We start from the raw sequence: 82,173 nt of genomic DNA on the forward strand, positions 1-82,173 counted from the left end.
ATGCTGTATGGTGGGTCGTGTAGGATTCGAACCTACGACCAATTGGTTAAAAGCCAACTGCTCTACCGACTGAGCTAACGACCCATTCTTAACAAAGAATCTTTTAAAGAACGCAATGCTTAGACTATCTCTGACCCTTATTGATCAGGATAAAAAAACCGCCGATTTACAGGGCGGTTTATGCTTCAGCATAAAATAAAATGGTGGGTCGTGTAGGATTCGAACCTACGACCAATTGGTTAAAAGCCAACTGCTCTACCGACTGAGCTAACGACCCGCTCTTATGCCAGCCACAGACTAACATAAAGAATAAGTGGCTCCCCGAGCTGGACTCGAACCAGCGACCCAATGATTAACAGTCATTTGCTCTACCAACTGAGCTATCAGGGAACTATGCCTGGCAGCGACATCTCGTCACCAACCAACGGCAGCGAATGATAAGGTTATTTTGCCGTGAGTCAAGTATTCCACTGCAAAAAACTTTTTAAAAAGGCTGTATATATGGCATTTATCAACCTAGAGACCATCTGCACTCTCGGACAGGTATTGGGCCACACCGTCTGGAGAGGCTGTCATGCCCTTGTCGCCCTTGTTCCAGCCAGCCGGGCAAACTTCACCGTGCTGTTCGTGGAACTGCAAGGCATCAACCAGACGAATCAGTTCATCCATATTACGGCCCAGCGGCAGGTCATTGACGATCTGGGAGCGAACCAGACCTTCCTTGTCGATCAGGAAAGCACCACGGAATGCCACACCACCTTCTGATTCAACGTCATAAGACTTACAGATGTCGTGTGTCATATCAGCAGCCAGAGTATATTTCACCTGACCGATACCACCCTGGTCCACAGGCGTATTACGCCACGCATTGTGCGTAAAGTGAGAGTCAATAGAAACGCCGATCACTTCAACACCTCGCTCCTGGAAAGCACTCATACGGTGATCCAGGGCAATCAGCTCAGAAGGGCATACGAAAGTGAAGTCCAGAGGGTAGAAAAACAGCAGACCGTACTTGCCACGAATGGCTTCGGACAGGGTAAAAGCATCAACAATAGAGCCGTCACCCAGTACAGCAGGGACTGTGAAGTCAGGAGCCTTTTTGCCTACTAAAACGCCCATAAGAATTTCTCCTACGCTTTATGAAACTGTCATTTAAAGAATTTAAAGAATTTAAAGAGCTATCATTTACAAAGCCGTGCGTGTTAAGTACGAAAGTACAAATATTATGTAACCCCACATTCAATCACGCACCACAAAAGTTGCGCATACAATGATACACATGACCACGGTTTTCGCCTACCGCAGTAGAAACAAATGACTACTTTTTTATCACAAGCCACATATTGATAAAGGAGCAAGAAGAAAAATACAACCCGGAGCCTGTTGACGCGCCCCACCTTTACTAAAGACTGGTTCACCCGAAACCCACTCTGTTCCTTCCCAACACTCCCAAAGCTCAGTTTATTGAGGTAGCTAACCCCGAACGAAGACAGGGATCTGACAGCTTTCATTTTTTCGCATAAAGAAAATGAACTAATTGGGAATTAAAATATCAAAGTATGTTTAGAAATAACTTCTTCTGGCGTGTGTCTATGCAAAATAATGGCGTGCCTCTTGGAAAGACGTTGCTTTTCTGGAGTGAAGCACCCGATAATGGTGTCAAAAAACCAAATCCCACAAGAAAACCAGATATCGGACATACCAGCGGAGGGCTGAAGGTTACCCCACATCCGCCATCAAACTACGTCCTGTTTGGAGAAGACTCTGCATTTTCTCCCCTTGCCAGGAAATCTGAACAGACAACAAAAACGCCGCAAAATGAATCAGAAAGCGATTCAGAGTGTGATCAGGAAATACTCGAAGCATTTGCTGGCATATCAATCCCAGATCACACTAATATCGATAAACATCAACGCCCCGGGCACAAACCTGAACATTTTAATGAAAGGGCCATGTTAAAAGCCAAAACAAAGCTATCGTACAAGAAAAAAAATGGCCCTCCAAAACCGGTAAGGCTCCACTCTTATCCCGGCACTTCAGGGCAGCAGGTAATATCCGCAGCAACTTTACCCATAGCCTTTGTAACAACAGATGCAACAATGTTCAGCCCGGGCAATACCAATACTGAGCCTTCGCCCAAAAAGCTGTGCAATTCAGCACCTCCGGTAAATGCTGCCATAAACTGGCTAGAGCCTCAGGATACTCTGATGGCTGAACAGTCAGACTTATTTGGTTTTCACTCCTTACCTTATGACTTTGCCCCGGGAAAGGAGCCTTTGGAGTAATTACAGCAGAAAGGAGATACTGACAGGGACTCAATGAGTCAGGTACTAGGAGGCTGACCGAGAATAGACTGCCCTACTGCGGTAGCAGCAAATTGGTCTAAAAAGTCGGAAATTTTTAGCAAATAGAACCACTATTCACTAAAAATTTCCGACTTTTTATCCTCAATTTTCTGCCATCCTCGCTACGGGCGCTATTCTCGGTCAGCCTCCTAGGAGAAAGATAACCTTCCGGTTTTATCACACCGGAAGGGAAGGATGAAAACGATTGCAAAATCAGTCTTCTGCACCTTCAGCAGAACCAGCCGCTTCAGCAATCAACTGCTGCAGTTCACCGCTGTTAAACATATCAATAATAATGTCACTGCCACCAATCAGCTCACCCTTAATCCACAGTTGTGGGAAGGTCGGCCAGTTAGCATACTTGGGAAGATTGGCACGAATCTCCGGGTTAGCCAGAACATCCACAAAAGCGAACTGTTCGCCACAGGCCATCAACGCCTGAACCGCCTTGGCAGAGAAACCACACTGGGGCAACTTGGGAGAGCCCTTCATGTACAGCAGAATAGTATGGGATTCAACCTGTTCTTTTATTTGCTCCATTACGTCCATGAGACGACCTCTTCTTCATTGGAATCATAAAGCAGGATATTTTAAAGAAAATACCTGACTGTCACCATATGTTATTACATATAGTCGAATAGAAAAAACCAACAACAGGATTGTAGACATCCAACTTTCCTGCCACCATCGGCTGACCTACTATGGAACTGCAAGTTAGGAATCAGCCATGTATGTACCGGATAAACCCCTTCGCTCTTATCCCTGGTGGCTAATGCCTTTTTTCTGGAGCCAGAAGCGTCGCTATGGAAAAGTCCTTAAGCCGGGCTTGTTATGGGCAAGAGTTCCCCGGTTATTTGCCGCTGTAGCCACGCTCTACGGCGTGCTGGATCGAAAAAAGTCACCCCTGTCACCGGAGCTGCGCTCGCTGGTTACCGTCAGAGTATCCCAGGTTAACTGGTGCGCCTTCTGTGTTGACATCAATGCCATGACCCTGGCAAAACGTGCAGGCAGCATGGATAAAGTAGAAGCATTGGATAACTGGCAAGACTCTGATCTTTTCAATGCTCAGGAGCGTATTGCCCTGGAATATACCGAAGCGATTACCTATAGCGACCAACAGGTAACCCCTGAACTGATGAAGCAGCTAAAAGAGCATTTCAATAATGACGCTGTTATTGAACTGACTGGCCTGATCGCTTTTCAGAACATGTCCAGCAAATTCAACGCTGCCCTGGATGTACCAGCAGAAGGTTTCTGCAAAATTCCGAAGAAATAAACATTTCCTGCAAGTGCTGGCACCAATAAACCCGACAGGATCATCAATCCCTGGTGAGGCTTCTTGGCACCACGGGTGATTTGGCCAACTTCTTTCTGCGTTTGGGCATTTCACCGTGACTACGGATGGTACTCAACTCTGCGCTGGTGCCTGGTCTCGATGCCATGCTTTCGGCGTTGTCAGTGCTTTCCAGAAGTCCAAAATATCCCGGCTCGCTGATATCCGGTACGACTTTGTTCGTCAGGAAGTCCTCAAATGTTTTATTTGATGACGACGCCTGATGGTCCAGGCAGAAATTGAAATAGGCCGATAGAGTCGCACCTGTCACCTCAAGAGCGGGTGTGGTTGTCAGGTCAGGGGCAAGGATTGGTGACATTAATTGCAGGGTGACAGGATCAAAGTATTTCGCGTTATGTATTTGGCTGCTGTCGCTGCAGTTAGGGTGCCTGTCCCTGTATTGCATCAGATAACCGTGTATGTCGTTAAGGTAATGCATGGCGGAAGCTGTGTCAGGGATGATCTCTGTTTCTACTGTTTTAGCGATTTGTTCGTGGCTCTTTGCATCCTCCCGCCACTGGGCACAGAGTGGAGACAGTTGCTGGTCCCGGCCTTTGAACGCCCTGCAGATCATCAGTTGCAGAACATCACTTTGATGATTGCGCCAGATGTGGGGCTTGGTTACCAGCATAAATGCAAACGCGTCAATATCATCAATGCAGTGAATACCTTGTTGCAGCATTTGCTGAACCACTTGCTCAAATCGCTCGTGACGGTCGTGCGTGGGAGAGCTACCGCGCAAATAATAGAGATTGGAAGACATTTCCCAGGCAAACGTAACCAGCAGGTGACTGACTCTGTCGATGGCACAGATATTTCCACAACTCAGGGCATCAAACCAGATATCCTTGACAAGTCGTAAAAATGACAGGCAATCCAGTGGCGCTAACTGAAAGTTAAGTTCATTGGAACAGATACTTATGCTGGAGCTGAAATCCACTTGTACAGCATTGTCAACAAGCAGCTCTGGCCAGCTTTTGCAAATAACAGCGCCCTGTCGTTGCAATGTGCTGGGCCATTTATTGACCATAGTTACGATGCTCTGGCGATCTGGCCAGAAGGAAGAGTATTGACGATTGAGATTCTCAGCGGCGGTTTTTACACATGATTTGGTGTAGCTTTGCAGTTCGATCAACAATCGCAGTTTGCCCTGAACCCCTGCTGTTGAACTCAACCCGTTTTCAATACACTGTTTAATGGTGCCCAGTGTATCACCGTTGTCTGACTGAAGATGACCAATGATCTCACTGTTGCTTGGGGTAATATTGCGCTGGACCAGGGCTTTTTCCGACCTGGCGATTTCCTCGGTGGAATAGCCATGAATCTTCAGGTGCTGCTCTTCATGAGAAGCCAACGTCGTATTTCGCCGACAAAACGCCGTAGCTTTATGGGTATCCGGCAAGTGGGTGGCGGCGGAACTTGCCGACTGATCATCAGGGGGAGGGAAATTCCAGCCAGAGTGCACTGCACCAGAGATTGCCGGTTGCGAAGATGGGTTTGACATACCTTTCCTCTTATCTTCACAGAACGAGTGAAAGTTGGGCAAAATCCTGAATATGACCGACATTCTGACAACCGCTGAAGAATAAAGTTCACCGCCGATCTCTCGAACGGCCCCGGTTTGACACAGGGCTCATGCACGAGTACCCTCCCTCGCGCTTTGAGGACCGATTAACTCCTTGGAATCAATGTTTGAAGTAAACGTCGGAGTTTAAATATAAAAACCGAATAGTTTATCTTCAAACGGTAAAAAAACCACAGCTGCTGATTTCACAGTGGCCAACGACCCAATTTCAACGTTCACATCTTTTGGCAGTTGGGAAACTTCAACCAGGCATGGAAGGGTTCCTTAAAGAACTGCGTTTACACCTGATTAATGACTATTCAATCTATTACCAAACCACTGATCGTTCTGCTGACAGCTGCCGCTATTCTGGCTACCCCGCCAGCCCGTGAGTGGCTATTTGAGATGATCCGGATTCTTTCATCGCTGGATATCGACAAGGTACGCACCTACATTCTCAGTTTCGGACTGTGGGCCCCTCTGGTGTCAGGACTGCTGATGGTGATCCAGGCAGTAGCAGCGCCGCTGCCTGCTTTTATTCTTACCTTTGCCAACGCCGCCATTTTTGGCTGGTGGCAGGGGGCACTGCTATCCTGGAGCAGCGCCATGGTCGCGGCTACACTCTGTTTCTTTATCTCCCGCTGGTTTGGCCGGGAGGGAGTGGCCAGGCTGACCAGTCACTTTGCCCTTGATCAGGTCGATGACTTTTTCCTGAAGTCTGTCTATTTCCGTGAATCGAGGCCTGTTGGCAATGAATAAGAAACCAGTATTATCCCAATACCTCAAAAGATGTATTTTCTTCTTCCTGTTACTGATTCTGCCCTTCAGATTCGCCTGTGCAGTACCAGAGGATTATTTTATCAGTGCAGAAACGGTTGCCAGCAATCCCGACCATTACCTGCTGATCGATGCCCGGGCATACTCTGAGTATCTCAAGGGACATATCCCGGGAGCCCGCTCAGTTCAGTGGCAATCACTTTCTGATATGAATGGGGCGGCCGGTAGCGAGAACTGGGCAACAGTTCTTGACAATAAGGAGCTGGAATACCAGATACAGAAGCTGGGCCTGAGCCCAACAGACAATATTGTCGTTTATGCCGATGCTCAACGGGGGTGGGGTGAAGATGGCCGAATTGCCTGGAGTTTGCACGTGGCAGGGTTAAAGAATGTCCGCATTCTTAATGGCGGGTACTCTCACTGGAAAGAAAAAGGGCTGAAAACCACCATCATCCCAACCTTCTTCAATACCAAAAGTGATTACACGATAACCCAACGGGATTCTTCAGCCACCATTCATACCAAAGCCCTTTACCGGGACTACTCACAGTTTCGCGTGATCGACTCGCGATCACCGGAAGAGTTCCACGGCAAAATGGACTTGGGTGAACAGCGCAAAGGGCATCTTCCCGGGGCCGTGAGCTTACCATTTCAGCAGATGTTCACGGCCAATGGCACCTTGAAGTCATTTGACGACATTAGCCGAATGTTATCGGATAAGGATATTCAAAAAAATAGCCCGATTGTCGTCTACTGTACTGCCGGTATCCGGTCCGCACACATGGTGATGGTGCTGAAGGCGGCTGGCTACACCAACGTCAAAAATTATACGCCCTCATTTTACCATTGGGCTGCGTTATCCTACACCCCGATTGAATGACAACATTGAAGGTCCTCAGATAGGTACCGAAGGTACGGAGGTTAGTGATGACTGAGCCTTCAGAAGGCTGATGATGTCTGAGTAGGATTTAACTTTTGCTTCTGCGACGGTCAAGCCTGATCCCTGCTGCCTCACAAGGAATGAGGTGAGGCCTAACACTTTTATCTTTTTAGCTTTCATCAGCTCAGATTCTGCAAGTTTCAGTGGTGTCATTCCGTTCTGGGCTCTTTCGTTGATGGAAGCTCCTCTGACAAGCAGGTGCTGAACTGCTTTTACATGACCTCCCTGGGCTGCATAATGGAGGGGGGTCATCATGCCGATGTTATCTATCTTAACCATCGCATCCGGTATGACCGGTTGGCCATTTAATAGCAAGCCTCTCAGGCAAAACTCCTGTTTGAAACGCTCCAATGCCAGTGCTGCCATGGCTGACTGATAACCCTCAACCTCCGTCCACCTTGTAACATCGACCCTTCTGTCGGTGGTAGCATTGACAGAAGCACCACGGTCAATCAGTTGAACAATAACGTCTGACTTACCTGATTTAGCCGCAAGATGCAGAGGTGTTTGTCCCTCGTTGTTTCTGCCATTGACGTCAGAACCAACCAGTACCTCAATGGCGTCTTGCGGATGGCGGCTGTAGACTGCACAGTGCAGGGGCGTCCATCCCCGGTAGTCACGGGCATTCACATCGGCACGCCGGGTTATCATGGCCTGGATTTTGTCTTTTTGCCCCTCTTTAACCACCTCGTGAAAGGCTGATTGACCGGAACCTGGATAATGAAGTTTATTAATGTCCGCATTCGGGGTATTGGCGAACAATTGGTCGAATAAGTTCCAGTCATTGATTTCAATCAATGCGCCGAGTAATCCTGCACGCATATCGTCACAGGGTGCCTCAGTGTTACTTATAGCAAGGGTTAACGACCTGATTATCGGTACCGTCAGTTTGTTTTCGTTGTTTATCCAGCTCCATAGCGTCTCACCACTGTCAATAAGTACATCAGTGGCTGCACCAGCGGTCAGCAGGAGATCAACGATCTCGGCCTGGCCGGTGTCAATAGCGATGTGAAGCGGTGTTTTTCCGTACAGTTTCTGGCTGGCTTCCCTTTCACCGTTATTGACCGTCGAATTGTCGGTTCCCTCCCTCATTTCCACATTCATAAAAAGGTGCCTTAACATTTCAAGCCCAAGCTGTTCTGGCAACCGTGAGGATTGGGCATTGATATTGGCACCCCTGCCAAGCAGCAGCCGGATGGCATCCTCTTTCCCGTGTTCCACCGCAAAATGGAGGGCGGTCCTGCTACCGATGTTGATATCAGCACCTTTGTTAAGCAGAACATCAATGATATTGAGGAAACCATTTGCAGCTGCAAAGTGAAGTGGGCGTCTTATATCCGGGGCGTGGCCATTAATGTCGGCACCATAGTCAATAAGAGCTGTTATGGCCGCTTCATGACCATTAAATACCGCAAGCTGAAGCGGAGTCTCAGGGTAATCCGCTGTTGTGAGCGCATTGACGTCGGCACCCTGTTTGACAAGATGCCTGATAGTCGCCTCATCACCTTTGCCAGCGGCGCAGTGGAGGGCAGTTATCCCGTCCTTGGTGCTGGCATTGGCATTGGCACCGTGTTCAAGCAAGCCATTGACAATATCAGAGCGACCTCCGGCAGCTGCCACGTGGAGTGGCGTATCCTCAGGGTACAAACAATGAGTAATTTTACGTTTACACATTGGGCAACCAATATCGGCATGACCTGGACCACTTAGCCACTTATCAATGCACGACTTGTGATGGATATGGGTGCAGGGAAACATTGCTGCAATGGGACTTTTATCCAGACCATCAAGGCAGATAACGCATTTTTCAGTTTCTTTACCCTCTCGTTCAGAGACTAACGGGGCTGCTGGTGGTATCCGATTACAATCGTTGAATGAGAAGGTATTCACACTTAAATATCCCCGTTCTAACTTATAATTTGAACTGTCTGATTAATGGGTCTGACTGACCCATCGGCTATTAGTTCAGTTCCTCATGCAGAAAAAGCCGGGCCCCTTACTTCTCAGAAGCATCGATCGAAAAATACGCGAAAATGGTTGGAAAGAAATCAGTGTCTTTGACGAAGAATGGATTGGCCGGGGCTCATAACAGTGTTGAGTAATCTATGATTACCACAGGTTTTTAGTAGCGGTATGGATCCGGCCAATCCCGTAGAACTTATGGATTAATTGCTTTTGCTAATCGCCTGCCTGTAAAGATGATCCACTTTCCTGATATTGGCATTCAGCCCGTTTATACGGGTATCGTGGGAAGGGTGTGTGCTCATAAATTCCGGCACACTGCCACCACTTTGCGCTGACATCTTTTTCCACAGGCTGACAGAAGCCTCCGGGTTATATCCAGCCCTGGCCATCAGCTCTAAACCGATAAGGTCAGCCTCGGCCTCATTGGTACGACTATTAGGCAAGGTAAGCGCATAATTTACCACGGTACTGCCAACACTCATTAACTCAGGACTGACCCCCAGCAGAATCCCCAGGGTATCCTGCCCCAACTGCACTGCATAGGCCTGAGACATAGACTCCCGCCCATGTTCCCTGAGTGCATGAGCCATTTCGTGTCCCATAATGGCGGCAATTTCATCATCCGTCAGCTTCAGAGTGTCAATAATGCCGGTGTAAAACATAATCTTGCCCCCGGGCATGCAGTAGGCATTCAGCTGTTTATCCGTCATCAGATTAACTTCCCACTGCCAGCTTCGGGCATCCTGCCTGAACACACCAACATGGGACACCAGCCGGTCAGCAATCCTGCGCAGACGTTTCACATCTGCTGACTTGCGGTTCAGCACTTCTTTTTCCCGAGCTTGATTCAGAGCTTCCTGATAAGCCCTGGCAGACATGGCATTCACCTGGCTTTCAGAGAGCAAAGAGAACATTTTCTGCTCACGCTGAACACCAATAGTCCCTGAGTTGGTTGTTGATACCGTCTGACACCCTGCCAGAAAAATACTCAGGCTCACGACCAGAACTTTTAACCATTTCATCCCCAATACCTGTTTCTTCACAACGTTATGACTGCCATTAAACCAAAATCACTACCGGTAAGCACGGCTATCTCGGTATTTAATAGCAAGTTATTGCACAATTCACCCGAGGTATTGATAGCGGACATAATAAAAATAATTAAGAATTACACTTATATACAATTCCAGACTACTTTTATTCCTGATTGTTTCAAAGACACATGACTAACCATTTACAGGTAAAGAGATCATCAAGACACACATACTAAATACTGGCTGATTCGCCACCTGATATTCCTATTTCATCAGGCAATTAAAAACCATTAAGGGTAGTTAAATGGACGGCATTCACTCTAAAACCTATCAACAGACATCTCCCTTGGTTAAACTGTTAACACAACCCCTTCAGGAAGCAGGACCATCAAAGCCTTCTGTCATTAGTATTGCCCCAACCAGATATTTACCGGGCGCACAGGGTGAAATCCCATTTTTCAGGTCATTCACTCATCAATCTGTTGGTATGCCACATCAGGAAATCTCATACTCAACAACTCACAATGATAGCGCAGTTGACTCTCCAATACTGGCATCTATTAAAGCTTCAGATAATGCAGCCAGCATAAATCGTAAAAGAACAAACCCTGATTATTCAGCAAATAAAAAAAATGAACAATGCAACAAGGAACCATTAAATACTTCAAACGAAACCTCAGTCAAAAGATTGAGACCACATGAACAAAAAATAGCAAAGCCGGACAATAAATATTCATCGTTTAAATACCATAACAGAGACAAAAAGGATAAGGAGTGCATCTCAATTGATCAAATGAATAATAAATCTGGAAGAATAGCCAGCGCCATCGCTGAATGCAGAAGAAGAAAAAAACTGACTAAGCTATATTCTGACATCAATCATGCACTTAAAGATATAACAACTATAAGCATCAAACCAACAAAAAGAAATTTACTATTAACCTGCATCGGGATTGTAAAAAAGAAAAGTGCCCCCAATCATACCTGTCCTAATCGTAAAAACAGGAAAACATTATCCTACTCAGCCAACACTAACCCAAAAACAAAGAAATTTATAAAAAATCTCAATGAAGCCAATCGCCGAAAAGAAATTCGTGAGCTAATTAATGAACTTTACCAATCCATTCCGGGAACACACCGCAAAAAAAATAGCGAACATATCACGCTCAAGAAATTTCTGTCATTTATTACCAAGAACCCAGAATTAAAAACATCACAAACCCAAGCAAATCAAAACTTATCTTCAGTGATAAATAAGGAATTAAGTCCAAGATTAAAACCGAGACCAAAACCAAGATTAAGACCAGAATTAAGATCAAAACCAGAATCTAGCTTAAGATCAGAAGAAAATATAGATGAAATAATATATTTTAATACAAAAATAGAAAAAACTGCCAAAACAGACACAAATAGAAAAAAAGGTGACAACACACAAAAAGACACAAACGAAGAAACAACCACAAGAAAAGACAAAATCACAGAGCCAGAAATGGTTTCAGAAACAGAAACTGATTCAGAAATAGAAATTAATTCAGAAAAAGAAACTGATTCAGAAACTGATTCAGATACAGATACAAAAGCAAGCATGACAACCAGTAAAAAAACAAACTTAGATAAAAAAACAGATAAAGCAATAAATCTTAAAATAGCAGAAGTTTCAGCAACAGCTCCCTTAGAAGAACCCGATGGTATAATAGAACCTGATTCACCTTATATAAAAACAGCTACTTTTGACTCATTACATGCCATTAAAGAGCCTGCAAACAGTAATAGCCAAGTTAACTCCATGATACAGAAAACGTTGCAAAAACCAGGGGAAACAGGAAAAACACTCGAGTATTCTGAGCAACCCTGGATTTCAGCCCCTGATTTTCAGTTTCTTGAGCAGGAGTTAGTATGCTATGAAAAAGAGCCGTGCAAAACCGTTGATGAATGTTCATGGAACAGTCCGAAGGAGACTAAAGATACCCATTCTCTTGTTACCCCATCCCACTCCGCTATTCCAAGTCCACAGGAGCAAAACGAACAGGTGCAACCCCATACCTGGATTCCATCCCCCCCATCTCATCCTGATATCAGCATATACAAACCACAAACTGGCACCAATGAAGAACTGTATCCAACAGGTGACTTATCTATAATGAAGGCCGTTGCTCCACAGGAAATTTTCCCATGGCCACCTTGTCAACAGATGCACGATGACCACTCTTCTTCAGGATCATCCTGCACTTTGCAACCACAAACCGGGGAAGCACCGTCTTCAGAAGATGAGGCTATCCCCTTTGTCTTCCAGCAATACAGCCCCGGAGGGAGAGGGGCTGTACCGGATGAGATATGGGGTTATCCAGCTTCAGGACATGAGACAACACCCTATGGCTTTCAACAACACAACCCTGAAGAAAGAGGGGCTGCTCCAATTGAGGCCCTGGGTGTTCCAGCTTCAGGACATGAGACAACACCCTCTGGCTTTCAACAACATACCCCTGAAGGGAGAGAGCCTGCACTATACGATATGACAGAAACTTTACCATTAGCATCAACACCAGAGCTATTTCAGGTAGCTCCCCAAGATACCCCACTGATAACATATTTAAAAAATCAGATTGTCAAACTGAAGACGAGGCAGGCAGACCTGGAGTATAAAGACAGGAAAACTAAAAATTTCTTAAATGGAGTCATAAACGAAAACCTGCAATTATCAAGAAAATCATTAACTCTTGAACAGGATCTGGAAATGCTTAAAAAAGAATTTGCACTACTCCAGAAAAAAGATCAACTATCAGAGAGCCTGGTAAAATTTGCTTTTCATGATGAACAAAAAAAGGTGGCTGACCTTGAACAAAAACTCAACGCTTTACAGGCCGAACGGCAGCTGATGATTGATAAAATAGAAAAATCAGATAGAGAAAAATCCCAGTTAAAAGAAGCCCTGAAAAATAATCAAACCAGAACAAAAAAGACAGAGCAAAAAATTTATAAAAGCCTGAGATTATAAAATAAAAAATACGGTACTTTTCCTATATTATTTAAGCAAGTGTAAAAAGCTGGGCTCTTTTTCAGATTTACTACTCATGACCCAGCTTTTTTTCTTCAGCCAGCTTTTTTTTTCAGGTAGTGGTAACCTCACTTAACCGGATCTTAATATTTTCGCAGCTGCAACCATATTTCTTAAAGCGTCTTCTACCTCCTGCCAGTCTCTGGTCTTTAAGCCACAGTCCGGATTTACCCATAAACGCTGTTTGGGTATTTTTTGTGCCGCTTTAGTCATCAGCTGTTGAATCCACTGAATACTGGGCACATTTGGCGAATGAATATCATAAACTCCGGGTCCAATCTCATTCGGGTATTCAAACGCTTCAAAAGCATCCAGCAGTTCCATATCTGAGCGGGAAGTTTCTATGGTGATGACATCCGCATCCATGGCGGCAATATATTCAATAATGTCATTAAACTCGCTGTAACACATATGGGTATGGATTTGGGTTTCATCTTTGACGCCACTGGCAGCAATGCGAAAGCTCTTCACCGCCCACTCCAGGTAAGCAGGCCAGTCTGCTTTTCTCAAAGGCAAGCCTTCCCGAATGGCTGGCTCATCAATCTGAATAATGCCAATACCCGCATTCTCCAGATCAACAACTTCATCTCTTAAGGCCAACGCTAACTGGAGACAGGACGTTTCCCTGCTCACATCATCTCTTGGAAATGACCAGCAAAGAATGGTAACCGGCCCGGTTAACATGCCTTTAACCGGCTGGCTGGTCTGCTCCTGGGCATAGCGGCTCCATGCAATGGTCATCGGCTCAGGGCGGCTGATGTCACCAATAATAATGGGGGGTTTTACACAGCGACTGCCATAGCTCTGTACCCAGCCATTGGCTGTGAAGGCAAACCCTTCCAGCTGCTGGCCAAAGTACTCAACCATATCATTACGTTCTGCTTCGCCATGGACAAGAACATCCAAACCAAGCGACTCTTGCCTTTTAATGGTCTTGCGTATTTCCGCTTGCATCGCTTCGATATAAGACTGCTCATCCAGCTCCCCTTTGCGAAACTGTAAGCGCTTCTGTCGTATCTCCCGTGTCTGGGGAAAAGAGCCAATGGTGGTTGTAGGAAATTCAGGCTGATTCAGTTTTTCATGCTGTAGCCTTGCCCTTACCGCATAAGGTGAGCGACGATGATCAATATCCCTGTCATCATTTAATGACGTCAACCGTTGTTCTACCGCTGTATTATGAACCCGCTGAGAGTGTTGCCTGGCAGATACCGCTTTTTCGGCCTCGGAAATCAATGTCAACACCACCGGGTCCTGTGCCTGATGCCCTCCGGATAAAACCCGACCAATCACGGAGACCTCTTCACACTTCTGCCTGGCGAAGGCAAACCAGGATTTCAGCTCGTCATCAAGCTCGGTTTCCTGCTCCAGATCAACCGGAACATGCAGTAATGAGCAGCTAGGCGCTACCCACAGCCGATCACCCAGCCGCTCCTCTGCCTCCTTCAATTGCCGCACTATCTGCTGCAGGTCGGAGCGCCATATATTCCGACCATTAACAACACCCGCTGATAAAACCTTGTAGGCAGGCAGGCGATCAAGCAGTGCCGGTAACTGATCCGGATCCCGGACCAGATCAATATGCAGACCATCCACCGGCAGATTAACGACCGTGGTCGTAGTACCATTGAGACCACCAAAGTAGCTGGCCAACAGAATTTTTACATGGCAACTCTGCAACCGGTTATATACCGATTCAAACGCCTGATGCCATTCCAGTGGAAGATCCAGAGCCAGAATGGGCTCATCAACCTGTACCCACTCCACATTCATTTCAGCCAGTCTGGCCAGAACTTTGCCATACACCTCGACAACACTGTCAAGCAACTCCAATCGGTCAAAAGACTCGCCCTTGACTTTACCAAGCCACAGCCAGGACAGCGGGCCAATCAGTACCGGTTTTGCCCTGAGGCCCTGTTCAATAGCCTCAGCGGTTTCATCCAGAATAGCGGTGTTAGACAATTGGAACTTCTGGCCTTTGTGCAACTCCGGCACTATGTAATGGTAGTTAGTATCAAACCATTTAGTCATTTCACAGGCTGCTGCTGGTTCTCCGGTAGGTGCTCGACCTCGGGCCATACGAAAAAGGGTATCAATATCACCAGGGTCCGCTTCCGAAAATCGCTCCGGCACCGCACCCAGCATCAAAGAGTGGCTCAGCACCTGGTCATACCAGGCAAAATCACCCGTCGGAATCAGATGAATACCTGATTCTTTCTGCAACTGCCAGTGTCGTTTACGCAGGCGACGGCCTTCTTCCAAAAGCTCTGCCCTGGACAGGTCACCGCGCCAGTAACTTTCCTGAGCCTTCTTCAGCTCACGGTTAGCACCTATTCGGGGAAATCCAAGGTTATGGGTAGTGATCATGAAATAACTCCGGGCTGATCGTCAGACTTATTGTTTTCAGGATGGATCAAAGAGTAGTCACGATTCTGTTGGAGAGTTAGAATTGAATCAAACTCATTTTTCTAATAATAAAAATGAAAAAAACTAATAATGATGCTCTTGTGAACTGACGATAGAAGAAAGGCAAACAATGACAATGCAAAACCTGGGTCTTGAGTTACGTTACCTTAAAACACTGAAAGCCATTCACCAAAGCGGCAGCCTGGTAGAAGCCGCCAGCCGTTTACATCTCACCCAATCCGCTTTGTCCCATCAGTTGAAAGAGCTGGAGCATCGTATTGGGATGGAAGTGTTTATCCGTAAATCCCGGCCACCCCGGTTTACCACTGCCGGGTTAAATATTCTGGAGCTGGCTGAAGAAGTGCTGCCAAGATTCAAGGCTACAGAACAACGCCTGATGAGATTGGCGGGCGGCAAAGCCGGACGGTTGCATATTGCCATTGAGTGTCACAGTTGTTACCAGTGGCTAATGCCAACCATCACAGAGTACCGGCAACACTGGGCAGAAGTAGAAATGGATTTCTCCACTGCCTTTAATTTTGCCCCCTTACCGGCTCTTTCCCGGGGTGAACTTGATCTTGTGGTCACGTCTGACCCAGTGCCCATTGATGGCATCGAGTACATCCCCCTTTTTCGTTATGAGATGCTGCTGGCCATTGCCAGGACACACCCATTAAAAGAACGAGAGTTTGTCACACCTCTTGACCTGCAACAGGAAGTACTGATCACCTACCCTGTTGAACAAGGTCGTTTGGCGGTCTTCTACGATTTTCTTGACCCGGCAGATATTGAGCCTGCTGATATCCGTACAGCAGAGTTAACATTGATGATGCTGCAGCTGGTTGCCAGCCAGAGAGGTGTTTCTGCACTGCCATGCTGGGCACTGGCGGAATATCTTGATAAAGGGCACGTTGCGGCAGTTCGACTTGGTAAAGAGGGGTTGTGGTCAACACTGTATGCAGCGATTAGAGCAGAACAAAAGGAGCAACCCTATATTGCCAGCTTTATTACCTCAGCCAGAGAAACCTGTTTTGCAACCCTGAATGCTATAAAGCCAGCATAATCAGGTAATACCAATTCCGCCTTCTAAATATGATATCGAGCAAGTCATTTTGGACAGCTGGGCAAGGCGGAATGACGAGTAATAGCAGGGCTATTGCGAGGAATTCCAACGAAGATCCAGCGGTTCAAAATGGCTGCGCAGTTCATATTTAGAAGGTGGAATTGGTATAAACACAGGGATCATAAGTTTTAACCAGATGATCGGTCACTTTCGGCAACGGCAACTGAGTTGCTCCCGGGAGACTGACCAAACAGCCATTAAAGTTCATATTCGAGCCCCAGCCCAAGCACTTCTGGCGTGTTCAAATAATAGGCCTGTAAAACATCGCCATGGTGTTTCAGGGCATTCATGCGGGTCTTGCTGGTCGGGTGTGCTGAAAGGAATATATTGACCACTTCTCGCAGACTTCCACTATAAGCGATAGCCCTGCCCCAGACTCTGGAGCATTCTGAAGGGTCATATCCAGCCAAGGCTGTCAGGTAGATGCCTATTTCGTCAGCCTGAGTTTCACGATTCTGCAAAATTGAGTTGGCAAACGGAATACTGGCCAGGGCCAGCTGATTCAGAAAAAGGACATCACTTAAACCCTGCCCCATGTGCCTTGCCAATATATGACCCATTTCATGTCCCAGAAAACAGGCCATGCCAGCCTGATTTTTCGCCAGGGGAAAAGACGAATGATAAATCGCAATATTATAGCCACTGGTTGCAAAGGCATTGGGAACACCACTATTCATGGTTGAGATTGTCCAGTAATCGGCAGGGATATCAAAAACCTGCTCAGCAACGGCCGTTAAACGTTTGGCTACCGGGTCGAGAAATTCGGAGTATTTCTGTTCAAGCTCGCGGGATGTCTCCTCACGCAGGACCCAGTCCTGCAATTGTGCTAATTTGTAAAACCCCCAGCCAAGTGGCAGGTGAAGGTAATCGAAAGGGGTCTTTAAATACGTTCGGGATACCACGGAAAGAGTCCCAAGCGCAGCCCCGGTCAGGAATGCCCTGACCGTAAAATCAATAAAAAACGGGTTGGCACTGTTTTTTGTGATTGCCGATGCAAGGCCAGTCCAACTGACGCCGATCATTGTACCAACAGTGCCACTGGCAACCGATGCAAGGCCATTGTTTTCAAACTCTTCCAGCAGGCTTCTATCAACAACTCGATGGAGATTATTGATAACATCGTTTCTATTTAATGTATGAACCTCTTGATTCCCATGAGCGCTGGAAACGCAGGAAAGCAAGTAAATACATACAGTTAATGAGGTTATGGATAAACACTTGACTCTGGAAAACACCTTCAATCCTCTAAAATGATTCGACCCGCTATAGAGTTCAGACAAGAAAAATATAGTTTGGTTCCATCATTCTATTCAATCAGGGTTCGCCATTACCAATATCTGTATGGAGCAGTTGCCGAGAGTGACCGCCCATTTAGTCAGAAACATATGATTCCTTTTGGCCAACTACCTACACCATCTTGTTCTAAAAAACTCTCTTGAATATATTCAAATAAAATTAAATTTCACCAGTTATGGAACTTTTCATCAAAAAAAATAACTAATTTATATCATTATTAAAATAAACTTCGCTAAAGGAAGTCATTATGGATATTTCCACCACACCAATTACCCCCGATGCCAACATCCAACGACCTCTTGCAAAAAAGTTCCACGGACAAGTTGCAAAAAAGCTCCACGGACAAACCATGACAAATGGCCGGATAAAACCAGCAAAATCCTGTACATTCATGCTTAAAGAAGGTTCAGAGCCACAACAAGATGTAGAGCAGTCAAAGCCCAGACATATATCACCGCAAGAGAGAACCGTAATTGAGTTTTCAAGATTTTGTTCAAGCACTTTTCATTCAAACGCCGACAGTAGAAGCAGCAAATTTCTGGAAAAACAATACTCCGAGGATGCTGAAACTGTAGTAACAAGCTTTTGCATTATGATGCGATTGTTCAGCCATACCCACGAAAGCCTTTTTCGTGATATTACCGATACGATTGGAGTCACCTATGATAGTAAAAAAAATTCCTTGCAAACTCTGAAAGGATTAATTCATTTAAAAAAATACGATAATATCCCTGGCATTAAAGCAGCACGAAATGCTATCCCCGGTAAAGTAAAAGCAGCTCCCCATGCAGCAAACTCTGAAACAGGCCTCCTGAAATGCCAAAGTTCAGTTCAAACAGTAACTCGCAGATTCCGGAAACATCCCTTAGCGGAAACAACATCTACAGTCAGAAACCAGGGTAAATCACACTCAGAAGGAGAAGCGAACTCCCGGCCAATTAAGAAAAGAAAGGTAACTTGCCAAAACAAATCTTCTAAAAATCACCCTAAAAGAACTAAAGCAAGATTAGATGCGGTTAAAGACACTATTAATGCCTGCCTGCAAGAGCCAACCTCAAAAAAAGATATTGAAATTACCATCAATCGTATATTTCGTCGAGGCAAACACTGGAAGAATCTGACATCTCTGAGAACCAGCCTGAGACGCTGGTTTTACGATCTTAATCCCTCTATGACCCAGGGATTTAAAAAAGAAGAAATTAAAAAGGCAGAAGAGGTTTTTGCAAGGCTTATGGGGGTCTATCCATCATCAGGAACAAAAACAAAAACCTAGGTCATCGTTAACCTTCGTTATTTGTCAAAGTTGATGGCAAGTCGCTATTCCCTGGCTGCTGCGCTACTTCCATCTGCTGTTTGAACTGGTCAAGCCGTTAAGCGACAGAGAATACATACTTCCTGCAGGCAGCCAGTAACGCTATGAAATTAAACAGTAATCAGAATTTTCATTATTTTCATTATGCCTGTTTCGTAATCGATAAGCTTCATTTTCGGCCTGCCGGTATTGTTGCCGATAAGGCTCATTTCCAGCCTGCCTGTTTTGCTGTCGATAAGGTGCATTTCCAGCCTGCCAGTTTTGCTGTCGATAAGGTGCATTTCCAGCCTGCCGGTTTTGCTGTCGATAAGGCTCATTTCCAGCCTGCCGGTTTTGCTGTCGATAAGGCTCATTTTGCAGTCTATAAGCTTCATTTCGATATAAGTCATACTCCGCTGGCGATACGCTATAGCCACAGATTTCCTGATAATCCGCATGATCAAAGATGTGATTTTCATCCGCTTTATCAAACAGCGGGTCAATGGGACCAAGCAAAGTGGACATAAGGTAGAAGCCTTCTGTAAAGGGAAAAGCTGCGCCCTGGTGCCCCTTCACTTCTCTCATTTCTGATTGGAAATCGTCAACAACATGAACGTTTGGCTGCTCATCTGCCTCGTTCATCCACTCGACTGATGACTCTAGATCAGTACAGGCAACCAGGCACACCGGACTCCTCTCAGCCTTTCGGTGTTTCAGTAATTCAAAAATATGCTCTTTAGAGCCTCCGTTATTGGGCTCACCATCATTAAATACATAGATAATACGGGGGGGAGATTTCGGAGAACGTTCAGACTCTTCTATGCTTTTTAACATAGCAGGATAGAGCGGGGTTGAAGGGAGTCTCTTAGCCCTGAAAATACTGTCCAGACACCTCTTCATCTGCATCGCAACCTCGGCTGGCGTGCCACCGGTATCAATTGGTGGGAATTCCTGAGTGAAACTTTGAATTTTTATTCCCATCACCGGAATATGGGCTAATAAATCGGCAACATGACTCAACCGATAGACCGCCTCTTCAAACCTGGACATTCTTACTCCGACCTCAGGATGTACCATGCCATCCTGGGTATCCATTGACATGCTGTTATCAATAATAAAATGCAGTTCATAATTTTTCAGGGCGGCCAGTCGATAGGCCAGCCAGGTTGATCCGTTGATTGAACCACCCAGCACCTGCTGGATCGCATATTGCTGCTCAGGTGTAAATGCTCGTTGAAACTTTTCTATGGGCGAGGGAAACGAGGTGGTTATTGATGGTTGAGAGCCAACCCCGGACTGTTGGTCATCGGTTCCCGGGTATGGAGGCGGAGGATCCGAGTATGGAGGAAGATCCGGGTATGGAGGAAGATCCGGGTATAGTTGCGGGCGAACAGTGGCTGTTGATACAACACCTTGCGCCAGATAATCAACGTTTCTCACCTGCCCCGAATTGGTATTGGGACGGTCACTGGGAGCATGTGCCAAATGTTGTCTATTGGGATCTTGTGAATTTAAGGAGTATCCAAAGTAATTCACTGATTCTCGATGGCCAGAACCAGCGGGTAATCGACATGCGTCGGATGAGGAAAGAGGCGCTTGTGATTGTGGATAGGTTACCTGCTGGTTATTAACAGGATTTGCTTGATGACCTTTCGTGTCCATAGCTAAAACCTCTGTATATTATTTTTTCTTTAGGCCATCAAAAATAGACAAAAAAATAAGAGAATAAAATTTCTGTTAAAAAAAATAAAAAATTTACAATTAACTTGAAATCAGACAAAACCCAATGCCTCCCTCTGATTGCTAAACCAGAGAGAAGCAGCGCTTTTTTATGACTATAATGATACCGTCTCTTATCAAGGCATAGCAGCAGGGAAGTCCAGGCCGGTCATTTCATCCAGTCCAAACATTATGTTCATATTCTGAACGGCCTGGCCTGCTGCCCCTTTGACCAGGTTATCAATAACAGACAATATCACCACCGTATCCCCGCCCTGTGGACGATGGATGGCTATACGACACTGGTTACATCCGCGAACCGACCGGGTTTCCGGGTGGCTGCCCACAGGCATAACATCAACAAAGGGCTCATCGGCAAAGGTACTCTCATACAACCCTTGAAGGTCAATACTATGATCTTTGACGGTGCAATACAGCGTGGAGTGGATACCGCGGATCATTGGGGTCAAATGGGGAACAAATACCAGGTCGCCGGTAAATGGCGATACCCCCGTTTCTGGCATGCGCTCAATACCCTGGCGAATTTCCGGCAAATGACGATGACCGGCAACACCATAGGCCTTGAAAGACTCGGAGGCTTCGCAGAGCAGCGTGCCCACATTGGCACCACGGCCAGCGCCGCTGACTCCCGATTTGGCATCGACAATGATATTGCCACTCACCAGCCCTGCCCTCAACAGGGGTAATAAACCCAGCTGCGTTGCCGTTGGGTAGCAGCCGGGGTTGGCCACCAGCCGGGCGCTGGCAATATCGGCACGGTTCATTTCTGGCAGGCCATAGACCGCTTCTGCCAATACCTCCGGGCAGACATGCTCAAGACCATACCACTGCTGCCACAGCGCTGTATCGCGCAAACGAAAGTCAGCCGCCAGATCAATCACCCGAACACCGGCAGACAGTAATTCCGGCACAGACTCCATGGCAATACCATTGGGTGTGGCAAAAAACACCAGGTCACATGAGGTCAGCTGTTGGTTATCCGGAAGCGAAAAGTTCAGATCAAGCTTTCCCCGTAACCCGGAAAAAAGTTCACTGACCGGCTTTCCCGCTTCAGAACGGGAGGTGATCATACGCAACTCAACATTTGGATGAACCGATAGCAACCGCAACAGCTCCGCTCCGGTATAGCCCGTTCCACCGACAATCCCCACTTTAATCATCTGCTGCTTCCGTTACGTCTGGATTATTGTTTGAACCGGCGATCTTACCAGAACTCTCCGGGATATCGTCGCTCCAATGAAGGAGACTACTGAGTGATTTTTAATGGCGTAATCAGGTCATTCAACCCATTGACCTGAATCTCCAGAGTCAATGCCAGCAGCTTACCCAGCTCACCCTCCGGAAACCCTTTGCCAGCAAACCAGAGAAGATAGGGCTCTGGCAGGTCGATCAGTCTTCTGCCCTGATACTTCCCGAAAGGCATGGTCTGGTTGGCGATTTTGAGCAGGTCTTCTTTATCGAACATCGGGTTTTCTCAGGCTAATTACAATAATAGGCGGATCAGCCATGGCACAAGCAGCGGCATGTAGACAGCACACAGGCACATTCCCAGGCTGGAATAGACTCCCATGGTCAGATCCAGCTCAAAAGCCCGGGCCGTGCCGCCTGCATGAGCGTTTACGCCCATGGCAAAGCCAATGGCCCTTGGATCAGTCACGCCAAACTTGCGACACAGTGCTGGCCCCACCAGCGATCCATAAACGCCGGAAATAATGACTACCGCCGCTACCAGGGAAATAATAGCGCCATACTGTTCGCCCATCACCAGGGCAACCGCTGTGGTTACGGCTTTGGTAGAAATGGATAACACCACGTCTCTTGAGCCGCCGGTTGCCAGAGCCATCCCCATACCCATAAACGCCGCCAGCAATCCACCGATCAGTAATGTACACAGAAGAGGTCCCGCTAACTGACGAAGAGTGTGCAGCTGTCGTGACAGAGGAACCGCCAGTGCTACCGTAAATGGTGCCAGCAACATCTTCAGCAACTCGCTGTGCCTGGTATACACATCGGGCTCAAGTGGAGAACAGTGAATCACCAGAAAAACCAGCAGACTGGTGGTAAACAGCGGGTGAAACCACCCTTTGCGCCCCATACGATTAAACAACTTTTCCGCCAGCAGGTAAGCGCCCAGATTGATCAACAAAATGGCAACCGGGTTGTTCATTTGCCGCTGTAATAGTCCGTAAGAGAAACTGATCACCTCATCCATGATGATTCTCTCCGCAGGTGCTGGCAAAGCGTTTCAGCAGCCATTGCAGAAGAACAGCCGTTAACACCAGAGAAACAGGAGTCGCCACCAACATGGCCAGAGCGATAGGCAGCCATTGCTGCAAGAGCAGGTCACTCAGGAAGAAAATACCAACACAGCCCGGGATAAACAGCACGGCCAGGTAACGGATACAGAACTGGCTCACCGTATCCAGCGACTCACTGACACCGCCAGACAACTGAAGATAAATAACCAGAAGTATCAACCCCATCACAGAGCCCGGAACTGCAAGACTGAATGCGTCACTTAATACATCACCCAGCACGGTAAAAAACAGCAAAATGACAATGCCTGACAGCGTTCCTGATGACATCGTTCGATCTCTCCTGAAGCAGCTATATGCTGCGCACTAGTACATGGTTTCAATGTAATTGATGGGTTCCTTCTATCAATGACTTCCAGGCTCCGTTCGTCCTGAGCGCCCTTCGGCTCGGCTCAGGGTGCACGAAAGAAGGGTGTAAACACCATACCCTGAATAAAGACTGTGCCAATCACCCTTCGACTCCGCTCAGGGTGAACGGAGATTGTACACATCAAATCATCGAAATAATGTGCAAAAATCGTTCAATCATACCTGAAAAGTAAAACACTGTTTTAACAGGTAGAGAGACGCAATGACAATCCGGTAAACTGCAAACTACATACGTCAACCGACGTTATTTAATTCCGGCATAAGCGATTACTGAAGCCCATAACCCTGAAAAAGTCATATTTTCACCCCATGCCAGGAAACAAAATCATCTGATAACCGCTCAGCAACGGAACAACTTTACCCAGGCGGCGTCTATGTTTAACAACCCCTCGATACAGAATTTAAGGCTGCGTCTGGCGCAATCAGAAGCGCTGCCACAACTGACCCTGATGGCACTGATGACCGGGCTGCTGGCCGGAGGCTTTCTTATCGCCTTTGAGGATTTGCTGTTTTACTTTGGCGTTGTTTCTCAGCGTGCCCTGATATCTGAACAGGTATTTGCAACACTCGCATCGGTGGAAAGTGGTTATGAAGCTCTCCCTCCCCTGGTTCGCTTCCTGTCACCTATCGGGGGAGCCATTGCCCTGATCCTGTTAATCAAGCGCTGCCCCCCCGGGCAAAGAAGCTTTGGCATTGCCCATGTGATCGAGCGCTTGACCCTGAACAGGGGCTGGTTACCCATTACCGGCACCATCACCCAGTTTTTGACGGCACTGATCGCGCTGGTCAGTGGCTTCTCGGTGGGGCGTGAAGGGCCTGCGGTACATATGGGCGCAGGGGCAGGCAGCTTTCTGGGCCAGATGCTGAAACTGCCAGCCAACACTCTGGGAGTACTGGCGGGTTGTGGTACTGCCGCAGCCATTGCCGCACTTTTCAATACGCCCATGGCCGGGGTGATCTTTGCCATGGAGGTAGTTATGAAAGAGTATTCACTGGAAAGCTTTATTCCGGTCATGGTATCCGCTGTGGTGGCTTCCGTTCTGACCCAAACGGTTTACGGCCCTAACCCGGCTTTTCAGATCCCGATCATTCCTTCTGCCGTACCCGAAGACCTGATGCTGACGGCGATCACTGCGGTCATTATTGGCCTTCTTGCCGCAGCGTTTATTCAAATTAATATCTTTGCCATGCAAAAGCGCCAGAATAAGGTCGTATTGCCACTGTTAATCGCAGGGCTTCTAATGGGCATAGTCGCCGTTCTGGTCCCTGCAACCATGGGCATTGGCTATGACACCATTGAAGCCCTGCTGAACGGCGACGAGGTAAAGCTGCAGTTTCTCTTTATCCTGCTGGCGGCCAAGCTGGTGATTACACCACTGGTCATCGGTCTGGGCGTTCCCGGCGGAATGATCGGACCATCGTTGATGATCGGAGCCGCAGTCGGTGCCTGCTGTGCTATACTGGCTGACCAGTTACCGGGGGTTTCTACCAATATCACCTTTCATGTCATCACCGGGATGATCGCCATGATGGCGGCGATCTTTCAGGCTCCGTTGACGGCCCTGATTACCGTGCTGGAGCTGACTCACAGTTCCCAGATTATTCTGCCAGCCATGTTGGCTATCGTGATCGCCTGTCTGACCTCCAGCCAGATCTGTGGCCAACAGAGTATTTTTGCCATGCAGTTCCTGGCACGTGGACAGAGTATTCAGCTTTCCCCAATGGCTCAGTTGTTGAATCGAACAGGGGTTGCGGGTTTGATGGATAGACAGCTGGTGACATTATCGTCAGAGTCTGTACCAAATGAACTCAGGAGGATAAACAGCACAAACAGTCATTGGGTCGTCCTGGGCGATCGACAACCCGGGCAAATTATCAGAACTAAAGACTTGCTTGAATGTCAAAAGCAAGGGGAGGATGTAACCAGTCAGATAAGAGACAACGTTGTTATACAGACACTGCCCATTGATATGCAGTCTACCTTATATGAAGCTCGTAAAATCATGCTTGATAAAGGTCTCGATGTATTGCTGGTCATGGAAAAGAACGGGCGGAAAAAAGTAGAAATATACAACGCTGTTGGTGTTATTACTCTGCAATCAATTGAGCGTTTTCTCAGTAACGCACAGTAGTTGTACATTAATGACGAATAATGATGCTTGAGACATTCAGCCAGCAAGAATATTTGATAGATTCACGTCTATCGGGGGCAAATGGGTCCCTGTAGCCACTTTATAAACGATTAGAAAGCGAGAAGATCAATAAAAGGGTGTAACCGATGGAAGTCAACCAGTTGGGAGCAACCTCAAACGTTGGCGCTCTGCCAGAAACGCCAAGTCAAGATGACAATACCACTGAGCCTTCTGCCAGACCCGGCTTCATGGGGCGTGCAGTCAAGGGCATCCGCCACTCTTTCAGGCGAACCGGGAAAACGCTCGATATTTCAGCAGGGACATCAATGCTTGTCTCAGCCAGAAAAAAAAATCGAACCAACCTTTATTCAGCACTCTCTATTGATGTCCAGGGCATTTCGGCTGAAGCACTGATCAGGGCTAAAGTTAAAGCGTTAGCTACTGGCCAGATAACCGTTACTGATTTCATGTCATGGTATGAGCCTGAGCAAAGAGCCGCCGTTTCCCCAGCAGCTCTTTACACTAATTTCGACAAAATAAAAAAACAGCTGGCGAAATTAATGCAGTTACCTGAAGCAACCAGCCTCTCACAAGACAAGCTTGTGCTTTTAAACGGACAAGCAGAAGAAAAAAATGCTCAAGATTTTGAAGAACTGCTCAACATACCTAAGAAAATGCCAGACATCGACGAAAAACAAAAGGTCATTTTAGAAACAATCCATCAAATCTTTCATGAAATAAAAACCATCCATGACTGTTTACCAGAAGAAGAAGATTCGCCAATTCAACTTAATTCAGGCTGGTGGCCATCATTTGATGAGCAATGTGAAGAAGACAGCCCGGAAGTACCCAATTCCCCATGCTTTAGACTGTTGAGCAGCCCAGAGCTTACTCTTCAGTTACATGAGCATCCAAATACCTATAAAACAATCACCTCCGAATTGACACAGTTAATGAAAGAGTGCGAAACCAGAATTTTAACGGGGGGCAGAGTTCGCCCAAAAGGGTTTTCCAGGGAAGAGTGCAGACGCTTTTTTTTCGCCTGTTGCGTCTGGGAATCTGACGACATTCAATTGATCAACCCGTTACAAAAAGTTAAACCTCAGAAACAGGCGATAACACAGCTGGCAACGCTGATATGCGACCACTTTATGGAAGAAAGCCTGAACAACAGGACTTCTCACTCCTGGCTTACCACCCGTCAAGATAAATACAGAGAAGAAGCCAAACTGGCCAGAGGCCGCTGTGTCCTGGAAGAACAAAAAACCGAACGCGCATTACTGCAAAACATCATCGGCAGACCTCAGGGGCTCCGGGAAGATCTCAGGCTTCTCTGCGACAAAATCTCCGAGTTGATGATCAGCAGACCAGCGTTAATGAGCAGCAGGAAAGATATCAGAAAAAAACTGGTCAAACTCAAAACAGAATCAGAAATATTCCTGGCCGATAGAATTCGGAATAAAGACTTACTGGCAACAAATGACTTCGTCATCTCATGTTATCACGGTTTACGGGCAGCTCTCCGAGATATCCCAAACCCTCCATGGTGGTCGAAAAACTGGCCATACCTGTACGCTGATTATATGAAAGCAAGCAGTGAGGAAAAAACAGTAACGGCTATAGATCCACAGCCCCCAAAGCGTTGAATCAAGAAATTTAAAGCATGCAACTTGATTTACTTTTCTAACCTGTAAGAATGCTTACAAATTCAATAACAATCGGGTTTAACCATGCTTTGGGTAACAGCTTTCCACATTATCGCCATGACCTGCTGGTTTGCAGCTCTCTTTTACCTGCCGAGGCTGTTTGTCTATCACACCATGAGTGAAGACCAGATCAGCAGAGATCGCTTTGTCATCATGGAAAGAAAGCTGATGCGCGGCATCGCCACCCCCTCCATGATTGCCACCCTGACGCTTGGCCTGTGGCTGTTACACTATATCCCCAGCTACATCAGTGCCCCCTGGATGCATGCAAAACTGACCCTGGTAGTTCTGACCGTGGGCTATCACCATATGTGCGCCCGCTATATGAAGCAACTGGCCAACGGCACCAGTACCCACAGCCACACATTTTTCAGAGTTTTCAATGAAATTCCTGTGGTCTTCCTTGTGGGTATTGTCATTCTGGTGGTTGTTAAGCCCTTTTAGAAGGCTGACCATCTGGAGCATAAAATCCAAGGGAACCCACTGCTCCTTTACGATATTTATACTCCCTGGGGTTAACCACAAAAAAGCCTCAGTCTCCACCATGCCCGCCGATAACCTGTCTCAGGACATATTTCAGGACAGGTCGCCATGGATGACTCATTCTATAAACTGGTTTTCGAAGGAGAAATACTGCCGGGTTTTAAGGAAAGAAAGGTGCGAAAAAACCTGAAAGAGCTCCTGAATGTCGACAAGGCAGAACTGAAGCATCTTTTCTCAGGAAAGCCGGTTATTATTCGAAAAAATCTGACCGCCAGTGAAATCCGTCCTTATGAAAGAGCCATGATCAAGGCTGGAGCCCATTGCCGGATTCTCTCTATGACCAGTAATGAAGAACTCCCCCAAACGCCACCAGAAACCATCCCGGAGCAGGAGCAGAAACAACCGGCCGAATCATCCGGGCAGTTTCAACTGCTCCCCAGAATGGGAAGAGTACGATTTATCGCCTCCCTCTGGGTAATTGCGCTGCTGGTCGTCTGCGCCTGCTGGGTTCCGGGGCTTTTAACCCCTCACCTGACACCTTTCTACCCACCTCTGGAGTCACTGCACCTGACACTGGGCCTGATGACTATTGCCTGCCTCCTTATGCTGACCATGGCTGCCAGAAGGCTTCATGATTTTGACCGCAGTGGCTGGAAGAGCCTGCTGCTAGTGATCCCGGGCATCAACCTTCTGTTTCTGTTATGGCTGACCTTTTCCTCAGGTACTGCCAGTACCAACCGGTTTGGGCCAACTCCCTATTCCGCCGGGAGAATTGCCCAGGTTTTTGGCCTGTGGATTCCATTACTGGCCCTGATTGCCGCAGGATCCTATGGCTGGCTTTACCAGAATGAGCTGCTGCAGCTGGCTGCCAATGTTCCGGAAATGATTGATCAGCTGGTTCTTCCGGCACTGGAACAAAACCTCTGATATGCTCTGACACATTGGAGAACAATTAACCACAGCCTTGTTACGATATACGCATCAATACGCAGTCCACCGACACAGGTCAATGGTTATAATATTTTCATACCGCTTTTCTACTTTATACAAGTCATGATCATCCGGGAGGTTGCCTTGGAATAGACCGTCCTGCTGCTGTGACAGCACATGGGTTCAGACATTCGTTTTTCCGGTAAATAGCACCACTATTCACCGCACAAAAACGATGTTTCCTCCACAATGTTCTGCCATCTCCGTTACGGACATTATTTCCAGACAGTCTCCTTGTGATTGGTTCCGGCCGCGGCGTTTGACGATATTCGTGACAATTCGCTTACATTAAAAGCATTAAACGGGCATTTTCGAAAACTGTGCGGTCATTTTCACTGGTAATAGATTCTATGAGCAAAGACAGCGTTCTGGTTATCAACTGTGGCAGTTCTTCCCTGAAGTTTGCAGTCATCAACCCGAAAACCAAAGAGGAAAGCATCAGTGGCATTGCTGAATGCCTCGTGGGCAACGAAGCCTCCATCACCTGGAAACTGAACGGTGAGAAGCAAACCCTGAATCTTGGCGCTGCTGGCCACGAAGGTGCTATCGAAGCACTGGTGGGCATTCTCCGTGAGAACAACCTGATGGAACACATCGAAGCCATCGGTCACCGCATTGTTCACGGTGGTGAGAAGTTCACCCAATCCACCCTGATCACTGATGAAGTAATCCAGGGCATCGAAGACTGCAGCCACCTGGCACCTCTGCACAACTCTGCTCACCTGCTGGGTATCCGTGCCTGCATAAAATACTTCCCGGAGCTGCCACAGTCCGTGGTATTTGACACAGCATTCCACCAGACCATGCCGGCAGAAAGCTACCTGTACGCGGTTCCTTACAACCTGTACGAAGAGCACGGCCTGCGTCGTTATGGCATGCACGGCACCAGCTACCGTTATGTCAGCAAAACCGCTGCCGACATGCTGGGTCTTGACCTGGACAACAGTGCTATCCTGGTTGCGCACCTGGGTAACGGTGCCAGTGCCTGTGCGATCAAAAACGGCGAATCCGTTGATACCACCATGGGCCTGACGCCGCTGGAAGGGCTGGTAATGGGTACTCGTTCCGGTGATATTGACCCGAACGTCTTCAGCTTCCTGAACAAGCAATGCGGCTACTCCCTGGACGAGATCATCGACCTCCTGAACAAAAAATCCGGCATGCTCGGTCTGTCTGGATTGGACAACGATTGCCGTGTTCTTGAAAATGCCGCAGCAGAAGGTCATGAGCGTGCCCAGCTCACCCTGGACATCTTTTGCCACGTTCTGGCCAAAAAACTCGCTGGTTTTGCCGCTGAACTGGGCCGCATTGATGCACTGGTCTTCACCGGCGGTATCGGTGAGAACTCCAGCACGATCCGTAAGAATGTCATGGAGCGTCTGTCCATCTTCGGCTTTGACGTTGATGAACAAGCCAACGAAGAGACCTTCCGTGGCAAGAGCGGTGTTATCACCAAGCCCGGCTCAACCGTAGCCATGGTTGTCGCGACCAACGAAGAACTGATGATTGCCCGTGATACCGAAGCGCTGATTGCTGGCTAAACTGGTTATCTAAATGATGTAAGCAACAGGAGGTTTCACCTCCTGTTTTTATATCAGTATTTCATGAGAAGGATTCGTCCGGATATGCGTACATTTTTCCTGGCACCAACACGTTATGGTGTTGGCCTGACCTCCGTTACCCTGGGCCTGGTTCGAGCACTCGATAATCTCGGTCTCAGGGTCAAGTTCTTCAAGCCCATTGCCCAGTTGCATGTAGGCGACACTGGACCAGAGCGTTCCACCAAACTGGTCCAGCGTATCATGGACCATGAGCCGCCTACCCCCATTACCTCCCACCGTGCTGAAGACCTGCTGGGTGATAACAAGGGCGATGTCCTGATGGAAGAGATCGTAGCCCTGTTTGAACAGGCTTCTCAGGACTGTGACGTGATGGTGGTAGAAGGTCTGGTTCCGACCCGGGAAATGCCCTACGCCAATCGCCTGAACAGCAGCATTGCCAAAACCATTAATGCCGACATCATCCTGGTGTCTGAGCCCGGTAATGATTCTCTGGCAGACCTGGCCGACAAACTGGAAATCGCTGCCGACAGCTTTGGTGGCATCAAGAACCCGAATGTCGTCGGCTATGCCCTGAATAAACTGACGCCGGACGTGGTTGCCAGCCTGAATAAAGACGGCCATTTCCAGAGCCTGCCAGAATTTGCCCGCAAGCCATTCCAGCCGCTGGGCTATATTCCGTTTGACAATAACCTGGCCTCCCCAAGAACCATGGATATTGCCGAGCACCTGAAAGCAGACATCATCAATGCCGGTGAGATGGATACCCGTCGGGTGACTTCTTACACCCTGAGCGCCAGAACGCCCACCAATATGATTCATCACCTGAAGCCAGGTAATCTGGTGATTACTCCGGGCGACCGTGATGACATCATTCTGGCCACCTGCATGGCGGCCCTGAACGGTGTTCCCCTGGCGGGTCTTCTGCTGACCAGCGGTATCACTCCCTCCAAACCCGTGATGGAACTGTGCAGCAAGGCCATCGGTACAGGTCTTCCTGTCATGCTCACCGGGGAAGACTCTTACACCACGGCAACCCTGTTGGATCGTCGCCATAACGAATTGCCGGTTGACGACGCTGCTCGTGTTGAACTGGTTATGGATACCATCGCTGCCAACCTGAACACCGAGTGGCTGAAGCAACAATGCTCTGCCCTGGCAGAGCGCAGACTCTCCCCCCCGGCCTTCCGTTACCAACTGGTTCAGAGAGCCCTGGGTGCCAATAAGCGTATTGTTCTGCCAGAAGGCGATGAGCCACGCACCATTCAGGCTGCCGTTATCTGTCAGGAGCGTGGTATCGCCCAGTGTATCCTTCTCGGGCAGCGCAGCGTTATTGAACAGGTCGCTAAAGACAACGGCATCACACTGCCGGATGGCCTGATCATCATGGAACCTGAGAGCATCCGCACCCGTTATGTTGACCCGATGGTTGAGCTGCGCAAGAACAAAGGCCTTACCGCCCCGATGGCGGAAGCTCAGCTGGAAGATACTGTAGTACTCGGCACCATGATGCTGGCTCTGAACGAGGTAGATGGTCTGGTTTCTGGTGCAGTACACACCACCGCCAACACCATCCGTCCGGCGTTCCAGCTGGTCAAGACGAAAAAAGATGCTGGCGGACTGGTTTCCTCCGTCTTCTTCATGCTACTGCCTGACCAGGTTCTGGTATACGGCGACTGTGCCGTTAATCCAAACCCGGATGCAGAACAGCTGGCCAATATCGCCATTCAGAGCGCTGACTCCGCCACGGCGTTCGGTATTGAGCCACGTATTGCGATGATCAGTTACAGCACCGGAACCTCTGGTATCGGTGCTGATGTAGAGAAAGTGCGCGAGGCCACTGAAATCGTTAAAGCCAAACGTCCGGACCTGATTATCGATGGCCCTCTGCAGTACGATGCTGCCTCCGTTGAGTCGGTAGCCCAGAGCAAGGCTCCCGGCAGTAACGTCGCGGGTCGTGCGACCGTGTTTATCTTCCCGGATCTCAACACAGGTAACACTACCTACAAAGCGGTACAACGCAGTGCAGACGTTATCAGTGTCGGTCCAATGCTTCAGGGTCTTAACAAGCCAGTTAATGACCTTTCCCGTGGTGCCTTGGTTGACGATATCGTTTACACCATTGCCCTGACTGCGATTCAGGCTGAAAACGACTAAGTTCGTTTAATTCTTCCCATACAAAGCCGGACAGAAATGTCCGTTTTTTTTTATGGCTGTCAGTAAACGGTCATATTCCCCTTTTATGCTTACATCATAACTGGCCTGATTCATGCCGCTCTTTTTATAAAAAGTCAGATAGGGTAGTTTGAAAAGAGGTGCTTTTGTTACGTGTTTGTTCGTCAAAAAACGACAGTGCACCTTGTTTTACGTATTCATTGTCAATAAACCAACACGGAGGCCGATAACTCTATCCTATGCCCAAAGAGAAAAATGCAACGAACGGCACAAGAAGTGCCAGGAGAAAGAGTATGTCCAGTAAAAACTATACCTTAAGCGCAAAAACTCTTGTATCTACGTCCATCATCACCTGCCCGGACTGTCTGCACCATGCGGTTGAAACCATGCCTCAGGATGCCTGTGTTTACCTTTACGAATGCAGAAATTGCCAGAAACTGATTACCCCACAGGAAGGCGATTGCTGTGTTTTCTGTTCACACGGAAATCAACCCTGCCCTACATCACAACGGGATAGAAAAGCCTACGCTGAAATGACACCCCTCAGTGAAGAAGTGGCTGAAAGCGTCTCTGCCTCTGGTTTATGACCCCAATAGCCCGTACTATACCCAATTGACGATCCTGTCTTTTACCAGCCCGAGGTTTTGGAGTGTCTGCTTACTGTACGGGCAGCACCTCTTTACTTCCGGGAGCCTTAGGAGCCTGTACATTGCCAAAGGCGAGAGGGTAAAAAAACCGTAATCTGTCATCAATCAAAACGCCGTGCTGCCGCTATTAACAGAAGTAATTCTGAAAAAGTACCCGGTAGCAATGAAAGTCAGAAAAACCCTGATTTTTCCCCTTGAACATCAACACTCTGACAATTTAACCAGACACTCGCTGCTCTATCGTGCAGCCAACTGGCTGGAAACCACTATGCGGGCTTTACAAGAACAGCGTGAAGAGAAGCAACTTACTGAGCAGCCTGAGCAACAGAAACCGGCTTTCCCACCCTCAAGGCAGTACCCGTTCCGGCGCTGCCTGATAAGAACCCGGTTTTTTATGCCCACAAGAGGACGACTGCCAGTATGCACCCACCTGCCGCGCTCCGGACCTCACCATTGGTAACCAATCCCCATTTTGATTCGGCTGTCGACATTTCTGGTCTTATCCACCGGGTCACTGTCGTAATCAACAATATGCGTCAGATTCCAGGTAATGCGATCGGTCAGTCCAATGTTTAACCCCTGATTGACATTAACCAGTGTCGTAGACTGTTTTAGCCGGAAGAACGTTCGGCTGTTGGCAAAATATTCCCAGTTATTCATGAGTCGTGTTCGGTAGTTAAAGATCCAGGTCAGGGCATAATCCCGCTGCGATTCATTGGTAATATAGTCTTCCCAGAGCTGACTGATACCCCCACTGGTTTTCAACGCCCTTTCAGCGGTTTCCCAAAAACGATAGCCCAAGGCACCACCCACTGATGTACGGGTTCTCAGATCGTCTTCCGAATCATATTCCTGTTCTGCGGCTCCCTGCACAAACCAGTGCTCATCCAGGTAACGGCTGTATGAATAGCCAACCTGCCACTCAGAGCTTTTAATACCGTCATCATCTTCCACTTCAATATCCCAGTAAAAAGCATTTTTATTCCACTGATCATCAATATTGAGCTTGCCTTCAACACCAACCAACAACTCATCATCGTTGCCGGATTTGCTGTCCAGCGTGGCCACCAGCTTACCTCCCAGCGCCCAGGTATCGGCAATCACCGGCTTTTCAATATGGATAGCGGCAACCGGCCATACTGCTGAGAAAGAGCGCTTTCGACCACTCTCATCAATAACCGTAACGCCTGTCTGCTGGCCTTCAAACCGCCGCAATCTGGCCTTCTCTTCACCAATCAGGCTGACCCAGAATGTTTTATCCGAGTCCAGGGCCGTGACATAGCGCCAATCCAGTTCAATAGTACCTGCATACTTTGTTTGTAAACTCAGCTTGCCAGAATCCAGCTTGACAATGTCGCCAGACAACACATCGCCATTGTTCATCCAGACGGTATCAGCCCATGTCATACTGATAGAAAACAGACAGAATATTCCCAGCAGCCTTGATAAACAGCGAAGGCTCCTTTGGAGCAACATAAAAGGAATTCTCCTGAACAGGTTATCCACCTGTAAAACTCATAAATACGACAGGCTCCACAATTTCCTTTCCCATTCCAAACTTTTCAAATATCCTGACATCTATTATTTGTGGTCGAACTTATGATGAAGAGTATCATGGCGATCATCATAGAAAGTATCGTGGAGAACCAACATTGACCGCCCCCTTTACCCCTTCGGAAATATGGTATCTGATCAGCAGGATTCCGAAAGGCTGTGTGGTAACCTATGGCCAACTGGCAGATATGGCAGGAGCCCCCGGTTATGCGCGCGTTGTGGGCAATATCCTGAAACAGCTGCCCGCCGGGACCGACCTTCCCTGGCACCGGGTTATTAACGGCAAAGGTCAGATTTCATTCCCTGATGGGTCGAGTCGATACAGCCTGCAAAAACAACGTTTGGAGCAGGAGGGAGTGACAATTTCATCCGGAAAAATCAACCTGAAAGCGCATCAATGGCATGGAGAGTAAATACATGGATGGAGCGTCGGAAGATATTGCCCTGGCCGTCGAAATTATTCGCCAGCTGGAAAACCTGAATTATCCGGAAGAAAATATTCTCAAGGCGATGGTTCACATCTGTCAGGATACACTGAACAAACTACCCAACGACGGAACCCGGGAATTTTGGCGGCAGAGACTGATTGCCGAACTCCTGGACTCATCAAACGACACACCGGCTGAAACCCATTAACAGGATGTTGCAAAAGGCTGAATAGCCTTTTGCAACACACTCTCTGTCTCAGGAACAGCTACCCTCTTCAGAATACGTTTTAGTTACCGCCTCATGACGTTCCAGCAATCGCCCTACATACGACACTAACCATAAAACCGGCAGCCCCAGCAGCGCTGAGCCAATAAAGAAGACCGGATAATCCAGGGAATCCACAAAGGTGCCTGAATAACCGGCCAACAGCTTGGGCAGCAACGTCATCAGCGAACTGAAAATAGCGTACTGCATGGCCGTAAAGGCCCGGTTGGTCAGGCTGGATAAAAAGGCAATAAACGCGGCGGACGACATGCCACCACTGAGATTATCTGCCGCAATCACCAGGCTTAAATAGAGGCTGGATGGATCAAGATTGGCCAGAAACGCAAACAGCACATTCGACAATGCCGCCAGCAATGCACCTACCCAGAGAATTCGCAACACACCGAAGCGAATGGCTAACACTCCGCCCAAAAAGCCACCGGCAATGGTCATGACCAAGCCAAAGGTTTTGGTAATGGTAGCGATTTGCTCTTTGGTGTAGCCCATATCGTTGTAGAACACATTAGATATGGTACCCATAACAATATCAGCAATACGGTAGGTACCTACCAATAGCAATATATAGATAGCTACTTTGCCATAACGCTCAAAGAAGTCAGCAAAAGGTGCGATGTAAGTTTCCTTTACCATTGCTCTGGGTGCCAGATGAACTTTCACCAGCAACCAGGCTGTAACCCCAGCAGCTGCCACACTGCCTGCAAATCGACCGGCACCGGCCAGAAATCCGGCGATGGGCGTAGACAGCCCGGTCTCCACCAAAAAGGTTTTCAGAGCACCAAAGGCATCAGCCAGCGGAGTAAAAGAGATAACAAATACGGTCGCCGCCAGGGCAAAGAGCAACAGAAAGCGAAGATAATCAACAGTGCTGTGTACCGACTCGGAAGTACGATCAACATCCGGCTCAGCAACCATCAGAGTGGTAACCACCCCAATCAGCATAAACACGGCCATACAGCGATAGGCCCAGGCCCAGGCCAGATAGTCGTAATTGCCTTCGTCCGTCATGGTAAACCAGCTGGCCAGTGCCAGGGTGCCAGCACCGGCCACCAGCATACCCACTCGATACCCGGCAATGTAAGCAGAGGACATCATGGCCTGCAGGTCATCATCCGCCGCTTCTATTCGATAGGCATCAATAACGATATCCTGTGTGGCCGAGGAAAAGCCAAGCATTACCGCACCACAGGCTATCCAGAACAGACCTTCAGCAGGGTTATGGGCCGCCATAAACAACAGCGCGGCAATAACCGAGGCCTGGGATAACAATAACCATGACCGACGACGCCCAAGCAAATCATGCAGAACCGGCAGTGGAATGCGGTCAACCAGCGGTGCCCAGACAAACTTGAAGGAATAACCTAACGCTGCCCAGCTGAAAAAAGTGACAGCACTGCGTTCTACCCCAGCCTCACGAAGCCAGAGGGAAAGGCTACTGAAAATCAACAGAATGGGCAGGCCTGCTGAAAAACCAAGAAAAAGAAGTGCAATCACCCGACGATTAAAAAAGCTTTTCCAAGCGTCACCCCAATTCTTCGAAGAATCTGCTGCCAGCCCCATGCAATATGCTCCATCGCAAATATGAAATTCTACAGCGCCATGCTTCTTGTAATAGACGTTCTATTTTAAAAAAGAAGATATCAGCTTAGCCGAGAAATAAAAAACCGTTTCCATCATCCAATGAAAACGGTTTTCTGTGTCACAAACAGTCAATCAATCTCTGAAATTATTGTACTGCAACGGCATGTCCAGATCGGCTTCCCGCAAAAAGGCAATCACAGTCTGCAAATCGTCCCTTTTCTTGCCGGTCACCCGAACCTGATCGCCCTGGATGGCGGCCTGAACCTTCAGCTTGGCATCCTTGATCATTTTCACGATCTTTTTGGCAATATCCTTTTCCAGCCCCTGCCGAACCACCACTTCCTGCTTGACCTGTTTGCCAGAACCGTAGTGGTCTTTTACTTCAAGGCATTTAACATCAATACCCCGTTTGACCATCTTGGTTTTCAACATTTCTACCATTTGAACCAGCTGAAAGTCGGCATCGGTGGTCATAACGATCTGTTTTTCGCCACTTTTCTCAAAGCTGGCAGCAACGCCCCGAAAGTCAAAGCGGGTAGTCAGTTCACGGTTTGCCTGGTCAACAGCGTTGGCCAGCTCATGCATATCCACTTCAGAGACAATGTCAAATGAAGGCATAGCGAATGATCTCCTTGAGAAATCGAAAGAAACAATTAACAACTATTGTATCCATGATTGTATTGGAAAGACCATGGAGAAAATCAATACACCAGTGACAAGGTTCAGGTGAATATGCAGGATCAGATCCTTTTGACGGAAACTACTGATCTTTGCCCTTAAGCCTGAAGCCAATTTTTACCGTCACCTGCCAATGGGCAATTTTGCCATCCTCGATATGGCCTCGTTGCTCCACCACTTCAAACCAGCCCATATGCTCCAGGGTCATGCCAGCGGCGGCGATGGCATTTTGAATAGCATCATCACTACTGACCGTTGAGCTGCCTACCAGTTCAGTCATTTTATAGGTATGACTCATTGTCTATCTCCCACTCTTGTTTAGAAAAGCTGTAAAACACCAGCTGTTTGAGTATAGGCAGCAAATGGTAGACTCGGCGTATCTTCATTCGCTGATGGACTTTAGAGATTAATGGACAATGATCCCTGGTATATTCTGGGCGCAGGTAGCATCGGTTGCCTTTGGGCTGCCAGCCTTTTCCATAAGGGGGAAAGCCCCCGACTGATCCTGAGAGAAAGCAGTTATCAGCAATTTAACAAGAAACGCATTTCACTTAAGTTATCAACGCCAGACCAGACCTCTCGATTTGCTGTCGATATCGTCTCGCCAGAAACCATCGACAGCACCATCAACCGTCTGATTGTCTGCACCAAGGCGCAGGACTCACTGTCTGCACTGAACAGCGTAAAGCCACATCTGGCGGATAACTGCCAAATACTGTTGCTGCAAAATGGCATGGGGAGCCAGCAGACCATCAGGGACGCTTTACCAACACAATCGATTTGGGCAGGCTCCAGTACCGATGGAGCTTATCTGTCAGCCCCTTTTGAGGTACATCACGCTGGCCAGGGTCAGACCTGGATTGGCCTTCTCCGCAATCAGCAACGATCCGAACAGGGCTTTCATGAGCTTTGCGACAATTTCAGATTAAAGGTCAACCACTGCGATTTCATTGAGCAGAAGTTATGGGAAAAGCTGGCCATTAACAGTTGTATCAACGGCCTCACGGCATTGTTCGACTGCCGTAATGGCGAGCTGCTGGATAATGGTGAAAAGCAGGTCTGGCTGGACCAATTAATTACCGAGACCAGTGCCGTTCTGGCTGCGCTGGGGATCCCAGCCACCGCACTCAAAGACAGCGTGTACGGTGTCTGCCAGATCACTGCCAGCAATCTATCATCAACCTGCCAGGACGCACGTAAGGGAAGAGCCACGGAACTGGCCTATATCAACGGTTTTCTGATCCAACAGGCCAACTCCCTGGGAGTCACCGTCAACAGCCATCACCAACTGATGGACCAGTTAAATGCTACAGGCGTCAAAACAGACCAGCCTGCAACGGCTTCTCCTTTGTGTATATAATCCTCGCCAAAGAACACCAGTAACCTCCGGAATGACCATGAAAGTATCCTATACACTGCCTGAAAACCTGAGCCCGGTTGTGCGAGACCAGCTTCACGGTGCCGTAGAAACCAATGTTCGCCAGGCATTAGCTGAAGATATAGGTTCCGGAGACATTACCGCTGCCCTGATTCCAAAAACCCAACAATCTGTCGCCAGAATTATCTGTCGAGACCCTGCCATCATCTGTGGACGCCCCTGGTTTGACGAGGTCTTCCGTCAGATTGATTCCAATGTCCAGCTGGAATGGCATATTGAAGAAGGTGAACGGGTTGAGCCGAACCAGGTGCTGGTAGTTCTGAAAGGTCCTGCCCAAAGCCTTCTGACTGGCGAAAGGGCCGCGATGAATTTTCTGCAGACCCTCTCCGGCACCGCAACCCGCTGCCAGCGCTATGCTAGTCTGGTCAGTAGTACCAGCGTCAAATTGCTGGATACCCGCAAGACCCTGCCGGGCCTGCGGATTGCCCAGAAATACGCCGTCGCTGCCGGAGGCTGCCACAACCACCGAATCGGACTCTTTGATGCCTTTTTAATTAAGGAAAATCATATTGCCCCCTGTGGCGGCATTGCTCAGGCGGTCGGCAAAGCTCACGAAATAGCCCCCGGCAAACCGGTAGAGATCGAAGTGGAAAGCATGGAAGAATTCAATATTGCCCGAGAGGCTGGAGCCGATATCATCATGCTCGATAACTTCCCGTTGGCCCTGTTAGCCGAAACCGTCCGGTTGAACCGGGAACTCCCCGGAAAAGCCCCAAAACTGGAAGCATCCGGTGGTATTAATGATCAGACGCTGTTGCCCATTGCCGAAACCGGAGTCGACTTTATCTCTATTGGCACACTAACCAAAGACTGCCAGTCTGTGGATCTGTCCATGCGGATCGTCGAGCAGCTTTAAAACACACGGAGGCAGCCTTGAGCAACAACACTATGAACAAAAAAATTCTGGTAACCGGGGGCGCTGGCTATATTGGCAGCCACACTTGCGTCGAACTCCTCAACGATGGTTATGACATCATTGTGCTGGATAACCTCAGTAACAGCAGTGAGGAATCTCTGAAGCGGGTTCAGGAGATCACTGGTAAGACACTGAAGTTTGTCAAAGGGGATATTCGCGACCATGAGCTGTTGCACTCACTGTTCAGCAACCATGAGATATCCTCTGTTATTCATTTTGCCGGTCTGAAAGCCGTTGGCGAATCCGTCTCCATGCCCCTGGCTTACTACGATAACAATGTGCATGGAACACTGGTGTTGCTGGAAGCCATGAAACAGGCCAAGGTCAAAACCCTGGTGTTCAGCTCTTCTGCCACGGTATATGGCGACCCTGCCAGCCTCCCCATCAGCGAGGACTTCCCGACCTCGGCCACCAACCCTTATGGTCGTTCGAAGTTGATGATAGAAGAAATCCTTCAGGACCTTCAGGTGTCGGACAATAGCTGGCGAATTGCCTTGCTGCGCTACTTTAACCCGGTTGGTGCTCACCCTTCCGGTAGAATCGGTGAAGACCCGAATGATATTCCCAACAACCTGATGCCTTATATCTCTCAGGTTGCCATTGGCAAGCTGGACAAGCTCAGTGTCTTCGGTAACGACTACCCAACCCACGACGGAACCGGAGTCAGGGACTATATCCATGTGGTTGACCTCGCTATTGGCCACGTGCGTGCTATCGAAAAGCTGCAGAAAACTGAGGGAATCCATGCCTGGAACCTGGGGGTTGGTAAAGGCTACAGCGTGCTGGAAATGGTCACCGCTTTTGAACAGGCATCACGACAGCCAGTCCCTTACCAGATCGCCCCGAGACGCTCCGGTGATATTGCCGCCTGTTATGCCAATCCGGACAAAGCCTTGAGTGAACTGGGCTGGAAAGCGGAAAAAGGGTTGGAAGATATGGTGTCTGATAGCTGGCGCTGGCAGTCGGCGAATCCAAACGGTTATCACAGTTAACCAGCTTTGGGGCTGCTGAAAAGCTAAAAGAAGGGGTACCACTCGCCTTTTCATGCTTTAATCGAAGCATGAAAAAAACAATATCGCTCCTGTGGATAATCTTTCTTCTACCAGCGTGGGCAGATGACTGCCCACAGTGGGATCAGGGAGAAGCCACTGAGCAGATCAGCAGTCTATCGGATGAAGTGGCTTACCATGATGAACTGTACTTCAACCAGAACGCCCCGATTATCAGCGATGGTGAATACGACGACTTGCTTGCCAGGCTGAAATACTGGCAAGCGTGCTTCCCTTCCATTGCAACAGAGAAATCCCTTAACCAAACTCCTCACAATAAATACACAATTCACCATCAGGCTCCAATGGGCAGCTTGAAGAAAGCGCAGTCTGCAGAAGAAGTAAAACGCTTTTTACAGCGAATAGCTGACAGTGGTGTTTTGGTACAGCCGAAGATTGATGGCGTTGCGGTGGAGCTGGTGTATAAAAACGGGCTGTTAATTCAAGCTTCCACCCGGGGAAATGGCGAAGCTGGAGTCGATATCCTCAATCATATCCGGCAGATGCCACTGATCCCAAAAACACTGGTTAATGATGAAATAAACCAACTCATTCTTCATGGAGAGCTATTCGCACGGCTTGATATTATTTCTCCATTAATTCTTAAGCCGTATGCCAGTGCCCGACACCTGGTTGCCGGTCAGCTCAATCGGTCTGATCCAGACACAGAAGCCGTAAAAGCCTTTGATTTTTTCCCATGGCAGTGGGTAAACAGCCCGTTTAATAGCGGTTTACAGTCAATAACCGCTTTAGCGGGCATGGGCTTTCCTCTGGCCCTGGAGCATACCCACAAAACAACATCCTACCCTGAAATCAAACAGCGCCTTGAGCATTACGCAACCATCAAAAAACCCGTATTTTTAATGGATGGAATTGTGATTAAGGCCGACAGCAAAACTTTCAAAAAGCAGCTGGGCTGGACAGGTGATACACCAGCCTGGGCCATGGCATGGAAGTTTCCACCAGCAACCACCACATCAAAAGTGGAGGCGATTGAATTTACCATTGGGCGAACCGGCAATATCACACCCGTGGTTCATATTAAGCCCGTACTGTTCAAAAACAGAACCCTCTCAACCCTTTCACTGGGCACTGTTCAGAATCTGGAAAAGAAAGCGATTGCCGTGGGGGATCAAATCAGTATCAAGCTCAAAGGGAGTGCCATAACGGTCTTTGGTAAGGTGTTGTTTCGTCCGGCAAACAGGGTAAGCCCGAAACTCCCGGATACAAGCCGCTATACGCCTTTTACCTGCCTCTCTATGACACCGGGTTGTGAACAACAGTTTGTCGCTCGCCTGATATGGCTAACCGGTAAGCAGGGGCTTGATATTGCAGCTATCAGCAAGCCAGCTATTCATCAATGGGTTCAAACGGGAACAATCCAGACAATGGTGGACATTCTGCAGCTGACACCCCATTCACTGCAATCGGCAGGGGTGCATCCGCAGGATATCCAGCAATATTTCGAATCCATTCGACGGCCGAAAAGCCTGGAGCAACAGATCCGTGCGCTGAGTATTCCAGGCATCGGGAAAAGCAATGCCCGCGAGTTGGCTGGGTGTATAACGGATTTACGAGGATTGTTATCCCGGCAGATTTCAGATAAGTGCCCAACGATTGGCAGTAAACGGATGGAAGATTTACAGGACTATGTGAACAGGAAGCAAGTTAGAGAGTTGATTGAGTTTCTGGATAAGCTTGGTAGTCGGGAAACCGGGTAAAAGCACAGTATCCCCCCAAGAGTCTCATTACTATGCTCTGCGTGGGAATGCATACCAATGCTGGCCGAATGTTCAGCCGTTGTTTTTATAGAGTTTGTGTTGAATTGCTTTCAAGCCTTGGGGCTTGTTTGAGAGCGGGAGCTACCGGTGTTTGCGGTTGGCATTCCCACGCAGAGCGTGGGAACGAAGCAACGAGGCAAGCGTTATTCTCCAAAAGTACCGTCAGATTTACCGCTCCATTGCTTGGACTTCGCAACGGCATCCGTAGCACAAAGATTATTTGCCGTTGTATCTCCACCATTTTGGCAAGACATCTTCCAGTTACCACCGGTAGCATCCGACTGGAAAATCAGAGTTTGTTCATCAAATGAACTCCCTGGCGTCACTATCAGCTCTGCATAAGTATTGTTTATATATTTACCAGTGGACACTCTGGTGCCATCCACCGAGGGTACACCGCTACCAGCAGCTCCAGGTTGACAGGATTGAATGGTAGCTGTCTGTGCGCAAATCGCTACAGCTGTCTGAAATGCTTTCACTTCGCTCAGTGCTGCCTGAGCCGTTGAGTTCCTGGTATACGCTTGATACTGTGGAATCGCTACCGATGCCAAAATACCAATGATCGCCACAACGATCATCAATTCAATCAGGGTAAAACCCGACATCTTACGGATTTCCGACATCCTTGTTTTCATAATTTTTTCCTCGACCAATGAGTTTTTTGACAGCGCGCTGAAGTCCATTGCTCAATCTGTCGGCACCGTCCTGCAGCCCTTTAAACAGGATAGTTAAGTGCAGTAATGGTGCAGGGCTACCTACTCACAAACCCGGTGGCAGCAAAACCCTGCAGGTCGTTTTGCCGACAGGGCAAATTCACCATAAACACGACATATCCCGTTGATTAGAATAATAAAACCACTAAACACGGCTTTTTATAGAGTGAAACCATCCATACCGCTTATCGTGCAGTAATCCCAGCCATGCTTCTTTTGACAGATCAGCTACTTTTTTTTGCCATTCGTCCGATAGCCAAAGTAATGACGCTATTTATTCAAGAACGGTTCAAAAAGGCATGGCTATGCAAAATAAAACCCTGGTAAATAACCAATTAGGCTCATGGCTGGCACGGATTGGTATTGCATTCATCATTGCTCTGTCAGCCTTTATCACTGGCTTTATCAGTCTGCAGTTCTTTTATCAGCAGAAAGTTGACAGCTATTTCTCAAACTTGGATATCAACAGTCTCTCAACCGATAAGTCTGCACTGATTATCCGAACCAAAGATCACTGGATTACCACCACCGGCCAGCACCGGGAAACCTACAGGCCGCTATTAGCGAAAGAGCTGGGCAATTATAAAAGTCATCAATATGTTGGCTGGTTTTCCAGTTTTAGCGACTGGCTGGGCAGCAATGACGGGCTACCATTTACGCTGCTTTATGAAGTTGAGTATGAGCATGGCGTAAGCGAAGAAACCTTTCTCTTCAAGGGGCTGTTGTCAACAAAGCTTGTTGCGAGACAGGTAAGGATTAATTAACTATTCATGTGTTTTGACAAGTTCCAGAACAAAAACTCCAAAATAGACATAGATAACGCAAATTGGTTTCGTGCACAGGTCGATCCCCGAAGGGAGCCGACTCGTGAATGGGTTAACCAGATGTTGAGCATTTAGCCACCTGCACAAACTAAGAGTGACTTGGCAGCAGCTCTGCTGGCATATAAACGCTCAACTCACCACTGGCCACCAGCTCGGATGCCTTCTGGATATCAGGAAAGAAATACCGGTCCTGATCATAAAACGGTATATCCTTTCTCACTGTTTTCATCACCCGCTGCAACGTTTCCGAGGTTTTGCAGGGTTTCCTCATATCCACTCCCTGTGCCGCCGCCAGCAATTCGATACCCACAATAGACGCCGTATTACTGTTCATCTCCCGTAAACGACGGGCACCATAAGTTGCCATGGAGACATGGTCTTCCTGGTTGGCAGAAGTGGGCAGACTATCGGCAACCGAAGGATGACAGAGGCAACGATTTTCACTGGCCAGAGCAGCCGCCGTGTTATGGGCAATCATAAACCCGGAATTGACGCCACTGTTCTTCACCAGAAATGGTGGCAATCCGCTCAGGTGTTGATCCACCAGCAATGCAATGCGGCGTTCACTGATGGCACCGATTTCTGCAATGGCCAGAGCCAATGCTTCGGCAGCCATGCCGGTTGGCTCGGCGTGAAAGTTGCCACCGGAAAGTATTTCATTCTGTTCAGCAAAGACCAGGGGGTTATCGGTAACGCCATTGGCTTCCACTGCAAGCAGGCCGGCGGCATAACGCACCTGCTCCAGACAGGCTCCCATCACCTGGGGCTGGCATCTCAGTGAGTAGGGATCCTGAACCTTGTCACAATCTATGTGTGCCTGCTCAATGTCACTGTGATCCAGCATGGTGCGGTAGGCATGAGCAATATCAATTTGCCCTTGCAACCCCCGCGCCTCGTGAATGCGAGGATCAAAAGGACGACGGCTGGCCATGGCTGCTTCAATGGAGAGGCTCCCGGCGATGATGGCTGATGCCATTAAATCTTCCGCACCAAACAGTCCCTGCAAGGCAAAGGCCGTACTGGCCTGGGTACCATTCAACAGTGCCAGTCCTTCCTTCGGTGCCAGCTTCATGGGCTCCATACCGGCGTAGGTCAGGGCTTCCATGGCCGTCAACTGCTGACCATCCACCAGGGCATGACCTTCACCCAGCAATAAACAGCTCATGTGAGCCAGTGGCGCAAGATCACCACTGGCCCCGACTGACCCCTTCTCGGGGACACAGGGGTAAACCCCCAGGTTAATCAGTTGAATCAGTGCTTCAATCAATTCCAGCCTCACTCCCGACAATCCCCGGGCAAGGCTGTTGATTTTTAATACCATCATCAGGCGGACAGTGCTTTCATCCATAAATTGTCCGACACCTGTCGAATGAGAAAGCACGATACTCCTTTGCAAATCCTCCAGCTCCTGATCCGGAATCCGGGTATTGGCCAGCAGACCAAAACCGGTATTGATACCATACACAACCCGATTTTCTGCCAGCGCATGATTCACGCAGGCCACACTTTTATGAATGGCTTCATAACAGTCCGGGGTCAGCTTGATCTGAACCTCGTGACGACTAACCCTGTGCAGGTCACTCAGCGATAATTTTCCGGGGTAAATCACTAACTCATTCATACCTTTGCCCTCCCGACTGCATGGGCAGGTCCAGACTATTGTCCTGTGCGCACTCACGGGCAATGTCATACCCTGCATCGGCATGGCGCATGACCCCGGTTCCCGGGTCATTCCACAGCACTCTGCCCAATTTTTCCCGGGCTTCATCGGTACCATCCGCGACAATCACCACACCGGAATGCTGGCTGTAACCAATCCCTACACCACCACCATGATGGAGACTCACCCAGGTTGCCCCCGAGGCAGTGTTCAACAGGGCATTCAGCAGCGGCCAGTCAGAGACAGCGTCACTGCCATCCTGCATCCCTTCGGTTTCCCGGTTAGGGCTGGCAACCGAGCCGGAATCCAGATGATCACGACCAATCACCACGGGCGCACTCAGCTCACCACTGGCCACCATATCGTTAAAGGCCTGCCCAAGGCGGGCCCGGTCTTGCAAACCCACCCAGCAGATGCGGGCTGGCAGACCCTGGAAAGCGATGCGCTCTCTGGCCATATCCAGCCAGTTATGAAGGTGTGCATCGTCGGGAATCAGCTCTTTGACTTTCTGGTCAGTCTTGTAGATATCTTCAGGGTCACCGGACAGGGCTGCCCAGCGGAAAGGACCAATACCCTGGCAAAAGAGTGGACGAATATAAGCGGGCACAAAACCGGGGAAGTCAAACGCGTTTTCAACCCCGACCTCTTTCGCCATCTGTCTTATATTGTTGCCGTAATCAACAGTTGCCGCCCCCCGCTTCTGCAGCTCCAGCATGGCCCTCACCTGCACAGCCATAGATTCTCGTGCAGCACGGGTAACCGCCGCTTCATCCGCCTGACGACGTTCGCAGGCCTGAGACAATGTCCACCCTTTGGGCAAATAGCCATTCAATGGGTCATGGGCTGATGTCTGATCCGTCACCACATCCGGCGTAATATTGCGTTCAACCAGCTCGGGGAATATATCCGCCGCATTCGCCAGCAAGCCCACCGAAATCGCCTTGCCTGCCGATTTGGCCTGTTCAATCATCGCCAGCGCTTCATCCAGCGTCGCTGCTTTTTTATCCAGGTAACGGGTTTTCAGGCGAAAGTCGATTCGGGACTCATCCACTTCACAGGCCAGCATGGAAAAACCGGCCATGGTCGCAGCCAGAGGCTGTGCCCCCCCCATGCCGCCAAGACCACCGGTGAGAATCCACTTGCCCGAAGCATCCCCCTGGAAGTGGGTTTTGGCCATGGCCACAAAGGTTTCGTAGGTACCCTGCACAATGCCCTGGGAACCAATGTAGATCCATGAGCCTGCGGTCATCTGGCCATACATCATCAGCCCTTGTTTATCCAACTCATGGAAGTACTCCCAGTTTGCCCAATAAGGCACAATGTTCGAGTTGGCAATCAACACCCGGGGAGCACCGGGGTGGGTCTTGAATACCCCGACCGGTTTTCCGGACTGAACCAGCAATGTTTCATCGGTTTGCAGACGTTGCAGAGTGGCCACTATCTGGTCGTAGCAAGCCCAATCCCGGGCAGCCCGGCCAATACCGCCATAAACCACCAGCTGTTCAGGATGCTCTGCCACCTCCGGATCCAGATTATTCATCAACATACGCAGAGGGGCTTCAACCTGCCAGCTGCAGGTATTCAGCTCAGAACCTCTGGGAGCCCGAATGATTCGGTCCGGATCAAATCGCTGATGGCCTTTACTGCCGGTTTTACCAACGGGTTCTTTACCACCGGCTATAAGCATCTTCTCCTGTTCACTTGCCATATTCACCGTCCTCTACGTTACGCTGCTTTATTGTGGAACTGTCACCTGCACAATCGTTGTTATTGCCCCGGGAGGCTGTCGGTGTTACTCCTGTGATCCGACTTGTCGGCAGGTCATCAGGAAAACTGTAAATGGTCTCCCAGGCGGTATCGGTCACCGGGGTGCATCAGCCTGGCCAGACTGACGACACCGTGCCGACACCAGCTTCTTCTCGTGATTCTCAGACAGGGAGCACCGGCTTCCATAGCCAGAGCTTCGGCCACTTCTTTTGAAGGCAATACTGCTTCCACGACATGTGTCGCTTCTGTAAGCGCTGCAACCCCGGTCAGATAAACATTGGGCGTTTCCCTTGAAAAATCCTGTTTCAGGTAATCCGGAGCAAACCGCGGGTTAATATGACGTTCTTCCCATTGCAGTGGCAGGCCATTTTCGTAGTGAATAATAATGGAATGAAAAACGCTCGCTGACTCCGGTAACTCAAGGGAAACCGCAATGGCCTCGGACGCCTGTTCTTCAGACAGAAGCAATACCCGGTTGCTGTAACCATGCCCTCGCCCCCTGATCTCGTCGGCAATATTTTTTACTGTCAGTATTGACGATTGTGGCTCGATAGGAGCCACAAACGTACCCAACCCTTGCTGGCGCATCAGTACGCCCGATGCCGTCAGCTCCTGCAGCGCCTTTCTGGCGGTCATCCGGCTTACCGAAAACTGCTGGCAGAGCTCATTCTCAGAAGGCACCTTGCGGGATTCTGTCCACTCACCGCACTCAATCTTGTCAAGAATATAGTGCTTAATCTGCTGATAACGGGGTAACAGGCTCTGATTCATAATTTATTTGTGCCAATTGGAGCTTTTCAGACGTTCCGGCGATCCCGGGGATCCTGAGTTTGATTATATTATCTTATTGTATATAGTTGTATATACAACAAGATAATGCAAATTGTACGATTTCGCTAAAAAATTCAAGGATTTTCTCGAGGTTAGAGTGAACAACGTTACCAGTGATCAGTGCAGTATTTGTCTGGGAGAATATGATGATGTTCCCACACACTATCGGGCTTTAATGAGTTGTGGACATACTTTTGGACGCTCATGCATCGTCCAGTGGGGAGAGCGAAAACTGAACTGCCCTTTATGCCGACATGCATATTTTCCCTTTGAAGTAGACAGGGCAGGTGACTGGAGCATTATAGACAGGGTATTGTCTCGTCGGAGTATTGTCGCAATTTCTTTATCGACGTTATTTGCTTATAACTCGATTACCTTCGAGGACAATGCCAGAATACTTTCACTGGCTATGGAGTTACGCTCCTTCTTTTCCTTTGCAAAATTTCTTGATCTGTTGATCGGAGTCGCTTTTATCCGACCCAACAACAATAACCCCGTTGACTTCCCCAGAATGGCCAGTGAGTTGTTGAGGCAGGAAGTGGACGCTATTCTTGCCCTGATTGTGGAAGTACTCCTTGGCATTGCACTTGGTAATATGATCGCCGCCTTACTCAGAAGATAATTTCACACGGCTCTTTTCCCAAGAATGGATATGGGAACCGATTACTTCATTAATCGAGTATCGTTTGAACTTTTCTGGCAAGTATTTATTTTGACGTTCATGCATTATCTAAAGGAGACAACAAATGCTGATTACTCCTGAAGCTGTGGCTCATCATTCAGTCAACCAATAACGGCCTAACACCATGAACAACAGTAACGCTGATCCATCACTGACCGCCTGTGACCTATTCATTCGGAATATTCACCTTGCCACCATGGACCCGGCCCGCACTGCCACCTGCCCCTATCACAGCGTCAGCCAGGGTGCCGTGCTGGTGCAGGACGGCAAGATTGCCTGGGCAGGAGCAGAGTCAGAATTACCGCCAGGTAGCAATGCGAAAGAGACCATCGATGGACAAGGACACTGGCTAACACCCGGCCTGATCGACTGCCACACCCACCTGGTCTATGCCGGCGACCGCTCCAGAGAGTTTGAACAGCGGCTTGAAGGCGTCAGCTATGAAACCATCGCCAAACAGGGAGGTGGCATTCTCTCCACCGTCAAAGCCACCCGGGCAGCCACGGCTGAAGAACTGGTTGACGACTCCCGCCCACGACTTGAGGCATTACTGGCTGAAGGGGTGACCACACTGGAAATCAAATCCGGCTACGGCCTGGATACGGAAACCGAAACCAAAATGCTCCGGGCCGCAAGTCTGTTGGCCAGTGAGTACCCTGTCACTGTCGTTCGAACTTTTCTGGGTGCCCACGCTTTGCCGCCGGAATACAAAAACCGGGCTGACGATTACATTGAACACGTTTGCACTGAAATGATGCCTGCGGTGGCCAGAGAACAGTTGGCCGATGCCGTGGATGTGTTCTGTGAAAACATTGCTTTTTCACCGGAACAGACTGAACGGGTATTTAAAGCAGCCAAAGCCCATGGGATGAACATCAAACTCCATGGCGAGCAACTCTCTGACAGCGGCGGCACCCAACTGGCGGTAAAATATCAGGCGCTATCCGTGGACCATCTGGAATACCTCAGCCAGTCCGGTATTGAAGCGTTAAAAAACAGCAACACGGTAGCCACTCTGTTGCCGGGAGCCTTCTACTTTCTTCGGGAAACCAAGTTGCCACCTATTGAAGCATTAAGAAAAGCTGGCGTTCCCATTGCCATTGCTAGCGATCTGAACCCTGGTACCTCCCCTTTCGCATCTATACGACTGATGATGAATATGGCCTGTACCCTGTTTCGTATGACGCCTTCCGAGGCACTGGCCGGTTGTACCCGCCATGCGGCACAGGCACTGGGTCTGCAAGAAAAAACTGGCCGAATCAGAGCAGGACTGGATGCCGACCTGTTACTCTGGCCTGTCAGCCATCCAGCCTCTCTGGTGGCCGGGCTCACGGGCATCTCCCCTTCCCTGATCATAAAAAGTGGCCAAATTGTGCAATCAACCATCTCCAGAAACCCACCATTCTCCTGGTCTGGCCGCATCGATCAGGAAACCGATCCACAGGCTGCACAGCGCTGGCACCAGAAAGTTCGCCCTTATGCACCGGGGGGCGAACCAGGAGCTGCTTTACTGGGGTTTGAGTCTGATGAAGGCGTCCGGAGAAATCAGGGCCGACCCGGGGCCGCCAAAGGGCCCGACCATATTCGACAGGCACTGACCAACCTTCCCTGGAATCGCACTGCCCCGGTTTGGGATGCAGGCAACCTTCACTGCCATGGCACCAACCTTGAACAGGCACAACAGGACTATGCCGGGCAGATGTGCCAACTATTAGACAATGATCAATTAGTGATTGGTTTGGGAGGAGGCCATGAAATTGGCTGGGCTTCTTACCAGGGACTGATGATGCATCTGGAAAAACAGAGGCAGGGTAAAGACCCGATCAATGTCGGCATTATCAATTTTGATGCCCACTTTGACCTCCGTTTACCCGAAGCGGGTCCCAGCTCAGGAACGCCATTCTGGCAGGCTTCTGAATACGCCCGAGAGCACCGTATCCCGTTTAACTACCTTTGTTTTGGCATCAGTGCAAGCAGTAACACTCAGGCGCTTTTTAATCGAGCTGATCAGCTGGGTGTCGCCTATCGACTCGATAAAGAAATGACACTGCTGAACCTGCCATCGTTACAGCAAGATCTCCAACAGTTTATCGACCGGGTGGATCATATTTATCTGACCATCGACATTGACGCCTTCCCTGCCGCCCTGGCCCCCGGCGTCAGCGCACCCGCTGCCAGAGGCATTCCACCGGAGGTTGTCGAACCTTTGCTGGATATCATCAAACATTGCGGCAAGCTGAAACTCTTTGATATCGCTGAAACCTGCCCGAAACATGATATCGATGCACACACGGCCCGACTGGCAGCACGGTTAATTCATCAGCTGGCTGGACAAACCCGGTAGATTATTCAGAATGCATCAGCAAACCATATATACGCTCATCAGGGGATTGAGGAAAATTAAAAAAATGGTTCGAGGTATGTAAAATACCGCTCCTTTTTGCAATTGCTCGGTCAGCGGATCAAGGTTCTCAGCGAAGTATTCCAGCGTGTCGTTCAATCATCTGGTTTCTTCGGTAAATACTGTTCTCAGTCTTAGCGTTTTACAGGCAGATTGATTGTCATTTTATCAGAGCTCAAGCAATGAACCCTGGACAGCATCACCGCTTTGATCTGCCCTCTCACCGTCAATCAACAGCTCCCCTTCCTGGTCACCCTGCCCATCCAGAACACGGTAGAGCAGAGAATAAGCGACCCGCCATTGTCTTTCAGCCACCTGCAGGGAGACTGATTTAGTATTCAGACGAAGGACATGACCAAAATGTTCTTCCCCATGCTTATCTTTAAAACCCAGCAGATCTCCCACAGCAATGGCATGGCGACTCAGGCCTTGTTGAGCTTCATGATTAACGCGGGCATCGGCACCTTCAAGATTGAGCATGTAGTAGGGCACCGTCCAGCGTTTGCCATCAGAAAAATCCAGTACCAGTGCCCGCTTTTGCCTAAGCTGCAACACCTCGCAGTCACGCAGCGAGTTGCTGTTTCGATCAAAGTAGCTCAGCTTTTGTCCAACGGTCAGCGCCGCCTTGATCCGGCCAATACGCTCTGACGACTCTAGCTCACGATCAATCATGGCATTCAGCCGGAACAGATCAAAGGTGCTGGCCTGATTCAGGGCTTCCAGCAATTGGGCATAATCCATGGTTGGTTTGGCGGGGGAGTTACTGTTATTCATTAGTAGTCAGTACCATGATTTAGTTATGGATGTTTGATCCCAAAGGCAGAACAAATTGATGGCCGGTTACCGGTGCCTCAACCACTGCCCGTGGTTGGTTTTCTTTGCATAGCATTGTTGCATTTATGCCGACGTCTGGTCACAGGCTTTTCGTCTGTCCAGCATTATAGTCATAAGTCGAAGACCAGCGAGTTTTGCAGAGAGTTCGCCTGCCTTTCAACCCCTGTCAGGAATACATCGATTAAATAAGCCTTATTTTTTCTGCATATAATTTTTGAATTCCCAAACGAGGGGCGTTTGAACGGCTAATTGGATTTACCGTGTTCCATGCTGATATAGCCAAATCACCTAACTCGTTTTTTGTGAGCCTCTCTATATCGTGCTAACATTTGTACTCACAGCAATAAGGAAACCACGATGGAAACAAGAATACAATTTCGAGTCGATGAGGAAACAAAACGCCTGGCTCAAAAAATGGCTGAAAGTCAGGGGCGCACTATCAGTGATGCATGCCGGGAGTTTACGGAGCAACTGGCCGAACAACAGCGCAAGTTATCCTCCCACGATCAATGGCTAACCCAACAAGTCAACCAGGCATTTGAGAAACTGGACTCTGGAGCAGCGGATTTTGTTGAACACGATAAAGCCAAAGACGAGATGGCTAAGCGCAAAGCAAAAATTCGCAACAGAGGCAGTCAGTGATGGTTTTATGGGAAGAAGAGTCTCTGAATGATCGTGAAAAGATCTTTGAGTTTCTTTATGATTTTAATCCTGAAGCCGCAGAAAAGACTGATCTGATCATTGAAACGAAAGTTGAAAACTTATTAGAACAACCGCTTATGGGGGTTCAGCGTGAAGGCATCCGTGGCAGATTGCTGATCATTCCGGAAGTATCCATGATTGTTTCATACTGGGTGGATGGGAAAGATATTCGTGTAATGCGAGTTCTTCATCAGAAACAAAAATTCCCAAAAAAGAAAAAGGGCGTAAACTTTTGAATTTACGCCCTTTAATCTGCCTGACTCTGCCTGTGTCGGCCTGAGTCAGTTTTGGTGGTTGGTGGAGGCGGCGGGACTTGAACCCGCGTCCGCCAGCTCTACGCCTTCGGCTCTACATGCTTAGTTTCCGTTATTAAGTTAACGCAGAACGACCCAACGGTCAGGGTGACACTGCGCGATCCTGTGGATTTAACCCACCGGTTCCAGGAAGACCGATGTGGCGATTCTATTTTCGGTAACGATCAATTTCCACCCAACAGACAAGACAGAGTGATCGGGAGAAAGCTGTTATTAGGCAGCCATTGCTCCGTTGAAGCTATTATCGTTAGCAACTATACGTTTGTAGCGTTTTGATTTACGAGAGCCGCTACGCCCTCGACATGCACCTTGGGTTTCGTAACCGTCGTCGAATCCTGATCGCCCCCAGTAACAAAACTCTGTCGTATTTATGCCAAAAGTGGATAGCAAATGCAACTGTGTTTAGTACATAAGTATTTTTACACTGCAAAAAATACCATTGTCGTTAAATTTTCCTGAGAAAGACTATAAGCACCTTCTGTATGAAGTACTGAGCCGGGAAACCCATCGCCAGCTGTTTTTATTCACTGTACAGGCACTGCTCAGAAACAAGTCCCGAATTCAATAGCCAGGTGAATTGCATTAAGAAAAAGGAGTAAGCGGCACACAGTGAAACCGTGTGCCAGGGGTTATCAGCCGCGGTGCATAACCCGCTGCTTTTCAATATTCCACTCACGCTCTTTAGTGGCTGCACGCTTATCAAACTCTTTTTTACCCCGGGCAAGGGCAATCTGGCATTTGATCAGATGGCCTTTCCAGTAGAGTTTGGTGGCGATGCAGGCGTGGCCTTTTTGCTGGGTTACCGAGAACAGGTTAGCCAGTTCTCTGCGGTGCAGCAGCAGTTTACGGTCACGCAGAGGGTCTGCCACAACATGGGTGGACGCGGTGATCAGCGGTGTGATCTGGGCACCAATCAACCAGGCTTCGCCATCTTTGAGCAGGACGTAACTGTCCACCAGCTGGACTTTGCCCTGCCGGAGGCTTTTCACTTCCCAACCGGCGAGGGAAATGCCTGCTTCGAAAGTCTCGTCGATATGAAAATCGTGACGGGCTTTCTTGTTGACGACGATGGATGAGTCGCCCTGTTTGCCTTTCTTTGAACTTTTTGCCATGGCGCGGATTATAGGAGCAGCTAAATGTAAAGTCACTAATTCTGCGGGATCCGGACGGGTTTCGACAATAGCACCGGATCAACGAAGGTTTAGCATAGTGAATATTTCTGCATTTAATAACCTTAATATTCAAAAAACTCTATTTTAACCAATTAGACGGAAAAAACGGTTGAGATGAAGTGCCTGACCGGTACAATAGCGACCAACCTGTGTGATCTTCTCCGCTCTTCCATCAGCATGCTGTTTCATCTGAGGTAGTCTTTATAGCTGATTGTTCGGCTTGGAGGTTTACCGGGATTGTGTTGTTCCCGTGAAAATCTCGCGTGGCAATTGTTCAAGAAGCAAGAAGCCGTCTGAAATGCAGCGTTGCTGTTCTGGTTTTTGACAACCGGCCTTATGGATAAAGATGGTCGCAGCTGTATCTTATCCATAAGAATTATTCTGTGTTGTTAGACCTCACCTGCCTTTCAAACAGCCTCTGAGTAAAATAATTCGACTCATTGGGGAACCCATGTCCGGACAAAATCCAACGACATCGAAAAAAACCTGGGCCAACCGCTGGACCTTCCTGCTGGCCGCCGCCGGCTCTGCCATCGGCCTGGGTAATATCTGGAAATTTCCATACATCGCCGGGCAATATGGCGGTGGTGCCTTCGTTATGCTTTATCTGCTGTGCATCGCCGTTATGGGTGTACCTCTATTGATGGCAGAAACGGCCATTGGCCGTCATACCCGCCTGAGCCCCCTGAATGCCATTCGCAAGCTGACCAGTGACCTGGGGGCCAGCAAACTGTGGGGCATTATCGGCTGGATGGGTATGCTGGCGGGCTTCCTGATTCTCTCTTTCTACAGTGTCATCGCTGGCTGGTCCCTTTCTTATGCCTGGGACATTGTGACCGGGGCCTTCAGCGGCATGAACACCGATCAGGTGGGTGATGCTTTTGGTGGGCTGGTGTCATCGGCACCACGTCAGATCTTCTGGCACACCGTCTTTATGGTGATCACCCTGGTGATTACCGCCCGAGGTATCCATAAAGGTCTTGAGAAAGGCCTGCAGGTGATGATGCCCGCCCTGTTCGCCTTGCTGCTGATCATGCTGGGCTACAGCATGCTGGAAACCGGACAGTTTATGCGCGGTTTTGACTTTATGTTCTCCGTGGATTTCTCCAAAGTTACCGGTGAAGCGTTTGTTGCTGCACTGGGTCAGGCGTTCTTTACCCTGAGTCTGGGCATGTGCTGCCTGATGGCTTACGGCGCTTATATGCCCGCCAATAACTCCATTCCAAGAACCGCCATTAACGTTGCCGCTCTGGATACCCTGATGGCAATTATCTCCGGCCTGATTGTCTTCCCGATCGTATTTGCCTATGGTCTGGAGCCCTCTGCCGGACCCGGCCTGCTGTTTGTCTCCCTGACGGCCGCCTTTGTGCACATGCCGATGGGTGAGCTGTTTGGCTTCCTGTTCTTTGTTCTGGTGGGTATTGCTGCGCTGAGTTCGGCTATCTCCCTGGTTGAACCGGCACTGGCCTGGCTGATCGAGCGCACACCACTGAGCCGTACCGTCGCGACGGTGATTCTCTGTGCTGCCATCTGGTTTGTTGGCCTGGGCACCGTGTTCTCCATGAGTGGTGACCTGACCTTCACGCTGTTCGGGAAGAACTTCTTCGACCTGCTGGATTACTTCACCAGCAATATCCTGCTGCCTGTGGGTGGTCTGCTGGTCTCCATCTTCGCTGGCTGGATAATGAAGCGTTCAACCTTGGTGCATGAGCTGGGCCTGAGCGTGGGAGTATTCAACCTGTGGCGTGCCATGATCCGTGTGATCGTGCCGCTGTGTGTATTGACGGTGTTGATTACCGCGCTGTTCTAGATCTCAACAGCCCCTGACACTGTCTATTAATCCAAGGGCCGGAATAGGTTATTCTATCCGGCCTTTTTTTATGAAAGGCGCTTTGTATGCCAAGGATTTCCCGTTCCGCACTGGTCATGTATTCCGCTGAACAGATGTATGATCTGGTCAGCGATATTGAGTCGTATGCAGAATTTCTGCCGGGGTGTGCCGGTGGTCGTATTGACCGTCAGGAAGGCGCACAGTTGGAAGCCACCCTGGAAGTTGGCAAGGCCGGATTGCATCATAGCTTTTCCACAAGGAACCAAATGATTCCCGGGAGGTCTATTGAGATGCAACTGCTGGAAGGGCCATTTAAACACTTATCCGGTATCTGGACATTTCAGCCCCTGGCTGAGGATGGCTGCAAGGTCTCCCTTGAGCTGGAGTTTGAGATGAGCAATAAGCTGACTCAGGCAACACTGGGTGGTCTGATTGGCCACATGATGAATGCCATGGTCGATGCCTTTGGCAAAAGAGCGAAGCAGATTTATGGCTAAGATGTTAATGGATGAACCCACTATCCACGTAGAAGTGGCCTATGCAAGAGCCCATGAGCAGAAAATTATCGCACTGAAGGTCAAAGAGGGAACTACAGTTCTGGAAGCGGCCAGGGAATCAGGCATTGTTGATTACTTTCCGGAGATTAATCTGGCCGAGGCGAAACTGGGCATCTTTGGCAAGGCCGTGTTAAAGCCCGCAGAACAGGCACTGAAAGAAGGCGAACGGGTTGAGATTTACCGCCCCTTGATTGCCGACCCGAAAGAGGTTCGCAAACGCAGGGCTGAACAGGCGAAACAGAAGAATTCTGTACAGTAATAACTGAGGATGATGTTCTTCAGGAATGGTATCAGCAGTGATTACTGCTGATTACTACCGGGTACCAGGTCACCTTGAATGGAATGAAGTTGATCGTTTACGAAAAACAGCGTAACCGTCTTCTGCTCACGGCTCTTACCACCGGGCTGCAAGCTGTAGATGTAATCCCAGCGATTGCTGTTAAACGTATCCTCGATCAAAGGCGTACCCATGACATACTGGACCTGGGCTCGGGTCATGCCCGGACGGAGCTGGTCAACCATCTCCCGGGTAATGACATTTCCCTGCTGAATATCAATTTTATAGGCACCGGGGAAACTGATAAGCTTCGAACCACTGTCCGTGGAGCTGGCGCACCCTGTCAGAAGGGTGGCTGAGAAAAGTGCGGCGGCCAGGGCGATCGTGGTTTTTGGCATCGGTTTCAGACTTCCACTATCTTGCTCAAAAATGACTAGCAGCCTGCTCGCAGAGCAAAATGAAAAAGCTGCACGAAAATGTGATAATAGCAGGATTATCTTGCAAAGGGTTAGGGAAACGTGTTGGAAAATCAAGAGTTACGCAAAGCAGGACTAAAAGTCACCCTGCCTCGTGTGAAGATCCTGCAGATCCTTGAAGGTGCCGAAGAGAAGCATATGTCGGCGGAAGATGTCTACAAGGCTCTGCTTGAAGCTGAAGAGGATGTGGGTTTGGCCACCGTCTACCGGGTACTGACCCAGTTTGAGAGTGCCGGTTTAGTGGTTCGCCATAACTTTGATGGCGGTCATTCCGTGTTTGAGCTCGCCCGCGGGGGGCACCATGATCATATGGTTTGCATGGAGAGCGGAGACGTTATCGAGTTTATTGACGAAGAAATCGAGAAACGTCAGTACGCTATTGCTGAAAAGCACGGCTTTGAAATTGTGGATCACAATCTGGTGATCTATGTACGTCCAAAGAAGAAAAAATAAGCAGCATTAAAAAAGAAAAAAACAAGAGTTAACCTCTAACCTGTGAGATCACTTGCCCCCTCTGCTTCTGCCGAGGGGGAATTCATTTTTTCTTCAATAGGTTAGTGAAATTAATCAGAACGGATAGATCAACATTCGTTTCGTAATTGATCCCTTGATTTTTGTGCCAAACCAGATAGTTAAACGTAACTATCCAATCAAAAACTCCGTCAAGAGCAAAACGATGGAACTAACATAATAAAAAAATGTCTATTAAAAGACTTTCAATCAAAAGGAATCAAACAAATGGAAATAAGAGCCAGAATCGGTCAACTTGTCCGCTTACGAGCCGGTGGTCCCGTACTGTGTGTTACGTGCGAATACCCTATGGCTGATGGATCTTATAGCTATACCTGCCAGTGGTTTGAAGATGACAGACTGAGAGATTACACCTTTCCAATCGTAGCCCTTGAACCTGTGGAAGGTGAGTTTGAAGCCAGTATTAAGGGTCAGCCCGGCACCGAAGTGGAAACAGAAGCAAAAGCAGAAGTAGATACAGAAGTGGAAGCAGAAGAGGGCGATAAGGGTAAAAACTATCACTAATACTCATTCATGAATAAACGATGGAACTAATATGATTAAACAATGTCTATTAAAAAAACTATCAAACTTGCATAAGGATTCAAAAATATGGAAATAAGAGCAAAAATCGGTCAACTCGTCCGCCTGAGAGCCGGTGGCCCGGTACTTTGCGTTACCTATGAATACCCGATGGAGGATGGTACTTATAGTTACTGCTGCGAGTGGTTCGAATATGAAAAACTCAGACACTCAACCTTTCCAATCGTAGCCCTTGAGCCCGTGGAAGGTGATTTTGAAATTGATATTGAGGTTCAGCTCGACCCTGAAGCAAAGACAAAGGCTGATGCAGAGACAGAACCAGAATCAGAATCAGAATCAGAATCAGATAATGAAGCAGACAAAAAAGGTGGCAAACCAGGTAAAAATTTTCATTAACTCCGCCACATCCAAACCTGTGAGGTTGCTTTAATTCATTTAAAGCAATCTCACCGGAAGCATTTATACGGCTTGCACCTGAGCCTGAAACAGCATCTCCTGGGCATGACTTAATGTTGGTGCAGTCAGTTCAACACCTCCCAGCATTCGGGCAATTTCGTGTACGCGATGTTCACCATCCAGCTTGAGAATACGGGTGCTAGACGCCTTACGACTGACTTTCTTACTGACGTGCAGATGCTGATGGGCCTGGGATGCTACCTGGGGCTGATGGGTAACACACAGCACCTGCCCTTTTTTACCCACTTCTCTCAACATACTGCCCACAATTTCTGCCGTGCCGCCGCCAATACCCACATCTACCTCATCAAACACCAGCGTTGGCGTTGACGCGGTTTGCGCAATAATTACCTGAATGGCCAGACTGATTCGGGAAAGCTCTCCACCGGAAGCTACTTTGGCCAGGGCGCGCGGAGGTTGCCCCGGGTTGGTGGTCACCAGGAACTCGATGGATTCAAAGCCTTGAGAGGCAACCGTGCGATCAGGAATGTCTGTTAGCTCGACACAGAACTTACCTTTGGGCATACCCAGCAAGGCAATGCGTTCAGACACCTGTTTTTCCAGTTTTCGCGCGGCGGCCCTGCGTCTGGCAGACAGTTTTTCGGCTAACTGATTGTGTTTTTTCTGCTGCTGTTCCAGGGACAGTTCCAGGTCGGCTACCTGTTCATCATGACACTGAACTTTTTCCAGCTCTTCGCTGATCTGTTGTTGTTTCTCCAGCAACGCTTCTGGCTGGATACGGTGTTTGCGGGCCAGATCAAAAATAGCACTGAGCCGGTCTTCGATTTCCCGGGCCCTTTGTGGATCGGCATCAAAGTGATCAATAAAATGATTCAGCTCGCCAACCGCTTCCTCCACCTGAATCTGCGCGGATGACAGCATCTCCAGAGAGTTATTGATGGCGGCATGCTCAAGCTGCAGTTCACTGAGGCGGTGCAGGCAAAAAGAGAGCTGCTGCAGCAAATTATCACCATCATCACTGGTACAAACCCGGGTGATCTGATGGCAGGCCGATAAGGTTGCACCGGCCTGGGATTGCTGGCGATGCTCCTGCTCCAACTGCTCAACCTCCCCGGGCTGAAGGTTTAACTGCTCCAACTCATGCAACTGATAACTCAGCAGTTGAACCCGCTCTTCCCGGTCCTGCTGATCGGACAATAAAGCATGCAATTGCGCAGAGGTCTGGCGGTAATCTGCGGCCATATCCGCTACTTCCCGGGACAGCGCCAGCGAGCCGGAAAACTCATCCAGCAGCTCAGCGTGATTGCTCTTTTTCAACAGTGATTGGTGGGCATGCTGACTGTGAATATCGATTAACAACTCCCCCAGCCCCTTCAACTCGGCCAGTGTGACCGGGATACCATTGATATAGCCCCGGGAGCGACCTTCACGGGTCACCACCCGGCGCAAAATACATTCGTTCGCCGAGGATTCGGAACCGCCAGCATGCTCACTGTCATAATCTCGCTCCTGCAACCACTCTATTGCGGCAGGTATGCGTTGAAGGTCAAAGCAGGCGCGGATATCGGCCCGATCAGCACCATCACGCACACAGTCGCTGCCCGCCCGCCCCCCCAGGGCCAGCCCGAGGGCATCCAGCATAATGGATTTACCGGCACCCGTTTCCCCGGTGATGGCGGTCATCCCGGGATTGATGTCCAAGTTAAGGTGGTCAACGATGGCATAGTTGCTGATGGAAATTTGGTTCAGCATGGCAGCTCTCACGATCCCAATTGCATATCGGGTTACTGTTTATTTATACAGTAAACTTAAAACCCGAATTGGTAAAGCAAATTTCCCCTTGAATAAGCTGCCATGAACCCCATATTAGGCTATCACTTAATATTTACTTTTGCCGGGGCCCTACGGAAGCACTACGGCCCATAACACGAAGACACGTTCCAGCCAGCATTTCAGGCTGGATTGACATCCGGAGAAACGTTGGAATGACTGTAGAAAACACCAAAGCAGAAGATCAGGCCGAGCAACCTGAAGCCAACGAAACTGAAATTTCTGCTGACGCTGAGGCAGCCGTTGACCCGATTCTGGAAGAGGCGGCTGATTCAGAAGATCAAGCCGAAGAGCAGGCCAACGACGATAGCGCCAGACGAATCGAAGAACTCGAAGAGCAGCTAGCCCAGGCTAAAGACCAGGCGCTGCGCGCTCATGCCGAAGCCATGAACACCAAGCGCCGCGCAGAGCAGGACGTTGAAAAAGCCCACAAATTTGCCCTGGAGAAGTTCGTCAACGAACTGATCCCTGTGGTTGAGAGCCTGGAAAAAGGTATTGAAAGCGCAGAACAGGGTGAAGGTCAGCACGAGACCATGCTCGAAGGCATGCGCCTGACCCACAAGCAGCTGCTGGATGCCCTGGCAAAATTCAGTGTTGAGCAGGTTAACCCTGAAGGCCAGCCGTTCGACCCGAACTTCCATCAGGCCATCTCCATGGTGCCCAACCCGGATATGGAACCCAACACCGTGATGAATGTCTTCCAAAAAGGCTACACACTGCACGGTCGTGTTATCCGTCCGGCCATGGTGGTGGTTTCCAAAGCGGCTTAACCAAAGAGGGGCTCCGGGAGGCTGATCGAGAATCTTGCAAGAGCCCCTTGAAAAAGCAAAGACCGCTCCCATATAGCAAACCAAGATCGTGGTAATCACCACCTAAACGCTGTTTCACCAGACTCAACATCGGTTGAAAGCATTGGGCAGCGAACAAAGATTTCAAAGTTTTCCGCCCTGATTATGGGCAATGGAGAGACTCAAAATGAGTAAAGGCAGAATCATTGGTATTGACCTGGGTACCACCAACTCCTGTGTGGCGATCCTGGACGGCGATAAATCCAAAGTCATCGAAAACGCTGAAGGCGCACGTACCACCCCTTCCATCATCGCCTACACCGACGACGGTGAGATTCTGGTAGGCCAGCCAGCCAAGCGCCAGGCGGTTACCAACCCCGACAACACCCTGTTCGCCATCAAGCGTCTGATCGGCCGTCGCTTTAAAGACGACGTCGTTCAAAAAGACATCAAGATGGTTCCGTACAAAATCATCGAAGCGGACAACGGCGATGCATGGGTTGAGGTTAAAAGTGACAAGAAAGCACCGCCTCAGATCTCTGCCGAAATCCTGAAGAAGATGAAGAAAACCGCTGAAGACTATCTGGGCGAGTCAGTAACTGAAGCGGTTATTACCGTTCCTGCCTACTTCAACGATTCCCAGCGTCAGGCTACCAAAGACGCAGGCCGTATCGCGGGTCTGGAGGTCAAGCGGATCATCAACGAGCCAACCGCTGCGGCGCTGGCTTACGGCATGGACAAGAAAAAAGGCGACCAGACCATCGCCGTTTATGACCTGGGTGGCGGTACTTTCGACGTATCCATCATCGAGATCGCTGACGTAGATGGCGAGCACCAGTTTGAAGTACTGGCCACCAACGGTGACACCTTCCTGGGTGGTGAAGACTTCGACCTGCGCCTGATCGAATACCTTGCCGACGAATTCAAAAAAGACCAGGGCATCGACCTGAAAGGCGACCCACTGGCCATGCAGCGTCTGAAAGAAGCCGCTGAGAAAGCCAAGATTGAACTGTCTTCTACTCAGCAGACAGACGTCAACCTGCCTTACATCACTGCCGATGCCACCGGTCCCAAGCACCTGAACGTTAAAGTCAGCCGTGCCAAGCTGGAATCCCTGGTAGAAGACCTGGTTGCCCGTTCTCTGGAGCCATGCCGCATCGCGGTCAAGGACTCTGACCTGGACCTGTCTGACATCGACGAAGTTATCCTGGTGGGTGGTCAGACCCGTATGCCACTGGTTCAGCAGAAAGTGGCCGAGTTCTTTGGTAAAGAGCCTCGCAAGGACGTTAACCCTGACGAAGCGGTGGCCATGGGTGCTTCCATCCAGGCTGCGGTTCTGGCCGGTGACGTCAAAGACGTTCTGCTGCTGGACGTTACTCCGCTGACCCTGGGTATCGAAACCATGGGCGGCGTAATGACGCCACTGATCGAAAAGAACACCACCATCCCGACCAAAAAGTCCCAGGTGTTCTCTACGGCCGACGACAACCAGGGCGCAGTCACCATTCACGTGTTGCAAGGTGAGCGCAAGCAGGCGACTCACAACAAGTCCCTGGGCCGTTTCGACCTGGCAGACATTCCGCCAGCACCTCGCGGCATGCCTCAGATCGAAGTCAGCTTCGACCTGGATGCCAACGGTATTTTGAATGTTTCGGCAAAAGACAAGGCAACTGGCAAAGAACAGTCTATTGTGATCAAGGCATCTTCCGGTCTGTCGGACGAAGAGATCGATCAAATGGTCAAGGATGCTGAAGCCAACGCAGCAGACGACAAGAAGTTCGAAGAGCTGGCGGCGGCCCGTAACCAGGCTGACAGTCTGGCGCACGCAACCCGCAAGACGCTGGAAGAAGCCGGTGACAAGGCCACTGAAGAAGAGAAGGCGGCCATCACCAAGGCGATCGAAGACGTTGAAGCCGCGGTCAAAGGTGACGATAAGGAAGAGATCGAAGCCAAGACCAAGGCACTGTCTGAAGCCTCTGCCGGTCTGGCCCAGAAGATGTATGCTGAAGCTCAGCAGCAGGGCGAAGCCCAGGCTGATGCCGGTGCCGACCAAAAGGCGGATGCAGCTGACGACGCCGTTGACGCTGAATTTGAAGAAGTAAAGGATGACAAGAAGTAAGACCAACTCGATCATCAATGACTGATGATAAGGTCACAACGCGGGATTCATTCCCGCGTTGTCGTATATATCAAAATGATGGCTTTGTCAGACTTGACCATGAATCCAGTTAGCTCTGTGTTTTCATGCTCGACTGGTGAATGCAGGTAGCTCAGGGTTTTTCTGATGTCAAAACGCGACTACTACGAAGTGCTGGGTGTAGAAAGGAGCGCTTCAGACAAGGACATAAAAAAGGCCTATCGTCGTATGGCCATGAAATATCACCCCGACCGTAACCCGGGTGATAAAGCAGCGGAAGATAGCTTCAAGGAAATCAACGAAGCCTTTGAAATTCTTTCCGACAGCGAGAAAAAAGCGGCCTACGATCAGTACGGCCACGCCGGTGTCGACCCGAACATGGGTGGCATGGGCGGTGCTGGCGGTTTTGCCGGTGGTAATTTCGGCGATATTTTCGGCGATGTCTTTGGTGACATTTTCGGTGCTGGCGGTGGTCGCAGCCGCAGTTCCGTCCAGCGTGGTGCCGATCTCCGCTATCAACTGGAACTCAGCCTTGAAGAAGCCGTTCGCGGCGTTAGCAAGAAAATCCGTATTCCGACACTGGTGAGCTGTAACGGGTGTGATGGCTCCGGTGCGAAAAAAGGCACTCAGCCTGTCAGCTGTACCACCTGTGGCGGTATTGGTCAGGTGCGTATGCAGCAGGGCTTTTTCTCTGTGCAGCAAACCTGCCCTGACTGTCGCGGCACAGGCAAGATGATTAAGGACCCCTGTAACGTCTGTCACGGTGAAGGCCGCGTTCAGGAATACAAGACCCTCTCCGTCAAGATTCCTCCCGGTGTTGATACCGGCGACCGTATCCGTCTGGCCGGTGAAGGCGAAGCGGGTGTCAATGGTGGACCAGCCGGAGACCTGTACGTTCAGGTCAGTGTTGCTGATCATCCGATCTTCCAGCGTGACGGCAAACACCTCTACTGTGAAGTACCCATCACATTTGTCGATGCCGCACTGGGCGGTGAACTGGAAGTCCCCACCCTGGAAGGCCGGGTGAAGCTGAAGATTCCAGCGGAAACCCAGACGGGTAAACTGTTCCGTCTGCGTGGCAAGGGTGTTGTCCCGGTCCGTGGTGGCAGTGCCGGAGATCTGATGTGCCGGGTTGTGGTTGAGACTCCAGTGAAACTGACGGAGCGTCAGAAAGAGTTGCTCAAGGAGCTGGATGACACCTTCAAAAAAGAAGGTGCCGGTCACCAGTCGCCTAAAAAGCAATCCTTCTTTGATGGCGTCAAGAAGTTCTTTGACGATATGACTTCCTGATCCCCCCCTCAAAAGGCCTCTGTTATCAGGGGCTTCCATTAAATGGTTGCGTTACTGCTGTTTTTGCGGTGATTTTTAGCATTGTCTTACTGTTTTTTTTCGGACATGAGCACCGGTGGTTCTCTTCTTGAGCTTTGCAGCGCAGGCAATCAGGGCATCAACGGCTGCCTGCTGACGTTGCTGGGTTGCATATTTGAGGGGCGTAAACCCGTCTTTGGTTCGAGCTCTGACGTCTGCTCCTTCGGCAATCAGAGCACAAATGGCCTCCAGCTGGCCTTTCCCGGCTGCATAGTGGAGGGGCGTAGCCCCGTTTTTGGTTCGAGCGTCGACGTACGCACCTTTGGCAATCAGAGCATAAATGGCTTTCTGCTGGCCTTTCTCGGCTGCATAGTGGAGGGGCGTATAATTATTTATATTCCCGGCATTAATATCAGTACCTTTGGCCACCAATTTGTCGACGAGCTCCCAATCACAGGCCGCAGCGGCACACGCAAGCACTGTTGAACCTAAATTATTACATGGTGCATTAACATCAAATCCAGCATTAACAAAACTCTTGATCATTGGGACATTTATCTTTTTATTGTCGCTGGCCCTTTTTAGGGGCGTAACCCCGTCTTTGGTTTGAGCGCTGACGTCTGCACCTTTGTCAATCAGAGCATCAATGGCTTCCTGATGGCCTTGAGCGGCTGCACAGTGGAGGGGCGTAAACCCGTTTTTGGTTCGAGCATCGACGTCCGCACCTTTGTCAATCAGAGCAACAATGGCTTCCTGCTGGCCTTGAGCGGCTGCATAGTGGAGGGGTGTAAACCCGTTTTTGGTTCGAGCATCGACGTCCGCTTTTCTGGCAATCAGTTCATAAATGGCATCCGGCTGGCCTTTCTCGGCTGCAAAGTGGAGGGGCGTATATTTAGTCTTTATATTCCTGGGGGCGTTAATATCAGCACCTTTGGCCATCAATTCGTCGACGAACCCCCAATCACAAGCCTCAGCGGCACACACAAGCATTGTTGAACCTAAATAATTACACGGTGCATTAACATCAAATCCAGCATTAGCAAAACTCTTGATCATTGAGAGACTTAACTTTTTATTGTCGCTGGCCCTTTTTAGGGCCGTATCTCCTTCCTCGGTTCGAGCGTTGACGTTGGCACCGTTGGCAATCAGAGCATCAATTGCTTGCTGCTGGCCTTGAGCGGCTGCAAAGTGGAGGGGCGTCCTCCCGTCAGTGGTTTGAGCGTTGACGTCCGCACCTCTGGTAATCAGAGCATTAATGGCTTCCTGCTGGCCTTGCTCGGCTGCAAAGTGGAGGGGCGTATATTTAGTCTTTATATTTCTGGGGGCATTAATATCAGCACCTTTGGCCTTCAATTTGTCGACGAACTCCCAATCACAAGCCTCAGCGGCACACGCAAGCATTGTTGAACCAAAATGATTACATGGTGCATTAACATCAAATCCAGCATTAGCAAAACTTTTGATCATTGAGATACTTAACTTTTTATTTTCACTGGCCTTTTTTAGGGCCGTATCTCCTTTCTCGGTTCGAGCGTTGACGTTCGCACCTCTGGTAATCAGAGCATCAATGGCTTCCTGCTGGCCTTGAGCGGCTGCAAAGTGGAGGGGCGTATATTTAGTCTTTATATTCCTGGGGGCGTTAATATCAGCACCTTTGGCCATCAATTCGTCGACGAGCCGCCAATCACAAGCCTCAGCGGCATACCCAAGCATTGTTGAACCTGAATGATTACATGGTGCATTAACATCAAACCCAGCATTAGCAAAACTCTTGATCATTGAGATACTTAACTTTTTATTGTCGCTGGCCCTTTTTAGGGCCGTATCTCCTTCCTCGGTTCGAGCGTTGACGTTGGCACCTCTGGCAATAAGGGCATCAATGGCTTTCCGCTGGCCGTTCTCGGCTGCACAGTGGAGGGGCGTCCTCCCGTCTGTGGTTCGAGAGTTGACGTCCGCACCTGCGGTAATCAGGGCATCAATGGCTTCCAGCCGACCTGTCTCGGCTGCACAGTGGAGGGGCGTCCTCCCGTCTTTGGTTCGAGCGTTGACGTCCGCACCTGCGGCAATAAGGGCATGAATGGCTTCCTGCCGGCCTGTCTCGGCTGCACAGTGGAGGGGCGTCCTTCCGTCTTTGGTTCGAGAGTTGACGTCAGCACCTCTGGCAATCTAGAGTCCCAATGGCTTCCAGCTGGCCTTGAGCGGCTGCACAGTGGAGGGGCGTCCTCCCGTCTTTGGTTCGAGAGTTGACGTTCGCACCTCTGTCAATCAGAGCACCAATGGCTTTCTGCTGGCCGTGAGCAGCTGCATAGTGGAGAGGTAAACCCGTATCGGTAATAATACAAATATTACGACGACACAATGGGCAAGTTGGATTTTTACTTGTCTTCAGCCATTTCTTAATACACGATGTATGATAATAATGATTGCAAATATTGACAGAAACTCTCCGGGAGCCGGTTATTTCGTCCAGGCAAACAGAACACTGCTTCACAACGTCGGCGTGTAAGGGTACAGGAGAAATGCGTTGAATAAGGTTATAACGTATGCCTGATAAGATACTCATTCCATTTAGACCTTCCTTGACGCAAAAAGTTCTATAAATTCCAAACTATTGCTTATTCCACTCATAAGAAAGGAAGAATAAAAGGTGTTTCTTGCCGCTGATAGTTGGCTCAGGTTTTATCTTCAACAGAGCAAGTGGCAGGGTTTGATGGTCAGGAAGATTCCTTAAGAACTATAGCGACCCACTGCCTTGGGAAGTTAAAGACAGAACCGCTGTGGTGAGCGTTACAGAAAAGACGCAGCTTGACTGCGTCAGGTGTGAGATCATGAGATGAGCACAAACAAGCTGATACGTCTCGAAATGCGGTTCGATGGCATCAAAAATGGAAGTTTGTGCTGCTCCATGATGAGTTCAGTGGATAACCAGTTATTGCCTGAGCGGTGTCTGGGACGCAGAAGTCAGATCTTCTTCAGGCCGATTTGCACTGTCCAGCATCTTGCGAATAACAAAAGAAAACACCTGGGCAATAATCACCATCGCCACGGCGGCTGCTGTCAGCATGGCAAAGTAGTCACCGTAAACACCCTGAACAAACTGCTGGGTGATTTCCTGTCCTTTTTCCATGGCAATACTGCCGGAGATCACCGCACCGATGATGCCAGACAGAGCCATGGCAATGTAGAACAGGGACACGGAGAAACCCTCAATCTTCTTGGGTGTTACTGAAAGAATAAAGGCAACCACCAGAGAACCTACAATCACTTCACCAAAGGCCAGGAAACCGTGGATCACCAGGAATACATCCGGGCTGATAATAACATCGGTACCAATGCCTTTAACCGCCATGGTCAGAATACCAAATGCAATAGTCACCAGTACGAAAGAGATGGATACTTTGCTGGCAGTAGACAGGTTAATACCACGCTTCTCAAGAGCCGTGAAACTCGCGGCAATGGCCGGACCTGCAACAATACACCACAGAGGGTTCATCGCCATGGATGCCTCTGGAGCCAGAGGGATAAAGCCAAGCAGCTCACCACGCATGGTATTGATAGTCACCATGGTCATGGAAGTCATCATCTGGCCGTAGTACACAAAGAATGCAGTCGCCAGAAATGCCATGATCAGGATGGTACCCATTTTCAGAGCATCCGACCGACTGGCTTTGAACATCAGGGAGATGAAATACAACAGTGCGGTACCACCAATGGCGTAGACAACGTACTTGCCGGTATCCATGTCGGAGAACATGAAGAACACCATACCGAGCATGATAACAGACAGCGCCAGGAAGATAGCAATGTTCATAGAGCTCAATGGCTGCTTGTCGATATCTTCACCAATCTCGACCAGTGGCTTGTGGAAAATAACCAGCATGGTAACCGCCAGAGCCGCCATGATAGAAGAGAGCGCAAAACCACCTTTAAAGCCAATAACCAGCACCAGCATTGGGTACAGATATTGACCCAGCAGGGCACCTATATTGTTAACCGAGTAGTTAATCGGGTAGCAGTTTTCAAAGTCTTCCTGAGATTTGAACGTACGCTTATAAAGGCTTGGGTAAGAAGGAGACATCAGGCCCCGGGCATAACTGGCCAGAGCAATCCCCAGCAGAGCCATTGGAGCATTGGTGATGGAAGCACCAAATGCCAGCAGCGCGTAACCTGCTGCGAATGCCATGTAAGCCAGCGTCAGTGAGCGTTTGGCTCCCAGAAATTTGTCAGCAATGAAGCCACCGGCAATGGCGAACAGAGGGCCGATGGAAGAGAAGGCACCAACGATCATCATGGTGTCTGCTTCACTGTATTGCAGCTCTTCCAGGAAGAAACGGGTCAAAATGACCATTACGCCATAAAAAGATAAGCCAAACATCATTTGGCAGAACATCATCGACTTGTTCAGTTTATTCCACATAGAAACTCTCTTTATAATGTGTGCATTCAGACGAGGGGAGCGACCTTCCCATTCTCAATTACTCCAACAACGTTGCACTGAATTACCAACACACAAAATAATTTTCTATGCCCTTTCGTAGTATTAGAGTTTCTAACAATCAAAAGCATAAGAAGTACAAGAAAAACCCACTAAAAGTGTGAAAAACCACACTTATAAACCAAAAAACGAAATCGATTTCACAAAATAAAGGTAAATACCAGCAATTGAAGGGACGCAGGACTAAAGCTGGTCTATGGCTGGCAAGCATTGCACAAAGGATTTGTCTCGGAATAATTTCCTCTTTTTGCCACGGAGACACGGAGTCACGGAGAAAAGAAAAAAATCTTTTCCTCTGTGCCTTCGTGTCTCTGTGGCAAGGTTTTTTCTTGACAGGGTCACATCGGACATGTGGAAGTTATTTCGGGACAGTTCCTTAAATGGATAGATGCTTATTGTCTACTGTAAGAAGCTGAACAGCACCCACCCACTTCAGCTTTGTACCCCCAGGCTTTCGACATATTCATCATAAATCTTCTGCACATCTTCTGACCTGATAACCACCAGATCCTCGCTATCCATCATTTTTTTGATTCTGGTGTTTTCCAACATTTCAGCATTGTCTTTCTGTTTGGCGACAAACTCAGAGATGTATTGATCACGGTAGTACTTACCTGGGAAAAAGAACTTATCATAGTTGAGTAGCAGATTTTTAACGTCAACCGTGCTTGTTGGTTTAACCACATGGAACGGTCTGAAACTGAGATTCTCTCTTCCGGCCAGACCAATGCTCATGGGTGCCTTCAAAGATTGGGCACGCTTGTAAAGATAGTGTGCAAAACGGGTTTGAGTCTCTTCCGGCTGGTTGCGGGTATCGATAAAGCCATTGGTCATCAGGAAGAGAGGCTTACCCACCTGGGACTGGCTTGAGGTCACTTTTCTGTAGGCAGGGATCCCATGGAGAAGACGACTGATATCGGGTATTCCATCTTCTGGCTGATCAGTCCACTGCTCAATTTTGGCAGAAGCGCCCAACAACGTTTCAAAGGTTTCCGAGCACCCGGTGGGCAGGGTGTCTTCATCTATCTCCGTCACCATCTCGTTGATCTGTTGGGTATAACGCCTCGAGAAAGAGAAAGGGAGTTCATTGTTCTTCCAGAGATCATACCAGTTTTCAATATTCTGGTTGGCAAGCATTCCCAACGATGGGACATTTGCTTCGATCCAGCGCCACTGTTTGAGATTTAGAAAGAGATTAAATGAATAGTCTACTCTGGGTTTAAACCACTTTTTTTGGACAATAAAAGCAGCCAAAACAGAACACCATCCGATATTAGTCACTTTTTTTTCAATGCAGTGCTTCAAGTGCTTAGTCAGTACCGATTCAAGGAAACCCCACATTTTCTTCGGAGGATGGTAGCGAGACGGTGCATCAAGTTGATGTTGAGCATATTCAATATGTTCCACAACCTGCCTGCAGTCATCTGAACCCGACTCAGCCATTTGATTCAAACCAGCCAATAATGACTCTTCCACCTGCCTTTGTTCTTCAACGAAGGAGCTGTCATATTGTTTGCAGGTTGACAAGCGTTCACATCCCTGACTAAAGCCTTCCAGATTGGCTTTTTTGAAATGCCCTACTACCCCGGGGGCTAAAGCAGTAAGGGAGTACTGGTCAGTCTCCCGCTCTGCGAAATCATGAACATCAATTTTTGGAAAGTAAGGATTGTGGCCATGAATATCCTCTTCCGAATAAGCACCGCCCAAATCATAGGTTTCCCAATCATGGCCATTCCAGACTTCTGCCCAGACATGGATCTCACTTTTAACAATACGGCAGGTGATACCAAAATATTGCATAATAAATTTGAAAACAGGTGCACGGTGCCTGCAAGCGCCAACAGCCTCTGAGAGCAGAATCTGTGCCAAATCATCTTTGATCTTAAGGTGACTTTGATTGTCAAACTGACGACAATATTCCGCTGCTGCGGCAATGCGCCCCTGATCATCCGTTGCGTTGATAATATCCAGTACCAACTGCTGCTTAGCGGTCAGCATTATGGGGGCTTGTGCAGCTGCCCGCACCGTATTGAACAGGACATCAACGCGATGCCTGACCGGTTCCGGACAACGGTTGCCCTGTGGAGAGATCAGGTCATCACGCTGATTACGATCATGGGGTTTGAACAGTTCTGCCGGGAGGCAACAGCATTTGTTTTTTTTCTGAGTCGCTACTGGTTGAGTATCATGCACTTTACTGACATTGGCTTTTTCAAGCAGACCAGCGTCACCGCATTTTTTGCTCAGTTTATAGTGGACATGAATACTGCAGTTGATGATTAAACCTGAAAACCGAATCCAGTGCTGGCCAGTATAGTTATCCAGGAATACCTGGTGAGCCCGCACCGGCTCCGTTCGAAGTTCAGTTATCTCCTCCCTGGGTTGCCTGCCGGGCAGAGGAAACAATTTATGGCCTGGTCCGACCTTGATTGTGTGACACCCATAAGATTCCCACGGATACAGTTGAACCGTAGTATTTGGAGCCATTGCCTCAGGAAAGACCCTGATTAAATCGCTCTTTCCGGGTGTCCAATCCTTCGTGTAAATATCGCCTTCACCGGTCACTTGATAACGAATGACATCTAACCGATATTTCATGATGTCCTCACCGTAGAATGTTCTTTCCCTCCATACAGGCTCGGATTGAGACCCGCAACATCCAATGACCGTTCTGGTTTCTATGGATTGGTAGCCATTCCCACCATCTCTCCAACCCACACGTTGCCGGGGCTGCTCTCTAACAGGAGACGTCACATTACCGTCAAGTTTCTTGCCAGTTGTTCGACGCAAGTAAGGCAAACACCGTGCAATGGCAAGAGCGGGAAGACAGCAAACCACCGCAACCGGCAGACAGGCAGGCTTCAGATAAGCCTCCCAGACTGAAACTGGCCTGTCGATGTCCACTTGCAGGTCACCGCCCAATAAGCGTTCCCAGATCTCTCTTTCTGAAAAAATGTGTCGGAACCCATCCAGGTACCTCAGAGCATCCATGTGCCCGGCTGAAACCTGCAACTCGGCAGGACCCGCCTTCCAGCCGCTGAGCTTAAATACCTCCGAAGGTAGAACGTCGCTGTCTTTTATGCGTGCACGAAACCACTGTCGCTGCTGCATAACATAGAGCGCCTTGCTTTGATTATCACCACCGACTCCCAGATCATCTGGCAGATCGGTCTCGTGCCGCCATAACCACTGGGCAGTCCGCTTGATAATTTCTGCCCTGGCATCGCTATCCGACAGCTTCTCATCAATAACGAGTTCCCGTGTCTGCGTGACACCAAAACCACCGGATGTTGAGCGTTGGATAAATAATGGCCTGTCCAGGTCGGGAATGGTTTGAAAAAGCCAGCGGCATAACCCGTGATCGTAACGATGACCATCTACCGTTGCTGGTTGCTCTGGCATTGAATCCCGAAGGAAACCAGCAACCTCCTCTTTGGCGATTTTTCCGGCTGCCATATAGAGGAAGTAATGCTGACAGAATAATGCCGTTAAATCCGATTGTGCCGTGACTGCTGCCGCGAGCTTTTGCAGATCACGGCAAACCGGGAACAGGGCCTGCCCGGATTTTTTTAACCGTTGGTAAACGTAACAATGCAGGGCGGCAATACGCTCAGCGGTTTGATCCGGGTTTTCCGGGGGTAATAATTGCCGGGCAATCCTGCGCAGCTCCTGCTCATTGTAATCATCGATTCTGATAATCCGGAAACGATCATTAAGTGCCGGTGAAAATGCGCTGCGCCCGCTGTATTCCGGTGGGTTGGTGGTGGCAAAAAGGTGGAAGCCGGGTGTGCAAGGCTCGGTCAGTACATCATTGAGTTCACCTTCAAGGTCGGCACTGCTGATCATGTTCAACTCTGAAACCACCAGAACCGTCCCTTCCTGCTGGGCTTCCCTGATGGCTTGCTTCAGTTCAGCCCAGTCACAGTCTCCGGCATTGAAGTAACGGACATTGGTGGGCCTGCCCGTCTCACCACTGGCATCCCACATATCCAGCAGCAACTTCAAGGTTGCGTCCTTGCCTCTGCCGGCCGGGCCTTCAACCAGTGTCGCCCTGCGCCCTGAATGGCGAACGCCACTTTCATGCTCAAGACGGAGGCGATCAAGATCCTGGGCCAGCGTCTGCATTAATGATTTAACGGACTGTGATGATGTATCAAATTCAGGTTTTGCCCGGTTAACATAGCGACAGAATGTGTCGTAAAGCTGATCAAGACGCAGGTCGTATCCTGTCACAGTGGCTGGCAGTTTGTGGGCCTCATAGCGGTGCTCAAACCACAGCTTTAAAATCTGGTAAGACGCCTGAGTCTGATTATTCAGTGAGTGAGCGATGACACTGTCAAACCCGTTCCAGACCATATCATCGAGCTGGGTTTGCGTGACACGCCTGCCGCTGTAATGGAGCTGACAGGCGATCCAGCCACAGACGTCGGTGAGATCCCGGGGGCTGAAGACCCGGTCCGGCAGCAGCAGTTTCAGTTGCTTTTGCAGCTCCATCACCGTGTCGGCAGTCTGCCGGGCCGCAGTGTCATCCAGCCCTTTTAAAGAGGCCCCATAAAATAGCCTGTTCAGTGTCGGCAAGACCACCTGTTCTTTCAGGAACTCAGGGCTTAAAGCGGGATAGTGAACCCTTATACCCCGATCCTGCAGGACCGTTTGCTCACTGCGGCCGGAGTAGGCACCGGGATTACAGGTGAACACAACCCGGTGTTGAGGTGAAATGTCCACTCTTTCGGAACCACAGAATATATGGGGATTGGCCGACCAGATACCGGCCAGCACGTTATCCAGAAGATTAGCGGCAAGATTCGCTTCATCCACCACCAGGGTCACCATCTCACCGGGTTCGGGCTCTGTTCTGGCCCATTTCAGGATAATTCCCGCCTGCTCTGTCATCTCACGGTCATCACCCTGAGGTTGCCAGACCCACCGTTTGAGGAGATGGCTCTCTTCTGCGCTGGGGCCAATGGTCAGGGTAAACGTAGGGCCTGACAATTTTGCTGCCTGATGGGCGAGATAGCTTTTGCCCGTACCGGTGGTGCCCTCAAGGGTGATCAATTTATTACCACGGATTCGTCGTTTGAGTCGAGCCAGCCTCCTGAGCCCCCTGCTGTACTGGGATATGCGTTTTGAAAGTATTTGCTCCAGCACCGACGGATCATCATCACTAATATTAATAAATTGCCGTTCCAGCAGGCTGCGGATCAAATTCCGCTGCTGGTTTTCGGAGGCATTTTGCTGGATTCTCAGAATCCGGGTGGAGAGGTTCTCCAGTCGCGTCTGAACCGGAATACTCTGTTGCTTCCGAAAATCCCAGCCGGCGTACAGGGCATTGTTCAGAATCCGGGTAATGACGGATGAGCGGCAGGTCGCCTCAGGCAGTGTATTCAAGAGTTCATCATCACACCCAAGTCTTTTTTTCAACGTCCGCTGGTAAACTCTGGGGGCGTGGCGACATAGCAGCGCGATCAGTGTTTTCCTGTGGCCAGGCTGGTTATAATCAAGCGCCATTGGCTCAGGGTGTGAGAAAAATCCCTCGCCGAACAGTTCAACCAGCTCCCATCCGTTGCTGGTAATATAGGCACTGTTGATCAGGTGACCATCCCCAAGAACCGCAGTCAGCTTATCAATATCCACCCAATAGCCATTCGGGTCGGGCCATATTTGTCGGGTAATTGACTTTGCGAACGCTCTGACTTGTTTTTCTTTTCTGGCGACATGTGTCACCAATGTTGCAACGGCTTTGCGATAGTGGACAGGAAGCGCTTCGGTGCCGCCCTCCTCCGCGACGATGGCATTGGCTTCATTCAGTACCGATTGCACCATGGCATCCGACAACGCTGGCCAATTAATAGTGGCAAACCTTTCCGGCAGCGTCCTTAAAGCACTGTGCAGTTTTTTCAGCCCCTCTTTCAGCTTGTGCCAGGCTTGGGAGTGTTCAGGAGCCGGCGGAGTCACGGCCACTTCCCGGGCAATTGCACTGTGCCATACCGGCGATTCCGTCCTGACACCTTCAGGCCATACCAGGTAAATTCTGGAATCCGCCGGTATCTGCTCTTTACTGCCATTGACAAAGAAGTGGCCCGGTTTCAACAGCAGGGTTTCCAGTTCAAGCTGCAACCTGGGGTTTTGCTCCAGGCCACACAAGATAACCGGTTTATTTGACTGCAAAGCCTTCATCAAGCCGGACCAGCGGAATCCGTATTGGTATCTGGCTTCAGAGGCTATGTGTGGGTTATTAACCAGCTGTGTCAGGGTCGTTTCAGGATTGACACGGACAATCTCAGCCTCCGGGTGTCTGTTGAACAGATCATTCACCAGTGCTTCGTGATCCTCACTGCGCTGGATCCGGATCATTGGCTCAAATGCGTCACCCGCCAATTGTGGCGAACTGTCAGGCCTGGCAGGAAAAAAAGACTCTGGTTGTCTGGTTTCGAGCAATGTCAGCGGAACTTTCGTTTCTTTTGCTTCCATCAGCGTTGTGAGCCGATGAAGTAATTGTGTCCACTGCGCCTCCTCCAATGACGAGGTCACCACTATTGACCCTCCTGCCTGAATGGCTTCTTTCAGAGGATGGTGTTCGCAACTCTCTCCTTTGTCGTTAATCCCCACTGTGCTCAGCCAGCTTTTAACATTAGCGGAATTGATGGTGATGAGCGGACCGTCAGGGATATTGGCTAGCAGCCTGATACTGCCAAGGAGCCGGGACCTGTCTTCCCCCCCGGATTGTCTGACCCGGAAGAACATCTCTTCAGGCAGTGACAGTTTTTCTCCCTGTGCTTCGATTTCCCTGGTGATTTTTATATTCCGCAGCGCCTGGGTAAATGCCGGATCCCCTTCGGGGGCATCGGTTATCCACAGTTTTTTAGGTGCCTCTCTCTCAATGGCTCCCGCCTCCCAGCCGAATCCATGATCGGCCTTAACACCGTAGCTCCCGAGCAGTGTTTGCCGCCAGGGAACACTGCCGTGACACAAATTAATGGAGAACTTTTCATGTTCATGGGCCGGGTTATTGTCATCCGGGGCGCAGGGAGAGATATCAAGAATAGAGCGGTGTGCTTCAGGAACGCTGGTGAGGGATGCCAGCTTTTTCTGATAATCCCAGGTATTGTCTACCCGGTTTATGCGCCGACAGGTATCGGCACCCAATGAAAAGGTATTACCGGTATGAAGCTGCTTTTTTTGCACCAGGACCAGTATCTCAACATGACTGCCTAATCTGATTTTATTTAATGCAGGGCTTTCCGGGTCAAGCAGGTCATTGAGTGCCACGGTATCGCTGGGGTGCATCTTCTGTAAATCAACCACCAGCTTGATCGGGCGACTGTTGTCAAATAACTTGCCGGGTGAACGCTGGCATTTGCCACCACCTTCCAGATGAATACGCTGGCGCAGGTTGTCCCTGGACAAATCTTCAAAACTTTGAATCAGGTGAATCTCAGCACCGGCCTCACCATTTTGTGCACGTTGATACTCAAAGGTAGACAGCCTGTCCAACAGTGCATCTACGTCATCATCAGGTGGCATGATGACACAGTCAAACTTCACCGGGTTGGCGGTATCCGCTCTCTTTTTTTCCGTTGCGGCAATATCAAAGCTATGAATTGGTCGTCTTTCACGGCCCGGGCCACTGGAAGAAGTATCATCTTCCGGTGACATCTGAAGAAATGGAGTGTATTCATCAAATAACTCGTCACTTGATGATGAATTGCCAACAGCCGGAGGACTGGAGGGGAAGATACCTCCAAGGAATAAACCGGAAATTCTTTCGAAAACATTCATATCCGCAAGTCTTCTCCAGTCAGAAGCTGGCCAAATGATCCATACAATTCATTTTGACCACAATTTAGCAAGAATGTTCCGTATCTTTACACGTTACTTCGACCCGACGTTAGTCACGGCGGATACTGCGATAGCCGTTATGGCGGTGGTGGCTTTGGTTGCGACGGCGGTGATGGTGGTGGGTGCGGTGATGAGTGAGTAAATCCCGCAAATTTCAACACTTACAGATCGTGGTACCTTAATGTATGCAGATGTAGCACCCTGTAGCGGGCAACCGGAAATCCGATTCAATGTAATATTCGGAAATTTCTATCGCCAAAGATTAAATTCTCAGGCTAGAATAGCATTCCCTTGATTACCTTTGGAGCCATGCGTGGTTACGCTTGTTGCGTATGTTGTCATCGCTATTGCGGTGTCCTTCGTTTGTTCGGTGTTTGAAGCCGTCCTACTCAGTATCTCCCCGGCCTATGTGGTTAGCCTTGAGCAGAAAAACAGCAAATGGGCAAAGATTGTCCGTGAGCTGCACGATCATATTGACCGCCCTCTGGCCGCTATCCTTACCCTGAATACCATTGCTCATACCATTGGTGCGGCAAGTGCGGGTGCCCAGGCGGCGAAAGTCTTTGGTGATGCCGCTGTTGGAGTTTTTTCCGCCGTGCTGACCTTACTGATCCTGGTATTGTCTGAAATTATTCCAAAAACCATTGGTGCGTCCTGGTGGCAATCCCTGGTTCCGGTCATGGCCGTTGGTGTGCGCTTTATGGTTAAGCTGCTACTGCCCATTATCTGGATCACCGAGTTACTGACCAGCAAGCTGAGTCCGAAGGACAAAACCAACCCTTATCTGCGTGATGAAATTCAGGCGATGGCTGACCTTGGCTTTCAGGTGGGTGCACTGCAGGGTGTCGAGTCTGAGCTGATGAAAAACATGCTGAAGTTTCGTGATCTCCAGATTGTGGAAATCATGACGCCTCGCTCAGTGCTGTTTTCATTACCGGAATCTACGACCACTGACGCTTATATGAAGGAGTTCACCGGTTCCAGCTTCTCGCGTATTCCTGTGTACGGTGAAGACCCGGATGATATCAACGGCTTTGTCATGAGAAATGACATTCTGCTTTCCCATCTTCGGGAAGGCGGCAGTACCAGACTGGAAAGCCTGAAACGTCCGATTATTGCCGTGCTGGAAAAGGAGCCACTGCCAAAACTGATGGCAACGTTCCTGGAAAAACGCAGCCATATCGCCATGGTGGTCACCGAATATGGCGATATCCGTGGTATCGTGACACTGGAAGATATGATTGAAACACTGCTTGGCCGCGAAATCGTCGATGAAAGTGACGAAGTGGTGGATATGCAGCTGGCAGCAAAAACCAAGTGGGCGCATCGCCTGACGGCAACCGCTTCCTGACAGCCTTCTTCCATAAATCGGGCAGTTCATAATTTATGAAATACCTGAAACTGATCATGCTGTCGGTGGGCTTGAGCGGGTGTGATCAGTTTTTTCCTGAAACACCGGATTTATCCCGTTCGCCCATGACCGTCTTGCTGGAAGACCAGATCCAGCCACGTTATACCAGCCTGGTTTCTGAGGCATCGAACCTGAGAAACCTTGCCTCGGAATTCTGCCTTAATCCGGATAACAAAAATTTCGGGCTCTTGCAGCAACAGTGGCGTACGACCATGTTAAGCTGGCAGTCAGCGGAAGCGGTTAGCCAACTGATGCTGGAAGAGAATATGGAAGGCTGGCGTTTTCAGTTCTGGCCAGATAAGAAAAACCTGACCGGCCGCAAGGTTGAAGCACGGCTCAAAAGTGCAGCCCCTGTGCCATTACGGTCAGACAGCGTTATTCTCCAGGGGCTTTCCGCTTCCGAATACCTGCTCTTCGATTCCCGGGCCAATGATGCCCTGGCCTTGAAAAAAACCGAGTATTGCCAGTTTCTGATGGAAAACACGGAAGCACTGTTTGCCAACAGCATGGAGTTGCAGCAGAACTGGGAAAAGTCCGGTAACTATTCCCTCAAGTTGATGGCAATGGAGCGAGGCCAACATGCCCTGGGCCTGGATGGCTGGGTGCTGAACAGCCTGGATGCCCAGACTTCACGGCTGAAACAAGAGCTGGCCCTGCCCCTGGGGAAACATCGCACCAACCTTTTTCTGGCGGAATCCTGGCGCAGCCAGCAGTCGCTGGAAAATATCCGGACGGTGCTTGCAACCGCTGATTCGCTGGTCACCCTGGCCATTGAACAATCCGTTAATCCGGAACAGGCGGCGTTGTGGCAAGGCATTGTTCAGGTGCTGGACCGTGTCTTATCAGCCATGCAACACCTGCCTTATGATTTCACCACCGCGATTGAACAGGGAAGGATTGAAGAGCTTTATCAGCTGAAAGAGCACATTAACGCACTTAGCCAGCAGATTGTCACAACGGCGGGCAGGCTTCAGGTGCCTTTGGGTTTTAATTCGAGTGATGGGGATTAGTACATTATTTCAATGCGTTGATGTGTCCAATCTCCGTTCACCCTGAGCGGAATCGAAGGGTGATTGGCACAGTCTTTATTCAGGGCATGGAGCTTACGCCCTTCGACTCCGCTCAGGACGAACGGAGTTTGGGCGTCATTGATAGAGAAAACCCATCAAATACATTGGAACCGTGTAACCGTGCATTATTTCAATGTGTTTGATGTGTCCAATCTCCGTTCACCCTGAGCGGAGTCGAAGGGTGATTGGCACAGTCTTTATTCAGGGCATGGAGCTTACGCCCTTCGACTCCGCTCAGGACGAACGGAGTTTGGGCGTCATTGATCGAGAAAACCCATCAAATACTTTGGAACCGTGTAACCGTGCATTATTTCAATGTGTTTGATGTGTACAATCTCCGTTCACCCTGAGCGGAGTCGAAGGGTGGTTGGCACAGTCTTTATTCAGGGCATGGAGCTTACGCCCTTCGACTCCGCTCAGGACGAACGGAGTTTGGGCGTCATTGATAGAGAAAACCCATCAAATACATTGGAATTGTGTAACCGTGCATTATTTCAATGTGTTTGATATGTACAATCTCCGTTCACCCTGAGCGGAGTCGAAGGGTGATTGGCACAGTCTTTATCCAGGGCATGGAGCTTACGCCCTTCGACTCCGCTCAGGACGAACGGAGTTTGGGCGTCATTGATCGAGAGAACCCATCAAATACATTGGAACCGCGTAACCGTGCATTATTTCAATGCGTTTGATGGGTACAATCTCCGTTCACCCTGAGCGGAGTCGAAGGGTGGTTGGCTCAGTCTTTATTCAGGGCATGGAGCTTACGCCCTTCGACTCCGCTCAGGACGAACGGAGTTTGGGCGTCATTGATAGAGAGAACCCATCAAATACATTGGAACCGTGTAACCGTGCATTATTTCCATGCGTTTGATGTGTACAATCTCCGTTCATCCTGAGCGGAGTCGAAGGGTGATTGGCACAGTCTTTATTCAGGGCATGGAGCTTACGCCCTTCGACTCCGCTCAGGACGAACGGACTTTGGGCGTCATTGATAGAGAGTGAAGTGGTTTAATGACTTAGGACACCTCGTTAAGCACAATAGTACCATTGATGACGAGGTAGAAAGTGACAAAGCAGCGTAAGAATTATTCTCCGGAATTTAAGCGTAAAGCCATTGCTATGGTAGTTGAACAGGGGCAGGCTGCTACAGAAGTGGCCAGAAGTCTTGGTATCCATGATGGTAACCTAAGACGCTGGGTACGTGAGCAGAATGAAAAAAAGGAAATGTCTTTTCCTGGCAAAGGGCAGCAAGCTCTGACGCCTGATCAACAGCGAATAAAAGAGCTGGAAGCTGAAAATCGCCAGTTGAAAATGGAGCAGGAAATCCTAAAAAAGGCGACGGCCTTCTTCGCGAAAGAACTGTTGTAAGGTTTGCATTCATACAACAGGAGAAGGTGGTCTATCCGGTGCAGGTACTCTGCAAAGTGATGCAAGTGGGGCGCAGTGGCTTTTACCGCTGGCAGAAACAACAGACTCAGCAGGAGAACTCCAGGGCTGAACAGTTCCGCCTGGAGGCTGATGCGCAGCAGATTTTTGTCGACTCTGATCGCTCATATGGCAGCCGAAGAATGGCAAAAGCACTGCGAAGCAAGGGTTACAGCATAGGTCGCCATCAGGCAACAACACTGATGAAACGGTTGGGGCTGGTCGTGAAGTATGCGAAAAAATTCAAGGTGACGACGAATAGCAGGCACAAGTTTCCAGTTGCAGAAAATCTCCTGAACAGGGAGTTTGCAGTCACGAAGGCGAATAAGGTCTATACGACAGATATTACTTATTTATGGACTCGCGAGGGATGGTTGTATCTGGCAGTGGTTATGGACCTCTATTCAAG

Annotated in this window: 68 protein-coding genes, 3 tRNA genes and 1 other RNA gene; 40 read left to right on the top strand and 32 right to left on the bottom strand. The window is 49.2% G+C overall.

Annotated features, from left to right (window positions below; translation table 11 throughout):
• Positions 1-8: 8 nt before the first annotated feature.
• The 4 genes from ACO6VE_RS11380 to ACO6VE_RS11395 form a co-directional block, all read right to left on the bottom strand.
• Positions 9-84 (bottom strand) — tRNA-Lys (locus tag ACO6VE_RS11380).
• A gap of 117 nt (positions 85-201) precedes the next feature.
• A tRNA-Lys gene (locus ACO6VE_RS11385) sits at positions 202-277 on the bottom strand.
• 37 nt (positions 278-314) lie between these two features.
• Positions 315-390: transfer RNA gene (locus tag ACO6VE_RS11390), tRNA-Asn, on the bottom strand.
• Between the two features lie 126 nt (positions 391-516).
• The gene (locus ACO6VE_RS11395) at positions 517-1,119 is read right to left on the bottom strand and encodes a peroxiredoxin (RefSeq protein WP_101746706.1); all 603 of its coding nucleotides are present in this window, start codon (positions 1,117-1,119) and stop codon (positions 517-519) included.
• Between the two features lie 473 nt (positions 1,120-1,592).
• Here ACO6VE_RS11395 and ACO6VE_RS11400 point away from each other — a divergent pair, with 473 nt between their 5' ends.
• Complete coding sequence (locus ACO6VE_RS11400; RefSeq protein WP_422461362.1) at positions 1,593-2,285, top strand: hypothetical protein; 693 nt, start codon at positions 1,593-1,595, stop codon at positions 2,283-2,285.
• A gap of 273 nt (positions 2,286-2,558) precedes the next feature.
• Here ACO6VE_RS11400 and grxD read toward each other — a convergent pair whose 3' ends face one another.
• Complete coding sequence (gene grxD, locus ACO6VE_RS11405) at positions 2,559-2,894, bottom strand: Grx4 family monothiol glutaredoxin (RefSeq protein WP_209275513.1); 336 nt, start codon at positions 2,892-2,894, stop codon at positions 2,559-2,561.
• Between the two features lie 178 nt (positions 2,895-3,072).
• Between grxD and ACO6VE_RS11410 the strand changes: the two genes are divergently transcribed.
• Positions 3,073-3,621, top strand: coding sequence for a carboxymuconolactone decarboxylase family protein (locus ACO6VE_RS11410; RefSeq protein WP_422461364.1), 549 nt, complete (start codon positions 3,073-3,075; stop codon positions 3,619-3,621).
• Positions 3,622-3,664: 43 nt separating this feature from the next.
• On the opposite strand, the gene ACO6VE_RS11415 is transcribed toward ACO6VE_RS11410, so the two are convergent.
• Positions 3,665-5,182, bottom strand: coding sequence for a hypothetical protein (locus ACO6VE_RS11415; protein WP_422450128.1), 1,518 nt, complete (start codon positions 5,180-5,182; stop codon positions 3,665-3,667).
• A gap of 372 nt (positions 5,183-5,554) precedes the next feature.
• On the opposite strand from ACO6VE_RS11415, the gene ACO6VE_RS11420 reads away from it, so the two are divergent.
• Both ACO6VE_RS11420 and ACO6VE_RS11425 read left to right on the top strand, forming a co-directional pair.
• Positions 5,555-6,001: a TVP38/TMEM64 family protein gene (locus ACO6VE_RS11420; RefSeq protein WP_422461365.1), complete on the top strand. Its 447-nt coding sequence runs from the start codon at positions 5,555-5,557 to the stop codon at positions 5,999-6,001.
• Positions 5,994-6,899, top strand: coding sequence for a sulfurtransferase (locus ACO6VE_RS11425; protein ID WP_422461366.1), 906 nt, complete (start codon positions 5,994-5,996; stop codon positions 6,897-6,899). Before ACO6VE_RS11420 ends, ACO6VE_RS11425 begins: the two co-directional genes overlap by 8 nt.
• Before the next feature lie 15 nt (positions 6,900-6,914).
• Here the strand turns inward: ACO6VE_RS11425 and ACO6VE_RS11430 are convergent, their stop codons facing one another.
• Both ACO6VE_RS11430 and ACO6VE_RS11435 read right to left on the bottom strand, forming a co-directional pair.
• The gene (locus ACO6VE_RS11430; RefSeq protein WP_422461368.1) at positions 6,915-8,849 is read right to left on the bottom strand and encodes an ankyrin repeat domain-containing protein; all 1,935 of its coding nucleotides are present in this window, start codon (positions 8,847-8,849) and stop codon (positions 6,915-6,917) included.
• A 275-nt stretch (positions 8,850-9,124) separates the two neighbouring features.
• Positions 9,125-9,946, bottom strand: coding sequence for a M48 family metallopeptidase (locus ACO6VE_RS11435; RefSeq protein WP_422450124.1), 822 nt, complete (start codon positions 9,944-9,946; stop codon positions 9,125-9,127).
• Between the two features lie 316 nt (positions 9,947-10,262).
• Between ACO6VE_RS11435 and ACO6VE_RS11440 the strand changes: the two genes are divergently transcribed.
• On the top strand, positions 10,263-12,953 hold the full coding sequence (locus ACO6VE_RS11440) for a hypothetical protein (protein ID WP_422461370.1): 2,691 nt from the start codon (positions 10,263-10,265) through the stop codon (positions 12,951-12,953).
• 132 nt (positions 12,954-13,085) lie between these two features.
• On the opposite strand, the gene metE is transcribed toward ACO6VE_RS11440, so the two are convergent.
• On the bottom strand, positions 13,086-15,377 hold the full coding sequence (metE, locus tag ACO6VE_RS11445; RefSeq protein WP_422450122.1) for a 5-methyltetrahydropteroyltriglutamate--homocysteine S-methyltransferase: 2,292 nt from the start codon (positions 15,375-15,377) through the stop codon (positions 13,086-13,088).
• Positions 15,378-15,546: 169 nt separating this feature from the next.
• Here metE and ACO6VE_RS11450 point away from each other — a divergent pair, with 169 nt between their 5' ends.
• On the top strand, positions 15,547-16,479 hold the full coding sequence (locus ACO6VE_RS11450; protein WP_422450121.1) for a LysR family transcriptional regulator: 933 nt from the start codon (positions 15,547-15,549) through the stop codon (positions 16,477-16,479).
• 257 nt (positions 16,480-16,736) lie between these two features.
• Here the strand turns inward: ACO6VE_RS11450 and ACO6VE_RS11455 are convergent, their stop codons facing one another.
• Positions 16,737-17,720, bottom strand: a complete 984-nt coding sequence (locus ACO6VE_RS11455) for a M48 family metalloprotease (RefSeq protein WP_422450120.1) — start codon at positions 17,718-17,720, stop codon at positions 16,737-16,739.
• 362 nt (positions 17,721-18,082) lie between these two features.
• Here ACO6VE_RS11455 and ACO6VE_RS11460 point away from each other — a divergent pair, with 362 nt between their 5' ends.
• Positions 18,083-19,108, top strand: a complete 1,026-nt coding sequence (locus tag ACO6VE_RS11460) for a hypothetical protein (RefSeq protein WP_422461372.1) — start codon at positions 18,083-18,085, stop codon at positions 19,106-19,108.
• Positions 19,109-19,249: 141 nt separating this feature from the next.
• Here ACO6VE_RS11460 and ACO6VE_RS11465 read toward each other — a convergent pair whose 3' ends face one another.
• From ACO6VE_RS11465 to ACO6VE_RS11485, 5 genes are all read right to left on the bottom strand, one after another.
• Entirely contained in the window at positions 19,250-20,611 is a 1,362-nt protein-coding gene (locus tag ACO6VE_RS11465; RefSeq protein WP_422461374.1) for a hypothetical protein, read from the bottom strand.
• Between the two features lie 371 nt (positions 20,612-20,982).
• Positions 20,983-22,026: an N-acetyl-gamma-glutamyl-phosphate reductase gene (gene argC / locus ACO6VE_RS11470; protein WP_422450117.1), complete on the bottom strand. Its 1,044-nt coding sequence runs from the start codon at positions 22,024-22,026 to the stop codon at positions 20,983-20,985.
• 86 nt (positions 22,027-22,112) lie between these two features.
• Positions 22,113-22,331 (bottom strand): DUF3820 family protein, encoded by a 219-nt coding sequence (locus ACO6VE_RS11475; RefSeq protein WP_422450116.1) that lies wholly within the window; start codon positions 22,329-22,331, stop codon positions 22,113-22,115.
• 18 nt (positions 22,332-22,349) lie between these two features.
• On the bottom strand, positions 22,350-23,078 hold the full coding sequence (locus ACO6VE_RS11480; protein ID WP_422450115.1) for an LrgB family protein: 729 nt from the start codon (positions 23,076-23,078) through the stop codon (positions 22,350-22,352).
• The gene (locus ACO6VE_RS11485; RefSeq protein ID WP_422450114.1) at positions 23,071-23,451 is read right to left on the bottom strand and encodes a CidA/LrgA family protein; all 381 of its coding nucleotides are present in this window, start codon (positions 23,449-23,451) and stop codon (positions 23,071-23,073) included. The genes ACO6VE_RS11480 and ACO6VE_RS11485 overlap by 8 nt, the downstream gene beginning before the upstream one ends.
• 473 nt (positions 23,452-23,924) lie before the next feature.
• On the opposite strand from ACO6VE_RS11485, the gene ACO6VE_RS11490 reads away from it, so the two are divergent.
• The 8 genes from ACO6VE_RS11490 (at position 23,925) to ACO6VE_RS11525 (ending at position 33,702) form a co-directional block, all read left to right on the top strand.
• The gene (locus tag ACO6VE_RS11490) at positions 23,925-25,682 is read left to right on the top strand and encodes a chloride channel protein (protein WP_422461376.1); all 1,758 of its coding nucleotides are present in this window, start codon (positions 23,925-23,927) and stop codon (positions 25,680-25,682) included.
• Between the two features lie 146 nt (positions 25,683-25,828).
• The gene (locus ACO6VE_RS11495; RefSeq protein WP_422461378.1) at positions 25,829-27,328 is read left to right on the top strand and encodes a hypothetical protein; all 1,500 of its coding nucleotides are present in this window, start codon (positions 25,829-25,831) and stop codon (positions 27,326-27,328) included.
• 84 nt (positions 27,329-27,412) lie between these two features.
• Complete coding sequence (hemJ, locus tag ACO6VE_RS11500; RefSeq protein ID WP_422450111.1) at positions 27,413-27,832, top strand: protoporphyrinogen oxidase HemJ; 420 nt, start codon at positions 27,413-27,415, stop codon at positions 27,830-27,832.
• A gap of 147 nt (positions 27,833-27,979) precedes the next feature.
• Positions 27,980-28,798, top strand: coding sequence for a DUF805 domain-containing protein (locus ACO6VE_RS11505; protein ID WP_422461380.1), 819 nt, complete (start codon positions 27,980-27,982; stop codon positions 28,796-28,798).
• Between the two features lie 413 nt (positions 28,799-29,211).
• Positions 29,212-30,402 carry an acetate kinase gene (locus ACO6VE_RS11510; RefSeq protein WP_422450109.1) on the top strand — a complete coding sequence of 397 codons (1,191 nt, stop codon included), beginning with the start codon at positions 29,212-29,214 and terminating at the stop codon, positions 30,400-30,402.
• Positions 30,403-30,486: 84 nt separating this feature from the next.
• Complete coding sequence (gene pta, locus ACO6VE_RS11515) at positions 30,487-32,577, top strand: phosphate acetyltransferase (protein ID WP_422450108.1); 2,091 nt, start codon at positions 30,487-30,489, stop codon at positions 32,575-32,577.
• A gap of 311 nt (positions 32,578-32,888) precedes the next feature.
• Positions 32,889-33,182 (top strand): GDCCVxC domain-containing (seleno)protein, encoded by a 294-nt coding sequence (locus ACO6VE_RS11520; RefSeq protein ID WP_422450107.1) that lies wholly within the window; start codon positions 32,889-32,891, stop codon positions 33,180-33,182.
• Between the two features lie 223 nt (positions 33,183-33,405).
• A complete protein-coding gene (locus ACO6VE_RS11525) occupies positions 33,406-33,702 on the top strand; it encodes a hypothetical protein (RefSeq protein ID WP_422450106.1) in 297 nt (98 codons plus the stop codon).
• Here ACO6VE_RS11525 and ACO6VE_RS11530 read toward each other — a convergent pair.
• A complete protein-coding gene (locus ACO6VE_RS11530) occupies positions 33,690-34,718 on the bottom strand; it encodes a DUF481 domain-containing protein (RefSeq protein WP_422450105.1) in 1,029 nt (342 codons plus the stop codon). The two genes, ACO6VE_RS11525 and ACO6VE_RS11530, sit on opposite strands and share 13 nt — an antisense overlap.
• Positions 34,719-34,894: 176 nt before the next feature.
• Here ACO6VE_RS11530 and ACO6VE_RS11535 point away from each other — a divergent pair, with 176 nt between their 5' ends.
• Both ACO6VE_RS11535 and ACO6VE_RS11540 read left to right on the top strand, forming a co-directional pair.
• The gene (locus tag ACO6VE_RS11535; RefSeq protein WP_101748421.1) at positions 34,895-35,209 is read left to right on the top strand and encodes an MGMT family protein; all 315 of its coding nucleotides are present in this window, start codon (positions 34,895-34,897) and stop codon (positions 35,207-35,209) included.
• A gap of 4 nt (positions 35,210-35,213) precedes the next feature.
• Positions 35,214-35,432, top strand: coding sequence for a hypothetical protein (locus ACO6VE_RS11540; protein ID WP_422450104.1), 219 nt, complete (start codon positions 35,214-35,216; stop codon positions 35,430-35,432).
• A 48-nt stretch (positions 35,433-35,480) separates the two neighbouring features.
• On the opposite strand, the gene ACO6VE_RS11545 is transcribed toward ACO6VE_RS11540, so the two are convergent.
• From ACO6VE_RS11545 to ACO6VE_RS11555, 3 genes are all read right to left on the bottom strand, one after another.
• Entirely contained in the window at positions 35,481-37,067 is a 1,587-nt protein-coding gene (locus ACO6VE_RS11545; RefSeq protein ID WP_422461382.1) for an AmpG family muropeptide MFS transporter, read from the bottom strand.
• Between the two features lie 153 nt (positions 37,068-37,220).
• Entirely contained in the window at positions 37,221-37,706 is a 486-nt protein-coding gene (locus ACO6VE_RS11550) for a YajQ family cyclic di-GMP-binding protein (protein ID WP_101748418.1), read from the bottom strand.
• A gap of 142 nt (positions 37,707-37,848) precedes the next feature.
• Entirely contained in the window at positions 37,849-38,064 is a 216-nt protein-coding gene (locus tag ACO6VE_RS11555) for a dodecin (protein ID WP_101748417.1), read from the bottom strand.
• 111 nt (positions 38,065-38,175) lie between these two features.
• Between ACO6VE_RS11555 and ACO6VE_RS11560 the strand changes: the two genes are divergently transcribed.
• The 4 genes from ACO6VE_RS11560 to ACO6VE_RS11575 all read left to right on the top strand — a co-directional run bounded on the left by ACO6VE_RS11560 (position 38,176) and on the right by ACO6VE_RS11575 (position 42,890).
• The gene (locus ACO6VE_RS11560) at positions 38,176-39,126 is read left to right on the top strand and encodes a ketopantoate reductase family protein (protein ID WP_422461384.1); all 951 of its coding nucleotides are present in this window, start codon (positions 38,176-38,178) and stop codon (positions 39,124-39,126) included.
• A 37-nt stretch (positions 39,127-39,163) separates the two neighbouring features.
• Positions 39,164-40,060: a carboxylating nicotinate-nucleotide diphosphorylase gene (gene nadC / locus ACO6VE_RS11565; RefSeq protein WP_422461386.1), complete on the top strand. Its 897-nt coding sequence runs from the start codon at positions 39,164-39,166 to the stop codon at positions 40,058-40,060.
• A gap of 32 nt (positions 40,061-40,092) precedes the next feature.
• Complete coding sequence (galE, locus tag ACO6VE_RS11570; protein WP_422461388.1) at positions 40,093-41,112, top strand: UDP-glucose 4-epimerase GalE; 1,020 nt, start codon at positions 40,093-40,095, stop codon at positions 41,110-41,112.
• Between the two features lie 68 nt (positions 41,113-41,180).
• Positions 41,181-42,890, top strand: a complete 1,710-nt coding sequence (locus ACO6VE_RS11575; protein ID WP_422461390.1) for a DNA ligase LigA-related protein — start codon at positions 41,181-41,183, stop codon at positions 42,888-42,890.
• A 203-nt stretch (positions 42,891-43,093) separates the two neighbouring features.
• Here ACO6VE_RS11575 and ACO6VE_RS11580 read toward each other — a convergent pair whose 3' ends face one another.
• Positions 43,094-43,633: a pilin gene (locus ACO6VE_RS11580; protein ID WP_422461392.1), complete on the bottom strand. Its 540-nt coding sequence runs from the start codon at positions 43,631-43,633 to the stop codon at positions 43,094-43,096.
• Positions 43,634-43,968: 335 nt separating this feature from the next.
• On the opposite strand from ACO6VE_RS11580, the gene ACO6VE_RS11585 reads away from it, so the two are divergent.
• Entirely contained in the window at positions 43,969-44,427 is a 459-nt protein-coding gene (locus ACO6VE_RS11585) for a hypothetical protein (RefSeq protein WP_422461394.1), read from the top strand.
• Between the two features lie 148 nt (positions 44,428-44,575).
• Here the strand turns inward: ACO6VE_RS11585 and hutH are convergent, their stop codons facing one another.
• The 3 genes from hutH to hutC form a co-directional block, all read right to left on the bottom strand.
• The gene (gene hutH / locus ACO6VE_RS11590; RefSeq protein WP_422461396.1) at positions 44,576-46,108 is read right to left on the bottom strand and encodes a histidine ammonia-lyase; all 1,533 of its coding nucleotides are present in this window, start codon (positions 46,106-46,108) and stop codon (positions 44,576-44,578) included.
• Positions 46,101-47,834, bottom strand: a complete 1,734-nt coding sequence (gene hutU / locus ACO6VE_RS11595) for a urocanate hydratase (protein WP_422461417.1) — start codon at positions 47,832-47,834, stop codon at positions 46,101-46,103. Before hutU ends, hutH begins: the two co-directional genes overlap by 8 nt.
• Before the next feature lie 137 nt (positions 47,835-47,971).
• Positions 47,972-48,685, bottom strand: a complete 714-nt coding sequence (gene hutC / locus ACO6VE_RS11600; RefSeq protein ID WP_422450095.1) for a histidine utilization repressor — start codon at positions 48,683-48,685, stop codon at positions 47,972-47,974.
• A 157-nt stretch (positions 48,686-48,842) separates the two neighbouring features.
• Between hutC and ACO6VE_RS11605 the strand changes: the two genes are divergently transcribed.
• Together ACO6VE_RS11605 and hutI are read left to right on the top strand one after the other, a co-directional pair.
• On the top strand, positions 48,843-49,367 hold the full coding sequence (locus ACO6VE_RS11605) for an RING finger domain-containing protein (protein ID WP_422450094.1): 525 nt from the start codon (positions 48,843-48,845) through the stop codon (positions 49,365-49,367).
• Between the two features lie 184 nt (positions 49,368-49,551).
• Complete coding sequence (gene hutI / locus ACO6VE_RS11610) at positions 49,552-51,771, top strand: imidazolonepropionase (RefSeq protein ID WP_422461398.1); 2,220 nt, start codon at positions 49,552-49,554, stop codon at positions 51,769-51,771.
• Positions 51,772-51,996: 225 nt separating this feature from the next.
• Here hutI and ACO6VE_RS11615 read toward each other — a convergent pair whose 3' ends face one another.
• Positions 51,997-52,602 carry a hypothetical protein gene (locus tag ACO6VE_RS11615; RefSeq protein ID WP_422450092.1) on the bottom strand — a complete coding sequence of 202 codons (606 nt, stop codon included), beginning with the start codon at positions 52,600-52,602 and terminating at the stop codon, positions 51,997-51,999.
• Between the two features lie 417 nt (positions 52,603-53,019).
• Here ACO6VE_RS11615 and ACO6VE_RS11620 point away from each other — a divergent pair, with 417 nt between their 5' ends.
• Together ACO6VE_RS11620 and ACO6VE_RS11625 are read left to right on the top strand one after the other, a co-directional pair.
• Positions 53,020-53,304: a type II toxin-antitoxin system RelB/DinJ family antitoxin gene (locus tag ACO6VE_RS11620; protein ID WP_422450091.1), complete on the top strand. Its 285-nt coding sequence runs from the start codon at positions 53,020-53,022 to the stop codon at positions 53,302-53,304.
• Positions 53,304-53,600 (top strand): type II toxin-antitoxin system RelE/ParE family toxin, encoded by a 297-nt coding sequence (locus ACO6VE_RS11625; RefSeq protein ID WP_422450090.1) that lies wholly within the window; start codon positions 53,304-53,306, stop codon positions 53,598-53,600. The genes ACO6VE_RS11620 and ACO6VE_RS11625 overlap by 1 nt, the downstream gene beginning before the upstream one ends.
• 59 nt (positions 53,601-53,659) lie before the next feature.
• On the opposite strand, the gene ssrA is transcribed toward ACO6VE_RS11625, so the two are convergent.
• Positions 53,660-54,025: a transfer-messenger RNA gene (ssrA, locus tag ACO6VE_RS11630) on the bottom strand.
• Between the two features lie 285 nt (positions 54,026-54,310).
• The gene (smpB, locus tag ACO6VE_RS11635; protein WP_101745079.1) at positions 54,311-54,790 is read right to left on the bottom strand and encodes an SsrA-binding protein SmpB; all 480 of its coding nucleotides are present in this window, start codon (positions 54,788-54,790) and stop codon (positions 54,311-54,313) included.
• Between the two features lie 511 nt (positions 54,791-55,301).
• On the opposite strand from smpB, the gene ACO6VE_RS11640 reads away from it, so the two are divergent.
• The 3 genes from ACO6VE_RS11640 (at position 55,302) to ACO6VE_RS11650 (ending at position 57,497) form a co-directional block, all read left to right on the top strand.
• Positions 55,302-56,660 carry a sodium-dependent transporter gene (locus ACO6VE_RS11640; protein WP_422450089.1) on the top strand — a complete coding sequence of 453 codons (1,359 nt, stop codon included), beginning with the start codon at positions 55,302-55,304 and terminating at the stop codon, positions 56,658-56,660.
• 86 nt (positions 56,661-56,746) lie between these two features.
• A complete protein-coding gene (locus ACO6VE_RS11645) occupies positions 56,747-57,178 on the top strand; it encodes a type II toxin-antitoxin system RatA family toxin (protein WP_269675517.1) in 432 nt (143 codons plus the stop codon).
• A complete protein-coding gene (locus ACO6VE_RS11650) occupies positions 57,171-57,497 on the top strand; it encodes an RnfH family protein (RefSeq protein WP_422461400.1) in 327 nt (108 codons plus the stop codon). Before ACO6VE_RS11645 ends, ACO6VE_RS11650 begins: the two co-directional genes overlap by 8 nt.
• A gap of 41 nt (positions 57,498-57,538) precedes the next feature.
• Here ACO6VE_RS11650 and ACO6VE_RS11655 read toward each other — a convergent pair whose 3' ends face one another.
• The gene (locus ACO6VE_RS11655; RefSeq protein ID WP_101745082.1) at positions 57,539-57,913 is read right to left on the bottom strand and encodes an outer membrane protein assembly factor BamE; all 375 of its coding nucleotides are present in this window, start codon (positions 57,911-57,913) and stop codon (positions 57,539-57,541) included.
• 120 nt (positions 57,914-58,033) lie between these two features.
• On the opposite strand from ACO6VE_RS11655, the gene fur reads away from it, so the two are divergent.
• From fur to ACO6VE_RS11670, 3 genes are all read left to right on the top strand, one after another.
• Positions 58,034-58,444 carry a ferric iron uptake transcriptional regulator gene (fur, locus tag ACO6VE_RS11660; RefSeq protein WP_101745083.1) on the top strand — a complete coding sequence of 137 codons (411 nt, stop codon included), beginning with the start codon at positions 58,034-58,036 and terminating at the stop codon, positions 58,442-58,444.
• 285 nt (positions 58,445-58,729) lie between these two features.
• Positions 58,730-59,026, top strand: coding sequence for a DUF2158 domain-containing protein (locus tag ACO6VE_RS11665; protein ID WP_422461402.1), 297 nt, complete (start codon positions 58,730-58,732; stop codon positions 59,024-59,026).
• Between the two features lie 87 nt (positions 59,027-59,113).
• Positions 59,114-59,440 (top strand): DUF2158 domain-containing protein, encoded by a 327-nt coding sequence (locus tag ACO6VE_RS11670; RefSeq protein WP_422461404.1) that lies wholly within the window; start codon positions 59,114-59,116, stop codon positions 59,438-59,440.
• Positions 59,441-59,503: 63 nt separating this feature from the next.
• Here ACO6VE_RS11670 and recN read toward each other — a convergent pair whose 3' ends face one another.
• Complete coding sequence (recN, locus tag ACO6VE_RS11675) at positions 59,504-61,213, bottom strand: DNA repair protein RecN (RefSeq protein ID WP_422461405.1); 1,710 nt, start codon at positions 61,211-61,213, stop codon at positions 59,504-59,506.
• Positions 61,214-61,446: 233 nt separating this feature from the next.
• Between recN and grpE the strand changes: the two genes are divergently transcribed.
• From grpE to dnaJ, 3 genes are all read left to right on the top strand, one after another.
• Entirely contained in the window at positions 61,447-62,061 is a 615-nt protein-coding gene (grpE, locus tag ACO6VE_RS11680; RefSeq protein WP_422450084.1) for a nucleotide exchange factor GrpE, read from the top strand.
• Positions 62,062-62,266: 205 nt separating this feature from the next.
• Positions 62,267-64,198: a molecular chaperone DnaK gene (gene dnaK / locus ACO6VE_RS11685; protein WP_422450083.1), complete on the top strand. Its 1,932-nt coding sequence runs from the start codon at positions 62,267-62,269 to the stop codon at positions 64,196-64,198.
• A gap of 165 nt (positions 64,199-64,363) precedes the next feature.
• A complete protein-coding gene (gene dnaJ / locus ACO6VE_RS11690; RefSeq protein ID WP_422461407.1) occupies positions 64,364-65,506 on the top strand; it encodes a molecular chaperone DnaJ in 1,143 nt (380 codons plus the stop codon).
• Positions 65,507-65,581: 75 nt separating this feature from the next.
• Here the strand turns inward: dnaJ and ACO6VE_RS11695 are convergent, their stop codons facing one another.
• The 4 genes from ACO6VE_RS11695 to ACO6VE_RS11710 all read right to left on the bottom strand — a co-directional run bounded on the left by ACO6VE_RS11695 (position 65,582) and on the right by ACO6VE_RS11710 (position 77,798).
• Positions 65,582-67,690: an ankyrin repeat domain-containing protein gene (locus ACO6VE_RS11695; RefSeq protein ID WP_422461419.1), complete on the bottom strand. Its 2,109-nt coding sequence runs from the start codon at positions 67,688-67,690 to the stop codon at positions 65,582-65,584.
• On the bottom strand, positions 67,674-68,087 hold the full coding sequence (locus tag ACO6VE_RS11700) for an RING finger domain-containing protein (RefSeq protein WP_422461409.1): 414 nt from the start codon (positions 68,085-68,087) through the stop codon (positions 67,674-67,676). Before ACO6VE_RS11700 ends, ACO6VE_RS11695 begins: the two co-directional genes overlap by 17 nt.
• 366 nt (positions 68,088-68,453) lie before the next feature.
• The gene (locus ACO6VE_RS11705; RefSeq protein ID WP_422461411.1) at positions 68,454-69,941 is read right to left on the bottom strand and encodes a peptide MFS transporter; all 1,488 of its coding nucleotides are present in this window, start codon (positions 69,939-69,941) and stop codon (positions 68,454-68,456) included.
• A 510-nt stretch (positions 69,942-70,451) separates the two neighbouring features.
• Entirely contained in the window at positions 70,452-77,798 is a 7,347-nt protein-coding gene (locus tag ACO6VE_RS11710; protein WP_422450079.1) for a hypothetical protein, read from the bottom strand.
• Between the two features lie 34 nt (positions 77,799-77,832).
• On the opposite strand from ACO6VE_RS11710, the gene ACO6VE_RS11715 reads away from it, so the two are divergent.
• The 5 genes from ACO6VE_RS11715 to ACO6VE_RS11735 form a co-directional block, all read left to right on the top strand.
• A complete protein-coding gene (locus ACO6VE_RS11715) occupies positions 77,833-78,000 on the top strand; it encodes a hypothetical protein (protein ID WP_422461413.1) in 168 nt (55 codons plus the stop codon).
• 171 nt (positions 78,001-78,171) lie between these two features.
• Complete coding sequence (locus tag ACO6VE_RS11720) at positions 78,172-79,209, top strand: CNNM domain-containing protein (RefSeq protein WP_422450078.1); 1,038 nt, start codon at positions 78,172-78,174, stop codon at positions 79,207-79,209.
• A 35-nt stretch (positions 79,210-79,244) separates the two neighbouring features.
• Positions 79,245-80,279 carry an imelysin family protein gene (locus tag ACO6VE_RS11725; protein WP_422461415.1) on the top strand — a complete coding sequence of 345 codons (1,035 nt, stop codon included), beginning with the start codon at positions 79,245-79,247 and terminating at the stop codon, positions 80,277-80,279.
• A gap of 1,125 nt (positions 80,280-81,404) precedes the next feature.
• Positions 81,405-81,707, top strand: coding sequence for a transposase (locus ACO6VE_RS11730; protein WP_163372995.1), 303 nt, complete (start codon positions 81,405-81,407; stop codon positions 81,705-81,707).
• 11 nt (positions 81,708-81,718) lie between these two features.
• The coding region (locus ACO6VE_RS11735; RefSeq protein WP_422461421.1) for an IS3 family transposase at positions 81,719-82,173 on the top strand (455 nt) is incomplete at its 3' end.

This window comes from Endozoicomonas sp. ALB115, assembly GCF_049310245.1.
GTDB lineage: Bacteria > Pseudomonadota > Gammaproteobacteria > Pseudomonadales > Endozoicomonadaceae > Endozoicomonas.

Coding starts and splice junctions, on each gene's coding strand:
- ACO6VE_RS11395 (WP_101746706.1), bottom strand. CDS start 1,119: ATGGGCGTTTTAGTAGGCAAAAAGGCTCCTGACTTCACAGTCCCTGCT.
- ACO6VE_RS11400 (WP_422461362.1), top strand. CDS start 1,593: ATGCAAAATAATGGCGTGCCTCTTGGAAAGACGTTGCTTTTCTGGAGT.
- grxD (WP_209275513.1), bottom strand. CDS start 2,894: ATGGACGTAATGGAGCAAATAAAAGAACAGGTTGAATCCCATACTATT.
- ACO6VE_RS11410 (WP_422461364.1), top strand. CDS start 3,073: ATGTATGTACCGGATAAACCCCTTCGCTCTTATCCCTGGTGGCTAATG.
- ACO6VE_RS11415 (WP_422450128.1), bottom strand. CDS start 5,182: ATGTCAAACCCATCTTCGCAACCGGCAATCTCTGGTGCAGTGCACTCT.
- ACO6VE_RS11420 (WP_422461365.1), top strand. CDS start 5,555: ATGACTATTCAATCTATTACCAAACCACTGATCGTTCTGCTGACAGCT.
- ACO6VE_RS11425 (WP_422461366.1), top strand. CDS start 5,994: ATGAATAAGAAACCAGTATTATCCCAATACCTCAAAAGATGTATTTTC.
- ACO6VE_RS11435 (WP_422450124.1), bottom strand. CDS start 9,946: ATGAAATGGTTAAAAGTTCTGGTCGTGAGCCTGAGTATTTTTCTGGCA.
- ACO6VE_RS11440 (WP_422461370.1), top strand. CDS start 10,263: ATGGACGGCATTCACTCTAAAACCTATCAACAGACATCTCCCTTGGTT.
- metE (WP_422450122.1), bottom strand. CDS start 15,377: ATGATCACTACCCATAACCTTGGATTTCCCCGAATAGGTGCTAACCGT.
- ACO6VE_RS11450 (WP_422450121.1), top strand. CDS start 15,547: ATGACAATGCAAAACCTGGGTCTTGAGTTACGTTACCTTAAAACACTG.
- ACO6VE_RS11460 (WP_422461372.1), top strand. CDS start 18,083: ATGGATATTTCCACCACACCAATTACCCCCGATGCCAACATCCAACGA.
- argC (WP_422450117.1), bottom strand. CDS start 22,026: ATGATTAAAGTGGGGATTGTCGGTGGAACGGGCTATACCGGAGCGGAG.
- ACO6VE_RS11475 (WP_422450116.1), bottom strand. CDS start 22,331: ATGTTCGATAAAGAAGACCTGCTCAAAATCGCCAACCAGACCATGCCT.
- ACO6VE_RS11480 (WP_422450115.1), bottom strand. CDS start 23,078: ATGGATGAGGTGATCAGTTTCTCTTACGGACTATTACAGCGGCAAATG.
- ACO6VE_RS11485 (WP_422450114.1), bottom strand. CDS start 23,451: ATGTCATCAGGAACGCTGTCAGGCATTGTCATTTTGCTGTTTTTTACC.
- ACO6VE_RS11490 (WP_422461376.1), top strand. CDS start 23,925: ATGTTTAACAACCCCTCGATACAGAATTTAAGGCTGCGTCTGGCGCAA.
- ACO6VE_RS11495 (WP_422461378.1), top strand. CDS start 25,829: ATGGAAGTCAACCAGTTGGGAGCAACCTCAAACGTTGGCGCTCTGCCA.
- hemJ (WP_422450111.1), top strand. CDS start 27,413: ATGCTTTGGGTAACAGCTTTCCACATTATCGCCATGACCTGCTGGTTT.
- ACO6VE_RS11505 (WP_422461380.1), top strand. CDS start 27,980: ATGGATGACTCATTCTATAAACTGGTTTTCGAAGGAGAAATACTGCCG.
- ACO6VE_RS11510 (WP_422450109.1), top strand. CDS start 29,212: ATGAGCAAAGACAGCGTTCTGGTTATCAACTGTGGCAGTTCTTCCCTG.
- pta (WP_422450108.1), top strand. CDS start 30,487: ATGCGTACATTTTTCCTGGCACCAACACGTTATGGTGTTGGCCTGACC.
- ACO6VE_RS11520 (WP_422450107.1), top strand. CDS start 32,889: ATGTCCAGTAAAAACTATACCTTAAGCGCAAAAACTCTTGTATCTACG.
- ACO6VE_RS11525 (WP_422450106.1), top strand. CDS start 33,406: ATGAAAGTCAGAAAAACCCTGATTTTTCCCCTTGAACATCAACACTCT.
- ACO6VE_RS11530 (WP_422450105.1), bottom strand. CDS start 34,718: ATGTTGCTCCAAAGGAGCCTTCGCTGTTTATCAAGGCTGCTGGGAATA.
- ACO6VE_RS11540 (WP_422450104.1), top strand. CDS start 35,214: ATGGATGGAGCGTCGGAAGATATTGCCCTGGCCGTCGAAATTATTCGC.
- ACO6VE_RS11545 (WP_422461382.1), bottom strand. CDS start 37,067: ATGGGGCTGGCAGCAGATTCTTCGAAGAATTGGGGTGACGCTTGGAAA.
- ACO6VE_RS11550 (WP_101748418.1), bottom strand. CDS start 37,706: ATGCCTTCATTTGACATTGTCTCTGAAGTGGATATGCATGAGCTGGCC.
- ACO6VE_RS11555 (WP_101748417.1), bottom strand. CDS start 38,064: ATGAGTCATACCTATAAAATGACTGAACTGGTAGGCAGCTCAACGGTC.
- ACO6VE_RS11560 (WP_422461384.1), top strand. CDS start 38,176: ATGGACAATGATCCCTGGTATATTCTGGGCGCAGGTAGCATCGGTTGC.
- nadC (WP_422461386.1), top strand. CDS start 39,164: ATGAAAGTATCCTATACACTGCCTGAAAACCTGAGCCCGGTTGTGCGA.
- galE (WP_422461388.1), top strand. CDS start 40,093: ATGAACAAAAAAATTCTGGTAACCGGGGGCGCTGGCTATATTGGCAGC.
- ACO6VE_RS11575 (WP_422461390.1), top strand. CDS start 41,181: ATGAAAAAAACAATATCGCTCCTGTGGATAATCTTTCTTCTACCAGCG.
- ACO6VE_RS11580 (WP_422461392.1), bottom strand. CDS start 43,633: ATGGACTTCAGCGCGCTGTCAAAAAACTCATTGGTCGAGGAAAAAATT.
- ACO6VE_RS11585 (WP_422461394.1), top strand. CDS start 43,969: ATGCAAAATAAAACCCTGGTAAATAACCAATTAGGCTCATGGCTGGCA.
- hutH (WP_422461396.1), bottom strand. CDS start 46,108: ATGAATGAGTTAGTGATTTACCCCGGAAAATTATCGCTGAGTGACCTG.
- hutU (WP_422461417.1), bottom strand. CDS start 47,834: ATGCTTATAGCCGGTGGTAAAGAACCCGTTGGTAAAACCGGCAGTAAA.
- hutC (WP_422450095.1), bottom strand. CDS start 48,685: ATGAATCAGAGCCTGTTACCCCGTTATCAGCAGATTAAGCACTATATT.
- hutI (WP_422461398.1), top strand. CDS start 49,552: ATGAACAACAGTAACGCTGATCCATCACTGACCGCCTGTGACCTATTC.
- ACO6VE_RS11615 (WP_422450092.1), bottom strand. CDS start 52,602: ATGAATAACAGTAACTCCCCCGCCAAACCAACCATGGATTATGCCCAA.
- ACO6VE_RS11620 (WP_422450091.1), top strand. CDS start 53,020: ATGGAAACAAGAATACAATTTCGAGTCGATGAGGAAACAAAACGCCTG.
- ACO6VE_RS11625 (WP_422450090.1), top strand. CDS start 53,304: ATGGTTTTATGGGAAGAAGAGTCTCTGAATGATCGTGAAAAGATCTTT.
- smpB (WP_101745079.1), bottom strand. CDS start 54,790: ATGGCAAAAAGTTCAAAGAAAGGCAAACAGGGCGACTCATCCATCGTC.
- ACO6VE_RS11640 (WP_422450089.1), top strand. CDS start 55,302: ATGTCCGGACAAAATCCAACGACATCGAAAAAAACCTGGGCCAACCGC.
- ACO6VE_RS11645 (WP_269675517.1), top strand. CDS start 56,747: ATGCCAAGGATTTCCCGTTCCGCACTGGTCATGTATTCCGCTGAACAG.
- ACO6VE_RS11650 (WP_422461400.1), top strand. CDS start 57,171: ATGGCTAAGATGTTAATGGATGAACCCACTATCCACGTAGAAGTGGCC.
- ACO6VE_RS11655 (WP_101745082.1), bottom strand. CDS start 57,913: ATGCCAAAAACCACGATCGCCCTGGCCGCCGCACTTTTCTCAGCCACC.
- ACO6VE_RS11665 (WP_422461402.1), top strand. CDS start 58,730: ATGGAAATAAGAGCCAGAATCGGTCAACTTGTCCGCTTACGAGCCGGT.
- ACO6VE_RS11670 (WP_422461404.1), top strand. CDS start 59,114: ATGGAAATAAGAGCAAAAATCGGTCAACTCGTCCGCCTGAGAGCCGGT.
- recN (WP_422461405.1), bottom strand. CDS start 61,213: ATGCTGAACCAAATTTCCATCAGCAACTATGCCATCGTTGACCACCTT.
- grpE (WP_422450084.1), top strand. CDS start 61,447: ATGACTGTAGAAAACACCAAAGCAGAAGATCAGGCCGAGCAACCTGAA.
- dnaK (WP_422450083.1), top strand. CDS start 62,267: ATGAGTAAAGGCAGAATCATTGGTATTGACCTGGGTACCACCAACTCC.
- dnaJ (WP_422461407.1), top strand. CDS start 64,364: ATGTCAAAACGCGACTACTACGAAGTGCTGGGTGTAGAAAGGAGCGCT.
- ACO6VE_RS11700 (WP_422461409.1), bottom strand. CDS start 68,087: ATGAGTATCTTATCAGGCATACGTTATAACCTTATTCAACGCATTTCT.
- ACO6VE_RS11705 (WP_422461411.1), bottom strand. CDS start 69,941: ATGTGGAATAAACTGAACAAGTCGATGATGTTCTGCCAAATGATGTTT.
- ACO6VE_RS11710 (WP_422450079.1), bottom strand. CDS start 77,798: ATGAATGTTTTCGAAAGAATTTCCGGTTTATTCCTTGGAGGTATCTTC.
- ACO6VE_RS11715 (WP_422461413.1), top strand. CDS start 77,833: ATGATCCATACAATTCATTTTGACCACAATTTAGCAAGAATGTTCCGT.
- ACO6VE_RS11725 (WP_422461415.1), top strand. CDS start 79,245: ATGAAATACCTGAAACTGATCATGCTGTCGGTGGGCTTGAGCGGGTGT.